This window comes from Janibacter melonis, from assembly GCF_020567375.1.
Lineage (GTDB): Bacteria > Actinomycetota > Actinomycetes > Actinomycetales > Dermatophilaceae > Marihabitans > Marihabitans melonis.
The window spans coordinates 1,117,989-1,216,088 of sequence record NZ_JAJBZM010000002.1; the positions used below are offsets into that span (position 1 = coordinate 1,117,989).

Annotated in this window: 91 protein-coding genes and 2 riboswitches; of the genes, 35 read left to right on the forward strand and 56 right to left on the reverse strand. The window is 73.2% G+C overall.

Annotated features, from left to right (window positions below; translation table 11 throughout):
- The coding region (locus LIV55_RS11575; protein ID WP_229300289.1) for an MFS transporter at positions 1-1,353 on the reverse strand (1,353 nt) is incomplete at its 3' end.
- A 94-nt stretch (positions 1,354-1,447) separates the two neighbouring features.
- On the reverse strand, positions 1,448-2,953 hold the full coding sequence (locus LIV55_RS11580; protein WP_229300290.1) for a S28 family serine protease: 1,506 nt from the start codon (positions 2,951-2,953) through the stop codon (positions 1,448-1,450).
- Between the two features lie 120 nt (positions 2,954-3,073).
- Between LIV55_RS11580 and LIV55_RS11585 the strand changes: the two genes are divergently transcribed.
- Both LIV55_RS11585 and LIV55_RS11590 read left to right on the forward strand, forming a co-directional pair.
- Complete coding sequence (locus LIV55_RS11585; protein ID WP_229300291.1) at positions 3,074-3,760, forward strand: LppX_LprAFG lipoprotein; 687 nt, start codon at positions 3,074-3,076, stop codon at positions 3,758-3,760.
- Positions 3,757-5,451 (forward strand): MFS transporter, encoded by a 1,695-nt coding sequence (locus LIV55_RS11590; RefSeq protein ID WP_229300292.1) that lies wholly within the window; start codon positions 3,757-3,759, stop codon positions 5,449-5,451. The genes LIV55_RS11585 and LIV55_RS11590 overlap by 4 nt, the downstream gene beginning before the upstream one ends.
- Here the strand turns inward: LIV55_RS11590 and LIV55_RS11595 are convergent.
- Positions 5,429-6,322, reverse strand: coding sequence for an alpha/beta fold hydrolase (locus tag LIV55_RS11595; RefSeq protein ID WP_229300293.1), 894 nt, complete (start codon positions 6,320-6,322; stop codon positions 5,429-5,431). The genes LIV55_RS11590 and LIV55_RS11595 overlap by 23 nt on opposite strands.
- Positions 6,323-6,327: 5 nt before the next feature.
- Entirely contained in the window at positions 6,328-7,119 is a 792-nt protein-coding gene (locus LIV55_RS11600; protein WP_229300294.1) for an exodeoxyribonuclease III, read from the reverse strand.
- A 267-nt stretch (positions 7,120-7,386) separates the two neighbouring features.
- On the opposite strand from LIV55_RS11600, the gene LIV55_RS11605 reads away from it, so the two are divergent.
- The 8 genes from LIV55_RS11605 (at position 7,387) to LIV55_RS11640 (ending at position 14,603) form a co-directional block, all read left to right on the forward strand.
- The gene (locus tag LIV55_RS11605) at positions 7,387-8,139 is read left to right on the forward strand and encodes a dienelactone hydrolase family protein (protein ID WP_191680800.1); all 753 of its coding nucleotides are present in this window, start codon (positions 7,387-7,389) and stop codon (positions 8,137-8,139) included.
- Positions 8,136-8,903 carry an SDR family NAD(P)-dependent oxidoreductase gene (locus LIV55_RS11610; RefSeq protein ID WP_229300295.1) on the forward strand — a complete coding sequence of 256 codons (768 nt, stop codon included), beginning with the start codon at positions 8,136-8,138 and terminating at the stop codon, positions 8,901-8,903. The genes LIV55_RS11605 and LIV55_RS11610 overlap by 4 nt, the downstream gene beginning before the upstream one ends.
- A gap of 178 nt (positions 8,904-9,081) precedes the next feature.
- Positions 9,082-9,639 carry an orotate phosphoribosyltransferase gene (gene pyrE / locus LIV55_RS11615; RefSeq protein ID WP_229300296.1) on the forward strand — a complete coding sequence of 186 codons (558 nt, stop codon included), beginning with the start codon at positions 9,082-9,084 and terminating at the stop codon, positions 9,637-9,639.
- A gap of 150 nt (positions 9,640-9,789) precedes the next feature.
- Entirely contained in the window at positions 9,790-10,842 is a 1,053-nt protein-coding gene (locus LIV55_RS11620; protein WP_229300297.1) for an ABC transporter substrate-binding protein, read from the forward strand.
- On the forward strand, positions 10,839-11,831 hold the full coding sequence (locus tag LIV55_RS11625) for a FecCD family ABC transporter permease (protein WP_229300298.1): 993 nt from the start codon (positions 10,839-10,841) through the stop codon (positions 11,829-11,831). The genes LIV55_RS11620 and LIV55_RS11625 overlap by 4 nt, the downstream gene beginning before the upstream one ends.
- On the forward strand, positions 11,828-12,868 hold the full coding sequence (locus tag LIV55_RS11630) for a FecCD family ABC transporter permease (RefSeq protein WP_229300299.1): 1,041 nt from the start codon (positions 11,828-11,830) through the stop codon (positions 12,866-12,868). Before LIV55_RS11625 ends, LIV55_RS11630 begins: the two co-directional genes overlap by 4 nt.
- Positions 12,865-13,728, forward strand: coding sequence for an ABC transporter ATP-binding protein (locus tag LIV55_RS11635; RefSeq protein ID WP_068271951.1), 864 nt, complete (start codon positions 12,865-12,867; stop codon positions 13,726-13,728). Before LIV55_RS11630 ends, LIV55_RS11635 begins: the two co-directional genes overlap by 4 nt.
- On the forward strand, positions 13,725-14,603 hold the full coding sequence (locus tag LIV55_RS11640) for a siderophore-interacting protein (protein ID WP_229300300.1): 879 nt from the start codon (positions 13,725-13,727) through the stop codon (positions 14,601-14,603). The genes LIV55_RS11635 and LIV55_RS11640 overlap by 4 nt, the downstream gene beginning before the upstream one ends.
- A 117-nt stretch (positions 14,604-14,720) precedes the next feature.
- On the opposite strand, the gene ribH is transcribed toward LIV55_RS11640, so the two are convergent.
- The 4 genes from ribH to ribD are packed head-to-tail and all read right to left on the reverse strand — an operon-like array spanning position 14,721 to position 18,137.
- Entirely contained in the window at positions 14,721-15,188 is a 468-nt protein-coding gene (ribH, locus tag LIV55_RS11645; protein ID WP_229300301.1) for a 6,7-dimethyl-8-ribityllumazine synthase, read from the reverse strand.
- Entirely contained in the window at positions 15,185-16,456 is a 1,272-nt protein-coding gene (gene ribB, locus LIV55_RS11650) for a 3,4-dihydroxy-2-butanone-4-phosphate synthase (protein ID WP_229300302.1), read from the reverse strand. The genes ribH and ribB overlap by 4 nt, the downstream gene beginning before the upstream one ends.
- The gene (locus LIV55_RS11655) at positions 16,453-17,082 is read right to left on the reverse strand and encodes a riboflavin synthase (RefSeq protein WP_229300303.1); all 630 of its coding nucleotides are present in this window, start codon (positions 17,080-17,082) and stop codon (positions 16,453-16,455) included. The genes ribB and LIV55_RS11655 overlap by 4 nt, the downstream gene beginning before the upstream one ends.
- Complete coding sequence (gene ribD / locus LIV55_RS11660; protein WP_229300304.1) at positions 17,082-18,137, reverse strand: bifunctional diaminohydroxyphosphoribosylaminopyrimidine deaminase/5-amino-6-(5-phosphoribosylamino)uracil reductase RibD; 1,056 nt, start codon at positions 18,135-18,137, stop codon at positions 17,082-17,084. The genes LIV55_RS11655 and ribD overlap by 1 nt, the downstream gene beginning before the upstream one ends.
- An 87-nt stretch (positions 18,138-18,224) precedes the next feature.
- Positions 18,225-18,355: riboswitch (FMN riboswitch) on the reverse strand.
- Positions 18,356-18,445: 90 nt separating this feature from the next.
- Here ribD and LIV55_RS11665 point away from each other — a divergent pair.
- Both LIV55_RS11665 and LIV55_RS17230 read left to right on the forward strand, forming a co-directional pair.
- Entirely contained in the window at positions 18,446-19,243 is a 798-nt protein-coding gene (locus LIV55_RS11665) for an HAD family hydrolase (protein ID WP_229300305.1), read from the forward strand.
- Entirely contained in the window at positions 19,240-20,106 is an 867-nt protein-coding gene (locus tag LIV55_RS17230) for a DUF1206 domain-containing protein (protein WP_229300306.1), read from the forward strand. Before LIV55_RS11665 ends, LIV55_RS17230 begins: the two co-directional genes overlap by 4 nt.
- On the opposite strand, the gene LIV55_RS11675 is transcribed toward LIV55_RS17230, so the two are convergent.
- On the reverse strand, positions 20,088-20,816 hold the full coding sequence (locus LIV55_RS11675) for a phosphatase PAP2 family protein (RefSeq protein WP_229300307.1): 729 nt from the start codon (positions 20,814-20,816) through the stop codon (positions 20,088-20,090). The two genes, LIV55_RS17230 and LIV55_RS11675, sit on opposite strands and share 19 nt — an antisense overlap.
- Positions 20,817-20,846: 30 nt before the next feature.
- Between LIV55_RS11675 and LIV55_RS11680 the strand changes: the two genes are divergently transcribed.
- Together LIV55_RS11680 and LIV55_RS11685 are read left to right on the forward strand one after the other, a co-directional pair.
- A complete protein-coding gene (locus LIV55_RS11680; RefSeq protein ID WP_191563515.1) occupies positions 20,847-21,647 on the forward strand; it encodes an RNA methyltransferase in 801 nt (266 codons plus the stop codon).
- A 70-nt stretch (positions 21,648-21,717) separates the two neighbouring features.
- Complete coding sequence (locus LIV55_RS11685; RefSeq protein WP_068271975.1) at positions 21,718-22,353, forward strand: VOC family protein; 636 nt, start codon at positions 21,718-21,720, stop codon at positions 22,351-22,353.
- A gap of 96 nt (positions 22,354-22,449) precedes the next feature.
- On the opposite strand, the gene LIV55_RS11690 is transcribed toward LIV55_RS11685, so the two are convergent.
- The 4 genes from LIV55_RS11690 to ilvA all read right to left on the reverse strand — a co-directional run bounded on the left by LIV55_RS11690 (position 22,450) and on the right by ilvA (position 26,537).
- Positions 22,450-24,666, reverse strand: a complete 2,217-nt coding sequence (locus tag LIV55_RS11690) for a heavy metal translocating P-type ATPase (protein WP_229300308.1) — start codon at positions 24,664-24,666, stop codon at positions 22,450-22,452.
- Complete coding sequence (locus LIV55_RS11695; RefSeq protein ID WP_201465057.1) at positions 24,663-24,884, reverse strand: heavy-metal-associated domain-containing protein; 222 nt, start codon at positions 24,882-24,884, stop codon at positions 24,663-24,665. Before LIV55_RS11695 ends, LIV55_RS11690 begins: the two co-directional genes overlap by 4 nt.
- Positions 24,885-24,928: 44 nt before the next feature.
- Positions 24,929-25,210, reverse strand: coding sequence for a metal-sensitive transcriptional regulator (locus tag LIV55_RS11700; RefSeq protein ID WP_068271984.1), 282 nt, complete (start codon positions 25,208-25,210; stop codon positions 24,929-24,931).
- A 64-nt stretch (positions 25,211-25,274) separates the two neighbouring features.
- Entirely contained in the window at positions 25,275-26,537 is a 1,263-nt protein-coding gene (gene ilvA / locus LIV55_RS11705) for a threonine ammonia-lyase IlvA (protein WP_229300309.1), read from the reverse strand.
- A 57-nt stretch (positions 26,538-26,594) separates the two neighbouring features.
- Positions 26,595-26,772, forward strand: a riboswitch (cobalamin riboswitch).
- Between the two features lie 43 nt (positions 26,773-26,815).
- Here ilvA and LIV55_RS11710 point away from each other — a divergent pair.
- Genes LIV55_RS11710 through LIV55_RS11720 form a run of 3 tightly spaced genes read left to right on the forward strand, consistent with a single transcriptional unit; the run spans position 26,816 to position 29,732 of the window.
- The gene (locus LIV55_RS11710; protein WP_229300310.1) at positions 26,816-27,874 is read left to right on the forward strand and encodes a FecCD family ABC transporter permease; all 1,059 of its coding nucleotides are present in this window, start codon (positions 26,816-26,818) and stop codon (positions 27,872-27,874) included.
- The gene (locus tag LIV55_RS11715) at positions 27,871-28,674 is read left to right on the forward strand and encodes an ABC transporter ATP-binding protein (RefSeq protein ID WP_229300311.1); all 804 of its coding nucleotides are present in this window, start codon (positions 27,871-27,873) and stop codon (positions 28,672-28,674) included. Before LIV55_RS11710 ends, LIV55_RS11715 begins: the two co-directional genes overlap by 4 nt.
- Positions 28,671-29,732, forward strand: coding sequence for an ABC transporter substrate-binding protein (locus tag LIV55_RS11720; protein ID WP_229300312.1), 1,062 nt, complete (start codon positions 28,671-28,673; stop codon positions 29,730-29,732). Before LIV55_RS11715 ends, LIV55_RS11720 begins: the two co-directional genes overlap by 4 nt.
- Positions 29,733-29,792: 60 nt before the next feature.
- Here the strand turns inward: LIV55_RS11720 and LIV55_RS11725 are convergent, their stop codons facing one another.
- The 13 genes from LIV55_RS11725 to LIV55_RS17235 form a co-directional block, all read right to left on the reverse strand.
- Positions 29,793-30,170 (reverse strand): DUF779 domain-containing protein, encoded by a 378-nt coding sequence (locus tag LIV55_RS11725; RefSeq protein WP_201465065.1) that lies wholly within the window; start codon positions 30,168-30,170, stop codon positions 29,793-29,795.
- Between the two features lie 3 nt (positions 30,171-30,173).
- The gene (gene adh, locus LIV55_RS11730) at positions 30,174-31,697 is read right to left on the reverse strand and encodes an aldehyde dehydrogenase (RefSeq protein ID WP_123092448.1); all 1,524 of its coding nucleotides are present in this window, start codon (positions 31,695-31,697) and stop codon (positions 30,174-30,176) included.
- A gap of 277 nt (positions 31,698-31,974) precedes the next feature.
- Positions 31,975-32,994 carry an alcohol dehydrogenase AdhP gene (gene adhP, locus LIV55_RS11735; protein ID WP_191563521.1) on the reverse strand — a complete coding sequence of 340 codons (1,020 nt, stop codon included), beginning with the start codon at positions 32,992-32,994 and terminating at the stop codon, positions 31,975-31,977.
- A 256-nt stretch (positions 32,995-33,250) separates the two neighbouring features.
- A complete protein-coding gene (locus tag LIV55_RS11740) occupies positions 33,251-34,066 on the reverse strand; it encodes a hypothetical protein (RefSeq protein WP_191563522.1) in 816 nt (271 codons plus the stop codon).
- A complete protein-coding gene (gene pgm / locus LIV55_RS11745) occupies positions 34,063-35,712 on the reverse strand; it encodes a phosphoglucomutase (alpha-D-glucose-1,6-bisphosphate-dependent) (RefSeq protein ID WP_229300313.1) in 1,650 nt (549 codons plus the stop codon). The genes LIV55_RS11740 and pgm overlap by 4 nt, the downstream gene beginning before the upstream one ends.
- A gap of 211 nt (positions 35,713-35,923) precedes the next feature.
- Entirely contained in the window at positions 35,924-37,414 is a 1,491-nt protein-coding gene (locus tag LIV55_RS11750) for an MDR family MFS transporter (protein WP_229300314.1), read from the reverse strand.
- 134 nt (positions 37,415-37,548) lie between these two features.
- Positions 37,549-38,037, reverse strand: a complete 489-nt coding sequence (locus LIV55_RS11755) for a MarR family winged helix-turn-helix transcriptional regulator (RefSeq protein ID WP_372456517.1) — start codon at positions 38,035-38,037, stop codon at positions 37,549-37,551.
- Positions 38,038-38,125: 88 nt separating this feature from the next.
- Positions 38,126-39,382: a sigma-54-dependent transcriptional regulator family protein gene (locus tag LIV55_RS11760; protein ID WP_229300315.1), complete on the reverse strand. Its 1,257-nt coding sequence runs from the start codon at positions 39,380-39,382 to the stop codon at positions 38,126-38,128.
- A 69-nt stretch (positions 39,383-39,451) separates the two neighbouring features.
- Positions 39,452-40,327, reverse strand: a complete 876-nt coding sequence (locus LIV55_RS11765) for a 5-oxoprolinase subunit C family protein (RefSeq protein ID WP_229300316.1) — start codon at positions 40,325-40,327, stop codon at positions 39,452-39,454.
- Positions 40,324-40,935: a 5-oxoprolinase subunit PxpB gene (gene pxpB, locus LIV55_RS11770; RefSeq protein ID WP_229300317.1), complete on the reverse strand. Its 612-nt coding sequence runs from the start codon at positions 40,933-40,935 to the stop codon at positions 40,324-40,326. The genes LIV55_RS11765 and pxpB overlap by 4 nt, the downstream gene beginning before the upstream one ends.
- A gap of 4 nt (positions 40,936-40,939) precedes the next feature.
- A complete protein-coding gene (locus LIV55_RS11775; RefSeq protein WP_229300318.1) occupies positions 40,940-41,728 on the reverse strand; it encodes a LamB/YcsF family protein in 789 nt (262 codons plus the stop codon).
- A complete protein-coding gene (locus LIV55_RS11780) occupies positions 41,725-42,132 on the reverse strand; it encodes an MmcQ/YjbR family DNA-binding protein (protein ID WP_068272013.1) in 408 nt (135 codons plus the stop codon). The genes LIV55_RS11775 and LIV55_RS11780 overlap by 4 nt, the downstream gene beginning before the upstream one ends.
- 32 nt (positions 42,133-42,164) lie before the next feature.
- Positions 42,165-44,375, reverse strand: coding sequence for a DUF5005 domain-containing protein (locus tag LIV55_RS17235; protein WP_229300319.1), 2,211 nt, complete (start codon positions 44,373-44,375; stop codon positions 42,165-42,167).
- 125 nt (positions 44,376-44,500) lie between these two features.
- On the opposite strand from LIV55_RS17235, the gene LIV55_RS11790 reads away from it, so the two are divergent.
- Positions 44,501-45,316 carry a transglutaminase-like domain-containing protein gene (locus LIV55_RS11790; protein ID WP_425551763.1) on the forward strand — a complete coding sequence of 272 codons (816 nt, stop codon included), beginning with the start codon at positions 44,501-44,503 and terminating at the stop codon, positions 45,314-45,316.
- Between the two features lie 32 nt (positions 45,317-45,348).
- On the opposite strand, the gene LIV55_RS11795 is transcribed toward LIV55_RS11790, so the two are convergent.
- Positions 45,349-45,888 (reverse strand): DUF429 domain-containing protein, encoded by a 540-nt coding sequence (locus LIV55_RS11795; protein ID WP_229300321.1) that lies wholly within the window; start codon positions 45,886-45,888, stop codon positions 45,349-45,351.
- Here LIV55_RS11795 and LIV55_RS11800 point away from each other — a divergent pair.
- Positions 45,791-46,270: a hypothetical protein gene (locus LIV55_RS11800; protein WP_229300381.1), complete on the forward strand. Its 480-nt coding sequence runs from the start codon at positions 45,791-45,793 to the stop codon at positions 46,268-46,270. The two genes, LIV55_RS11795 and LIV55_RS11800, sit on opposite strands and share 98 nt — an antisense overlap.
- Here the strand turns inward: LIV55_RS11800 and purB are convergent.
- From purB to LIV55_RS11890, 18 genes are all read right to left on the reverse strand, one after another.
- A complete protein-coding gene (purB, locus tag LIV55_RS11805; RefSeq protein WP_123092438.1) occupies positions 46,228-47,637 on the reverse strand; it encodes an adenylosuccinate lyase in 1,410 nt (469 codons plus the stop codon). The two genes, LIV55_RS11800 and purB, sit on opposite strands and share 43 nt — an antisense overlap.
- Positions 47,638-47,685: 48 nt before the next feature.
- A complete protein-coding gene (locus tag LIV55_RS11810) occupies positions 47,686-48,192 on the reverse strand; it encodes a low molecular weight protein-tyrosine-phosphatase (protein ID WP_229300322.1) in 507 nt (168 codons plus the stop codon).
- Positions 48,189-49,226, reverse strand: coding sequence for a 2-dehydropantoate 2-reductase (locus LIV55_RS11815; protein ID WP_229300323.1), 1,038 nt, complete (start codon positions 49,224-49,226; stop codon positions 48,189-48,191). Before LIV55_RS11815 ends, LIV55_RS11810 begins: the two co-directional genes overlap by 4 nt.
- 93 nt (positions 49,227-49,319) lie before the next feature.
- On the reverse strand, positions 49,320-50,921 hold the full coding sequence (locus tag LIV55_RS11820) for an alkaline phosphatase D family protein (RefSeq protein WP_229300324.1): 1,602 nt from the start codon (positions 50,919-50,921) through the stop codon (positions 49,320-49,322).
- Between the two features lie 90 nt (positions 50,922-51,011).
- The gene (gene bsaP, locus LIV55_RS11825) at positions 51,012-51,281 is read right to left on the reverse strand and encodes a biotin synthase auxiliary protein BsaP (protein WP_123092435.1); all 270 of its coding nucleotides are present in this window, start codon (positions 51,279-51,281) and stop codon (positions 51,012-51,014) included.
- A 102-nt stretch (positions 51,282-51,383) separates the two neighbouring features.
- The gene (locus tag LIV55_RS11830) at positions 51,384-52,100 is read right to left on the reverse strand and encodes an AIM24 family protein (RefSeq protein WP_123092434.1); all 717 of its coding nucleotides are present in this window, start codon (positions 52,098-52,100) and stop codon (positions 51,384-51,386) included.
- A gap of 139 nt (positions 52,101-52,239) precedes the next feature.
- On the reverse strand, positions 52,240-54,591 hold the full coding sequence (locus LIV55_RS11835; RefSeq protein WP_123092433.1) for an MMPL family transporter: 2,352 nt from the start codon (positions 54,589-54,591) through the stop codon (positions 52,240-52,242).
- A 79-nt stretch (positions 54,592-54,670) separates the two neighbouring features.
- The gene (locus LIV55_RS11840) at positions 54,671-55,216 is read right to left on the reverse strand and encodes a TetR/AcrR family transcriptional regulator (RefSeq protein WP_163562465.1); all 546 of its coding nucleotides are present in this window, start codon (positions 55,214-55,216) and stop codon (positions 54,671-54,673) included.
- 344 nt (positions 55,217-55,560) lie between these two features.
- The gene (locus tag LIV55_RS11845; protein ID WP_229300325.1) at positions 55,561-56,409 is read right to left on the reverse strand and encodes a M56 family metallopeptidase; all 849 of its coding nucleotides are present in this window, start codon (positions 56,407-56,409) and stop codon (positions 55,561-55,563) included.
- Positions 56,406-56,816, reverse strand: a complete 411-nt coding sequence (locus LIV55_RS11850) for a BlaI/MecI/CopY family transcriptional regulator (protein ID WP_068272040.1) — start codon at positions 56,814-56,816, stop codon at positions 56,406-56,408. Before LIV55_RS11850 ends, LIV55_RS11845 begins: the two co-directional genes overlap by 4 nt.
- The gene (gene cydC / locus LIV55_RS11855) at positions 56,809-58,503 is read right to left on the reverse strand and encodes a thiol reductant ABC exporter subunit CydC (protein ID WP_229300326.1); all 1,695 of its coding nucleotides are present in this window, start codon (positions 58,501-58,503) and stop codon (positions 56,809-56,811) included. The genes LIV55_RS11850 and cydC overlap by 8 nt, the downstream gene beginning before the upstream one ends.
- Complete coding sequence (gene cydD / locus LIV55_RS11860) at positions 58,500-60,158, reverse strand: thiol reductant ABC exporter subunit CydD (RefSeq protein WP_229300327.1); 1,659 nt, start codon at positions 60,156-60,158, stop codon at positions 58,500-58,502. The genes cydC and cydD overlap by 4 nt, the downstream gene beginning before the upstream one ends.
- A gap of 7 nt (positions 60,159-60,165) precedes the next feature.
- Positions 60,166-61,230 carry a cytochrome d ubiquinol oxidase subunit II gene (gene cydB / locus LIV55_RS11865; protein WP_229300328.1) on the reverse strand — a complete coding sequence of 355 codons (1,065 nt, stop codon included), beginning with the start codon at positions 61,228-61,230 and terminating at the stop codon, positions 60,166-60,168.
- A 21-nt stretch (positions 61,231-61,251) separates the two neighbouring features.
- A complete protein-coding gene (locus LIV55_RS11870) occupies positions 61,252-62,718 on the reverse strand; it encodes a cytochrome ubiquinol oxidase subunit I (protein WP_229300329.1) in 1,467 nt (488 codons plus the stop codon).
- Between the two features lie 278 nt (positions 62,719-62,996).
- Positions 62,997-64,277, reverse strand: a complete 1,281-nt coding sequence (locus LIV55_RS11875; protein ID WP_229300330.1) for an MFS transporter — start codon at positions 64,275-64,277, stop codon at positions 62,997-62,999.
- A 245-nt stretch (positions 64,278-64,522) separates the two neighbouring features.
- Entirely contained in the window at positions 64,523-65,347 is an 825-nt protein-coding gene (locus tag LIV55_RS11880) for an amino acid ABC transporter ATP-binding protein (protein ID WP_308012911.1), read from the reverse strand.
- Positions 65,347-66,357: an amino acid ABC transporter permease gene (locus LIV55_RS11885; protein ID WP_229300331.1), complete on the reverse strand. Its 1,011-nt coding sequence runs from the start codon at positions 66,355-66,357 to the stop codon at positions 65,347-65,349. Before LIV55_RS11885 ends, LIV55_RS11880 begins: the two co-directional genes overlap by 1 nt.
- The gene (locus tag LIV55_RS11890; protein WP_068272057.1) at positions 66,357-67,262 is read right to left on the reverse strand and encodes an ABC transporter substrate-binding protein; all 906 of its coding nucleotides are present in this window, start codon (positions 67,260-67,262) and stop codon (positions 66,357-66,359) included. Before LIV55_RS11890 ends, LIV55_RS11885 begins: the two co-directional genes overlap by 1 nt.
- Positions 67,263-67,485: 223 nt before the next feature.
- Here LIV55_RS11890 and LIV55_RS11895 point away from each other — a divergent pair, with 223 nt between their 5' ends.
- The 6 genes from LIV55_RS11895 to LIV55_RS11920 all read left to right on the forward strand — a co-directional run bounded on the left by LIV55_RS11895 (position 67,486) and on the right by LIV55_RS11920 (position 73,530).
- A complete protein-coding gene (locus LIV55_RS11895) occupies positions 67,486-67,878 on the forward strand; it encodes a phage holin family protein (RefSeq protein WP_068272060.1) in 393 nt (130 codons plus the stop codon).
- A complete protein-coding gene (gene hisC / locus LIV55_RS11900; protein ID WP_229300332.1) occupies positions 67,878-68,954 on the forward strand; it encodes a histidinol-phosphate transaminase in 1,077 nt (358 codons plus the stop codon). Before LIV55_RS11895 ends, hisC begins: the two co-directional genes overlap by 1 nt.
- 164 nt (positions 68,955-69,118) lie before the next feature.
- Complete coding sequence (locus tag LIV55_RS11905; protein WP_224767056.1) at positions 69,119-70,357, forward strand: thiamine pyrophosphate-dependent dehydrogenase E1 component subunit alpha; 1,239 nt, start codon at positions 69,119-69,121, stop codon at positions 70,355-70,357.
- The gene (locus LIV55_RS11910) at positions 70,357-71,346 is read left to right on the forward strand and encodes an alpha-ketoacid dehydrogenase subunit beta (RefSeq protein ID WP_123092421.1); all 990 of its coding nucleotides are present in this window, start codon (positions 70,357-70,359) and stop codon (positions 71,344-71,346) included. Before LIV55_RS11905 ends, LIV55_RS11910 begins: the two co-directional genes overlap by 1 nt.
- A 1-nt stretch (position 71,347) precedes the next feature.
- Positions 71,348-72,745 carry a dihydrolipoamide acetyltransferase family protein gene (locus tag LIV55_RS11915; protein ID WP_229300333.1) on the forward strand — a complete coding sequence of 466 codons (1,398 nt, stop codon included), beginning with the start codon at positions 71,348-71,350 and terminating at the stop codon, positions 72,743-72,745.
- A 116-nt stretch (positions 72,746-72,861) separates the two neighbouring features.
- Positions 72,862-73,530 carry a GOLPH3/VPS74 family protein gene (locus tag LIV55_RS11920; protein WP_229300334.1) on the forward strand — a complete coding sequence of 223 codons (669 nt, stop codon included), beginning with the start codon at positions 72,862-72,864 and terminating at the stop codon, positions 73,528-73,530.
- A 78-nt stretch (positions 73,531-73,608) separates the two neighbouring features.
- Here the strand turns inward: LIV55_RS11920 and LIV55_RS11925 are convergent, their stop codons facing one another.
- From LIV55_RS11925 to LIV55_RS16965, 3 genes are all read right to left on the reverse strand, one after another.
- On the reverse strand, positions 73,609-75,297 hold the full coding sequence (locus LIV55_RS11925) for an alpha/beta hydrolase (RefSeq protein WP_229300335.1): 1,689 nt from the start codon (positions 75,295-75,297) through the stop codon (positions 73,609-73,611).
- A 128-nt stretch (positions 75,298-75,425) separates the two neighbouring features.
- Entirely contained in the window at positions 75,426-76,334 is a 909-nt protein-coding gene (locus LIV55_RS11930; RefSeq protein ID WP_229300336.1) for a serine hydrolase, read from the reverse strand.
- Positions 76,331-77,149 carry a LysR family transcriptional regulator gene (locus tag LIV55_RS16965; RefSeq protein WP_267492816.1) on the reverse strand — a complete coding sequence of 273 codons (819 nt, stop codon included), beginning with the start codon at positions 77,147-77,149 and terminating at the stop codon, positions 76,331-76,333. The genes LIV55_RS11930 and LIV55_RS16965 overlap by 4 nt, the downstream gene beginning before the upstream one ends.
- A gap of 95 nt (positions 77,150-77,244) precedes the next feature.
- On the opposite strand from LIV55_RS16965, the gene LIV55_RS11940 reads away from it, so the two are divergent.
- Together LIV55_RS11940 and LIV55_RS11945 are read left to right on the forward strand one after the other, a co-directional pair.
- A complete protein-coding gene (locus LIV55_RS11940; RefSeq protein WP_229300337.1) occupies positions 77,245-79,206 on the forward strand; it encodes a penicillin-binding transpeptidase domain-containing protein in 1,962 nt (653 codons plus the stop codon).
- Positions 79,203-79,940: a hypothetical protein gene (locus LIV55_RS11945; RefSeq protein ID WP_229300338.1), complete on the forward strand. Its 738-nt coding sequence runs from the start codon at positions 79,203-79,205 to the stop codon at positions 79,938-79,940. The genes LIV55_RS11940 and LIV55_RS11945 overlap by 4 nt, the downstream gene beginning before the upstream one ends.
- A gap of 29 nt (positions 79,941-79,969) precedes the next feature.
- On the opposite strand, the gene LIV55_RS11950 is transcribed toward LIV55_RS11945, so the two are convergent.
- A complete protein-coding gene (locus LIV55_RS11950) occupies positions 79,970-81,964 on the reverse strand; it encodes an FG-GAP-like repeat-containing protein (RefSeq protein ID WP_229300339.1) in 1,995 nt (664 codons plus the stop codon).
- Positions 81,965-82,065: 101 nt separating this feature from the next.
- Here LIV55_RS11950 and LIV55_RS11955 point away from each other — a divergent pair, with 101 nt between their 5' ends.
- The gene (locus LIV55_RS11955) at positions 82,066-84,096 is read left to right on the forward strand and encodes a bifunctional copper resistance protein CopD/cytochrome c oxidase assembly protein (RefSeq protein WP_229300340.1); all 2,031 of its coding nucleotides are present in this window, start codon (positions 82,066-82,068) and stop codon (positions 84,094-84,096) included.
- Between the two features lie 7 nt (positions 84,097-84,103).
- On the opposite strand, the gene LIV55_RS11960 is transcribed toward LIV55_RS11955, so the two are convergent.
- The gene (locus tag LIV55_RS11960; protein WP_229300341.1) at positions 84,104-84,835 is read right to left on the reverse strand and encodes a hypothetical protein; all 732 of its coding nucleotides are present in this window, start codon (positions 84,833-84,835) and stop codon (positions 84,104-84,106) included.
- A gap of 135 nt (positions 84,836-84,970) precedes the next feature.
- On the opposite strand from LIV55_RS11960, the gene LIV55_RS11965 reads away from it, so the two are divergent.
- Positions 84,971-85,192, forward strand: a complete 222-nt coding sequence (locus tag LIV55_RS11965; RefSeq protein WP_123092410.1) for a hypothetical protein — start codon at positions 84,971-84,973, stop codon at positions 85,190-85,192.
- A gap of 105 nt (positions 85,193-85,297) precedes the next feature.
- Positions 85,298-85,558 (forward strand): DUF6458 family protein, encoded by a 261-nt coding sequence (locus LIV55_RS11970; RefSeq protein WP_123092409.1) that lies wholly within the window; start codon positions 85,298-85,300, stop codon positions 85,556-85,558.
- 186 nt (positions 85,559-85,744) lie between these two features.
- Here LIV55_RS11970 and LIV55_RS11975 read toward each other — a convergent pair whose 3' ends face one another.
- Positions 85,745-87,094: a 6-phospho-beta-glucosidase gene (locus tag LIV55_RS11975; protein WP_229300342.1), complete on the reverse strand. Its 1,350-nt coding sequence runs from the start codon at positions 87,092-87,094 to the stop codon at positions 85,745-85,747.
- A 103-nt stretch (positions 87,095-87,197) separates the two neighbouring features.
- Here LIV55_RS11975 and LIV55_RS11980 point away from each other — a divergent pair, with 103 nt between their 5' ends.
- The 4 genes from LIV55_RS11980 to LIV55_RS11995 all read left to right on the forward strand — a co-directional run bounded on the left by LIV55_RS11980 (position 87,198) and on the right by LIV55_RS11995 (position 91,427).
- A complete protein-coding gene (locus LIV55_RS11980) occupies positions 87,198-88,301 on the forward strand; it encodes a carbohydrate kinase family protein (RefSeq protein ID WP_123092407.1) in 1,104 nt (367 codons plus the stop codon).
- Positions 88,302-88,367: 66 nt separating this feature from the next.
- Positions 88,368-89,726 (forward strand): extracellular solute-binding protein, encoded by a 1,359-nt coding sequence (locus LIV55_RS11985; protein WP_229300343.1) that lies wholly within the window; start codon positions 88,368-88,370, stop codon positions 89,724-89,726.
- Between the two features lie 7 nt (positions 89,727-89,733).
- Positions 89,734-90,627, forward strand: a complete 894-nt coding sequence (locus LIV55_RS11990; RefSeq protein ID WP_229300344.1) for a carbohydrate ABC transporter permease — start codon at positions 89,734-89,736, stop codon at positions 90,625-90,627.
- On the forward strand, positions 90,624-91,427 hold the full coding sequence (locus LIV55_RS11995) for a carbohydrate ABC transporter permease (RefSeq protein WP_123092404.1): 804 nt from the start codon (positions 90,624-90,626) through the stop codon (positions 91,425-91,427). Before LIV55_RS11990 ends, LIV55_RS11995 begins: the two co-directional genes overlap by 4 nt.
- A gap of 48 nt (positions 91,428-91,475) precedes the next feature.
- Here LIV55_RS11995 and LIV55_RS12000 read toward each other — a convergent pair whose 3' ends face one another.
- The 5 genes from LIV55_RS12000 to LIV55_RS12020 form a co-directional block, all read right to left on the reverse strand.
- Positions 91,476-91,988: a hypothetical protein gene (locus LIV55_RS12000; RefSeq protein ID WP_229300345.1), complete on the reverse strand. Its 513-nt coding sequence runs from the start codon at positions 91,986-91,988 to the stop codon at positions 91,476-91,478.
- Positions 91,989-92,040: 52 nt separating this feature from the next.
- A complete protein-coding gene (locus LIV55_RS12005; protein WP_229300346.1) occupies positions 92,041-93,495 on the reverse strand; it encodes a hypothetical protein in 1,455 nt (484 codons plus the stop codon).
- A gap of 80 nt (positions 93,496-93,575) precedes the next feature.
- On the reverse strand, positions 93,576-94,220 hold the full coding sequence (locus LIV55_RS12010; protein WP_229300347.1) for a hypothetical protein: 645 nt from the start codon (positions 94,218-94,220) through the stop codon (positions 93,576-93,578).
- Between the two features lie 314 nt (positions 94,221-94,534).
- On the reverse strand, positions 94,535-95,176 hold the full coding sequence (locus tag LIV55_RS12015) for a hypothetical protein (RefSeq protein WP_229300348.1): 642 nt from the start codon (positions 95,174-95,176) through the stop codon (positions 94,535-94,537).
- A gap of 107 nt (positions 95,177-95,283) precedes the next feature.
- Entirely contained in the window at positions 95,284-95,706 is a 423-nt protein-coding gene (locus LIV55_RS12020) for a MarR family winged helix-turn-helix transcriptional regulator (RefSeq protein WP_229300349.1), read from the reverse strand.
- A gap of 71 nt (positions 95,707-95,777) precedes the next feature.
- Here LIV55_RS12020 and LIV55_RS12025 point away from each other — a divergent pair, with 71 nt between their 5' ends.
- Positions 95,778-97,598 carry an ABC transporter ATP-binding protein gene (locus LIV55_RS12025; protein ID WP_229300350.1) on the forward strand — a complete coding sequence of 607 codons (1,821 nt, stop codon included), beginning with the start codon at positions 95,778-95,780 and terminating at the stop codon, positions 97,596-97,598.
- Positions 97,599-98,100 lie beyond the last annotated feature (502 nt).

A 98,100-nucleotide genomic window follows, 5' to 3' on the forward strand; every position in this document is an offset into this window, starting at 1 on the left:
CGGGGGGGGGGGGGGGGGGGGGGCCCCGCGGGGGGGGGGGGGGGGGGGGCCGGGGGGGGGGGGGGGGGGGGCGGCCCCCCTCGACTGCGTCCGGGGCCGCTCGAGGCGCCACCAGAGCAGGACGGGCACGAGGCACACGGCGAGCAGGCCGGCGCCGAGACCGAGGGCGGGATAGCTCGTCGTCGCGACGACCACCCCGGACATGACACCGGCCGATGCGCCGGACAGGGCGACGAGGACGTCGAGGTTGCCCTGCACGCGCGAGCGCTGCGACGGTGTCGTCGAGTCGACGACGAGGGCGGTGCCCGAGACGAGGCCGAGGTTCCACCCGAGGCCGAGCAGGACGAGCGCGAGGACGAGGACGGGGAGCGAGTCGGCCGGTGCGACGGCCGCGGTCACCCCGGCGCCGAGGAGGACCACCGCCGCGCCGGCCGCGACGGGCACCCGGCCGAGCCGGTCGACGAGCATCCCGGTGACGGGAGAGGGCAGGTACATCGCGGCGATGTGCAGCCCGATGACGAGACCGACCGCGGAGAGGTCGTGGTGGTGCGCGCGCATGTGGACCGGGGTCATCGTCATGACGGCGACCATCGCCAGCTGCGTGAGCACCATGATCGCCCCGCCGACGACGGCGCCGCGGCCGACCGGTGCGGTGGCGCCGCCGCCGGCATCGGCGGTCGTCGCGGCGGTAGCCGCACGGCTCTCGAGCTGCCGGGCGAGGAGCAGGGGGTCCGGGCGCAGCAGGACGAGCACGGCGACCCCGGCGGCGACGTAGGCGACGCACGCGAGGAGGAAGGGGCCCGCGAGCGCCGGCAGCCCGAGGCCCTCGGCGAGGTCGCCGAGCGGGGAGACGAGGTTGGGCCCGGCCACCGCGCCGAGCGTCGTCGAGACGAGGGCGACGCTGATGGCCTTGCCCCGCTCGTGCGGCCGGGCGAGGTCGGTGCCGGCGTACCGGGCCTGGAGGTTGGTCGCCGTGCCCGCCCCGTAGACGAAGAGGGCCACGAGGAGCAGCGGCACGGCGTCGAGCGCCGCGGCGACGACGACCCCGGCGGCGCCCACGCCACCGGCGACGAAGCCCGCCCCGAGACCCACCCGGCGCCCGCGACGCTGGCTCACCCGGCCGACGAGGTAGGCGGTGAGAGCCGAGCCGAGGGTGAAGAGCGCGGTCGGCAGCCCGGCGAGACCGGCGCTGCCGAGCATCTGCTCGGCGAGCAGCGCGCCGACGGTCACGCCCGCGGCGAGCCCGGCCCCGCCGAGCACCTGGGCGAGGACGACGACGCGCAGGACCCGTCGCTGGACGGCGACGGGGTCGTGCTCGAGGACGGGTGCGCGTGGGGGCTCAGGAGGGGTCATGTCGGGGCCATCATGCCCGCGCTCACGGGTCGAGGTGATCCACGCCGGCGCGGCCGGAGCGGATCACCTCGATCCGGTGACCGGACCAGGTGGCTCAGCGCTGCAGCAGCGGCGCGATGCCGTGGCCGCGGGCCTTCTGCGGGCGGTCGAGGACGCGGTTGAAGTCAGGGGCACCGGTCTTCTTCACGTGCTGGACGGCCGGGTCGCTCGGCGAGAGGCCGGCCCACTGCAGGACGAGCTGGGTGGCGTGCTCGCGCTCGGCCGGGCGCAGGCCGGCGATGTTCGAGCCGTGGTTGCCGCCGGGGGCGTCGTAGCGGTAGCACGCGCGCTTCCACCCCTGCGGGCCGCAGGTGAAGGGCTCGGCGCTCCACGGGTCGTTCTCGCCGTAGACGTAGAGCATCTGCGAGGAGTCCTTGCGGACCCAGCGGTCGACGTCGGGCATGGCGGCCCGGTCGAAGGTCGCCGCCTCGACGGTGTCGGGGGTGAAGGTCGACGCGGTGTTCGCGCCCGGGTACCTCAGGAGGTCCTTCAGCCGGTCCTCGTACGGCTCGGGGCTGCCGAGCTGGTAGTCGGCCTGGAAGTAGTACGGCGTGTACGTCGCGACGAGCTCGTCGGCATAGCCGTACAGCGGGGAGACCCCGTCGAACCAGTCCCAGATCTCGTCGTCGCTCGCCGTCGCCGCGTCGGGGATGTCGGCGCAGTCGCTCTCCTTCGAGTACTGCCAGAAGGCGTAGTACGCGTCGATGACCGAGGACTCGAAGGCCTTCTCGCGGTTGCCCACGACGTCGTCGTAGGTGTAGCCCGATGCCGCGTCCACGGTGTCGAGCCGGGCGAGGTAGGTCTCCCGGTCGCGCAGGACCCGGCGCTGGACGGCGGTGAGCGCGTCGCGGCAGTCGGCGTCACCGACCCGGGCGAGGAAGGCGTTGTACGTGTCCTGGTGGTCGCGCACGTCGTTCGGCGCGACGTAGGGGATGGTGCCCGAGACGTCTCCCGGGTAGAAGCGGCGGTGGTAGGTCGCCGTCATGCCCCCCTTCGAGCCGCCCGTCGTCAGCCAGCGCTGCGCGTAGAGCGGCTTGAAGGCCTCGATGACCCGGTGCTGATCGGCGGCGGCCTGCCGGATCGTCAGCAGCCGCATCCACTCGGCCGGTGTGTCGGCGCCGGCCGGGCGGGAGGGCTCGAAGAAGCGGTACTCCATGGAGATCTGGTTGCCGTCGACGATGCGGGTCGGCTCGGAGCGCGAGGCGGAAGACCCGACGTTGTACCCGGAGGTGTACATGACCATCGGGCGGGACACGTCCTTGTGCAGCAGGGTGAGGCGCTGCGAGAAGGTGCCCTGCGACGGGTCGTCGTGGTCGACGGGCTGGGTGAAGGTGAAGCGGAAGAAGCGGTAGCCGGCCGGGGCGCTCGCCTCGACCACCGAGCGGACCCCGGGGATCGCCGTCAGCCGGTCCTTGATGTCGCCCTGGGCCGCGGGAGCGGCCGCGGCGACGGGGGTGGCGGCGGGCACAGCGGTGGCGGTGACGCCGACGGCGGCGGGTGCGACGGTCGCGGCGGCCAGGGTGAGGGCCAGGGCGGCGCGTCGGGCGGTGGTGATCGCCATGAGCACGGGACTCCTTCGTCCGGTCGGTGGCGTCGGTGCCACCAGGTCGTGCTCGCGACCCTAGGTCGCTCGCGCGCGGCTCGCCACGGGAGCGGCGGCGCGACGGATACCGTGACGCCCATGCGCCGACGCCCGCTGATCGCCCTGCTCCCGCTGGCCCTGCTCCTGCCCGCGTGCTCGGGCGGCGAGGAGGCCGCGGCACCCGCGGATGCGATGCGCACGGCGCAGGAGCGCTTCGAGCAGGCCGGGGGAGTGCACATCGAGCTGAGCAGCTCCGGCCTGCCGCAGGGCCAGGACGGCGTCTCGAAGGCGAGCGGCGACGGCTCGGTCGACGCGAGGACCCCGGCCTTCTCCGGCGAGGTCACCGGGGTCATCGACGGCACCGCCGCGTCCGTCGAGATCATCGCCGTCGGGGCCAAGACGTGGATGTCCTTCTTCTCCTCCGACTTCAACCCCGTCGACATGAGCGACCTCGGCGCGCCCAACCCGGCGGAGTTCTTCCGCACCGGCTCCGGGGTCGGCCAGGTCGTCGCCGAGAGCACCGGCGTCACCGCCGGCGAGCGCACCAGGGACGGCGACGTCGTCCTCCAGTCCTACACCGGCAGCGTGCCCGCGAAGCCCGTCCAGGACCTCTTCCTCCTCGGCGAGGACGCCGACACCTTCGAGGTGACGTACGGCGTCGAGCCGGGGTCGGGCGAGCTGCGCACCGCCGAGATCACCGGCGAGTTCTACACGGGCGAGACCACGACGTACACCGTCGGCCTCAGCGAGTACGGCAAGGACGTCACCGTCGAGCCGCCCGCGTGAGCGTCACCGTCGTGGGGCAGACCACCCGGCCCCGGGCGCTCCTCGCGCTCGCGTGCGCCGGCGTCGCCCTCGCGGCAGCCGACACCTACGTCGTCGTCCTCGCCCTCACCGACATGATGGCCGGGGTCGGTCTCACGCTCGACAGCCTGCAGCGGGCGACGCCGATCATCTCCGGCTTCCTCCTCGGCTACATCGCGGTGCTGCCGCTCATCGGCCGCCTCGCCGACCTCGTGCCCCGCGGCCGGGTCCTCCTCGCCTGCCTCGTCCTCTTCGTCCTCGGCTCCGGGGTCACCGCCCTCGCCGTCGACCTCGACGTCCTCGTCGCCGGGCGGGTCGTCCAGGGGATCGGTGGCGGCGGGCTCGTCCCGGCGACCCTCGCGATCGTCGCCGACCTGTGGCCCGTGGGCCGCCGCGGCGTGCCGCTCGGCATGGTGGGCGCGGTCCAGGAGCTCGGGAGCGTCCTCGGACCCGTCCTCGGCGCCGCGGTGCTCGCGGTCGCCGACTGGCGGGCGATCTTCTGGCTCAACGTCGTCCTCGCCCTCGTCCTCGCCGTCGCCCTGCGGGTCGTCGACCGTGAGGGGGCGAAGGGGGACCCGCCCACCCGCCCGGCCCGCCTGGGCCTCGCGCTCGGCGCGGTCGCGGTCGCCCTGCTGTGGCTGGCGCTCGCCGCGCCCCGACGGCTCGTCACCGACGTGACGCTCGGGCTCCCCTTCGTCCCCCTCGGGGATGCGGACCACCGCCTGGTCACGCCGGTGGGGGTGCTCGCGCTGGCACTCGGCGCGATCGCGCTCGCGGTCGCCCTGCGGCGGTGGTGGCCGACCCTGCGCGAGGGCGACCTCGTCGGGGCGCTGCTGCTCGGCACCGCCCTGGGCTGCGTCGTGCTCACCTTCGCCGCCGCCGACCCGGAGCGCGAGGTCGTCGGGCCGCTCGGCTACGCGCTGCTCCCGGTCGCGCTCGTCGCGGCAGGTCTCTTCGCGTGGCGCCAGCGCACCGCCCCGTCGCCGCTCGTGCCCCGCGGCACCCTCGGCGGACGGACCGGGTGGGCGCTCCTCGTCTCGGTGCTCGTCGGCGTCGCGCTCGTCTCCGTCGTCGTCGACGTGCCGCTGCTCGCGCGGCTGACGACCGACGGCGGCCAGACCCATGCGGCGATGGTGCTGCTGCGCTTCCTCGTCGCGGTGCCCGTCGGTGCGCTCGTCGGGGGCTGGCTGCTGCGCCACCTCGGGGCCGGTCTCGTCACGGGCACGGGCCTGGCGCTCATGGCCGCGGGGCTCGGGGCGATGTCGACGTGGGGGACCGGCTCGCTCGACGCGGTCGTCAGCTCGACCGCCGTCCTCGTCATGGCGGGCCTCGGCGCCGGGCTGGCCCTCGCACCGGTCAACGACGCCGCCCTCGCCGACGCGCCGTCGTACGCCCACGGCACCGCGAGCTCGCTCGTCGTCGTCGCCCGGATGATCGGGATGGTCGTCGGGCTGGCCCTGCTGACGGGGGTCGGGCTGCACCGCTACTACGAGGCGGTCGCGGCGCTCAGCCCGGCCGACCGGACCTCCGCCGACGCGCTCGTCGGTGCGGCGATGGTGCAGGTCGAGACGGTCTTCGCCGGGGCCGCGCTGGCCGCGGGCCTGGGGGCCGTCGTCGCGGTGCTCACGCTGGGGCGCTCGCCCGAGCGGGTCAGGGCGTCGGCGAGCTCCTGAGCGGCCGCCCGAGGAGCAGGTCCTCGAGGTGCTCGACCACCCGGTCGGTGGCCTCGTAGGCGAGCATGTGCCCCGCGCGCGGCACGACGTCGAGCGCCGCCCCGGGGATGCGCTCGTGGTACATCCGGCTCCACCGCGCGGGGGTGAGCCGGTCGCGCTCACCCGCGAGGACGACGGTGGGGATGCCGGCGAAGACGCCTAGGGAGCCGATCTCGTCGTGGCCCTGCAGCGCGGAGAAGTACCGACCCGTCGCCCGCGCGCTCGTCGCCCGGCCCATGCTCACGACATGGGCGAGGTCGCGGGGGTCGGGCTCGTCCGCGCCGAAGGTGGCCCGGCGCACCATGTCGCGGGACATCGGCAGGGAGGGGACCTCCGAGGGCAGGACGGACTGCAGACCCATGACCACCCCTTCGCCCCGGATCGGGCGGCGCAGGGAGGCCAGCTCGGGGGTCGTCGCCATGAGCAGGACCCCGCGGGCGCGCTCGTGCAGCTCGTCGGGGTGCGCCCCGGCGTACGCCATGACCGTCATGCCGCCCATCGAGTGGCCCCCGAGGACGAGGGGTCCGTCGGGGACCACCTCGGCGAGGACCGCGCGCAGGGTCTCGCCGAGGTCGCGCACGGTGGCCCGACGCCCGCGCCCGAGCGTCGACAGCCCGTGGCCCGGCTGGTCGTAGGTGACGACGCGCACCGCGTGGCGCTGCTGCAGGGCGGAGACGACGCGCGCCCAGCTCGACTGGTCGAGCGTCCACCCGTGGGCGAGGACGAGCGTCGGCAGGTCGCCGTCGCCGGTCGTGCGGTGGTCGAGGACGTGCACCCGGGCGCCGTCCGGGCTGACGACCTCGCGGGTGACGACCTCGGAGGTGCCCGTCATCTCGGTCAGTCCTTCAGCTCGACGACGACGGGGGCGTGGTCGCTCGCGCCCTTGCCCTTGCGCTCCTCGCGGTCGATGGCCGCGCCGAGGACGCGGTCGGCGAGGGCGGGGGTGCCGAGGACGAAGTCGATGCGCATGCCGCGCTTCTTCGGGAAGGCGAGCTGCTGGTAGTCCCAGTAGGTGAAGGTGCCGGGGCCCGGTGCGTGCGGGCGCACGACGTCGACGAGGCCGTCGTCGAGGAAGGCCTGGAAGGCGGCCCGCTCGCGCGGGGAGACGTGGGTGCTGCCCTCGAAGGCCGCCATGTCCCACACGTCCTCGTCGAAGGGGGCGATGTTGAAGTCGCCGCCGAGCGCGAGCGGCAGGTCGGGCTCGGCCGCCCGCCAGGCCGCGGTCTGGGCGCGCAGGGTCTCGAGCCACTGCAGCTTGTACTCGAGGTGCGGGTCGTCGAGGGTGCGCCCGTTGGGCACGTAGAGGCTCCACGCGCGCACGCCGCCGCACGTCGCGCCGATGGCGCGGGCCTCGGGGGCCGCGGGGTCGCCCCAGCCGGGGACGTCGGGGAAGCCGACCGAGACGTCGTCGAGCCCGACACGCGAGGCGATCGCGACGCCGTTCCACTGGTTGAGCCCGTGGTGCGCGACCTCGTAGCCCAGCTCCTCGAAGCGGGCGAAGGGGAACTGCTCGTCCTTGGCCTTGGTCTCCTGCATGAGCAGGACGTCGGTCTCGGAGCGGCCGAGCCAGTCGACCACCCGGTCGACACGAGAGCGGATGGAGTTGACGTTCCAGGTCGCGATGCGCACGGCCGCCACCCTACGCAGCCCTCCCGACAAGGCCCCGCCCCGTCGAGGGTCGAGGGCGAAGGGGGAGCCGCAGTGCTGGTCGAGGTGCGACGAAGGGGCCGGTTGCTGGTCGAGGTGCGACGAAGGAGCCTCGAGACCACCGCTCTCGCTCCAGTGGTCTCGAGGCTCGGGCGCTGCGCGCCCTTCGCACCTCGACCATCGAGGGCTCGACCGGCCACGACCCCTCGAGCGAAGACAGGGGCCGCCGCAGGCCGTAGCGTCGCTGCCATGCGACCCCTCATCGAGATCCCCGCCGCCGACGGCACCGCGGAGGCCGTCGTCGCCCGCCCGGACGCCGACGGCAGCTACCCGGGTGTCCTGCTGTGCATGGACGCCATCGGCCTGCGCCAGCAGATCGAGACCATGGCCGACCGCATCGCCTCCTGGGGCTACGTCGTCCTCGCGCCGAACACCTTCTACCGCTCCGGCACCGCCGCGCAGACGACGCCGACCGCCGACCTGCGCGACCCGGCCGAGCGCAAGGCCTACGGCCCGATCTCCATGGGCTACCTCGCCGAGCTGACGACCGAGCGCATCGAGGCCGACCTGCCCCACTACCTCGCCGCGCTGCGCGCCCTGCCCGGCGTCGCCGACGGCCCGGTCGGCGTCACCGGCTACTGCATGGGCGCCCGCCTGGCGACCATCGCCGCCGGCATCGACCAGGGCGTCGCGGCCGCGGCCGGCTTCCACGGGGCCCGCGTCGCCGTCGACGCGCCCGACAGCCCCCACCTGCGCCTGTCCGGTGCACGCGCCGACTTCGTCTACGGCCACGCCGACAACGACGGCGCCAACCCGCCCGAGGACGTGGCCCGTCTCGACGACGCGCTCGCCGAGCACGGCCTGTCCGCCCGCACCGCGGTCTACCCCGACGCCCCGCACGGCTTCACGATGGCCGACACGAGCAGCTACCAGGAGGCCGGCGCCGAGCGTCACTTCGACGAGCTGCGCGAGCTCTTCGCACGCACCCTCGGCGGCCGATGAGCACCGCTCTCGTCACCGGTGCGACCGCCGGCATCGGGCGCGAGTTCTGCGAGCAGCTCGCGGCGAAGGGCGAGGACCTCGTCCTCGTCGCCCGCGACGCGGCCCGCCTCGAGCGGGTCGCCGACGAGCTGCGCGAGCGCCACGGCGTCGCCGTCGAGGTCCTCGTCGCGGACCTGTCCGACCGCGCCCAGCTGCAGCGGGTCGCCGACCGGCTGGGCGAGGCGGACCGGCCGGTCGACGTCCTCGTCAACAACGCGGGCTACGGGCTGGCCACCCCCTTCGCCCAGTCCGATATCGCCGACGAGGAGCGTCTCCTCGACGTCCTCGTCCGCGCGGTCCTCGTCCTCTCGCACTCCGCCGCGCGGACGATGGCCACCCGCGGGCACGGGCGGATCATCAACGTCTCGTCGGTCGCCGGCTACCTCGCCGGCGGGCCGTACTCCGCGGCCAAGGCGTACGTCACGACCCTCACCGAGTCCCTCTCGGGGCAGCTGCGCGGGAGCGGTGTCACGGCCACCGCGGTGTGCCCGGGCTACGTCGTCACCGAGTTCCACGAGCGGGCCGGCATCGACCACGGCGCGCGGTCCGGGCCGTTGTGGCTGGACGCCGCCGACCTCGTGCGCGAGGCGCTCGCCGACGCCGAGCGCGGCCGCGCCGTGAGCGTCCCGAGCGTGCAGTACAAGGCGATCGCCACCGCGCTGCGCCACCTGCCGCGCGGCGTCGTGCGTCGCGCGACGACCCGCAGCCCGCGCGGCGGTCGCTGACGAAGGGGGACTCATCCCCCTTCGCCACCCCTCCTACAAAACCCTGCTGGCTGGGTCTTGACGAGCCACGACCTCTTCGAGAGGGTCCTGGCTCGTCGAAAGGCTGCTGGCAGGGTCTTGTAGGGGGCGCAGCGGACGGGACGACCCGGCCGGGCGGGCATTCGTAGACTCGACGACCATGACCGACATCGCTGCCGACCGCGCCCGCCTGCTCGAGATCGTCCGCGAGAAGGCGATCGTCCACGGACGGGTCACCCTCTCCTCGGGCAAGGAGGCCGAGTACTACGTCGACCTGCGGCGGATCACCCTCGACGGCGAGGCCAGCCCGCTCGTCGGCCGGGTCATGCGTGACCTCGTCGCCGACCTCGACGTCGTCGCCGTCGGCGGCCTGACCCTCGGCGCCGACCCCGTCGCGACCTCGATGCTCCACGCCGCCTCCGCGGCGGGGGAGCGGCTCGACGCCTTCGTCGTGCGCAAGCAAGGCAAGGCGCACGGTCTCCAGCAGCGCATCGAGGGTCCCTCGGTCGCCGGTCGGCGCGTCCTCGTCGTCGAGGACACGACGACGACGGGCGGCTCGCCCCTCGACGCCGTCGCCGCGGTGCGCGAGGCCGGCGGCGAGGTCGTCGCCGTCGCGACGATCGCCGACCGCGACACCGGGGCGGGGGCGCGCATCGAGGACGAGGCGGGCGTGCCCTACCGCTTCGTCTACTCGCTGGCTGACCTCGGTCTGGCCTGAGGGCGGGGCGCGGCGGGGACCAGCACGGTCCCGCTCCGCGGAACATCGGCGGACGAGACTTGCCTCGAGGGGTTAGGTCCTCCTAAGTTAGGCCTGCCTCACTGAGGCAGCGCTGACCTCGGCGCCCCGTCGTTCGTGAAGGAACCTCGCATGACCCGCCTCTCCCGCCGATCCTTCGTCGGTGCCGTCGCCCTCGCCCCCGTCGTCGCCCTCGGCGCCTGCTCGACCGGTCCGAGCGAGGACACCGCCGCTGCTGGCTCCGGCGCGAGCACCTCGGCCGCGGCCGACGCCTTCCCCGTGACCATCGAGCACGCCCTCGGCGAGACGACGATCGAGAAGGCCCCGACGAAGATCGCGACCGTCGGCTGGTCGGACCAGGACGTCGTCGCCTCCTTCGGCGTCGTGCCCGTCGGCGCGCCGGCCATCACCTGGGGCGGCAACAAGGACAAGTCGACCGACTGGTTCGACGCCGCCGTCGACGAGATCGACCCCGACGCCGAGATCGTGCGCTACGACGACGCCGACGGCGTCCCCGTCGACGAGATCGCCAAGCTCGCGCCCGACCTCGTCCTCGGCGTCAACTCCGGGATGTCGCAGGACGAGTACGACAAGCTGACGAAGATCGCCCCGACCGTCGCCTACCCGGGCGCCCCCTGGGGCACCTCGTGGGAGGACTCGGTCGAGCTCGTCGGCAAGGCCCTCGGCCAGGAGGACAAGGCCAAGGAGATCACCGACGACCTCAACGCCGACATCGACGAGGCCGTCGCGAAGTACCCCGAGATCAAGGGCAAGTCCGCCGCCTGGATCTGGTTCACCCCGACCGACCTGTCGACGATCGGCGTCTACGCCAGCACCGACCTGCGCCCGCAGATGCTCGAGCGCTTCGGCATGACCGAGCCCGACTTCGTGGCGAAGGGGAGCAAGGACGGCGCCTTCAGCTTCGAGCTGTCCTCGGAGCGCTCGACCGACGTCGACGCCGATCTCGTCGTCTTCTACGTCGAGGAGGACGGTCAGGTCGAGAAGCTCAAGAAGGACCCGCTGCTCGGCAAGATCCCGGCCCTCAAGGACGACCACTACGTCGGCTCCGCCGACAACGCCACGGCGCTGTCGATGTCCTCGCCGACCCCGCTGTCGCTGCCGGTCGCGCTCGAGGACTTCCTGCCCAAGCTCGCGTCCGCGGCCGAGGGCAAGCCCGCGTCGTGACCTCGTCGGCGAAGACGACCGTCGTCGCGGCGAGCGGCCTCGTGCTGCTCGCCGCGACGGCGGCGCTCTCGCTGCTCGTCGGCTCCCAGGGGATCTCCCCGGCCGCCGTGCTCGGCGCCCTGCGCGGCGCCGGTGACGACCTCGCGAGCGGCATCGTCGCCGCCCGGGTCGACCGCACGCTCGTCGCCGTCGTCGTCGGGGCGTGCATCGCCCTGGCCGGCGTCGTCCTGCAGGGCCTGACCCGCAACCCCATCGCCGAGCCCGGCATCCTCGGGCTCAACTCCGGCGCCGCCCTGCTCGTCGTCATCGGCATCCGGCTGGGCCTGCTGAGCGACGTCGTCGACTACCTGTGGACCGCGCTCGTCGGCGTCGTCATCACCGGTCTCGTCGTGCACCTCATCACCCTCAGCGTGCCGGTGCAGCGTCAGCCGATGACGACCGCGCTCGCCGGCGCCGCGATCCTCGCGGCGACCTCGAGCATCATGGTCGGGCTGCTCGTCAGCGACGACGGGGCGCTCGACGTCTTCCGCTACTGGCAGGTGGGCTCGGTCGCCGGCAAGGACGCCTCGATCATCGTGCAGGTTCTGCCCTTCCTCCTCGTCGGCCTCGTGCTGACGCTCGCCTCGGGCCGCACGCTCAACACCATGGCCCTCGGCGACGACGTCGCCCGGGCGCTCGGCCAGCGGGTGCTCCTCGCCCGCGGCTCCGCGCTGCTCGGTGCGCTGCTGCTCACCGCCACCGCGTGCGCGCTCGCCGGCCCCATCGCCTTCGTCGGGCTCGCCGTGCCGCACGTCGTGCGCCTGCTCGGCGGCTCGGACAACCGCCGGGTGCTCCTCGGCTCCCTCCTGCTCGGCCCGAGCCTGCTCCTGCTCGCCGACAGCCTCGGCCGGGTCGTCAGCCCGCCCTCGGAGGTCCAGGTCGGCGTGATGACCGCGGTCATCGGCGCGCCGGCGCTCATCATCGTCGCCCGCCGGGCGGTGCGCGGATGAGCGCCACCCTCGCCCCGGCCGAGCAGGTCCGTCAGGTCCGTCGATCGCGAGCGCGGCGCGCGCTGCGTCGCACCCTCGTGCTCCTCGTGCTCGTCGTCGCCGCCTTCGTCGTGCGCGTCACCCTCGGCGACTACACGGTGACGATCCCCGACACGCTGCGCATCATCGGCGGCGAGAGCATCCCCGGCGCGTCCTTCATCGTCATGGAGTCGAAGCTGCCGCGCGCGGTCCTCGCCCTCCTCGCCGGCGGCGCCCTCGCCGTCGCGGGTGCGCTCATGCAGGACCTCGTGCGCAACCCCCTCGCGAGCCCCGACATCCTCGGCGTGAGCGGCGGTGCGTCGACCGGCGCGCTCTTCGCGCTCGTCGTCCTCGGCTGGCAGGGCGGGGCGGTCAGCGCTGCAGGCTTCGCCGGGGCGGTCGTCGTCACCGCCCTCCTCCTCGTCCTCGGGCGGGGGGCGAAGGGGGGAGAGCAGGCGGTCATCGTCGTCGGCGTCGGCTGCGCCGCCCTCCTCGTCGCTCTCACCCACTGGGTGCTGCTCAAGGCCGACATCTACCGCCTCACCGAGGCGATGTCGTGGCTGTCCGGCTCTGTCGCCCAGGGCACGTGGACCGACATCGGGCGTCTCGCCGCCGTCGTCGCGGTGCTGCTGCCCACCGTCCTGGTGCTCCACCGCGAGCTGCGCGTCGTCATGCTCGGCGACGACCTCGCCGCCGGGCTCGGCGTGCCGGTGGCCCGCCGCCGCGCCCTGGCCCTGCTGTGCATCGTGCTGCTCGTCGCGACGACGTGCGCGATCTGCGGGCCGATCGCCTTCGTCGCCCTGCTCGCCGGGCCGATCGGGCGGCGGCTGCACGGCGGCCGCACCCGGCTCGTCGACATCGCCCTCGTCGGCGCGCTCATGACGATCGTCGCCGACTACGTCGCCGCGTACCTCGTGCCCGGCGGCGCGAACCTGCCCGTGGGTGTCGTCACCGGTCTGGCCGGTGCGCCCTTCCTCCTGTGGCTCATCGCCACCCGATCCCGAGTGGAGCTGAGATGACGGTGACCGCTGCGCGACCGATCACGACCGAGCAGGCGGCCCCGACCGCCTCTCGTCTGCGTGCCGAAGGGGTGAGCCTGGGCTACCGCGACCGCACCGTGGTGCAGGGCCTCGACCTGTCGGTGCCCGACGGCCGGGTGAGCGCCATCGTCGGCCCCAACGGCTGCGGCAAGTCGACCCTGCTGCGCGGACTCGTGCGTCTGCTCGCCCCGAGCGCGGGCCAGGTCGTGCTCGACGGCGAGGACATCTCCTCGATCCCGACGAAGGAGGTGGCGCGCCGCATCGGGCTGCTGCCGCAGGCGCCGCTGGCCCCGGAGGGCCTGAGCGTCGCCGAGCTCGTCGCCCACGGCCGGCACCCCCACCACTCGCTGCTGCGCCGCCCCGGCCCGCAGGACGACGCGATCGTCGCCGAGGCCCTCGAGCTCACCGACACCCTCTCGCTCGCCGACCGTGCGGTCGACGAGCTGAGCGGCGGCCAGCGCCAGCGCGTGTGGATCGCGCTCGCGCTCGCGCAGCAGCCGGGCATCCTCCTGCTCGACGAGCCGACGTCCTTCCTCGACATCGCCCACCAGGTCGAGGTGCTCGAGCTCGTGCGCCGGCTCAACGCCGAGCGCGGCACGACGTGCGTCATGGTCCTGCACGACCTCGCGATGGCCGCCCGCTACGCCGACCACGTCGTCGCCATGCGTGACGGCGAGGTCGTGGCGCAGGGCTCGCCGGTCGAGGTCGTCACCGAAGAGCTCGTCTCGAGCGTCTTCGACATCCGCTGCCGCATCCTCACCGACCCCGACACGGGGACCCCCGTCGTGCTCCCGCGCGGCATGCCGACCCCGACCGCGAAGGACCAGGAGATCTCATGACCGCGATCGTCACCAAGGCCGGCGCGAAGGTCCGTGACGCCCTGCTCGAGGGCGCCTCGAAGGCCTACGGCTCGGCGATGGCCCCCACCCGTGACCGCGACGGCCACGAGCAGCTCGAGATGACGGTGAGCCGGGTCGTCGACCTCAGCGCGTCGGTGCGGCGCCTGACCTTCACCTCCGAGGACCTGCGCCACTTCGAGCGGGTGGGTGCCGACGAGTACTTCGGGCTGCTCATGCCGCGCCGGGGCGTCCCGCTCGTCATGCCCGACCCGGAGCGCCGCGACTGCCGGGCCGCCGTCGCCGACATCGACGAGGACGTCCGCCCCGACCTGCGCTGGTACACGATCCGCGCCCACCGCCCCGAGCTCGGCGAGATCGACGTCGACGTCGTGACGCACGGCGACTCGGGCCCCGGGTCCTCATGGGTGCGTCGGGCGACCGTCGGCGACCCGGCCGGTCTGCGCTCGGGCGGTGCCCTCTACCGCGGTGACGACGTCGCCGGGCCCCAGCTGCTCGTCGCCGACGAGACGGCGATACCGGCCCTGCTCGCCATCCTCGACGACCGAGCCGCGCGAGGTCTTGTCGGCGAGCTGCGCATCCACGTCGAGGTGCCCGACGCCGAGACGGCGACCGCGATGGGCGTCCCCGCGGGGGTCCACGTGCACCCGCGCGGCGAGGCGGCCCCCGGCACCGTCGTCCTCGAGGCGATCCGCGGCGAGCACGCCCGCGACACCCTCGACCTCGACTACGCCTGGCTGTGCGGCGAGTCCGGTCTCGTCACCTGCCTGCGTCGCCACCTCGTCAAGGAGCTCGGCGCCGAGCGCCGCCGCGTCCTCTTCAGCGGCTACTGGAAGCTCGGGGCCGCCCGCCCCTGACCCGGGCTCGTCCCCCTTCGTGCCACCTCTACCGCGAGCTACGGCGCAGTAGTGGTCGTGATCGCGACCAGTACTGCGCCGTAGCCGGAGGGGTAGCGGGGTGGGGGCGAAGGGGGGTCAGCGCGCGGCGAGCGTGACGGCCGTCGCGAGCGCGGCGGTCACCGCCTCGTAGCCCTTGTCCTCGCTCGACCCCGGCAGGCCCGCGCGGTCGAGCGCCTGCTCGTCGGTGTCGCACGTGAGCACGCCGAAGCCGACGGGCACGCCGGTGCGCACGCTCACCTCGGTGAGCCCGACGGTCGCGGCCTGGCACACGTACTCGAAGTGGGGCGTGCCACCGCGCACGACGACCCCGAGCGCCACGAGCGCGTCGTGGTCCTGCGCCAGCCGCGCCGCGGCGACCGGCAGCTCGAAGGTCCCCGGCACCCGGACGACCTCGATCTCGGGCAGGCCGCAGTCGGCGGCACCGCGACGGGCCCCGTCGATCAGCCCGTCCATGACCTCCTCGTGCCAGCTCGCGGCGACGACGACGGCACGCAGGCCGCTCGCGTCGCAGGTGGTGCTGCTCGGTGCTCCGTGGCCGCTCATGCGGGCCTCCTGCTCGTCGTCGTGGGGGTGCTCGGTGCGGTGGGGGTGGTGGGGTCGGCCGACGCAGCCGCGACGGGCGCCGCGCCCGTGGGCGGCGCGGTGTGCCCGAGCCGGTCCCGCTTCGTCGCGAGGTACCCGGCGTTCTCCGGCCCCTCGCCGACGTGGATCGGCACGCGCCGCACGGCGATCTCGCCGCGCTCCAGCGCCTCGACCTTCGCCGGGTTGTTCGTCATGAGCTCGACGTCGGTGAGCCCGAGGTCGTGGAGCACGGCGACGGCGGCGCCGTACTCACGCGCGTCGACGGGCAGCCCGAGCGCGATCTGCGCCTCGACGGTGTCGGCCCCGGCGTCCTGCTCGGCGTAGGCGCGCAGCTTGTCGAGCAGGCCGACGCCCCGGCCCTCGTGCCCGCGCAGGTAGACGACGGCACCGCCGTGCTCGGCGACCTCGGCGAGCGCGGCGTCGAGCTGGGGCCCGCAGTCGCAGCGCCGCGAGCCGAAGGCGTCGCCGGTGAGGCACTCGGAGTGCACCCGGACCCGCGACCCGCCCGGCCGCGTGAGCGCGACGTGCTCGGCGCCGGTGACGAGGTCGCGGTAGCCGTGGGCGACGAGCCGGCCGTGCCGGGTGGGCAGGGTCGTCGTCGTCACCCGCTCGACCCGGTCGTGCAGGCGCCGCCACGCGACGAGGTCGGCGATGGTGACGACCGGCAGGTCGTGCTCCGCCCCGAGCGCGAGCACGTCAGGGGTGCGCAGCATCGTGCCGTCGTCGGCCGTGAGCTCGCCGATGGCGCCGACCGGCTCGAGACCGGCGAGCCGGCACAGGTCGACCGTCGCCTCGGTGTGGCCCCGGCGCACGAGGACGCCTCCGTCACGGGCGCGAAGGGGGACGACGTGCCCCGGGCGCACGAGGTCGCCGGGGGTGGCCGTGGGGTCGGCGAGCACGTGGAGGGTGCGGGTGCGGTCGGCGGCGCTGATGCCGGTCGTCACCTGCGCCGCCGCGTCGACGGTGATCGTGTACGCGGTGCGCAGCGAGTCCTCGTTGCGCGTCACCATGAGCGGCAGCTCGAGCCGGTCGGCGCGCTCCTCGGTCATCGGCGCGCAGATGTAGCCCGACGTGTACCGGATCGTCCACGCGAGCCACTCGGCGGTGGCCGTCTGCGCGGCGAGGACGACGTCGCCCTCGTCCTCGCGGTCGGCGTCGTCGAGCACGAGCACCGGGCGCCCGGCGCGCAGGGCCTCGAGGGCGTCGGGGATCGTCGCGAAGTCGCTCATGACGCGGCCTGACGGTCGCCGAGCAGCCCGGCCACGTACTTCGCGAGCACGTCGGTCTCGAGGTTGACCCGGTCGCCGACGGCCCGGCGGCCGAGCGTCGTCTCGGCGAGCGTCGTCGGGATGAGCGAGACCTCGAAGCCGGCGTCGGTCAGCCCGCTCACGGTGAGCGAGGTGCCGTCGACGGCGACCGAGCCCTTGCGCACGAGGTGGGGGCGCAACTCCTCGGGCACGCTCACCTCGAGCACCTCCCAGCGCTCGTGCACGGTGCGCGCGACGACCTCGCCGACGCCGTCGACGTGGCCCTGGACGACGTGCCCGTCGAGCCGGCCGTCGGCGCGCAGCGCGCGCTCGAGGTTGACCGGGTCGCCCGGGGCGAGCCCGCCGAGGGTGGTCCAGCGCAGGGTCTCGCCCATGACGTCGGCGGTGAAGCGCTCGCCGTCGTGCTCGACGACGGTGAGGCACACCCCGCCGACGGCGATGGAGCAGCCGGGGCGGGCGTCGACGAGCACGCCCGGGCCCTCGATCGTCATCCGGGCGCTGCCGACGACGGCCTCGCCCTCGTCGCCGGGCTGCTCGTGCTCGACGGCGAGCACGGTGCCGACCTCCTCGATGATGCCGGTGAACATCAGTCCTCCTCGTGGTGCTGGTCCGGGTCGGCGGTGCCGACGCTCAGGTCGATGCGCACGTCGTCGCCGACGAGGCGCACGGCCTCGGTGCGCAGACGACGCGCCTGGGTGATGGTCGTGACGCCGAGGTCGCCGAGCGCGGACGGGCCGGCGCCCAGCAGGGCGGGGGCGAGGTAGGCGATGACGTCGTCGACGCAGCCCGCGCGCCAGAAGGCCGCGGCGACGGTCGGCCCGCCCTCGAGCCACACCGAGCGCACGCCCCGGGCGTGCAGCTCGGCCAGGGCCGCCCGCACGTCATGGGTCGGCAGGTGCAGGGTCGGGGCGTCGCCGTCGAGCACCCGCGCGCCGCGGGGGACGAGACGGTGCCCGAGCACGACCCGCAGCGGCTGCCGGGGGAGGAGCTCGCCGTCGGCGTCGCGCGCGGTGAGCTGGGGGTCGTCGGCGAGCACGGTGCCGACGCCGACGAGGACGGCGCCGTGCTGCGCCCGGGCCCGGCCCACGTCGATCCGGGCCTCCCGCCCGGTGATCCACCGGCTCGTGCCGTCGGCGGCGGCCACACGACCGTCGAGGGTCGACGCGTACTTCCACGTGACGCGAGGGCGGCCGTGCACGGTCGCGAAGCGCCAGTCGCGCACGAGCGCGTCGGCCTCGTCGGCGAGCACGCCGCCGCGGACCTCGACCCCGGCGTCGCGCAGCACCCGCGCCCCGCCGCCGGACCCGGCACCCGGGTCGCTGCTCGCGTGGACGACCCGCGCGACCCCGGCCGCCAGCAGTGCCTCGGTGCACGGTCCGGTCCGGCCGGTGTGCGCGCACGGCTCGAGGCTCACGTAGGCGGTCGCGCCCCGTGCCCGCTCGCCAGCGGCGTCGAGCGCGACGACCTCGGCGTGCGCGGTGCCCGCGCCGTGGTGCCAGCCCTCGCCGACCACCTGCGGGCCGTCGGGCCCGTCGGCCACGAGGACCGCGCCGACCCGGGGGTTGGGGTCGACGGCGGGGCCACGCTGCGCCAGCTCGAGGGCGCGCCGCACCCACCGCTCGTCATCATCAGGCCCGGTCACCCTGGGTCCTCCTGCCGTCGCCGTCTCCAGGCTCCGGGGGGTCGCGCGAGGGTGCGCAGGCCACGGGTGCGCACAGCGCACCCGCCACCACGTGCTGCCTCCCATCCGGACTTTCACCGTCGGTCGAGGAATCTCACCTCGTCAACCGCTCGCTGGCTGCGAGCGGGTCGCGGACTGTCACCGCCGGCTCGGAATTGCACCGACCCCGGAGCACGTACGCCTCCACGGTAGCCCGCGCCGGGCGGCTCGGTCGAGACGTGTCCACGCCCGAGGGCGGTGAGCGGCCTCGCGGCGGATAGGTTGCGGGCGTGGACGCGCACATGATCTGCCTCGACCTCGACGGCACGACGATCACGCACGAGGGGGTCCTGCGCCCCGCCGTCCGCGAGGCGGTGCAGGCGGTCCTCGACGCCGGTCACCACGTCGTCGTCGCCACCGGTCGCGGCATCGTCGCGACGACCCCGATCCTCGACGCGCTGGGCCTGACGAAGGGGTGGACGGTCTGCTCCAACGGCGCGGTGACGGTCCGTCTGGACCCCCGCGCCCCGCAGGGCTGGACGCTCGACGAGGACGACGTCGTCACCTTCGACCCCGCCCCGGTCCTCACCCGCCTGCGTCCCGTGCTGCCCGACGCGCTCGTCGCGGTCGAGGACCTCGGCGTCGGCTTCCGGCTCAGCGCGCCCTACCCGCCCGACGAGCTCGTCGGCGAGCAGACGGTCGTGCCGTGGGAAGAGCTCATCGCGCACCCGACGACCCGTGTCACCCTGCGGATGCCGGAGGCGACGAGCGAGGAGTTCGCCGAGGCCGTCGACCGCGCCGGCCTGCACGGCGTCGCCTACTCGGTCGGCTTCTCCGCCTGGCTCGACATCAACCCCGAGGGAGTCTCGAAGGGGTCGGCGCTGGAGATCGTGCGCCGTCGCCTCCACGTCGAGCCCGGGCTGACGGTCGCCGTCGGCGACCAGCGCAACGACATCGAGATGCTGCGCTGGGCCGCGCGGGGCGTCGCGATGGGCAACGCACCGACCGAGGTGCAGGACGTGGCCGACGAGGTCACCTCCACCGTCGACGACGACGGGCTCGTCCCCGTCCTGAGGAGCCTGCTGTGAGCACGTCCGAGCACCGCCCCCGCCGGACCTCGAGCCGAGCGGCCGACGCCGCCGACGAGGCCGTCGACGACGCGGTCGACGCCGTCGACGACGCGAGCTCGCACCCTGTCGTCATCGCCCTCGCCCGGGTCGGTCACGCGGTCAACGGCGTGCTCCACCTCGTCATCGCCGGCATCGCGCTCCAGCTCGCCTGGGGCGCGGCCGGCGACGAGCAGGCCGACCAGTCCGGTGCGCTCGCGGCGCTCGCCGGCCAGCCCCTCGGCGCCCTGCTCCTGTGGGTCTTCGTCGTCGGCGGCACGGCGCTCGGCCTGTGGTACCTCGCCGAGGTCGTCGCGCCCTCGCCGGGCGACGGCGGCGCCTCGGAGCGGGCCAAGTCCGGCGCGAAGGGGGTTGTCTACCTCGCCATCGCGTGGTCGGCTTTCCGCTTCGCCACCGGGTCGGGCGAGTCCGGCTCGAGCGAGGACCAGACGCAGACCCTCACCCAGACGCTCATGCGCCAGCCCGCCGGTCAGTGGCTCGTCGCGGCCGTCGGCCTCGTCGTCGTCGCGGTCGGTGCGTACTACGTGCAGAAGGGCGTGCGCCAGCGCTTCATGAAGGACCTCACCCGTCACCCGGGGGTCTGGGCGGTGACCGCCGGGACCATCGGATATCCGGCGAAGGGGGCCGTCCTCGCCCTCGTCGGCATCTTCTTCGTCGTCGCCGCGTGGCAGCACGACCCCGACGAGGCGCAGGGCCTCGACGGGGCGCTCAAGGCGGTCAAGGGCGCCGAGTACGGCCCCTACCTGCTCACCGCGATGGCGCTGGGCATCATCGCCTTCGGCATCTACTGCATCGCCCGCGCGCGCTACGCCCGGTTGGACTGAGGCGGGGCGGTCGGCCCCGGACGGGGCCGCAGACCGATCGTCAGCGCGGCGGCGGTCGTCGCGCTCCCGACGAGCACCCCGGCGACGACGTCGGTCGGGTAGTGGACCCCGAGGTAGACGCGGTCGAGGCACGTGAGCACGACGAGGGTCGCCGCGGCCACGACGAGCACCGTGCGCGTCCACGTGCGGCGCGCGAGGGGCCACAGCAGGACGACGAGCAGGATCATCGCGATCGTGCTGCCCGTCGCGTGGCCGGAGGGATAGCTGTAGCCGTCGGCGACGGTGATCGCCTCCGGCGGCACCGGGCGCGGGCGCCCGACGATGTACTTGCACGTGATCGACAGCCCCCAGCCGACGAGCCCCACGGGCACGACCCACAGGGCGCGACGCCGGACGAGACCGCGCCAGTGCAGCACCCCCGCGAGCAGCGCGAGGACGAGGAAGAGCACCCACGGCTCGGTGAGATGGGCCCACAGCAGCAGGGCGTCGACGAGCCCGGGCCGCTCCAGCGCGTACCCGGTCGTCGCGTCGATGACCGAGGCGTCGCTGCGGCGGACCGAGCTCGACGCGAGGACGACCTGACGTCCGACGAAGGCGGTGACGAGCATCGCCGCCGCCATGACGAGCAGCGCGAGGAGCAGCCGCCCGGGCTCGGGCCTCCTGGGCTCGAGGTGCTGCGACGTCGACGTGTCCTCCAGCTGGCCGGGCATCGGCCCAGTGTGCGGCATCCTGGGTGGGCCATGGCTGATCTGCACATCACCTCCCCGTCCAACCCGCGCCTCAAGGAGCTCGTCGCGCTGCGCCGTCGGCGGGCTCGCGACGAGAGCGGCACGACCCTGCTCGAGGGCACCGAGGAGCTCCTCCTCGCGCTCGAGGCGGGGGTGACCCCCTTCGCCGTCTACCACTGCCCCGAGCTCATGCACGAGGCCGGACCGGGTGCCGTCGAGGCGGCCCGTGCCGCCGGCGCGGAGGTCGTCGAGCTCTCGCGGACCGCCTTCGACAAGGTCTCCTACCGCGAGGGGCCGGACGGCGTCCTCGCGAAGGTGCCCGCCCCCGGGCTGTCCTGGGACGACGTCGAGCTGGGGGAGTCCCCCTTCGTCCTGCTCGTCGAAGGGGTGGAGAAGCCGGGCAACCTCGGCGCGATGCTGCGCACGGCCGACGCCGCGGGTGTCGACCTCGTCGTCGCCGCCGACTGCGTCACCGACTGGGGCAACCCCAACGTCATCCGCGGGAGCAAGGGCACGGTCTTCTCGGTGCCGGTCGTCTCGACGACCCGCGCGCAGGCCTGGGCCCGTCTGACCGGGCACGGCGTGGCCGTCGTCGCGACGACGCCGGACACCGACGTCGTGCACACCGACGTCGACTACACCGGGGGCGTCGCGGTCGCCGTCGGCTCGGAGAAGTACGGGCTCACCGACGAGGCGCTGGCCGCCTCGACCCATCGCGTGCGCATCCCCATGGTCGGCCGGGCGAACTCGCTCAACGTCTCGACCTCCGCCGCGGTCGTCCTCTACGAGGCGGTGCGGCAGCGTACGCGGTGACCGGTCGGTACGCGACCGCTCGTCGGGGGTCGATTACGTCGTGAGACGCACCCCGTGCCACGATGCCCCTATGCGCGTCGACCACGTCTCTTTCGCCGCAGAGCCTGCAGGGCTGCAGGCCACCGCCAAGCGCCTCGCGGAGGCCATCGGGGTGGAACCGCTCGACGGCGGCATCCATCCTCGCTTCGGCACGCGCAACATGATCCTGCCGCTGGCTCACGAGCGCTACATCGAGGTCGTCGAGGTCCTCGACCACCCGAGCGCCGACAAGGCCCCCTTCGGCCAGGCCGTGCGCGCCCGCTCCGAGCAGGGCGGCGGCTGGATGGGCTGGGTCGTCGCGGTCGACGACCTCGGCGTCGTCGAGCAGCGCCTCGAGCGCGAGTCGGTCCCCGGGTCGCGCCGCATGCCCGACGGGCGCGAGTTCAGCTGGCGCCAGATCGGCGTCAAGGGCCTGATGTCGGACCCGCAGCTGCCCTTCTTCATCAAGTGGGACGAGGGCTCGGACCACCCGAGCGCCGACAACCACAGCGACGTCGTCATCGAGTCGCTCATGGTCGCGGGCGACCCCGAGCGGGTCCACGACTGGCTGGGCCTGCCCGCCACCGAGACCTCGTCGGTCATCACCTTCGAGTTCGTCGCCCCCCACGGCCAGCCGGGTCTGCTCTCGGTCACCCTGAGCACCCCCAAGGGCACCGTCACCATCTGAGGCATCACCCGCGACGACCTGCTGCCAGGTCGCACGACGAAGGGGGAGGGACCGGGTCACCCGGTCCCTCCCCCTTCGTCATGCCCGGGGCGAGCCCTACGCCCGGCGCAGCCGCAGGCTGCTGAGGACGACGCACACCGAGCTGAAGGCCATCGCCGCACCCGCGATCATCGGGTTGAGCAGGCCCGCCATGGCGAGCGGGATCGCGAGCGTGTTGTAGCCGAAGGCCCACACGAGGTTCTGCTTGATGACCTGCAGCGTGCGTGCCGACAGCGCCATCGCCTCGGGCACGGAGGCGAGGTCGTCACGCACGAGGACGATATCGGCGGACTCCATGGCGACGTCCGTGCCCGCGCCCATCGCCATGCCGAGGTCGGCCTGCACGAGGGCGGCGGCGTCGTTGACGCCGTCGCCGACCATCGCGACGACCCGGCCGGACTCCTGCAGCTCCGCGATGCGGGCGTGCTTCTCGTGCGGCTTGACGCCGGCGACGACGTGCTCGGGCTCGATGCCGACCTTCGCCGCGACCGCTCGCGCGTTGATCTCGGTGTCGCCGCTGAGCAGCCAGGCCTCGAGCCCGGCGGCCCGCAGGTCGCGCACCGCCTGGGCGGAGGTCTCGCGCACGTCGTCGGCGACGGTGAGCGCGCCGCGGGCGCGGCCGTCCCACCCGACGAAGACGGTGGTCCCCGGCCGGTCGAGGGTCGCGAGCTCGGCGGGCACCTCGTCGAAGAGCTCGGGCAGGCCGACGGTCACCTCGGTGCCCCCGACGACGGCGCGGGCACCGGAGCCGGGCAGCGCGACGAAGTCGCGGGCGTCGGGGATCTTCAGCCCCTTCTCCTCGGCGCGCGCGACGACCGCCCTGGCGACCGGGTGCTCGCTGCCGCGCTCGACGGCGGCCGCGGCGACGAGAGCGGCGAAGGGGTGCAGCCCGGGCTCGGCGGCCAGACCGGTGAGCCGGGTCCGGCCGGTCGTGATCGTGCCCGTCTTGTCCATGACGACCGTGTCGATGCTGCGGGTGTCCTCGAGGACCTGCGGGCCCTTGATGAGGATGCCCTTCTGCGCGCCGCGCGAGGTGCCGACGAGCAGGGCGGTCGGCGTGGCGAGGCCGAGCGCGCAGGGGCAGGCGATGATGAGCACGGTGATGGCGACGCCGATCGCCGTCGTCGCGCTGCCGGACCCGATCCACCAGCCGACGAAGGTGAGCGCCGCGAGAGCGAGCACGACGGGCACGAAGACCGCGGAGACGCGGTCGGCGAGACGCTGGACGTCGGCCTTGCCGGTCTGGGCCTGCTCGACGAGCCGGGTGATCGCGGCGAGCGTCGTGTGCGCGCCGACCGCCGTCGCCTCGACGACGAGCCGGCCCGAGGTGTTGATCGTCCCCGCGTCGACCGTGCTGCCCGCCTCGACGTCGACGGGCACGGACTCGCCGGTGACGACGGAGGTGTCGATGGCCGAGACGCCGTCGACGACGACGCCGTCGGTCGCGACCTTCTCGCCGGGTCGCACGACGAAGTGGTCGCCGACGCGCAGGTCGTCGACAGGGATGACGACCTCGGTCGTCGCGCGGGTGGTCGCCGAGATGCGCTGGACGGCGACCTCCTTGGCCCCGAGGTCCATGAGAGCGGTGAGCGCGGAGCGGCCCTGCGCCTTGGCCCGCGACTCGAGCCACCGGCCGAGGAGGAGGAAGGCGGTGACCACCGCTGCCGTCTCGAAGTAGTAGTGCCCCTCCTCGCGGGGGTGGTGGCCGGGGCCGACGACGAGCGCGACGGTGGACCACACGAAGGCGGCGGTGACGCCGAGGCTGACGAGCGTGTCCATCGTCGAGGTGCGGTGCCGGGCGGCCGCGACCGCCGCACGGTGGAAGGGCCAGGCGCACCACACGACGACGGGGGCGGTGAGGACGAGCTGCAGCCACGGGTTGGCGGCGAAGGTCCACGGGCCCATGGCGAGCAGCACGACGACGAGCGCGAGCGGCCCGGCGACGAGCAGGCGTCGGCGCAGGTCGTCCTCGCGCACGTGGGTGTGCTCCGGCGGCGCGAGCCGGGTGCCGGGGTCGAGGACGGTCGCGCCGTAGCCGCTCGCCTCGACGGCCCCGACGATCTCGTCGTGGGTGACGTGCCCCGGGTAGGTGACGTGCGCGCGCTCGGTCGCGAGGTTGACGCTCGCGCTCACGCCGTCGAGACGGCCCAGGCGCTTCTCGACGCGGGCGACGCACGACGCGCACGTCATGCCGGTGATGGCCAGGTCGACCTCGTGGACGTCTGCTGCGTCCGCCGTCGAGGGGTCGGCGTCGGTGGGGTGGGTGGTGCTCATCGCGGGGCGACCGTGTACCCGGCCTCGTCGACCGCGGCGGCGATGTCCTGCGGGCTCACGGGCCCCTCGCTCGTGAGGGTGACCGGCGAGCTGCCGCCGGCGACGAGCTCGACGGCCACGGCCGAGACCCCGGAGATCTCGCCGAGCTCCTCGGACACGTGCCGGACGCAGTTCTCACAGGTCATGCCGTCGACGTAGATGGTGGTCTGCTCGCTCATGGTGGTGCTCCTTCGTCGATGGTGGGTGGTCTGGGGGAGGGGCGTCAGGAGCGCACGAGGCGCGCGATCGCCGCGCTGGCCTCGCGCACCTTCTCCTGGGCGGCCTCGTCGCTCTCGCGGGCGGCGTCGACGACGCAGTGCCCGACGTGGTCCTCGAGCAGGCCGAGGCTCACGGCCTGCAGCGCCTTCGTCGCGGCGCTCACCTGGGTGAGGATGTCGATGCAGTACTCGTCGTCGTCGACCATGCGGGCGATGCCGCGCACCTGCCCCTCGATCCGCTTGAGACGCTTGAGGTAGGCGTCCTTGTCGGCGGCGTATCCGGCCACGGCGGTCTCCCTTCGTCCCCTCGAAGATACCCCCAAGGGGTATGAAGGGACAAGCCCCAGGCGGTTACTGGATGAAGCGGAAGAGCGGGCTCGAGGGGCGGATGCGCTCGATGCGCACCGGCGAGGCCTCCATCCGGCGCAGGAGGGGGTCGAGGTCCTCCGGGGCACCGAGCTCGACGCCGACGAGGGCCGGCCCGGTCTCGCGGTTGCTGCGCTTGACGTACTCGAAGAGCGCGATGTCGTCGTCCGGCCCGAGGACCTCGTCGAGGAAGCGGCGCAGCGCCCCGGGCTCCTGCGGGAAGTCGACGAGGAAGTAGTGCTTGCGCCCCTGGTGCACGAGGGCCTTCTCGACGACCTCGGCGTAGCGGGAGACGTCGTTGTTGCCCCCGGAGACGACGGCGACGACCGTGCTGCCCGGCGTGACCCCGAGCTCGTCGAGGTCGATCGCGGCGAGGGCGGCGGTCGCCAGCGACCCCGCGGGCTCGGTGACGATGCCCTCGGTCTGGTAGAGCGCGAGCATCTCGACGGCGACCGCGCCCTCGGCGATGGAGTGCACCGGCGCATCCGTGGCCGAGACGGCTGCGTAGGTGAGCGCGCCGACCTCGCGCACCGCGGCGCCGTCGACGAAGGGGTCGACGTCACCGATCGCGACCGGGCGGCCCGCCTCGAGGGCGGCCGACATCGACGCCGCCCCGGAGGGCTCGATGCCGACGACCCTCGTCGCGGGGTGGTGCGCGGCGAACCACGTCGCCATCCCGCCGAGCAGCCCGCCCCCGCCGACGGGGACGAGGACGACGTCGGGGGCCCTGCCGAGCTGCTCGACGACCTCGAGGGCGACCGTGCCCTGACCGGCCATCGTGTCGACGTGGTCGAAGGCGGGCACGACCGTCGCCCCGCTCTCGCGGGCATGACGAAGGGCGGAGGCCGCCGCGTCGTCGTAGACGTCGCCGCCGACGACGACCTCGACGTGCTCGCCACCGAGGGCGGCGACGCGGTCGCGCTTCTGGCGGGGGGTGGTGCGGGGCAGGTAGATCCGGGCCTGCACCCCGAGGCGCGCGCAGGCGTACGCGACGCCCTGGGCGTGGTTGCCGGCGGAGGCCGCGACGACCCCCTTCGCCCGTTGCTCGGGGGAGAGGCGCGCGATGAGGGTGTAGGCCCCGCGGAGCTTGTAGCTGCGCACCGGCTGGAGGTCCTCGCGCTTGAGGAGCACGTGCGCACCGGTGGCGGTGCTGTGCCGGGCGGAGGGCTGGAGCGGGGTGGGGTCGAGGAGGTCGTGCAGCAGGCCCGCGGCCGCCTCGACGTCCTCCGCGCGGATCGGAGAGCTCACGCTCGCAGGCTAGACCTCGTCGCCGACGCCGTGCTGCGAGGTCCGCGCTGCGTCGCGTAGTGTCGGCAGCGAGTCAGACGCACACCAGTGCAGAGGGAATCCGGTGAGAGTCCGGAGCTGTCGCGCAGCGGTATGGGTGACTGACGGGGTGAGATCCACTGGGCCGGAAGGCCTGGGAAGGGACCCCGTCGGGACGACCCCGAGTCCGAAGACCTGCTGACTCGCTGGACCCCGACAGGGCCTCGCGATCCGGGCCCCCGACGCACCTGGAGACCCCCGTGTCCCACGACCGCCCCGGCGGCCGGCGGCTGCCCGTCGTGCCGCTGCTGCTCGTCCTGCTCGTCCTCACCGTCGTCAGCGGCGTCGTCTCGCTCGGTCTGGGCTCCGAGCCGCTGCCGCTGCGCGGGGTCGTCGACGTCCTGCGCGCCCGGGTCGTCGGCGCGGCGGGCCCGGACCCCGCCCTCGACACCATCGTGTGGGAGCTGCGCGCACCGCGTGCCGTCATGGCGATGGTCGTCGGCGCCGGCCTGGCCGTCGCCGGCGCGTGCATGCAGACCCTCGTGCGCAACCCGCTCGCCGACCCCTACCTCCTCGGGGTCTCGGCCGGGGCCGGTGTCGGTGCCACCCTCGTCATCCTCCTCGGTGCGCTCGCCGGGCTCGGGGTGTGGGCGCTCTCGCTCGGCGCGCTCGGCGGGGCTCTCGTCGCGACCGCCCTCGTCCTCGGCATCTCCCTGGCCCAGGGCGGGATCACCCCCCTTCGCCTCGTGCTCACCGGTGTCGTCATGTCGGCGGCCTTCTCCTCCGTCTCGAGCCTGCTCGTCTTCCTCAGCGCCGACCCGCGGGCGACGCAGTCGGTGCTCTTCTGGCTGCTCGGCAGCCTCTCCGGGTCGGTGTGGCAGCAGGTGCTCCCGCCCGTGCTCGTCGTCGTCGTGTCCGGCGTCGTCCTCCTCGCGCTGCACCGCTGGCTCGACGCGCTGGCTGCCGGACCCGACGTCGCGGGCGGTCTGGGCGTCCCGGTCCGAGAGCTGCGGCTCGCGCTCTTCGTCCTCGTCTCGGTCCTCGTAGGGGTGCTCGTCGCGGTCTCCGGCGGCATCGGCTTCGTCGGGCTCGTCGTCCCGCACATCGCCCGCATCCTCGTCGGCGCGCGGCACCGCTACGTGCTGCCGGTCGCGGCCGCCGGGGGCGCGCTCTTCCTGCTCTGGGTCGACGTCGCTGCCCGGACCGTCGTGCGACCGCAGGAGATCCCGCTGAGCGTCGTCACCGGGCTCGTCGGGGCGCCGATCTTCCTCGTCCTGCTCGGCAGACGGCACTACTCGTACTCGGGAGGCGCCGGATGACCCACCTGTCCACGACCGGGCTCGCCGTCGAGATCGGCGGGCGCACGATCGTCTCCGGTGTCGACCTCGACGTCCCACCCGGGTCGATGCTCGCCCTCGTCGGCCGCAACGGCAGCGGCAAGTCCACCCTCATCAGGTCGCTCGTCGGCCTGCGACCCCCGGCCGCCGGCACGGTGCACGTCGACGGGGTCGACCTCGCACGCCTGTCGTCGCGGCGGCGGGCCACCCGGGTGGCCTACGTCGCGCAGGAGGACGGTCCTCCCGAGGACCTCCTCGTCGGCGAGATGGTCGCGATGGGGCGCACCCCGCACCGACCGCCGTGGGCCGTCGACGAGCGCTCCGAGCGCGAGCTCGTGCTCGAGGCGCTGCGTCATGTCGGCATGGTGGCGAAGGTCGACCGCCCCTGCCAGCACCTCTCCGGGGGCGAGCGCCGCCGGGTGATGCTCGCCCGTGGCATCGCCCAGGGGTGCGACCTGCTCGTCCTCGACGAGCCGACGAACCACCTCGACGTGCACCACCAGGACCAGCTGCTCCAGACGGTGCGTCGCCTCGGGTGCACGGTCGTCGCCGCGGTCCACGACCTCTCGCTCGCGGCCGCCCACTTCGACGCCGTCGCCGTGCTCCACGACGGCGCCGTCCACGCCCTCGGGCGTCCCCGCGACGTCCTCACCCCCGAGCTCGTGCGCGACGTCTTCGACGTCGGCGCCCGTCATCTCACCGACCCGGTCACCGGCCGGGTCCACCTCGTCCTCGGTGCCGGCGCCCCGCCGGTGCCCGCTCCTCGAGAGGCAGTCCTGTGACCCCCCTTCGCCCCGCCCGAGCCGCCCAGGCCCTGTCCGCCGCCGTCCTGCTCGGCTCTCTCCTCGTCGGGTGCGGATCCGCGACGTCGACGGCCCGCAGCAGCGCGGACGACGCCGGCGAGGTGACGGTGTCGACGTGCGGTGAGGACGTGCGCTTCCCCTCGCCCGCGCAGCGGATGTACGTCGCCGGCGACGGCAACCTGCTCGCGATGGTGCTCGCCGTCGGGGCGCAGGACCAGGTCGCCGGGGCGAGCGGCACGACGGACACGGCGGAGGCCCTCTCGCGGGTCTACGGGTCCGACGTCGTCGACGGCATCCCCGTCGCCACCCGCGACCAGCCGACGATGGAGAACGTCCTCGCCCAGCGGCCCGACGTCATGCTCGCCGGGTGGAGCTACGGCTACACCGAGGAGCGCCGGCTCACGCCCGAGCTGCTGAGCGGCCGGGGGATCGCGCCGTACGTGCTGTCGGAGAGCTGCCGGCAGGAGGACGGCGCGCGCGGCACGATGCCGCCGTGGGAGGCCCTGTCGGCCGACATCGAGGCGGTCGGGGCGATCACCGGGCACGTCGACGAGGCGGCCGAGGTCGACGCCGACATCACGCGCCGCCGGGAGGCGCTGGAGGCGGCGCCCCAGGCGGCCGAGCGCCCCACGGTCTTCCTCTTCGACTCGGGCACGAAGGAGATCTTCACCTCAGGAGCCTTCGGCGGGCCGCAGGCGATCATCGAGGCAGCGGGGGCGAAGAACGCCACGGCCGACGTCGACGACACGTGGACGACGGTGTCGTGGGAGCGGCTCGTGCGCTCGTCGCCGGACTTCATCGCCTTCGTCGACTACGACGGGCAGACCTTCGAGCAGAAGGTCGAGGTGCTGCGGACCAACCCGGCGACGAAAGACCTCCCCGCGGTGCGCGAGGAGCGCTTCCTCAACCTGCCGATCCCGGCGTGGACGAGCAGCCCGCTCAACATCGACGCGGCGGAGGCGCTGCGCGCCGAGCTCGAGGAGCACGACCTCGTGCCGGCGAGCGGGATCACCCCCGAGCACGACCTCGAGCCGTGACGCGACCGACGCCCCGTGACCACGTGGTCCACGGGGCGTCGGCCGCCTGGGGGGAGGTTCTTACAGCAGGCCGTGCTCGACGAGCTCGTCCTGCGACATCAGCCGGGAGCGGATGAGGAAGCGCACCCCCTCGGGGGCCTCGACGGAGAAGCCGGACCCCCGTCCCGGCACGACGTCGACGGTGAGATGGGTGTGCTTCCAGTACTCGTACTGGCTCACGCTCATCCAGAACTCGACCGGTGTCGCCGACCCCACCTCGAGCGTGCCGAGGAGGATGTCGGCCTCGCTGGTGATGAAGTCACCCGCGGGGTAGCACATCGGCGATGACCCGTCGCAGCAGCCGCCGGACTGGTGGAACATCAGCGGCCCGTGGGTGCGCTCGAGGCGCTCGATGAGCTCGACCGCGGCGGGCGTGATGTCGACCTTGTCCGAGGGCATGGCTTAGAAGAAGCCGAGCTTGTCGGGGCTGTAGCTGACGAGGAGGTTCTTCGTCTGCTGGTAGTGGTCGAGCATCATCTTGTGGTTCTCGCGCCCGATGCCGGACTGCTTGTAGCCACCGAAGGCGGCGTGCGCCGGGTACTGGTGGTAGCAGTTCGTCCACACGCGGCCGGCCTTGATCGCCCGGCCCATCTCGAAGGTCGTGTGCGCGCTACGCGACCACACCCCGGCGCCGAGGCCGTAGAGGGTGTCGTTGGCGATCTGCAGCGCCTCGGCCTGGTCGGCGAAGGAGGTGAGCGAGACGACGGGGCCGAAGATCTCTTCCTGGAAGACGCGCATCGAGTTCTTGCCCTCGAAGACGGTCGGCTGGATGTAGTAGCCGCCCGCGAGATCGCCCTCGAGCTCGAGCTTGTCGCCACCGGTGAGGACCTTCGCGCCCTCCTGCTTGCCGATGTCGAGATAGCTCATGATCTTCTCGAACTGGTCGTTGCTCGCCTGGGCGCCCATCATCGTGTCGGTGTCGAGCGGGTTGCCCTGCTTGACCGCCTTGACCCGCTCGAGGGCGTCGCCGACGAACTGGTCGTAGATCGAGCCCTGGACGAGCGCGCGCGACGGGCAGGTGCAGACCTCGCCCTGGTTGAGGGCGAACATCGCGAAGCCCTCGAGCGCCTTGTCGTAGAAGGCGTCCTTGCTGCTCGCGACGTCCTCGAAGAAGACGTTGGGGCTCTTGCCGCCGAGCTCGAGGGTCACCGGGATGATGTTCTGGCTCGCGTACTGCATGATCAGGCGGCCGGTCGTCGTCTCGCCGGTGAAGGCGATCTTGGCGATGCGGGGGCTGGAGGCCAGCGGCTTGCCGGCCTCGACGCCGAAGCCGTTGACGATGTTGAGCACGCCCTCGGGCAGCAGGTCGCCGATGAGCTCGGCGAGCTTGAGGATCGACCAGGGGGTCTGCTCGGCCGGCTTGAGGACGACGCAGTTGCCCGCGGCGAGGGCCGGGGCGAGCTTCCACACCGCCATGAGGATGGGGAAGTTCCACGGGATGATCTGCCCGACGACGCCGAGCGGCTCGTGGAAGTGGTAGGCCATAGTCGTCTCGTCGATCTCCGAGATGCCGCCCTCCTGGGCGCGGATCGCGCCGGCGAAGTAGCGGAAGTGGTCGACGGCGAGCGGGAGGTCGGCGGCGAGGGTCTCGCGGACCGCCTTGCCGTTGTCCCACGTCTCGATGACCGCGAGGTCCTCGAGGTTGTCCTCCATGCGCTGGGCGATCTTCAGCAGGATGTTCGAGCGCTCGGTGGTGCTCGTGCGGCCCCACGCGCCGGCGGCGGAGTGCGCGGCGTCGAGGGCGGCGTCGATGTCCTCCGCGGTGCCGCGGGCGATGGACGTGAAGACCTGGCCGGTGACCGGCGTCGGGTTCTCGAAGTACTGACCACCCTTGGGTGCGACCCACGTGCCGCAGATGTAGTGGTCGTACTTCTCCTTGACCTCGATCGCGCTGTCGGCGCTCCCGGGCTGTGCGTAGACGGTCATGCGTGCCTCCGGCAACTCGTCGGCAGTGCCTCGTCGCGCTGCCGTTGCCCGGACCGTAGGTCGCCCCGGGTTGGTCGAAGGTTGGTCGGCCCGGTCCCCCTTCGCCCGGCGATGACCGGTAAACCCGACGCTGACCGGGCAGCTCGCTGCTGACGCAGACATAACCCGGTCCGTCCTGGGTCTCTCGGTCGGCCCGAGGCATCTCGGCCACCCCCCGTAGACGCGCGGACGCCCCCTTCGCCAGGTGACGAAGGGGGCGTCGGGCGAGCTGCGCAGGTCAGTACCGGATGACCACGCGCCCGTCGATCGCGCCGTCGCGCATCTCCTCGAAGACCGTGTTGATCTCGTCGAGCTCGCGGGCCTGCCACGTGGGCTTGACCAGGCCCCGCGCGTAGAAGTCGATCGCCTCGACCATGTCCTGGCGTGTGCCGACGATGGAGCCACGCACGGTGAGCGCCTTGAGGACGATGTCGAAGATCGGGGCGGGGAAGTCGCCCGGCGGCAGGCCGTTGAAGACGATGGTGCCGCCGCGGCGCGTCATGCCGATGGCCTGCCCGAAGGCGGAGGGGTGCACGGCGGTGACGAGCACGCCGTGAGCGCCACCGGTGGCCTCCTGGATCGCCTCGACGGGGTCGGTGGTGCTGGCGTCGACGACGACCTCGGCGCCCAGGCGGGTGGCGAGGTCGAGCTTCGCCTGGGAGACGTCGACGGCGGCGACGCGCAGGCCCATCGCCACGGCGTACTGCACGGCGACGTGACCGAGCCCGCCGATGCCGGAGATGACGACCCACTGGCCGGGACGGGTGTCGGTGACCTTGAGGCCCTTGTAGACGGTGACGCCGGCGCACAGGATCGGCGCGACCTCGAGCGGGTCGACACCGGCGGGGATCCGCGCCGCGAAGCGCTCGTCGACGAGCATGTACTGGCCGAAGCTGCCGTCGACGGAGTAGCCGCCGTTGGTCTGCTCCTCGCACAGCGTCTCCCAGCCGGTGCGGCAGTGCTCGCACGTGCCGCAGGCCGACCACAGCCAGGCGTTGCCGACCATGTCGCCGACGGCGAGGGTGCTCACCCCGTCGCCGAGCTCGACGACCTCGCCCACACCCTCGTGGCCCGGGACGAAGGGGGGCTGCGGCTTGACCGGCCAGTCGCCCTCGGCCGCATGGAGGTCGGTGTGGCACACCCCGCTCGCGACGAGCCGGACGAGCGCCTGGCCCGGCCCGGGCCGGGGGATGTCGATCTGCGACACGTCGAGCTTCTCGCCGAACTCACGGACCACTGCTGCCTGCATCGTGCTCATGCTGCGTCTCCTCATCTGGGTGAGGGGACCTGACGGCTGCGGCCGGTGGCCGGACGCACCGTCGCGCCCCTGTCGTGGCGCAGACGTTAGGGAGCAGCGGGTAGGTCAGTGGTTGGGCGGTGTGCCGACGGTCGAGGTGGTCTCGGGGCTTCGCTGGTCGAGGTGGTCTCGAGGCTCCTGCGTCGCACCTCGACCATCCACATTCGCTGGTCGAGGTGCGAGCGCCCGCCAGGGCGCGAGCCTCGAGACCACGGCGTCAGGAGCGGACAGGTCGCCCCCGACGACGCCCCACCGCCAGCGAGACCACCTCGAACCTCGTGCTCACGTCAGGAGCGATCGCGCCCTGCCGCGTCGTGGCCTCCAGGCGCGCCCGGTCGCGCGACGCGTGAGCAGCCATGCCGTGCACCTCGCCGGCCGAGACCTGCAGCACGAGGTGCACCCGGCCGTCGTCGGTGGTGTCGTCCGAGGACGCGGGCCGGAGCGGGTGGTGCTCGACCCGCGCCGTGGCGACGCCGGCTGTCGCGTCCTCGGCCTCCCGGTCGGACCCGACGACGGCGACGACATGTCCTGCCGCGTGCCCGCCCCCGGCTCCGTCCAGCACGAGACGCACGACACCGTCGGGGAGGTCCCGATCAGGTCTGCCCGGCCAGGGCGCGAAGGGCCACCCGGCGCGGCGGTAGCCGATCTGCAGCGAGACGACGCTGAGGTCGCCCGAGGACGTGCCCCGGTCGCGCACGACGCGCTCGGCCGCCCCGCGGGTCGATCGCACGGTGATCCCGATCGGGCCCGCCAGCTCGTCCGGTGCGTCGGGCATCCCCAGCTCTGGAGCACCCAGGAGCACGACGTGCACGACGCCCTCGGTGGGCACGGGACCGTCGGTGTCGTGCGTCTCCCACGACACCGAGGACGCGGGGTGCCGGGCGACGACGGAGCGCTCGAGGCCTGCTGCCTCGCTCTCGTCGGTGACGACAGCGACGAGAGGCTCGACGACGTCCTCGCCGTCGCCGGGCCCGGACCGGGCGAAGACGAGGTAGACCGTCGTGACCGGCGGTGCCTGGGAGGGCCGCCTCACCCGCCGAGCACGTCGTCCACGAGCGCCTTCGCGTCCGCCTGCACCTGCGCGAGGTGCTCGGGCCCGCGGAAGCTCTCGGCGTAGATCTTGTAGACGTCCTCGGTGCCGCTCGGGCGGGCGGCGAACCACGCCGACTCCGTCGTCACCTTGAGCCCGCCGACGGCGGCGCCGTTGCCGGGCGCCTCGGTGAGCTTGGAGATGATCGGCTCGCCGGCGACGGAGTCAGCGGTCACGGCGTCCGGGCTGAGCGAGGACAGGCGCGCCTTCTGCTCGCGGTCGGCGGGGGCGTCGATGCGCGCGTACGCCGGGTCGCCGTGCGCCGCGACGAGATCGGCGTAGTGCTCCGACGGCGAGCGCCCCGTCTTCGCCTGGATCTCCGAGGCGAGCAGGGCGAGGATGATGCCGTCCTTGTCGGTCGTCCACACCGTGCCGTCGGTGCGCAGGAAGGACGCCCCGGCCGACTCCTCGCCGCCGAAGCCGACCGACCCGTCGAGCAGCCCGGGGACGAACCACTTGAAGCCGACGGGCACCTCCCACAGCTCCTTGCCGAGGTCGGCGGCGACGCGGTCGATCATCGAGCTCGACACGAGCGTCTTGCCGATCCGCTCGCTGCGCCAGCCCGGCCGCGCCCCGCCGTAGAGGTACTGGATCGCGACGGCGAGGTAGTGGTTGGGGTTCATCAGCCCGCCGTCGGGCGTGACGATGCCGTGCCGATCGGAGTCGGCGTCGTTGCCCGTCGCGATGTCGTACTCGTCCTTGCGCGCGACGAGCGAGGCCATCGCCGACGGCGAGGAGCAGTCCATCCGGATCTTGCCGTCCCAGTCGAGCGTCATGAAGCGCCACGTCGGGTCGACGACCGGGTTGACGACGGTGAGGTCGAGGCGGTGCCGCTCGGCGATGGCCTCCCAGTAGTGCACAGCAGCGCCACCGAGCGGGTCGGCGCCGATGCGCACCCCCGCGTCACGGATCGCGTCGATGTCGAGCACCGACGGCAGGTCGTCGACGTACGTGCCGAGGAAGTCGTAACGACCCACCTGCGTGATCGCCCGGGCGAAGGGGGTGCGCCCCACCCCGTCGAGACCCCGCCGGAGGTAGTCGTTGGCCGCGGCCGCGATGACCTTCGTCGCGTCCGAGTCGGCCGGCCCGCCGTGCGGAGGGTTGTACTTGAAGCCTCCGTCTCCCGGCGGGTTGTGCGAAGGGGTGACGACGATCCCGTCGGCAAGGCCCGCCCCCTTCGCGCCGAGGTCCTTGCCACGGTTCGCCCGCAGGATCGCGTGCGAGACAGCGGGGGTCGGGACGACGCCGTCCTGGCTGTCGACGAGCACGGTGACCCCGGCGGCGACGAGGACCTCGATCGCCGTCGTCCAGGCCGGCCCGGAGAGGGCGTGCGTGTCGGCGCCGAGGAAGAGCGGTCCGTCGACCCCCTGCTCGCGGCGGTAGTCGACGATCGCCTGCGTCGTCGCGAGGATGTGCTGCTCGTTGAAGGAGGTCTTCAGCGAGCTGCCGCGGTGCCCGGAGGTGCCGAAGGCGACCTGCTGGTCGACGTCCTCGGGGTCAGGGGTGAGGACGTAGTACGACGACACCAGCTGCGGCACGTCGACGAGGTCGGAGAGCTGCGCCGGCTGACCGGCCCGATCGGAGGTCATGGCCCGACGCTACCGAAGCTCGCCCCGCCGCGGGCCCGCCCCGGGGGGGGGGGGGGCCCCCCCCCCCCGCGGGCCCCCCCCCCCCCCCCCCCCCCCCCCCCCCCCCCCCCCCCCCCCCCCCCCCCCCCCCCCCCCGGCGGGGGCCCCCCCCCCCCCCGGGGGGGGGGCCACCCCCCTCGACCCGAGCCCAGGCGACCGGGGCCGACGCCGCTCAGTGCGCCATCGGCAGGGGCGCACTCTCGTCTGTCTCGGGCCGGCGCACGAGCAGGCTCGCCGCGACCCCGACGAGGCTGATGCTCGCGCCGACGAGGAAGGCGAGGTGCACGCCCGCGGCCGTCGTGGCCCGCTCGTCGGCACCGCCCGCCGCAGCGGTGTGCTCCGCCGCCGCCATGACGGTGATGAAGAGCGCCGTGCCCACCGCACCCATGACCTGCTGCACCGTGTTGAGCACCGCGCTGCCGTGCGAGTACAGCGCCGGCTCGAGCGAGCCGAGGCTCGCGCTGAAGAGCGGGGTGAAGGTGAAGGACAGCCCGATGTTGAGCAGCACGTGCACGACGACGATCATCGCGATGCTCGTGTCCTCGTGCAGCAGCAGCGACATCAGCCAGAGGGCCACGCTGATGAGCGTCGCGCCGACGGGCAGCAGAGGTCGCGGGCCGAGGGCGTCGTACAGGCGCCCGACGACGGGGGAGAGCAGACCCATCGCGAGACCGCCCGGCAGGAGCAGCAGCCCGGTCTCCAGGGTGCCGAGACCGAGGACGTTCTGCGTGTAGATGGGCAGCAGGACGAGGCTGCCGAAGAGGACGAGGCTGGCCAGCGCGATGAGCACGATCGAGAAGGTGAAGTTCTTCGTCGCGAAGGTGCGCAGGTCGAGCAGGGGGCTGCCCGTGCGCGCCAGGCGCACCTGGCGCAGGACGAAGAGGACGAGCGCGACGACGCCGACGCCGGCCGGGAGCGCGGGGTCGACGGCCTGACCCTCCGACGCGCCCTCGCCGAGGGCCGACAGCCCGTAGACGAGCCCGCCGAAGCCGAGCGCGGACAGGACCACGGACGGGACGTCGAGGTCGACCTCGCGCGGGGTGGTGACGTCGACCATCTTCTTCGCCCCGACGACCAGCGCCACCACCGCGACGGGCAGGACGACGACGAACATGAAGCGCCAGCTGAGCACGCTGAGCACGAGCCCGGAGATCGTCGGGCCGATGGCGGGCGCGACGGCGATGACGACGGAGATCGTGCCCATCGTGCGGCCGCGGGAGTGCGCCGGCACGAGGCTCATCGCGGTCGTCATGAGCAGCGGGATCATGATCGCGGTCCCGCTGGCCTGCACCACACGGGCGAGCAGCAGCACCCCGAAGCCCGGGGCGAGGGCAGCGAGCAGCGTGCCGGCGGTGAAGAGCAACATCGCGAGCAGGTAGATCGGCCGGGTGTGGAAGCGCTGCATGAGGTAGCCGGTCACCGGGATGACGACCGCCATCGTCAGCAGGAAGCCCGTGGTGAGCCACTGGGCCGTGGCCGCGGTGATGCCGAGGTCGACCATGAGGGTCGGCAGGGCGACGCTCATGACCGTCTCGTTGAGCACGACGACGAAGGTCGACACCACGAGGATGCCGATGACGAGGCGGTTGCGTGCGGTGTCGTCGGCGTCGAGCCGAGGGGGCGCCGCGGGGTCGTGCGGCGAGATCGCCACGGAGTCGGTCACTGGTGCTCCTCGTGAGGTCTGGCGGGGCCAGGGGTGGGGGCCGGGCGGGCTCGGCTCTGAGCGCCGCGGCGGTGTGCGCGCCGGTCGGGGGCGATCGGCGAAGGGGTGTCGTGCGGGGGTGGTGCGGGGCCGGCCTAGCGCCGGCTGATCGCCGCGGCCGCCGAGGAGACCGCGGCCACCGTGGCCGGGTCCTCCAGGCACGTGCGCAGCGCTGCGTCGTGCACCGGGCGGGCGGCGGCGAGCAGGTCCCGCCCGTCGTCGGTGAGCTCGGTGTAGATGCCCCGGCGGTCGGACGCGCAGATGACCCGTCGCAGCAGACCGCGCGACTCGAGCCGCCCGACGAGACGCGTCGTCGCCCCGGTGGTGAGCGCGGCGACGCAGGCGACGTCCTGCATCCGCAGGTGGGCGTCGACCTGCTCCTCGAGGATGTCGAGGACGGTGAACTCGACGAGCGAGAGCCCGACCTGCGCGACTGCCGTCGACAGCGCGTGGTCGACATGGCAGTGCGCCGACCTCATCGCGCGCCAGTCGGCGACGAGGTCACGGCGCGGGTCGGCCCCGGCGGACCAGCGCAGGGCCGCCGCGGCGTCGTCCACGGGGCGCTGGGTGATCTCGGTCGTCACCGGGCGAGCATACATCTGCAGGCGTCGATAGCCGTCGCGTGCAGATATCCGCTCGTGCAGAGACCCCGGGAGGCGGGCAGGACTGCATTCACTCGCCGCGTGCGGCGCGCAGCGCGAGCAGCTCGGCGCGAAGGGGGTGCCCCCCGGGCGTCGCGTCGACCCGGTCGAGGGCGAGGTCGACGACCTCGGTGTCGTAGGGCGCGGCCTCGGCGTAGCGCACGACGGCGGCCGGGTCGGGGTCGGCGATGAGGCTCTCGCGCACCGCGACCGCGAGGTACTCGGCCGTCTCGGTGAGGCCGGGGGAGTCGGTGCCCGGCACGAGGTCCCCGCCATACGCCTCGACGGCCGCGCGCACGTCACCCCGGCGCACGGCCTCGCGCACCGTCGCGACGTCGGAGGTGACGGGCAGGTCGAGACGGTAGGGCCGCGAGGCGAGGCGACCGCCCAGCGCCGACCGCAGGTGCGAGACCTCCGCCTTGAGGGTGCCGAGCGAGACGGCCCGGTCGCCGTAGAGCTGGGCGTGCAGCTGCTCGAGCGAGAGGCCGTCGGGGTGCAGGACGAGCAGCGCGAGGATCTCGCCCTGCCGCCGGGTGAGGAGCAGGCGGCTGCCGTCGAGCCAGCCCTCGACCCGGCCGAGCAGACGCAGGTGCAGGCCGTCGAGCGGCGTCTCCTGCCGGTAGGCACCCGGCTCGGCGCCGAGCCGCAGCCGGCTCTCGACGAGCCGGGCGAGGGCCTGCGCCGTCGTGCCGCCGAGCGGGTGCGCGCGGTCCCACGTCGTCGACAGGTCGAGCACGCCGAGCTGCGCGCCGGTCACCGGGTCGTGGACCGGGGCGGCCCAGCACACCCACGAGTGGACGATCGGGGCGTAGTGCTCGGCGGAGAAGACCGTCGTCGTGCGGTCGGTGCGCAGCGCGAGGTTGAGCGCGTTGGTGCCGATGCTCTCCTCGTCCCACCGGCCGCCGGCGACGAAGTTCACCGACTCGGCCCGGCGCCGCATGACCCGCCCGCCGTAGGTCCACAGGATGCGGGTCTGCGGGTCTGTCACCGCGACGACGAGGTCGCCGTCGTCGGCGACCGACCGCAGCTCCGCCTCGAGGTCGGACACGGCTCGTCCGAGCGTCGACTGGGTGAGGTAGGCCGAGGTCTCCGCCTCGTCGGACATCGGCGCGCTGCTCGGCGCGCTGCTCAAGGTGGCCTCGCTGCGACGCCACGAGTCGAGGATCTCCGGGCGCACCGGGGCCGGCTCGTCGGGGCGGTCGTCGTCCGTGCGCTCGACCCAGCCCTCCCACGCGCGCTCGACCGCGCGGCGCTGCCCGTGCAGGCCCTCGCCGGTGGATCGGGTCATGGCTCCCCCTTCGCGTCGTCGCGGGGCACCCAACCTATCGCCAACTCCGAGCTGGCGGGAGGGCTTCGCTCAGCGGCGGGCGGGCCGCAGACGCACGCCCTGGCCGGGCACGAGCTGCGCGAGCAACGGCAACGAGGCCGGCACGACCACGGCGCACACCGGGTAGCCGCCGGTCGTGGGGTGGTCGGCGAGGAAGACGACCGGCTCGCCGGACGGGGGGACCTGAACGGCGCCGGGGACGACCCCTTCGCTCGGCAGCTCCGCGTGCACCGCCCGCTCGACGGCCGGCCCGCTGAGGCGCACCCCGACCCGGTCGCTGCGGCTGCTCACCACGTAGACGGCGCTCGTCAGGGTGCGCCACGCCTCGTCGCTCACCCAGTCGCGCCGCGGCCCGGGGTCGACCTCGAGCACCGGGTCGCCCGACCACGTGCGCACGGGTGCGACGTCGACCGGCACGACGGGCACCTCGTCCACCCTCCCGAGCGGCACCCTCGTGCCCTCGCCGAGCGGCAGCGGGGCGATGCCCGAGAGCACGTCCTGGCTGGCCGAGCCGAGCACCGGCGCGACCGCCAGCCCGCCCCGGACGGCGAGGTAGGAGCGCAGGCCGTGCGCCGGGGACCCCACGCGCAGCCGCGCGCCCGCCCGCAGGACGAAGGGGGAGCCCACCCCGACCGGGGCGCCGTCGACCTCGACGGGGGCGTCGGCGCCCGTGACGACGCACCACCGCGTCGCCGTGAGCCCCACCTCGAGCCCGCCGAGGGTCGCCTCGACGACCGGGGCCCCCTCGGGGTTGCCGAGCAGGCGGTTGGCCAGGCGCAGCGAGGCCCGGTCGGCGCCACCGGACCGGGGCACGCCGAGACCGGCCAGACCCGGCCGGCCGAGGTCCTGCACCGTGCTCAGCAGGCCGGTGGTGTGCACGACGAGCTCGGCGGGGCGCTCGCTCACGAGACCTCCACGAAGCGCACCCGGTCGCCGGCCCGCAGCAGCGCGGGCTCCTCCCGGTCGAGGTCCCACAGGACGAGGTCGGTGGAGCCGATGAGCTGCCAGCCGCCGGGCGAGGACCGCGGGTAGACCGCGGTGAGCCCTCCGGCCAGCGCCACCGCGCCCGGCGGCACGGCCGTGCGGGCCTCGTCCCGGCGGGGCACGTGGAGGCGCTCGTCGACGCCGCGCAGGTAGGCGAAGCCGGGCGCGAAGCCGACGAAGCCGACCGTGCACTCGACGCCGGTGTGGGCCTCGACGACCTCTTCGCGGCTCAGCCCGGTGAGCCGCGCGACGTCGTCGAGGTCGGGGCCGTCGTAGCGGGTCGGCACCTCGACGAGCCGACCGGCGACCTCGTCCCCGTCGACGGGGACGAGCGTGCGCAGCCGCTCCTGGGCGGCCGCCCGGCTCGCCTCGTCGACGAAGGTCACGAGCACCGTCCGGGCTGCAGGGACGGCCTCGAGGACTCCCGGCAGCGCGGCGGCGACCACGGCGCGGTGCAGCGCGAGGGTCTGCGCGTCGTCGGGCGCCTCGAGCAGGGTCGCGCGGCGGCCGTAGGGCAGGAGGGTCGTCATCGGCTCAGGCGAAGGGGGCGACGCGCACCCCGGCGTCGACGAGGGCGTCGCGGACCCGGCGCGCGATGTCGACGGCGCCGGGGGTGTCGCCGTGCACGCACACCGAGGCGGCGTCGACGGCGACGCTCGAGCCGTCGACCGCGACGACGCTGCCCTCGAGCACCATCTGCAGCGCCCGCCGGACGACCTCGCCGGTGTCGTGGACGACGGCGCCGGGCTCGTCGCGGGGCACGAGGGTGCCCTTGGCCGTGTACGCGCGGTCGGCGAAGACCTCGTGCACCGGGCGCAGCCCGGCCGCCTCGGCCTGCTCCAACCAGACCGCCCCGGGCAGCCCGAGGACGGCGGTGCCGGGGGCGCCCGCGGCGACAGCGGCGACGACGGCGGCCGCCTGCGCCTCGTGGGTGACGACGGCGTTGTAGAGCGCCCCGTGCGGCTTGACGTAGCGCACCTGCGTCCCCTCCGCCCGGGCGACGCCCTGCAGCGCGGACAGCTGGTAGAGGACGCTGTCCTCGAGCTCGGTGGGGTCGATGTCGACGAAACGACGCCCGAAGCCCAGCAGGTCCGGGTAGGAGACCTGGGCGCCGACCGCGACCCCGCGCTCCGCGGCGCGGCGGCACACCCGCCGCATGTGCGTGGGGTCGCCGGCGTGGGCCCCGCACGCGACGTTGGCGCTGCTCACGACCTCGAGCAGGCCGTCGTCGTCGGTGAGCCGCCAGACGCCGAGCCCCTCGCCGAGGTCGGCGTTGAGGTCGACGGTTCGGCCTGCGGGCTGCGCCGCGGTCGGGGTGCTCATCGCCCGAGGTGCTCTCGCACGAGCCGGGCCGGTGCCCGGCTGGCCCAGGCGTCGATGAGCACCTCCTCGAGCTCGGCGCGGGTCAGCCGGGGCAGGTCGCGCTCGCGGAGCAGGACGGTGCGCGGGCTGCGGTCGAAGTGGGGCGTGGTGAAGAAGGGGGAGTCGTCGGCGACGAGCGCCTCCTTGTCCTGCTGCCCGGGCACCGAGATGGCCATGACGTCCTCCATGAGCGCGCCGGTCTCGGGGTCGACGGCATCGCGCTGCTCACCACGCCAGATGACGAAGCCCTTGTCGCGCACCTTGTACGTCGGCTTGTCGCCCCACGACGTGCCGAGGGTGACCTCGGGCAGCGCGCTCGCGATGTCGTGCACGTCCTGCACGCCGGCCGGCTCGTCCCCGCTCATGCGCTCGACGCTACCGCTGCGGACCGACGCCCTCACCGCGGCAGACGGACCCGCACGAAGTGCGGGCGGTAGCGCAGGGGGTCGGCGAGCACGCGCTCGCTGTCGGTGTCGTTCGTGCTGTACGACGCGACGACGCTGCCCGTCGCGGGGAAGAGCGTCGGGTGGGCCAGCGGCATGTAGCGCACCTGACCGGTCTCGCCCTGCGCGACCGGGGCGACCGCGGTGCCCGACGACCACGGGCCCGTGGGCGCGTCGGCGGTCCACACGGTGATGTCGCTGCCGAGCAGGTCGTTGCGCTTGCTCAGCGCGTACCAGCGCTCCCCCTGGGTGAAGACGCTCAGCGTCTGCGAGACGCCGTCGCGCGCCGGGATCATCTCGCGGGCGTCGTCCTCGCGTGCCGACCACCCCGAGCCGTCCCAGTAGCGCCAGCGGGACTGGTGCAGCAGGTCGTCGGGCCGGACCCGGGCGACGCGGAGGGAGTACCCCCAGGCCTGCTCTGCGCCCGGGCTCGCCGTGCCGAAGACGTAGAGCCACCGGTCGTCACCGCTGCCCACGAGCGTCGTGGCGGCGCCCCACGTCGGGTGCTGGCGACCGGCGCGGTCCGGCCCGATGTCGCGCTGCTCGAGCAGCTGCGGGGTCCCGCCGAGCGGCACGACGAAGACGGCCACCGACAGGCCGAGGTTCTCGAAGTCGAAGGCGTCCGACCCGGTCGTGCGCACCCGCTGGGTCGTCACGTAGAGCAGGTCGTACCCGGTGCGGTGGTCCACGACCGTCGACATCGGCCAGTAGCCGACCGGGCTCTCGCCGGGTCGGGCCCGATCGGGGACGAGCGCTCCGCCGGCCTCGGGCACGACCGCCCGGATGCAGCGCTCGTCGGTGACGAGCATCGAGTTGCGCACGTACCTCGGCCCCGCCGGACCCTCGCGCAGCGTGTCGCCGAAGAGCCACGCCCGCCGGCCGTCCTGGAGCAGCGCGTCGGCCCCGACGTCCCCACCGCGGAAGTCGTCGGTGCCGCGCAGCCCGGCGATCCGGTTGAGGTCGGCCACCGACGTCACCGGTCCCGAGCGCACGCAGTCCGCGCTCGCGGCGAGCGAGGCGAGGCGGGGTGCGGCGGCGACCTCGGAGCGCGGCACGACGACGGCGAGCGCGAGCATCGCGGCGGTGAGCGGCACGACGACGCCGAGGACGCGCACCCGCCACCCTCGGACCCCGCCGACCTGGCGCAGCCCCTCACCGCCGACCGGCGCCGGCACGTCATGACGTCGCCGGACCGCCCGGGCGAGGGTGATGACGAGCAGCGACGCGACGAGCCAGACGAGCACGACCGTCACGGGGACGACCGCGAGCTCGCGGTGCAGGCTCACCGCGGTCGCCGCCTCGACCCCGGCCCCGGGCACGCCGAGGGCGGCGAGGTCCGACCAGGGCGGGCTGACGAGCGCCGGGTCGACGCGGGCGAGCACCGGGGCGCCGGTGGCGAAGAAGGCGACGACGGCCAGCCCGAGCCCCGCCCACCCGAAGAGCGCCTCGAGCGCGAAGGTGAAGGCCGCACCCGTCCCGGCCACCGTGGCCGGCACGAGGACCTCCGCCCACGTCCCTCCGCGCAGCGCGAGCAGGCCGATGACCGCGCCGCCGACGACGGAGAGCGCCCCGACGACGAGCGTGCGCCGCAGCCCGTGCCGCAGGTCGCGGGCGACGGGCCCGTCACGCAGGCTCGTGCCGACGGCGAGGACGAAGCCGAGGAGCAGGGCGAGCGCCACGGCGAGGCGCGCGGCCCCCTGCCGTTCGTCGGCGTCGGCCGGTCCGACGACCTCGACGGCGACGAGCCGGTCGATGCGTCGCTCGACCTCCTCGACCCGGTCGAGGACCGCCGCGTCGAGGAGGTCGTCGTTGCTCGACGCGAGCAGCAGCCGGTCGGTCGAGCCTTCGAGGTCGACGACGAGGGCCGCGCGAGCGGACCCGTCGGCCAGGGCCGCACGGGCGCTCTCCTCGTCGGCGACGGCGCGCAGGTCGAAGGGGTCGCCCGGCAGGTCGTCGTACTGGCGGGCGACGCTCTCGGCGACGACCGGGTCGCCGACGACGACGGCGGGCACGGCGTGGGGGACGAGGTCGTCGGACCCGGCGAGGACGAGCGCGGCCCAGGCCACCTCGGCGACGACGACGAGCGCGAGGAGCGCGGAGACGACGGGCGGCGAGATCTGCCGCCAGCGCGGGCGGTCAGGTGCCGTGCTCGCGATCGTCGTCACCCCCTTCGCCCTCGTCCGGTCCCGTGAAGCCTAGGCGGGACACGGCTTTGACCAGGCCCCCGCTGCTGGGGGAGGCTCGCGCCATGACGCAGACCCCCCTGGCAGCATCGAGCGACCCCACCCCGATGATCGCCAGGGTCGGTGCGAAGTTCGCCTACGCGACGACGTCCGTCGACGCCGCGCTCATGTCCTTCGCCGTCTCCGACGCCCACGTCGTGCTCGACGAGACGATCCTCGTCCACGCGGCCGGCGAGCAGGTCGAGCCGGTCGAGCTGCGCGGTGACCACGGCACGCGCCTGCACCTCGTCGAGGGCGTGGGCACCGGCTGGCTCGAGGTCACCTACGAGGCGACCGTCGACATCACCCGGCCGACCGACGCGCCCACGGGCCTCGGTGTCGAGCAGGACCGCTGGCTGTACACGCGGCCGAGCCGGTACGCCGAGTCCGACCGTCTCGGGGCGGTCGCCGCCCGCAGCTTCACCGGTGCGCGGGGTCGTGACCTCGTCGACGCCGTCGCGGCGTACGTCTACGACAACTTCGCCTACGTCTCCGGCAGCTCCCGGGGCACCGACGGCGCGGTCGACACCCTCCTCGCCGGCCGCGGCGTGTGCCGCGACTTCGCCCACGTCGTCGTTGCCCTGCTGCGAGCCCGCGGCGTGCCCGCCCGCCTCGTCTCGGTCTATGCACCGGGACTGGAGCCGATGGACTTCCACGCGGTGGCCGAGGCCTGGGTCGAGGGTGCGTGGCACGTCGTCGACGCGACCCGCCTCGCCCCCCGTCAGTCGCTCGTGCGCATCGCGACCGGTCGCGACGCCGCGGACACGGCCTTCCTCACGACGAGCAACGGCACGATGCGCTTCAACCGCCAGGAGGTCACCGCCGCGCTCGTCGAGGGTGAGCTGCCCACGGACGACCACACCAAGGGCGTGCGCCTGGCCTGAGCCGCGCCCGCCGGGAGCGCCCGGTGGCTCGGTCAGACCCAGATCGCCGCGGCGATCCCGTCGCTCGCCGTCTCCGGCGGCTCCGGCAGGCTGTGCGCCGCGCCGGTCGCGTACCGGTGCGCGGTCCAGGCGACGGCGACGGCGTCCAGGACGTCGTCGGTGCCGTACCCGCTGCCCGAGAGCACGCTCGGGGGGAGCAGACCGACCTGGCGGAGCACGTCGAGCCGGGCGGCGACGCCCTCCTCGGTGCGCTTGCCCGGCAGCACGGGTGCGCCCGCCATCGCCGCGAAGCTCACCTCGGGGTGCACCTCGAGCACGCGCACGGTGGGGCGCGAGCGCACGTAGCGGTCGGCCTCGAGCACCTTCGGCGCGAGGGCGAAGGACTGGGCCGAGACGCCCTGACCGGTGAGCGGGCGGTTGATCGCGTCGGCGGTGGCCCGGTCCGGCGCCGACCAGGCAGGCCGGGTCATCGTCGTGAAGACGCTCGACGCCTTGCCCGGGAGCGCCTGGCGCGCGAGGCGGTCGGCGGCGCGCAAGCCCGGAGTCCGGCAGCCCGATGGGGATGTCGACACCGACGACGGCGAGCTCGGGGTGCTGCTCGCGGACGGTCTCGACGAGCGCCTCGAGCGAGCCGGCGACGACGACGGAGGGTCGGGGGCGGCCCGGTGCCAGGACGGCGCCGACCCACCCGGAGCGGCAGCCGTCGACGCCGAGGACGGCGGTCGTCACCTCGAGCGGGGCGAAGGGGGACTCGACGTCGGCGTCCTCGAGGACCGCGACGGCCCCGTCCTCGCCCCCGTCGTCCGGTGCGTCCGCGAAGACCGGGCGCAGGTCGACGCCGAGGGCGTCGGCGAGCCGGCGCAGGGCGCGGGCGGCCTCGAGGACCTCGGCCGCCGGGTCGCCCGTCGCCATCAGCGCAGGTGGTCGACGAGCTCGGGGGCGAGGCCGACGTAGGTCGCCGGGGTCATCGCCGCGATCCGCTCCTCGACCTCGGGCGGCAGGCCGAGCCCGCGCACGAAGGTCACGAGGTCCTCCTGGCCGATCCGACGGCCGCGGGTGAGCTCCTTGAGACGCTCGTAGGGCTCGTCCATGCCGGGCACGCCCTGGGCGCCGAGGGCCCGCATCGCGGACTGGACCGGCTCGCCGAGGACCTCCCAGTTCGCGTCGAGGTCGGCAGCCATCGCCTCGGGCACGGCGTCGAGACCGGCGAGCCCGCGGGCGACGTTGTCGAGCGCGAGGATCGAGTGGCCGAGCGCGGTGCCGATGTTGCGCTGCATCGAGGAGTCGGTGAGGTCACGCTGGAGGCGGCTCTGCACGAGCGTCGTCGCGAGGACGTCGAGCAGGGCGTTGCTCACCTCGAGGTTGGCCTCGGCGTTCTCGAAGCGGATGGGGTTGACCTTGTGCGGCATCGTCGAGGAGCCGACCGTGCCCTGGCCGCGCACCTGGGCGAAGTAGCCCATGGAGATGTAGGTCCAGACGTCGGTGCACAGGTTGTGCAGGATGCGGTTGAAGCGGGCGATGTCGGCGTAGAGCTCGGCCTGCCAGTCGTGGCTCTCGATCTGCGTCGTCAGCGGGTTCCACGTCAGGCCCAGGCCCTCGACGAAGGTCCGGCTGATGTCCTGCCAGTCGGCCTCGGGCACGGCCGCGAGGTGGGCGCCGTAGGTGCCCGTCGCGCCGTTGATCTTGCCGAGGTGCTCGGCGCCGGCGACCCGGGTGACCTGACGGCGCAGGCGGTGGGCGAGGACGGCGAGCTCCTTGCCCATCGTCGTCGGGGTCGCGGGCTGGCCGTGGGTGTGCGCTAGCAGCGGCACGTCGCGCAGGTCCTGGGCCATCGTCGTCAGCGCGGCGAGGAGCGACTCGGCGCGGGGGAGCCAGACCTGCTCGACGGCGCCCTTGACCATGAGGGCGTAGGAGAGGTTGTTGACGTCCTCGCTCGTGCAGCAGAAGTGGATGAGCTCGGCGAGGCCGCGGTCGGCCTCGGCGGGCGTGATCTGGCGCAGCCGCGCCTTGAGGAAGTACTCGACGGCCTTGACGTCGTGCTGCGTGACCTTCTCGGTCGCAGCCATCTCGTCGATCTCGTCGGGCCCGAAGGTCTGCACGACCTCGCGCAGCGCCGTGACCTCGTCGTCGGTCAGGCGGCGCACGCCGGGCACGACCTGGCGCTCGGTGAGATGGATGAGCCACTCGACCTCGACGTGCGTGCGCATCCGGTTCAGCGCGGGCTCCGAGAGGTGGTCGACAAGGGGGGCGACGACGGGGCGGTAGCGCCCGTCGAGGGCTCCGAGGGCGATCGGCGGGGTCGCTGCGGCGAGGCTCTGCATGGGGTCATCCTCCCAGGACGTCGCGGTGCGGGCGACGCGGTGTCCGCGCTAGCGGTCGAGCTCGCGGCGCACGTGCTCGACGACGCCGCGCGCGGCTGGGACGACCTCGGCGTACGTCCGCTCGAAGTCGGCGTCGTCGCCGTACCAGGGGTCGGCCATCTCCTGCTCGGCCTCGGCGAGCCCGGCGGCGTCGAAGGAGCGCAGCATCCGCACCTTCGCCTTGTCCTGGGGCGTCGGCGCGAGGCGGCGCAGCGTCGAGTAGTGGCCGTGGTCGGCGGCGAGGACGAGGTCGAGCTCGGCGAACCACCGCCGCTCGAAGGCCCGGGCGCGGTGCAGCGCGTGGCTCGGGTGGTCGTGGCCGTTGCGGCGCAGCACCTCCAGGGTGCGCGGGTCGGCGGGGTTGCCGACCTCCCAGGCGGTCGTGCCGGCGGAGTCGACGACGACGTCGTCGCCCAGGCCCTCGGCGTCGAAGAGCTCGCGCAGCACGAGCTCGGCCATCGGCGAGCGGCAGATGTTGCCGGTGCACACGACGCAGATGCGGTAGGGCCGGCTCACAGCCCGACCGCCGCGCGCAGCTCGCCACCGGTGTACGTGCGGTGCTCGCCGTCGGAGATCGACTGGCCCTCGGCGGCGACGACGAGCTCGACGAGCCGCTCGCTCACGGGGGTGGCGATCCCGTAGCGCTCGCCGAGCGCGACGACCATGCCCTGCAGCTCGTCGATCTCCGTGCGCCGGTGGCGGCCGAGGTCGTCGGCCATCGAGCTGCGCGCCTGCGGCGTCACCGCGAGCGAGGTGCGGGCCAGCCCGGCGAAGACGGGGGTCGGGCTGCGCAGCACCGCGGGCATGAGGGCGGCGGGCAGGGGGCCCATCCGCGCGGGGGTCACCCCGGCGGCCTTGCTCACGGCGAGCGCCTCGGCCTGGCAGGCGGCGAGCACGCGGCGGTAGTCGGGGTCGCGCAGCTCGTCGCGCAGGGGCCGCCCGGACAGGGCGTTGACCGCGTTGTTGAGGTTGAGCAGCAGCTTGTTCATGAGCACCGGGCGCATGTCCGGCTCGACGGCGACGGAGAGCCCGCCGCGTCGCGCGGTCCGCACGAAGGGGTCGACCCTCGGGTGGTCCTTGACGGTGATGCCGCCGCTCGTCGTCGCGAGGTAGACCGCGTCGTCCGTCGCGACGACGTTGTGGTGCACGACCGCCGAGAGCACGAGCGGACGGCTGGCCCGCGAGGGGAAGGCGCGCTGCAGGCCCTCGTCGAGGACCTGGGCGTTGCGCACGCCGTTCTGCAGCGAGATGACGACCGTGTCGGTCGTGAGGTACGGCCCGATCTGGGCCGCGATGTCGTGGTTGGTCACCGTCTTCGTCGTCACGAGGACGACCTCGGCGCCGGAGACGGCGCTCACCTCGGTGTCGAGGTGCAGCCGGTCGGCGGGCACGTGCCAGGCGGTGCCGCGCATCGTCGTCGCCGTGAGCCCCTGCTCGCAGATCGCGTCGACGACCCGGGCCCGGCCGACGAGGGTGACGTCGGCGACCGAGGCGAGGTGGGCCCCGATGTAGCAGCCGATGCTGCCGGCGCCGACGACCGCGATGCGCACCCGCGCTCACCCCCTGCCGTCGGCGTCATGACGCCGTGCGGCGCCGCGGCCGATCCTAGCCGCGGCGCCGCACCGCACCGGTGAGGCGGGGACTCAGCGTGTGCGCTCCAGCCCGCGCTGCCCGTCGTGCAGCTCGAAGGACGCCTGCGTGTACGCGGCGGCGTCCGTCGTCGTCACGCTCGGCAGCGAGCGGTAGTCGACGCTCATCTTCTCCTTGGTGATGGCGGTGCGCACGTACCCGCGCTGGTCGGCGGAGAAGCGCAGGTGCGGGTTGAGCGCCATGTTGGGGCTCTGCCACGTCGGGCTGCCGTTACCGGTCGAGGTGATCGAGCTGCACACGAGCTCGGAGCCGACGACCGGCGAGTCGGTGTCCTGGTAGTCCAGGCGCAGGTCGTTGGCCCAGTGCTTGTGCACGTCGCCGGTGAGCACGACGGGGTTGCGCACCCCGGCGTCGACCCAGCCCTGGGTGATCCGCCGGCGCGAGGGCACGTAGCCGTCCCACCCGTCCATCGAGGTGCGGTACGACGGGCCGGCGAGCGCGTCCTGCTCGGCGAAGAAGACCTGCTGGCCGAGCACGTCCCAGCGGGCCCGCGAGCGCTCGAAGCCGTCGAGCAGCCAGCGCTCCTGCGCCATGCCGGGCAGCGACCGGGTCTCGTCGAGGCGCTCGTCGCAGTCGATCGTCCAGCCGTCGCCGCAGGCCTGGTCGTCGCGGTACTGGCGCGTGTCCATCATGTGGAAGGTCGCCAGACGGCCCCAGTGCAGCCGGCGGTAGATCTTCATGTCCGCGCCGCGCGGCACGGAGGCCCGGCGCAGCGGCATGTTCTCGTAGTACGCCTGGAAGGCCTGGGCGCGGCGCCGCACGAAGCGGGCGGTCGTGTCGTTCCACTGCGCGGCGTCGGAGTTCTCCGGCACGTCGTCGGCCCAGTTGTTGTCGACCTCGTGGTCGTCCCACACGACGAGCCACGGCGCGGTGGCGTGGGCGAGCTGCAGGTCGGGGTCGGACTTGTACTGGGCGTGGCGCTGGCGGTAGCTCGCGAGGTCGACTGTCTCGGGGCCGTCGTGGTCACGGACGTTGCCCGTGGGGGAGAGGTAGGACTGCTTCGTGTACTCGTACTGGTAGTCGCCGAGGTGGAGCACGAGGTCGGGCTGGTCCTGCGCCAGACGGCGGTACGCGGTGAAGTACCCGTGCTCGTACTGGCTGCAGCTGGCGAAGGACATCGCGAGCACGGCCGGCATCTCGTGCCGGGCGGGCGCGGTCATGGTGCGCCCGACGGGGCTGAGGTGGCCGCCGACCCGGAAGCGGTACCAGTACTCGCGACCGGCCTGCAGCCCCCGCGGCTCGACGTGCACCGCGTAGCCGCTCTCGGCGCGCGCCTCGACGACGCCGCGCTCGACGACGCGGCGCATCTGCGGGTCGCGGGCGATCTCCCACCGCACCGCGTACGGGCGGCGGGCCATCCCGCCCAGCCCGTCCTCGGCGGTGGGGTCGACGGCGAGCCGGGTCCACAGGACGACGCTGTCGGGGAGGGGGTCGCCGGAGGCGACGCCGAGCTCGAAGGGGGACACCCGCGGGCTCGCCGAGCGGGCGAGGGGGCGGGTGCCGGGGGCGCCGGTGGCGCTGCCGGGGGCGGCGAGGACGGTGAGGGCTCCGGCGGCGGCGCCACCGGACAGGACGGTGCGGCGGGTGATCTCCATGACCGCGATGCTCGTGCGCCGGGGTGCACCCCCGGCGCCCTGCTGATGACCACCGCGTGAGCGGCTGGTCAGGGTTTCGTCAACCGCGGCTCAGGCCGCGACGCTCCCGCTGCTCTCTCCGTGCTTCTTGCACGTGGCGGTCCACTGCTGCCCCTCGCTGGTCACCGTGAGCTCGCGGCGGCAGGTCGTGCAGTACGTGGGCGGGGTGGTGGCCAGGGCCTGGGTGCAGGCGGCGTGGCCGGACTTGTTCGCGCTGCGGCCGCAGTGGGCGCAGTACGTGGCGGCGACGACCGGGGGGATGGCCCCGAGGGTGTCGGGGTCGGAGTAACCGGAGTCGGCCGCGTACGGGATGTCAGACATCTCGTCCTCTCGTGTGTCGGTAGGGCCCGGCCAGCGTACGTCCCCCTCGGGCGACGCCTACCCGCGTGCTGCGGGGGCGCCGCCCGGGGCGGGCCGACCGGGTCAGCCGCCGAGGATGTCCCCGAGCGAGCTGCTGCTGCTCTTGTGCCCGCCGTCGACGACGGACTCGGCCGGCTGCACGAGGACGTAGCCCTGGCCGCCGAAGGCCATCTGGAAGGTCTCCCCGGTGCCGCCGCGCACCATCGACTTGAAGCCGCCGGTGTCGACGCGGATGTCCATCGACACCCCGGCCGTCCACAGCACGACCGCCTGGGCATCGCCGAAGGTCGGCGCCGTCGCGACGTCGAGGGCGACGGGCTCCCCCTTCGTCGTGATCGCGACGTACCCGGTGCCGCGCAGGGTGACGTTGTACAGACCGCCCGTCATCGCCGCGCCGCGGGCCTGGATGCGGTGGATGTCCCACTGGATCGAGTCGGAGAAGGCGAGGATGTTCGAGCCGTTGACGGAGATCATGTCGTTCTCGAGGTACATGACCTGGACCTCGGAGGCGGTGTCGGCGACGAAGAGCTCGCCGGCGCCGGTGGCCCGCATCATCTTCACGCCCTCGCCGGTGGCGGCGGCCTTGAACATCTTGCCCAGCCCGCCGGAACCGGTGTTCTCGAAGCGGATGTCGCCCTGGTAGGCGACCATCGAGCCGGTCTTGGCCCAGACCGGCCCGTAGCCCATCTGGATCTTCAGCAGCTTCTTGTTCTGCAGCGAGAACTGGTCCTGCGTCTTCTGCTCTTCGAAGTCCGTGAAGAGCGAGCCGTGGATGGGCATGAGGGCGACCCCTTGTGTGCGTGCGAGAGGCGGCCCCTGCGGCCGCCGGAGGTCAGCCTAGGACCCCCTTCGGTCCCCCGGTAGGGGGAGCGCTGCCCGGTCGAAGGGGTGGCTGCCCCCACCCCTTCGACCGGTCGGCTCAGTCGCCGTGGCGGGGGGTGTAGCCCGCGCCCGCGGTCTCCAGCTCGCTCTCGTCCTCGTCGGCCACCGGGCCGGCGTGCCGACCGCCCTCACGGGCGAGTGACTCGCCCTCGACGTCGACGTTCGGCAGGACCTTGTCGAGCCAGCGCGGCAGCCACCACGCCTTGTCGCCGAGGATGAACATCGTCGCGGGGATGAGGACCTGGCGCACGAGGAAGGCGTCGAGCAGGACCGCGACTGCGAGCGCGAAGCCGATGGACTTCACGAGGGTGTCGTCCTGCAGGACGAAGGCCGCGAAGACCGAGATCATGATCGCCGCCGCGGCGGTGACCACCCGGGCGCCGAAGCGGAAGCCCTCGACGACCGCGGCCGGGGCCGTCTCGCCGTGCACATAGGCCTCGCGCATCCGGGTGACGAGGAAGACCTGGTAGTCCATCGCCAGCCCGAAGACGATGCCGACGACGAGCATCGGCAAGAAGCTCATGAGCGGCGCCGGGTCGACCAGCCCGAAGAGACCCTCCTGGAAGACGAGGACGGTCGCGCCGAGGGTGCCGAGCACCGAGAGCAGGAAGCCCAGCGTCGCGGTGAGCGGCACGAGGACGGAGCGGAAGACCATCATGAGCAGGACGAAGGCGAGGCCGACGACGACCGCGAGGTAGGGCACGAGCGCGTCGAGCAGGCGCTCGGAGACGTCGACCTGGATCGCGGTGAGGCCGGTGACGCCGACGGTCGCGCCGGTCTGGTCCTCGATGCCGCCCTGGCCGTCGCGCAGCGAGTGCAGCAGGTCCTCGGTGGCGACGTCGTCGCCGCTCGTCGTCGGGGTGACGAGCACCATCGCGCCGGTGCCGTCCTCGTTGACCTGGGCGACCTGGGCGTTCTCGACGCCCTCCTGCCCGGCGGCCCACTGGGTGACGGCGCCGAAGGAATCCTGCGCCGCCTTCGGGTCGGCGACGTCACGGGCGTCGACGACGACGAGCAGCGGCGACTGGCGGCCGGCGCCGAAGCCCTCTGTGACGAGGTCGGCGGCCTTGCGCTGGGTCGTGTCCGTCGGGGCGGTCGAGTCGGTCGGCAGACCGAGGTGGATGTCCTTCATCGGCACCGCGAGGGCGACGAGGAGGGCGACGACGGCCAGCGCCATGACGACTGGCTTGCGCTGGACGACGTGCGCCCAGCGGGTGCCGTTGTTGATGATCTCGCCCTCGGTGACCATGTGGTCCTGGCGGACGCGGCCGGCGAAGGCCTTGCCCTTGAGGGCGCCCATGAGGGCGGGGATGAAGGTCAGCGAGACGAGCACGGCGACGAGCACGGTCCCGGCCGCGGCCAGACCCATCGAGGTGAGGAAGGGGATGCCGACGACGGAGAAGGCGGCCAGCGCGATGATCACCGTGAGACCGGCGAAGACGACGGCGGAGCCGGCGCGGCCGACGGCCAGGCCGATGGCCTCCTCGCGGTCGGCGTGCCGCAGCTCGGCGCGGTAGCGCGAGAGGATGAAGAGCGAGTAGTCGATGCCGACGGCCAGGCCGAGCATCGTGGCCAGGATCGGGGTCGTCGTGCCGATCTCGGTGAAGACCGTGGCGATCGAGACGCCGAGGACGCCGATGCCGACGCCGACGAGGGCCGAGAGGATCGGCATGCCCGCGGCGACGATCGAGCCGAAGGTCAGCACGAGGACGACGAGCGCGAAGGCGATGCCGATGAGCTCGCTCGTGCCGCCGGTCTCGGGGATGCCCTGCATCGCCGAGCCGTTGACCTCGGCCTGCAGGCCCGCGTCGCGGGCGGTCTGCAGGTCGGCCTCGATGGCGTCGCGGGTGGACTGCTCGACGTCACCGACGGAGTCGACGTCGAGGTCCCACGACAGGGTGCCGATCCGGCCGTCCTCGCTGAGCGGCGAGACCGCCCTGAGGTTGGCGTCGGTGACGGCCTGCGGGGTGCGGTTCTGCTTGCCCGCGTCGGTGAGCTGCTTCTCGACGCCCGCGGCGGCGTCGACGGGGGAGACGATCGCCTCCTTCGCGGTCTGCGCGTCGGTCTGCGGGGTCTCGCGCAGGTCGGCGAGGAGGGCGTCGAGCGCCTTCGCGTTCGCCGGGTCGGTGAGCTTCTCGCCCTCCGGGGCCGCGACGACGACGGTGACCGTGGCCTCGTCGAGGGCGTCGCCGGAGCCGGGGAAGAGCTCGTTCTGCAGGTCCATGGCCTGCTCGGAGGGGATGCCGGGGATCGAGAAGGTGTCGACCATCGGCTTGCTCTGGGTCGCGGCGACGGCGCCGAGGGCGACGACGAGCGCGATCCAGATCGCGAAGACGGCGGGCCAGCGGCGATAGGCCGCCTTGCCGAGCCGGTAGAGGGCGTGGGCCATGGGTGGGTCTCCTGATGTCGGGCGGTGGACTGCGGTCCGTGGCGGCGACGTCGGCGCTACGGCGGGGGACGAAGGGGGGTTACGAGCCCGCGGTCTGCGGGTGCGGGGCGACGATCTCGTCGACGAGGGGGAGCAGCTCGCGCAGGCGGGTGTTGAGCGTCGTCGTCGAGCTCTCGCCCGTCGTCTCCTCGCCGGCGTGCCGGACGAGGCCGAGGGTGAGGTCGAAGGCGAGGCGGGCGGTCTCGGGGGTGATCCCCGGACGGTCGGCGCTGCGCAGGACGAGGTCTTCGAGGACCTCGACGAGGCCGCGCATGGCGGCCTCGGCGAGAGCCGGGTCCGAGAGCAGGACGCGCTGGAAGCGACGCAGGTCTGCCGGGCCGGGCTCGTTGGCGGAGATGAGCGACATGGCGAGGTGCACCGCGTCGTGGAGGAGGCGGCCGGTGGGACCGCCCTGGCGGAAGAGGACGAGCGCGTCCTCGTCGACGACCGGGCGCGGGCCGAGGACGGCCTGCTCCTTGGACTCGACGTGGTTGAAGAGGGTGCGTCGCGAGACGCCGACCCGCTCGGCGAGATCGGCGAGCGTCCACCCGTGGTACCCGTGCTCGAGGGTCAGCTCTTGAGCCACGTCGTGGATCTGACGGGCCCGGGCCGACCGCCGACTGCTTGCACTCTCACTCACAAGGTGCAATTTTGCACCCTCGCCCCCGAAGTGCAAAATCCTGTCCACCCTCCTCTTGCTGGTCGAGGTGCGAAGGGCGCCCCGCGCCCGAGCCTCGAGACCACCCCCTGTCGCTGGTCGAGGTGCGAAGGGCGCCCCGCGCCCGAGCCCACCACCCCGAGACGTTGGCAGCAGCCCTGGTTGCAACCCACGCGCCCGTCAAGATCTCGGGCGAAGGGGGAAGCCTCCTGTTGCTGGTCGAGGCGCGACGGGCGCCCCGCGCCCGAGCCTCGAGACCACCACCCCGACGCTCAGAGCGTCGTGGCGAGCACCACCAGCGGCAGCAGGTACACGAGCGTGACCAGCGCGTAGACCCCGGCGGCGTGCCACTGCGGGGCCGGGTCGTCAGCGAGCAGCTCCATCCGGGCCTGCACGAGCCCGTGCTCGGCGACCCCGAGCATCGCCTCGGGGGTGCGCGACCCGGCGAGGCGCACGAGCGCCCGGGCGAGCGGCAGGTCGCCGACGTGCTGCCGGGCGGCGCGGTCGGCGAGCACCTCGACGAGGAGCCGCACCTCGGTGAGCGCGCGGCTCGAGCGCAGCCACCGAGGGGCCGTGCTGTGGGTGACGGTGAAGTACTCCAGCAGCAGGTCGTGCCGCTCGGCGAGGTGCGCCCGCTCGTGCGCGAGCACCGCCTCGAGCTCGTCCTGCGGCAGCTCGCGCAGGGTCGCGCTCGACAGCACGACGCGGCGGTGCCGGCCGGGCACGCAGTAGGCCGTCGGCGTGTGGTGCTCGACGACCGTCACCCTGCGGTCGAGCTCGTCGCCGACGAGGTCGAGCAGGTCCTCGTGCCGGCGGCGCGCGGCCCGCAGCGTGGTCCCGACGACATGCCCGTTGACGAGCAGCATGCTCAGGGTCAGCGCGCTCGCGACGAGCGCCAGCAGGGCGGCCGCCGTGTCGAGCCCGTGCCGGGTGAGCGGCCAGAGCGTGACCGCCGCGATCGGTCCCGCGGCGACGACGCAGATGATGCCGGCGAGCGCGGTGGCCTGCCACAGCATGAGGGCCGGCCGGGGCGAGCGGCGCAGCCCGGGGTGGGCGCTGAGCACCCGGGGGGCGGCGGTGACGAGCAGCACCCCCAGCGCGACGAGCAGGATCGCGGTCATCGCCCTCGTCGAGGCCCCTTCGTCGCTCGCTCCTCGACGGCGTCGAGCGCGGCCCGCAGGCTCGCGAGCTCACCCGGCGAGGCCTCCTCGATGAAGTGCAGGATCGCGGTCGTCCGCTCCTCGTGGGGCAACCCGTCGAGAGGTCCGCGCATCGCGTCGGCGGTCATCTGCTCACGGCTCGAGGCCGCGCGGTAGCGCCAGGCGCGACCGTCCTGCTCGCGCTCGAGCGCCCCCTTCTCGGTGAGCCGGGTGAGCACCGTCATCACGGTCGTGTACGCGAGGGTCTTGCCGGTCTCGACCCGGTCGAGGACCTCGCGCACGGTGAGCCCGTGCTCCCCGTCGTGCGCCCAGAGGACATCCATGACCGATCGCTCCAGCGATCCCAACGAGCTGCGCGAGCTAGGCATGTGCAGCCACCTTCTCTCTCGTCGTGGGGCGGTCGAGCTCGACCACCCAGCCGGCGAGGTCGACGCCGGTCCCGTGGTGCGAGACGAGCACCACGGTACGTCCTGCGGCTGCGCTCATGAGATCGGCCAGGACCGCCCGGGCCGTGGGGTGGTCGAGGTGCGCGCCGGGCTCGTCGAGGAGCAGCACGGGCCGCTCGGAGAGCAGGGCCCGCGCGATCGCCAGGCGGGTGCGCTCGCCGCCGGAGATCCCGTGCCCGGAGGTGCCGAGTCGGGTGTCGAGCCCGTCGGTCAGGCCGGCGACCCAGTCGCCGAGACCGGCGGAGCGAAGGGCGAGGAGCAGCTGCTCGTCCTCGGGAGCGGGCTCGTCGGGGCGGCGGGCCAGCCGCAGGTTCTCGCGCAGCGTCGTCGCGAAGACGTGGGGCTCGTCGTCGACGACCGCGACGAGCGAGCGCACGGCGGCCGCCGGCAGCTCGGCGACGTCGCGGCCGTCGACGAGGTAGCGCCCTCGCACCGGGTCGAGGTGCCGGGCGAGGACGGCGAGGAGCGTGGACTTGCCGCTGCCGTTGGCGCCGACGAGGGCGACGTGCTCGCCGGGCTCGATGACGAGGTCGACCGGTCCGAGGTGGGTCTGACCCGCTGTCCACGACGCGGTGACGCCGCGCAGCTCGAGACGGGGTGCACGTCGTGCGCCGGCGAGGACGTCGCCCGCGGCGGCATAGGCGGCATCGGCGTCGCGCACGGCGGGGGCCTGGTCGAGCACCGCGTCGAGCCGGCGCTCGGCGGCGCGCGAGCGGGCCAGTGCGCGGACGGCGTCCGCGAGCACGCCGAGCGCCTCGCCCGTCGCGACGGGGGTGAGCACGAGCAGCGCCTGCACGGGCGGGGGGACGTCGCTCGCCGCGGCGACGAGCGCGCAGCCCACGGTCCCCGCGGCCGTGACGAGCAGGACGGCTCCCGTGACGAGACCGCGCCCTCGCGCCTGGCGCACGACGACCCGTCGCAGGGTGCCGTGCGCGTCGCGCAGCCAGTGCGCGGCGGTCCGCTCCCCACCGACGGCGCGCAGCTCGTCCGCGTGCCGGGTCGCGAGGTGCGCGACCCGAGCCACCTCGGCGCGGGCCTGCAGCACCTCGTCCTGCGAGGCGGCCTCGAGGCGGTGCCCGAGGGGCACGAGGGCGGCGCACGCGAGCAGCATGGCGACGAGGACGAGCCCTGCGGCCGGCTCCAGCGCGGCAGTGAGCACGCTCGCGAGCATGCCCGCGGCCAATGCCCCGAGCAGCGGCACGGTGACCCGGACCGGGGCTTCCGTGACGTCGGTGAGGTCGTCGACGACCCCGGTGAGCAGGTCGGCCCGCCCTCGGCGACCGAGCCGGGCGGGGGTGAGCGGCACGAGCCGCGCGTACGTCTCGGCGCGTCGGCGGGCGAGGTCCGCGAGGGCGGCGTCGTGGCTGCGCAGCCGCTCGAGGTAGCGGAAGACCGGCCGCCCCAGCCCGAAGGTGCGCACTGCGACCACAGCGGTGAGCAGGAGCATGATCTGCGGCCGCTCGTCCGCCCGGACGACGAGCCAGCCCGACGTCGCGGTGAGGGCTACCCCGCAGGCGGAGGCCGCGCCGCCGAGCAGGCCCGCGACGACGAGTCGCCGGTCGACACGGACGATGTGGTTGATGCGGTTGGTGCGGATGATGCCGCTCACGCGAGCGCACCCCCCTTCGCCGAGGTATGGGCATCTGTCTCCCGGGGCCCCTCCTGGAGCTCCGATTGCCATACCTCGGCGGGAGGGCGAAGGGGGGAGAGCTCGACGTGGTGGTCGGCGAGGGCCAGCAGCTCGGGTCGGTGGGTCACGGCGACGACGGTGCGCTCCTGCGCGAGGACGGTGATCGCGGCGTGCACCGCGGCGGTCGCCTCGTCGTCGAGGTGGGCGGTCGGCTCGTCGAGCAGGACGACGCCGGCGGGGGAGAGCATCGCCCGGGCGAGGACGAGCCGGGCCCGCTGGCCCGCCGACAGCCCGAAGCCGTCGTCGCCCACGGGGGTGTCGAGCCCGTCGGGCAGCGCGGCCACGACACCCTCCATCCCGACGGCCCGCAGCGCCGCCCATGCCTCGGCGTCGCTCGCGTCGCTGCCGAGCACGAGGTTGCCGCGCACCGTCGGGGCCGCGAAGAACGGCCGCTGGGTGACGAGGTGGGCCGAGGGCGCGTCCACGGAGCCCGATGTCGGGGTGCGCAGCCCGGCGAGCAGCTCGAGCAGGGTCGTCTTGCCCGTGCCCGACGGGCCGGTGACGACCGTGAGGCCGCGGCGCGCGTCGAGATCCAGGCCCCGCAGCACGTCGCGCTCGCTGCCGGGGTAGCGGTAGCCGAGCCCACGGGCCCGTATGTCGCCCCCGGTCGTGAGCGCCGGCGTGGCGGTGGTGGCCGACCCGCCCTCGAGCTGGTCGACGACGTCGCGCAGCGCCTCGGCCCCGTCGGCCGCGCTGTGGTACTCCGTGCCGACGCGGCGCACCGGCCAGTACGCCTCGGGCGCGAGGAGGATCGCGAGCAGGCCGGCGGACAGCTCGATGCTGCCGTGCGTGAGCCTCAGCCCGACGAGGACGGCGACGATCGCCACGGAGATCGTCGCGAGGAGCTCGAGCGCGGCGGAGGAGAGGAAGGCGAGCCGCAGGGTCTGCATCGTCGCCAGGCGGTGGCGCCGGCTCACCTGCTCGATGCTCGCGACCTGGCGCTCGCCGCGTCCGTACCCCACGAGGGTCGGCAGGCCCGACATGACGTCGAGGAAGTGGCCCGACAGGTCGCTCAGGGCCCGCCACCGGCGCTGCGTGTCCTCGGCGGTCGTCATCCCGATGAGGGCGGCGAAGAGAGGGAGCAGCAGGAGCGTGAGCACGACGACGAGGGCGCTCGGCCAGTCGGTGAGGACGAGCGCGACGAGCGCCATCGGCGGCACGACCGCGGCGCTCACGAGCGTCGGCAGGTACCTCGCGACGTACGGCTCGACGCTCGCCGCCCCCTGCGCGGCGAGCGTGAGCGCGGTGCCCGAGGCCGGGCGCTGCTCGGCCGGGCGGGTCAGCCAGACCCCGACGAGCTGCTCGCGCAGCGCGGTGCTCACCGTGGCCCCGGCCCGGGCGGCGACCTGCTCGCCGACGGCGGCCAGCCCCGCGCGTGCCGCCAGGGTCATCCCCACGGCGAGGGCCGGCGCGCCGAGCGGCTGATCGCGCACGACGGCGACGACGAGCGCGGTGACCGCCCAGGCCGTCCCGATCGTCGCGAGCCCGGTGAGCACGCCGATGCCCGCGAGCAGGGCGACCGGGCCGCGTGCCCGGGGCACGAGACGCAGGAGACGGGGGTCGAAGGGGGCCATCGTCGCCTCAGTGCACCGACGCCGCGGCGGCCGGGATGTGGTGGGTGCTGATCCGCTTGCGGAAGACCCAGTACGTCCATGCCGTGTACGCGAGGACGACGGGGGTGAAGATCAGTGCCGCCCACGTCATGATCTGCAGCGTCAGCGGCGAGCTGGCGGCTGCGTCGAGCGTCAGGGCCGGGTCGTCGCCGCGGCCGTTGATGGCGTTGGGGAAGAGCATGAGGAAGTACGTCGCGACCGTGAGCACGATCGTCGTGGTGGTCCCGACGAAGGCCCAGCCCTCCCGGCCGCGGGCGTTGGCGGCCAGGGCCGCGAGCAGCGCGACCGCGGCGACCACGGTCGTCACCCATGAGACGGTCGAGCCGCGCTCGGCGCCGAGCCAGCCGAGCAGCACGACCGCGAGCACCGCGGCGAGGACCCCGGCGCGAGCGGCGACGGCGCGGGCGCCCTCGCGCACCTCTCCCTGCGTCTTCAGCGCGAGGAAGTGCGCGCCGTGGGTGAGGCAGAGGACGGTGATGGTGATGCCGCCGAGGAGGCTGACGGGGTTGAGCAGGCTGAGGAGGGTGCCCGAGAACTCGGTGTAGGTCGTCGAGCCGGCCAGGTGGGCGGTCATCGGCAGGCCGTGGACGAGGTTCGTCAGGCCGGTGCCCAGGAGCAGCGGCGCGGCCACCGAGCCGCCGACGATGCAGGCGTCCCACCCCCTTCGCCAGGCCTCCGAGTCCCGCTTGTGCCGGTACTCGAAGCCCATGTTGCGCACGATGAGGCCGACGAGGACGAGGAGGAGGGCGAGGTACATGCCCGAGAACATCGTCGCGTACCAGTGGGGGAAGGCTGCGAAGGTGGCGCCGCCGGCGGTGAGCAGCCACACCTCGTTGCCGTCCCAGAAGGGGCCGATCGAGGTGAGCAGGACGCGGCGGCGCTTCTCCTGCTCGGGGGCGCCCGGCGCGTCGCCGCGCGCGGTCCCGCCGAGGACGGGCACGAGCATGCCGACGCCGAAGTCGAAGCCCTCGAGGACGAAGTAGCCCGTCCACAGGACGCCGAGGAGGATGAACCAGAAGGTCGTGAGTTCCATGGTGAGAGTCCCTGGGTGCGATCAGTAGGCGAAGGCGAGCTCGTCGTCGTCCGCGAGCTGTCGTGGCTCCTCGAAGGGCTCGGCGCCCTTCGCGATGTAGGCGAGGAGGAGCTTGACCTCGATGACGGCGAGGGCGCCGTAGAGGAGGGTGAAGACGGTCATCGAGATCCACACGTCCGCGGTCCCGACGGAGGGCGAGACGCCCTGGGCGGTCGTCATCTCGCCGTGGACGACCCACGGCTGCCGGCCGACCTCGGTGAAGATCCAGCCGAAGCTGTGCCCGACGACGGTGGCGACCGGGGCGAGCACGAGGAGCGGCTTCCACCAGCGCTGCATCGGCACGCCGGCCGCCCGCCGACGGGTCGCGACGAGGACGAGCGCGGCGACCCCGGCGGCGAAGAGCCCGGCGCCGATCATGAGCCGGAAGTTCCAGTAGGACATGGCGATCGGCGGGATGTAGGTGTCGGCCTGGGTGAGCTCGCCGTCGTCGAAACGGGCCCGGTACTCCTGCTCGAGCTCGGTCATGCCCTGCACCTGGCCGTCCCAGCTGCCCGTGCCGAGGTAGGACAGCAGGCAGGGGATCTCGATGACGTGCTTCGGGTTCTCACCGCCGAGCCCGGCGATCGTCAGCACCGAGAAGGGGGCGCACTGACCGTCCGGCGGGGTCTCGTAGAGCGCCTCCGCGGCGGCCATCTTCATCGGCTGCACCTCGGTCATCACCTTGCCCTGGAGGTCGCCGGACACGGCGACGCCGAGACCGGCGACGAGGGTGACGACCGCGCCCAGACGGGTGGCGCGGCGCCACATCGGGATCTCGCCCGGCCCGCCGACGCCGGGCAGGGTCGAGGCCTCGCCGCGGTGCGCCTGGCGCATCTTGTGCAGCGCGACGGCCATGACGACGGCGCCGCCGACCATGTAGCTGGCCGCGATGACGTGGGGGAAGGTGACGAGCTGCACCTCGTTGGTGAGCACCGCGACGAAGTCGGCCATCTCGGCCCGCCCGGTCTCGGGGTTGTAGCGGTAGCCCACGGGGTTCTGCATGAAGGAGTTCGCCGCGAGGATGAAGTACGCGGAGAGCAGCGTGCCGATGTGCACGAGCCAGATGCACGCGACGTGGAGGCGCTCGGGGATCTTGCCCCAGCCGAAGATCCACAGCCCGAGGAAGGTCGACTCGAGGAAGAAGGCGAGCAGCGCCTCGAGCGCGAGCGGGGCGCCGAAGATGTCACCGACGAAGCGGCTGTAGCTGCTCCAGTTCATCCCGAACTGGAACTCCTGGACGATGCCGGTGACGAGACCGAGCGCGAAGTTGATGGTGAAGAGCTTGCCGAAGAACTTCGCCAGCCTCATGTCGTCCTCATCGTGCCTGCGCAGCCATCGGCTGTGGAACCACGCGACGAGCGCGGAGAGACCGATGGTGATCGGCACGAAGAAGAAGTGGTAGACGGTCGTGATGGCGAACTGCCACCGCGCGAGGTCCACGGTGTCCACGGGCTCCCCTTGTCCTACGATGGAGTAGTACTACATGTCGTCGTACACACTACGACATCGCGTAGTAGTTGCCCAATCGACCCGCCTACCACGCCGTACGTGGGGTGATCACGACCCTTACGGCGTGGTAACCCGCGGCGAAGGGGGAGGGGCAGCCGGGTCGGCCTGGTTGAGGTGCGAAGGGGGGCTGTGGTGGTCGAGGTGCGAAGCGGGCTGCGATGGTCGAGGTGCGACGCGCCCTCAGGGCGCGAGCCTCGAGACCACCACTCCCAACGCCCCTACGCCCGAGGCGCGACGTACCGCACGAAGGGCGAGCCCGGCCGCGCCAGCACCAGCGTGAGCACGACGACGAGCCCACCGCCGAGCGCGGTCGTCGCACCCGCCCCCAGCGCCGGCGACACCGCCCCGTGCAGCACGTCGGCGACCCGCGGCCCGCCCGCGACGACGACGAGGAAGACCCCTTGGATCCGGCCGCGCATCGCGTCCGTCGCCGCGCTCTGCATCATCGCGGTCCGGAAGGCCGCCGAGACGACATCGGCAGCACCGCCGAGCGCGAAGAACCCCGCGGCGACCCACAGCATCGGCCCCAGGCTCCCGCCGGCGGCCATGACCGCCACCCCCATCCCGACCATCGCGCCGCCCCACACGACGACCGCGCCCGCGACCGCCACGCCGTGCCGCTCAACCCGGGAGACCCACCCGGAGAAGACCCCGCCGAGGAAGGCCCCGACGGGCATCGCGGCGAAGAGGACGGCGAAGGCGAGCCCCCCTTCGCTCGGTCCGCCGAAGTCGAGGTGCGCCATCTCGGGCACGAGCGCGCGGGGCATCCCGAAGACCATCGCGACGAGGTCGAGGACGAAGGACATGAGCAGCACCGGGTGCCCGCGCAGGTAGAGCAGGCCGTCCCACACCGAGCGCAGCCCCGGGCTGGACGGCAGCGCGTCGGCCTCGTGCTCGACCGGCAGCGGCGGCAGCCCGACGACCGCCCACAGCGTCGCGAAGAGGGTGAGCGTGTCGAGCAGGTAGAGCCACGCGTAGCCGATGAGGGGGATGAGCGCGCCGCCCATGAGCGGCCCGGCGATGGCCCCGGCCATGAAGACCGTCATCGACAGCGAGCTGGCGGCCGGGCGAAGGGGGGCCGGCACGAGCCGCGCGATCGCGGCCCCGCGGGTCGGCTGGTTGACGGCGAAGAAGGACTGCTGGAGCGCGTAGATGGTGAGGAGCAGCCAGACGTCAGTGCTCCCCGCGAGCGCCTGGAGCCACAGGGCGGCGGAGGTGAGGATGAGCCCCCACGTCGTGATCGTCAGCAGCAGCCGGCGGTCCATGTGGTCGGCGAGCGAGCCGCCCCACAGCCCGAAGACGAGCAGCGGGACGAGCCCGAAGAGGCCGGTGAGCCCGACGTAGGCCGAGCTGCCGGTCATCCCGTAGATCTGCGCCGGCACCGCGACGACGGTCAGCTGGGCCCCCACGACGGTGACCGCCTGCCCGACGAAGAGCCGCCGGTACTCCGGGATCTGCAACGGCCGCGTGTCCGCCAGCAGCCCCCGCACCCGTCGCACCGCAGCACCCTACGTGTCACCTCGAGGCCCCCGGCCCTTCGAGGCTCGCTGGCGCTCGCACCTCAGGGACCGAGCCCGTTTGGTGGTCGAGGTGCGACGCGCCCTCCGGGCGCGAGCCTCGAGACCACCGGCGCGAAGGGGGGCTCGCCCTTCGTCGCGCCCCGGGACCGAGACGCCGGCCCGGCAGACGCGAGTCGCCGCCACCCACGGCGGGGTGACGGCGACTCAGGTCGGTCGGTGACCGGTCAGACGACGAGGTCGCGGGCGGCGGCGGCCACCTGCTCGTGCTCGCTGCGCAGCCGGGACAAGAAGGCCTTGGTCCGGTTGTGCTGGGGGTTGTTGATGACCGTCTTGGGGTCGCCCTGCTCGACGACGACACCGCCGTCCATGAAGACGACGCGGTCGGCGACGTCGCGCGCGAAGGCCATCTCGTGGGTGACGACGATCATCGTCATGCCCTGGGCGGCGAGGTCGCGCATGACCTGCAGCACCTCGCCGACGAGCTCGGGGTCGAGCGCCGAGGTCGGCTCGTCGAAGAGCATGAGCTTGGGCTTCATCGCGAGCGCCCGGGCGATGGCGACACGCTGCTGCTGGCCGCCGGAGAGCTGGGCGGGGTAGGCCGACTCCTTGTCGGAGAGGCCGACCGTGTCGAGCAGGGCGAGGGCCTCGGCCCGCACCTCGGTCTTCTTGCGGCCCTGCACCTTGATCGGCGCCTCCATGACGTTCTCGAGAGCCGTCATGTGCGGGAAGAGGTTGAAGCGCTGGAAGACCATGCCGATCTCGCGGCGCTGCGCCGCCACCTGCTTGTCCTTGAGCCGGTGGAGCTTGCCGTTCTTCTCCGTGTACCCCGCGAGGTCGCCGTCGACCCAGATGCGACCGGCCTGGATGTCCTCGAGCTGGTTGATGCACCGCAGGAAGGTCGTCTTGCCCGAGCCGGACGGCCCGAGCAGGCAGACGACCTCGCCCTCGTCGACGTCGATGTCGATGCCCTTGAGCACCTCGTTACGTCCGAAGGCCTTGTGCACGTTGACCGCGTGGACGAGAGGCATGGTGCGTGCGCTGCTGGTCATCAGGCGCCCTTCCCGAGGATCCGGTTCTTCTTCGTGTGGGCCGTGGACTGCTCGCGCGTCGCGCCGTAACCCCGCCCGAAGTGCCGCTCGAGGTAGTACTGCCCGATCATGAGCACCGTGGTGATCACGAGGTACCACATCGTCGCTGCCACGAGCGAGGGCATGACCTTGAGGGTCCGGCTGCTCACGGCCTGGGCCTGGAAGAACAGCTCGGTGCCGAGCGGCAGGTAGGCGAGCAGCGAGGTGTCCTTGACCATGGCGATGGTCTCGTTGCCGGTCGGGGGGATGATGACGCGCATCGCCTGGGGGAGCACGACGCGGCGCATCGACAGGCTCGGGCTCATGCCGAGCGCTGCGGCGGCCTCACGCTGGCCGTCGTCGACCGAGAGGATGCCGGCACGGGCGATCTCGGCCATGTAGGCGGCCTCGGACAGACCCATCGCGATGATGCCCCAGATGAGGGTCGAGGAGATGTCGTTGACGTTGAGGGTGGCGATGGTGAGGTCGCTCGACAGCCCGAGGAAGCCGGCGAGCTGCTGGCTGAAGGGGAAGGGCCCGATGTCGAAGCGCGGGTAGAGGTAGCCGATGCCCGAGCCGAAGAGGAAGACGAGCACGAGGCGCGGGATGCCGCGGAAGAACCACGTGTACGCCAGGCCGACGACGCGCAGCACCGGGTTGCTCGACAGCCGCATGATGCCGACGACGACGCCGAGCGAGATGCCGATGATCATCGAGCCGATGGTCGCGAGGATCGTGCCCTTGACGAGGCCCTCGAGGACAGGGCTGAAGTTCATCACCCGGAAGGCGAAGGGCCAGTCCCAGCGGGCATTGGTGACGAAGCTCGAGACGATCATCGCCGCGACGAGAGCGAGGACGACGATCGCCACCCAGCGGCCGGGGTGCCGCACGGGCACCGCCTCGATGGGACCCGGGCGGTCGCCGCCGGTCGCGGCGACGCCGCCCCCCTCGGGCGAAGGGGGCGGCGTGCTGCTCGTGGAGGCCGAGGTCATCAGGGGTTGACGGCGAAGTCGTCGATGGCGCCGGACTCGTTGCCCCAGTTCTTGAGGATCGTCTCGTAGGTGCCGTCCTCCTGGATGGACTTCAGCGCCTCGGCGATGGCGTCGGCGAGCTCGGTCTGGTCCTTCGGCACGACGATGCCGTAGGGGGCCGAGTCGTAGATGTCGCCGAGCGCCTCGAGGGTGTCACCCTGCTGCTTGACGGCGTAGAGCGCGATGGGGGAGTCGGCGAGCATCGCGTCGACCTTGCCCGAGGCCAGGCTCGTCGTGACCTTGCTCTGCTCCTGCTCGACGACCGACTTGATCGGCTCCTCGCCGGCCTCCTCGCACTTCTTGCTGCGCGCCTCGAGGTCGTCGACCTGCACGGTGCCCTTCTGGACGCCGATGTTCATGCCGCACGCGTTGTCGGGGTCGACCTTGTTCGGGTTGCCCTTCGTCGTGACCCACTGGGTGCCGGCGTCGAAGTAGCTGATCATGTTGACCTGCTTCTTGCGCTCGTCGTTGATCGTGAAGGAGCTCACCGAGACGTCGTACTTGCCCGAGCTGATGCCGGCGATGAGGGTGTCGAAACCGCCGTTGCTCCACTTCGTCTCCAGGCCGAGCTTGGTGGCGACCGCGTCGAAGAGGTCGACGTCCATGCCCTCGACGGTCTTGCCGTCGTCGGCGAGGAACTCGTTGGGCGCGTAGGACGCGTCGGAGCCGACGGAGATCGTGCCCTTCTCCTTGATCTCGGCGGGCACCATGGCGGCGAGCTCGTCGTCGGTCTTGACGTCGACGGACTCGGTGGCCGAGCTCGACGAGCCGCTGGCGCCCGGGTCCTCGAGGGAGTCCGACCCGCACGCGGCGAGCGAGGTGGTCAGGGCGAAGCAGGCCGCCAGGGCGAGGGGGGCACGACGCATGAGGGTTCCTCCGTGTATCCGAGGGCGCGGGTGGCGCCCGGTGGGGTCATGGTGCCACCAGCGGGCACGGGGGGTCAGGCATGCTCCCGCGGTCGAGACCCATCCGCAACCTGTGGCGCGCTGCCCGTGAGGACCGCCGCCGACGCACGTGCTCGCACGGCGTCGGCGTGTCGACGACCTACGACAGGGTGATCCCCCCTTCGCTCACTGCCACACTGACCCCATGGCCAACTTCCTCATCAAGGTCGTCGTCAACGGCATCGCGCTGTGGGTCGCGGCGTTCCTCGTCGACGGCATCACGCTCGGCGAGGACGGCTCGACCTTCGCCTCGAAGTTCACGACGGTCCTGCTCGTCGCCCTCCTCTTCGGCGTGATCAACGCCGTCGTCAAGCCGATCGCGAAGGTCCTGTCCTTCCCGGCGATCGTCCTCACGCTCGGGCTCTTCACCTTCGTCGTCAACGCCTTCATGCTGCAGATCACCGAGTGGATCAGCGAGCCGCTCGGGCTGTCCTTCGCCATCCGCGACTTCTGGTGGGACGCCGTGCTCGGGGCGGTCATCATCACCGTCGTCTCGATGGTGCTCGGCTGGGTCCTGCCCGACGGGGACGACGACTGATGACCGACACCCCGGTGCGCCTGCGCGGCGCGCTCGACGCCGTGCCCGCCTACGTCGCCGGCAAGCCCCCGGTGGCCCGCGAGGGCCTCACCGTCTACAAGGTCTCCTCGAACGAGAACCCCTATCCGCCGCTGCCGTCGGTCCTCGACGTCGTGCGCGACGCCGCCGCGACGATGAACCGCTACCCGGACATGGGTGTCAGCGCGCTCACCGACGCCCTTGCCGCCCACCTCGACGTGCCCCGCGAGCGCATCGCGACCGGCACCGGGTCGGTCGGCGTGCTCGGCCAGATCATGCAGGCGACGTGCGACGCCGGCGACGAGGTCGTCTACGCGTGGCGCTCCTTCGAGGCCTACCCGATCGTCGTCGCGCTCTCCGGCGCCACCTCGGTGCAGGTGCCGCTCACCGCCGAGCACCGCCACGACCTCCCGGCGATGCTCGCCGCGATCACCGAGCGCACCAAGGTCGTCATGGTGTGCACGCCCAACAACCCGACCGGCCCGAGCGTCGGGCACGACGAGCTCGTCGGCTTCGTCGACGCCGTGCCCACCGACGTCCTCGTCGTCGTCGACGAGGCCTACCTGGAGTTCGTGCAGGACGACGACCCTGTGCGGGCGCTGGAGATCCTGCGCGACCGGCCGAACGTCGTCGTGCTGCGCACCTTCTCCAAGGCGTACGGCCTCGCCGGGCTGCGGGTCGGTTACGCCGTCGCCCACGAGCCGGTCGCCGAGGCGCTGCGCAAGACCGCGACCCCCTTCGGCGTCAACACCCTCGCCCAGGTCGCCGCCGTCGCCTCCCTCCAGGCCGCCGACGAGCTCGAGGTGCGCGTCAAGGAGCTCGTCGCCGAGCGCTCGCGCGTCGTCGCCGGTCTCGCCGAGGCCGGCTGGGACGTGCCGCAGAGCGGGGCGAACTTCGTGTGGTTCCCGGTCGGGGAGCGCACGCCCGAGCTCGTCGCGGCGTGCGCCGAGGCCGGGCTGTCCGTGCGGCCCTACGGCACCGACGGCGTGCGGGTGACGATCGGCGAGACCGAGGCCAACGACCGTCTGCTGCAGGTGGCCCGGGACTTCCGGGCCTGACCCGCACGGCGCCGTTGGGCCCCCTGCCGGGGAGGCGCTAGCGTGTGGCCCGCACCTACGTGCGCCACCGCTCACCCCGCGGTGGCCACGCCCGTCGCGCGCCATGGCGGCGCGTCAGCAGCCCCGGTGGGTCACCCCCAGCGCCAGGGCCGAAGGAGTAGCAGATGAGCGACAACGACGTCGTGCCGGAGCGCAGCGCCGGCGCCGACATGGCCGGGGCCTTCGAGCCCTCGCCGGAGCACGGGCCGACCCCGCCGTCGATGATCACCGGGCACTTCTCGGACGACAACCCCGAGATGGTCCAGTTCGTCGACGCGAACGGCACCCGGCTGGGCATCACCCCCGCCAACGAGCCGTACGCCTCGATCGTCGAGGAGATGACGAGCGAGGACGCGCGGATGATCTACCGCGACCTCGTCCTCGTGCGCCGCATCGACGCCGAGGGCCACGCGCTCCAGCGTCAGGGCGAGCTCGGGCTGTGGCCCTCGCTCCTCGGCCAGGAGGCCGCGCAGGTCGGCGCCGGGCGCGCGCTGCGCGACCAGGACTACGCCTTCCCCGGCTACCGCGAGCACGGCGTCGCCTGGTGCCGCGGGGTCCCGCCGGAGAACCTCCTCGGCATGTTCCGCGGGGTCAACAACGGCGGCTGGGACTCCAACGCCAACAACTTCCACCTCTACACGATCGTCATCGGCAACCAGATGCTCCACGCGGCGGGCTACGCCATGGGCGTCAAGGCCGACGGCGCGGTCGGCACCGGTGACCCGGAGCGCGACACCGCGGTCATGGCCTTCACCGGCGACGGCGGCACCGCCCAGGGCGACTACAACGAGGCGCTCGTCTTCGCCTCGGTGACCTCCGCCCCCCTCGTGTTCTTCATCCAGAACAACCAGTGGGCGATCTCGGAGCCGAACGACAAGCAGTTCACCATCCCGCCCTACCAGCGCTCGCGCGGCTTCGGCATCCCCGGTGTGCTCGTCGACGGCAACGACCCGCTCGCGACGTACGCCGTGTGCCGCAAGGCGCTCGACGACGCCCGCTCGGGCCAGGGCCCGACGCTCATCGAGGCCTACACCTACCGGATGGGCGCGCACACGACGTCGGACGACCCGACGAAGTACCGCAGCTCGGCCGAGGTCGAGATCTGGCGCGACAAGGACCCGATCAAGCGCATGCGCGGCTTCATGGAGGAGCACGGGCACGGCGACGACGAGTTCTTCGCGGCCGTCGACGCGGAGGCCGACGAGGTCGCCGCCCGCATCCGCCACGCCTGCCAGACGATGCCCGACCCGGAGCTGCCCACGATGTTCGACGACATCTACGTCGACGACCACCCGGTCGTCGCCGCCGAGAAGGCGGAGTTCGTCGCCTACCACGAGTCCTTCGTCGGGGAGGGTGGTCACTGATGGCCGGCACCAAGCTCACCCTCGCGAAGGGGCTCAACGCGGGCCTGCGCAAGGCGATGGAGGACGACCCGAAGGTCGTCCTCATGGGAGAGGACGTCGGCAAGCTCGGCGGCGTCTTCCGCATCACCGAGGGCCTGCAGAAGGACTTCGGCGAGGACCGGGTCATCGACACCCCGCTCGCCGAGTCCGGCATCGTCGGCTCCGCGATCGGCCTGGCCCTGCGCGGCTACCGCCCGGTCGTCGAGATCCAGTTCGACGGCTTCGTCTACCCGGCCTTCGACCAGATCGTCAGCCAGGTCGCGAAGATGCACGCCCGCTCCCTGGGCCACCTGCGCCTGCCGATGGTCATCCGCATCCCCTGCGGCGGCGGCATCGGCGCGGTCGAGCACCACAGCGAGTCCAACGAGGCCTACTTCGCGCACACCGCCGGTCTGCGGGTCGTCACCTGCTCCGACGCCGCCGACGGCTACTGGATGATGCAGCAGGCCATCGCCAGCGACGACCCGGTGATCTTCTTCGAGCCCAAGCGGCGCTACCACGAGCGCGGCACCGTCGAGATCGACGAGGCCGCCGGTCCCGTCCTCGGCCTGCACGACGCCCGCGTCCTGCGCGAGGGCACCGACGCGACGCTGCTCTGCTACGGCCCGATGGTCAAGGTCTGCCTGGCCGCGGCCGAGGCCGCCGAGCAGGAGGGGCGCAGCCTCGAGGTGCTCGACCTGCGCAGCCTCAGCCCGCTGGACCTGCCGCGCATCCTCGAGTCGGTGCGCAAGACCGGCCGGGCCGTCGTCGTCCACGAGGCGTCGACCTTCCTCGGGCTCGGCGCGGAGATCGCCGCGCTCGTGCAGCAGGAGGCCTTCTACCACCTCGAGGCGCCCGTCCTGCGGGTCGGCGGGTACAACATCCCCTACCCGCCGAGCCGCTTCGAGGAGCACTTCCTGCCCGACCTCGACCGGGTCCTCGACGCCGTCGACCGATCGCTGGGGTACTGACATGGCGCTGCAGAAGTTCAACCTCCCCGACCCCGGCGAGGGCCTCACCGAGGCCGACCTCGTCACCTGGCGGGTCGCCGTCGGCGACGAGGTCAAGGTCAACGACATGGTCGTCGAGGTCGAGACCGCGAAGTCGCTCGTCGAGCTGCCCATCCCCTTCGCCGGCCGCGTCGTCGAGCTGCTCGCCGCCGAGGGCGACACCGTCGACGTCGGCGCGCCGATCATCGTCGTCGACACCGGCGGCGAGGCGGCCCCCGCCGCCGCGCCGTCGGCCGGCTCCGCCGCCGCGGAGGAGCCGGACGAGGCCAGCGGGCCCAACCTCGTCGGCTACGGCGCGAAGGCGGGGTCAACCCGTCGGCGTGCCCGTCGCGGCGAGCCCGCCCAGGCCTCGCTGCCCACCGAGCAGCCGGTCGCCTACTCGCCGGCCCCGCCGCCGGAGGCGCTGCCCGAGCCCGCCCCGGCCCCGGCCGCCCCGGTCACCGGTGAGCGCGCCCGCGCGCTCGCCAAGCCGCCGGTGCGCAAGATGGCCAAGGACCTCGGCGTCGACCTCGCGTCCGTGACCCCGAGCGGTCCTGGGGGCGTCGTCACCCGTGAGGACGTCCAGGCCGCGGCCTCGGGTGCCTCCACCTCGGCCTCCTCGGGTGGTCTCGAGGGTCGTCCCGCGCAGCTCGACCAGCAGGCCGGCCCCGCGGAGCGTCGTGTCCCCATCAAGGGCGTGCGCAAGGTGACCGCCCAGGCGATGGTCGACTCGGCCTTCACCGCGCCGCACGTCACCGAGTTCGTGACGATCGACGTCACGGCGACGATGGACCTCGTCGACCGGCTCAAGAAAGACCGGGCCTTCCGCGACGTCAAGGTCACCCCGCTGCTCGTCGTCGCCAAGGCGCTGTGCCTGGCGATCCGGCGCAACCCCGACGTCAACGCCAGCTGGGACGAGGCCGCGCAGGAGATCGTGTACCGGCGCGACGTCAACCTCGGCATCGCCGCGGCGACCCCCCGCGGGCTCGTCGTGCCGAACATCAAGGGCGCGGACTCGATGCCGATGCGCGAGCTCGCCGACGCGATGGCCCAGCTCGTCGCGACGGCGCGCGAGGGCCGCACCCAGCCGGCGGACTTCGCCGGCGGCACGGTGACGATCACCAACGTCGGCGTCTTCGGCGTCGACACCGGCACCCCGATCCTCAACCCCGGCGAGGCGGCGATCCTCGCCTTCGGCGCGGTGCGTCGGATGCCGTGGGTCGTCGAGCGCGACGGCGTCGAGAGCATCGAGCCGCGCTGGGTCACCCAGCTCGCGCTCTCCTTCGACCACCGCATGGTCGACGGCGAGCTCGGCAGCAAGGTCCTCGCCGACGTCGCCGCCCTCCTGCACGACCCCGGCCAGGCCCTCGTCTGGGCCTAGGTCACCGACGCGAAGGGGGAGCCCGCGGGCTCCCCCTTCGCTCGTCCTCACGGCGGAGAGCGGGTCATCCGGCAGTGGGAGGTGCGCCGCCCCGTCCCCTCGCTAGCGTCGAGGTCATGAGGACGACAGACGAGCTCTTCTTGCTGCTCACCACCGACGACGGCCGTCTCGAGGGCATGTCCCAGCGCGGCTTCGGCCTCACCGCCTCCCTCCTCGCCGATCTCGTCGAGGCGGGACGGCTCCACCTCAGCGACGACCGCGACCCGAAGGCCCACCTCGTCGACTCCGCCCCGACGGGCGACCCGGTCCTCGACCACGGGGTCCTGCGGCTCGTCCAGAAGCGGCCCGGAACCCGGCTGTCCAGCCTCGTCGCCGACCGCAAGCTCAACCCCGAGCCCCTCGTCGTCGTCCGCCTGCAGGGAGCGGGCGTCGTCGGCCACGAGCCGAAGCGGATGCTCGGCCTCGTCCCCGACCGCTACCCGACCCTCGACCCCGGTCCCGAGGCGCACGTGCGCAGCCGGCTGGCTGCCGTGCTCACCGGCGCGCAGGCGCCCTCGCGTGGTGACGCGACGATCCTCTCCGTGCTCCAGGGCCTCGGGGTCGCCCACCGCGTGCTCAAGGCCGAGGCGGCCGGGCGCAGCTCGCGCGAGCTGAAGAAGCGCGTCGAGGAGGTCGTGGCGAGCACCCCGGCCGGCGACGCCGTCGGCCGGGCCGTGAGCGCGCTCAACACCGCGATGATCACCGCGGTCGTCATCCCCGTCGTCGTCGCCGGCGGGTCGAGCTGACCTCGACGGCACGACGAAGGGGGAGGGGCCGGCGAGCCGGCCCTCCCCCTTCGCGGTGGTGGTGCTGTGCGTCTGCGATCAGAAGCCGCGGGCCCCGTCGAGCAGCTCGCGCAGCTCGCGGTTCTTGATCCCGACGGACTTCTCGGTCGGCTGACCGCTCTTGCGGGCGGCCGCGGTGACGCTCGGCTCGGGAGCCGGGACGGGCGCGCACTTGACGTCGGACAGCACGCCCGAGCGACGCGTCGGCAGCGTGCCCGACTTCAGGTACGCGGCGATCTTGTCGTCGGTGCAGGCGACACCGGACAGCGAGCCCGAGTGGGTGCTGCCGCCGACGCCCTCGATGAGGACCGACTTCGGGAAGCGACGACGGACCTCGATGGCGCCGGAGAAGGGCGTCGCCGCGTCGTTGGTCTCGCCGATGAGGAGCATCGCCGGGGCCTTGCTGCCGTTGATGTACGGGTCCTGCTGGGACTGCGCCGGCCACCAGTGGCACGGGGCGTTGAACCACGTGTTGCCCCACGTCTCGAAGGGCGCGGACTTGTTGAGCTGCCACGCGTCCTCACGCCACGTCGACCACTTCGCGGGCCAGATGGCGTCGGTGCACTGCACCGCCGCGTAGACGGCGTAGCCGTTGTCGGCGCCCGGACCGGTCGGGTTGCCCTCGACGTAGGTCTGCTCGGCGGGGGAGAAGTTGCCCTCCTGCGCCGCGGCGAAGACCTGGGCGAGGTAGTCCCAGTCGTAGACGTAGTAGCCCGCGGAGAGGAAGACGTCGGTGAACTCCGACGGCCCGAGCTTGCCCTGCGGGTTGTAGTACAGCTTCGAGCGCAGCTTGTACCACTTCGCGCGGACGTCCTGGCCGTCCGCGCCGAGGCCGTACGAGGCGTCGTTGTCGGCCACCCAGTTGAAGAACTGGCGCATCGACTTCTCGAAGGCGATGTTCTGGTCGAGGTTGGCCTTGTACCAGACACGACGCGGGTCGACGACGCCGTCGAGGACGAAGCGACGGACCTGGTTCGGGTACTTGCTGGCGTACATCTGGCCGAGGTAGGTGCCGTAGGAGAAGCCGTAGAGGTTGATCTGGTACCGGCCGAGGGCCCGGCGCAGCGACTCCATGTCAGCCACGGTCGCCGACGTGCGCATGTGCTTGAGGATCGACCCGTTCTTCGCGCACTTGTTGGCGTAGTCCTTCGAGCGGTTGATCCACTGCGTGTAGATCGTGCTCTTGAAGGGCGTGTAGTACGGGCGCGGGGCGGCCGTGACGTTGCCGTCGCAGGTGAGGGCGGGCTGGGAGCTGCCGACCCCGCGGGGGTCGAAGCCGATCCAGTCGTACCCGGCACCGGCGCCGTCGGGGACGAACTCGCCAAGGACGGCGAGGCCGAGACCGGAGCCACCGGGGCCACCGGGGTTGACGAGCATGGCCCCCTGGTAGCGCACGGACGGGTCGGCCTTGACCCGCGAGACCGCGAGCTTGATCTTCGTCCCGGTGGGGCGGGTGTAGTCCATGGGGACGGTGAGCATGCCGCACTGAGCACCGGCACCCTGGAGGCGCTCGCTCTCGCACGAGCCCCAGCGGATCGGCGGCGGGGTGTAGCGGTGGACCTGCGTGGCGGTTGCGTCCGGCACGACCGGCGCGGTGGCGACGGACGGTGCGGCGACGGTCGACGGCGCTGCCGCGACCTCAGGCGTGGCGTTCGCCGCACCCGTGGCGTACGACCCGAGTCCGGCGGCCAGGGCCACCGTCGTCAGTGCCGTGAGAGTTCTCCTCATGCGAAATGTCCTCCCTCGGGGATGCGCCCCGGACGAGGCGCAGGAGACACCTTCCTCCTCCGGGGCGGATTGCGCACCCCCTTGGGGTGACCAGTTCGCGGCGATCTGGCGAAGGGGGTGTCCCCAGGTCAGGCCCCCAGCTCGGCGCCGGAGGGGGCCGGTCGGCGCAGGGGGTGCACGGCGGTGCGTGCGATGACGCCGATCGCGGTGTCGACCCGCGGCTGGTGGGACTCCGGTCGCAGCGACCGGGTGAGCACGCCGACGGCGACGGGCACCTCGCCCGGGATCTCCACGACGGCGATCTCGTGACGCAGCCGGCCGAGAGTGCCGGTCTTGCCCGCGACGACGACGTCGTCGTGCGGGAAGCCCGAGGCCACCCGGTGACGCCACACCTGCCGGCGCATCGCCTCGCGGACCGGCAGCGCCGACTCCTCGCGCCACAGGTGGGCGAGCATCGTCGTGAGGTCGCGTGCCGTCGAGCTGCTCGTGAGGGCGGGGTCGTACTCGCTCGTCGTCCGGTCCGCGGCCGGGTCGGCGAGCAGGGCGAGGGCCTGGCCGAGGTCGCGGCCTCCGGTCTCGGCGACGACCGCCCGCATGGCGTCGGCGGTCCCGCGTCGCGCGTCGGTGGAGCGGCACCCGGCCCCCACGAGCCAGGTCTGGACCGCGTCGGCACCGACGAGCGACAGGACGGCCGCGGCGCAGGCGTTGTCCGACGCCGCCAGGGAGAGGCGGACGCAGTCGCGCTGCGTGAGCACGACGCGGTCCTGCAGCGCGCTGACCCCCGTCGGGCCGGCGGTGCGGTCCGAGGGGTCGAGGACGACCTCCGCGAGGGGGTCGAGCTCTCCCGCGGTGACGAGCGCCGCCCACGTCCCGGCGACCGCCACCTTGTACAGCGAGGCCATCGGCACGGCGACGTCGGCCCCGACGGCGATCTCGTCCTCGACGTCGTCGACCCGACGGGCATGGACGTGCGCGGTGATGCCGGCGTCCTCGGCCGTCCGCTCGACGGCCCGGGCGGCCTGGGTGAGACGAGTCATCGCAGGGCCTCGTGCAGGGCCGAGACGACCGCTGCGTGGTCGAGGTCGGGCCGCTGCTCGGAGATCACCGGCACCGCGGCGCGGTACCTCAGCGGCACCAGGTCTGCGCCCCCCTCCTGCACGTCCCCCTCCTGCGTCGGGAGCGCCGGCCGCAGCCCGCAGGCCAGGCCGGCCTCGACCCGGACGGACCGTTCCTGCGCGGAGGCGATCTCGTGCACCGGAGCCAGGCGACCGAGCCTGAGCAGTGCGTCGACGACCTGGTCGTGGGCTGCCGGGTGGTGGCTGCGTGGCGGGAGCACGAGCGGCAGGTCGTCATGGTCGGGGACGACGGCGGCCGAGACCGTGATGACGTCACCGGTGAGCAGGCCGTCGAGGGCCACCGGGTGCCTCACGAGGACGACGTCGAGGTCACCGTCGCGCAGCCGTCCGACGAGCTCGGTGCTGCCGGCGAGCACGGGCTCGACGTCGATGCCGGTACCGACGAGGTGCGCGAGGACCGGCCCGGCGAGGGTGTCGAGGTCGGCGGCGAGCCCGAGGCGGACGCAGCGCCGCTCGGACCACCGGCGGGAGCTCTCGACGAGGGCGTCGGCGTCGGCGAGCAGCTGGCGGGCCGCGGGGAGCAGGGCGGACCCGGGAGCGGTGAGCGCGACCCGACGGGCATCTCGGTCGAAGAGCCGCTGGCCGAGGTGGCGCTCGAGGCGCTGGACCCCCTGCGAGAGCGGGGGCTGGGCCATCGACAGGCTGGCGGCCGCACGACCGAAGTGGCGGTGCTCCGCGACGGCGACGAAGAGCCGGAGGTGGCGCACGAGGTCCATGAGGGCACCGTAGCCCCCGCCCGATATCTGTCCGATATCGAATGCCGCCTTCCATAGTCTTTGACTCTCGACCGCCGTCAGGTGACGGTGGACCCATGCGCAGGGGCGAGGACGAGACGACGACCGGTCGCACCGGTCACGGGCGGCACCGACGGGGCACGGCGGTGGCCGTCGTGCTGGCTCTGGTCCTCGCCGCCGGGACGGGCTGGTGGTGGCAGGACAGGCGCCGCAGCGCAGCAGCCGTCGGCGCGGCCCAGGAGCACGCCGAGCAGGTCGCGCAGGACCTCGCCACCGGGCGACCCCCGTCGCTCGACGGCGCACCGTCCGAGGACGAGATGGGCGAGGTGCTCGAGGGGATGGGCGAGATCGCCCACACCGTGACCGCGGGCGAGGTCAGCCTCGACGACGACGTCCGACGAGGCACCGTCACCTTCGAGCACACGTGGCGCATCCACGAGGACAAGCAGCCCTGGACCTACGAGACGACTCTGGCCGTGCGGCGGGACGGCGAGCGCTGGTCGGGCACCTGGGAGCCGGGTCTCCTCGCGCCGGACCTCGAGGCGGGAGAGGGGTTGCAGGCGCGCCGGCTGAGCGCCGAGCGGGGCGAGGTCCTCGGCGACGGCGGGCGGGCCCTGGTCACCGACCGTGCGGTCGTGCGCGTGGGCGTCGACCGCTCGCAGACGTCGTCCCTCGGCCAGGCGCGGCGCAGCGCACGCGAGGTCGCCGAGCTCGTCGACGTCGAGGTCGGACCCTTCGTCGACGCCGTCGAGGCCGCCGGACCGCAGGCCTTCGTCGAGGCGATCGTCCTGCGCGCCCAGGCTCCCGAGCTCGACGAGGTCTCGCGCGGCATCGCCGAGATCCCGGGCGCGCGGGGCGTCGAGGACACGATGCCGCTCGCGCCGACGAGCACCTTCGCCCGTGCGGTGCTCGGCAGCGTCGGTCCGGCGACGGCGGAGCAGGTGGAGGGGTCGAAGGGGGCGATCCGCGCCGGTGACGTCGTCGGCACGAGCGGGCTGCAGCTCGCCCAGGACGACCGCCTGCGCGGGACGGCCGGCTACGTCGTCGAGGCGGTCGACCTCGAGGGGTCGGCGGAGCCGCGCGAGCTGCGCTCGGTGCCGGCCGTCGACGGCCGGTCCGTGCGCACGACGCTGAGCCAGACCCATCAGGAGCAGGCCGAGGCGGTGCTCGAGGACATCGGGCCGCCGAGCGCGGTCGTCGCGATCCGTCCGTCGGACGGCCATGTCCTTGCCGCGGCGAGCGGGCCGGGCAGCGAGGGGACCTCGACGGCGACCCTCGGCCAGTACGCGCCCGGCTCGACCTTCAAGACCGTCACCGCGCTCGCGCTCCTGCGCAGCGGGATCACCCCGCAGACCCGCGTGCCCTGCACGACGACCACGACGGTCGAGGGGCGCTCCTTCACCAACTACGACGACTACCCGAGCAGCGCGACCGGAGACGTCCCCTTCGCCACCGCCTTCGCCAGCTCGTGCAACACCGCGCTCATCTCGCAGCGCGACCGTCTCGGCGACGGAGCGCTCGACGAGGCCGCCGAGGCGCTGGGTCTCACCCTCGACCCCTCCCTCGGCGTGCCGGCAGAGCTCGGTGACGTGCCCGACCCGAAGGCCGACGTCGACCTGGCCGCCGCGACCATCGGGCAGGGCACGGTCCTGTCGACCCCCATGGGCATGGCGACCGTCGCCGCCAGCGTGGCGAAGGGGGCAGCGGTCTCGCCGGTCCTCGTGCTCGACGGCGGGTCGCGCCGGCCCGCGAGTCCCGCACGACCGCTCACGGCGGCCGAGAGCGAGCAGCTGAGGAGCCTCATGCGTGGTGTGGTCACCGACGGGTCGGCGCGCTTCCTCGCCGACGTGCCGGGCGGGCCCGTGGGTGCGAAGACCGGCACGGCCGAGTACGGCACCGACGAGCCCCCGCGCACCCACGCGTGGATGATCGGCACCCAGGGCGACCTCGCGGTCGCGGTCTTCGTCGCGGACGGTCCCGGTGGCGCGTCGACCGCCGGCCCGGTCCTCGAGGACTACCTGCGCCGCCTCCAGCGGTGAGCCGACGGCGCAGCGGTCTCCTCGCGCTGGCCGCCCCGGTGCTCGGCGTCGCGCTCGTCGCCGGGTGCTCGTCCAGGCAGGCCGAGGCAGACGCGCGGGCCGAAGAGGGCGTGGCCCAGGTCGTCGCGCTGCTCGAGAGGGTGCCGAGGCAGCAGTGGGCGCGCCCGTCGGCAGCGGTCCGCGAGCAGCTCGCCGCGAACGCCGTCTCCTACCGGGTGCTGGAGCTGGAGGCCGACGGGACGGTCGACCTCGCCGTGTGGCGCGTCGACACCGGGGCAGACCCCTTCACGGACGACACCGTGCGCACGGGGGTGGCCTGCGCGCAGGTCGAGCCGGACGGCGTCTCGCGCGCCACCGCCTGCCCGCCGCGCCTGGCGCCCGAGGCGCCGGCGACCTCCGTCGACTGGTCCGACGCCTCGGCCGCCCACGACGCAGCGCTCGTCGACATCTCCGGTGCGCTGGACCGCACCCAGGAGGAGGTCCGGCGGGGGCGGGTCGTGGACCGGCGTCAGGCGGAGGCAGAGCTCACGCGCAGAGGTCTCGTCGTGCGGGTCCTGCCGAGCGACGACCCGACGACCCTGCGCGCGACGGTGCAGCGCACCGCGCGCTCCGAGCGGATGGGCGACACGAGCCGCTCGGTCTCGGCGACGTCCTGCACGACCGTCACCGTGTCCGTCGACCCGGCGGCGCCGTACTACAGCAGCGTCGACGGGCGGGCGTGCTCGCCCCGCTGAGGGGCACGCCCGTCCGCCGAGCCGTCGCGTCAGAAGAGGTGGACCATCCCGTAGCCGCTCGGGCCGAGGCGGACGGGCCCGGAGGTGTCGCCGTCGGAGGTGCCCCACCACGCGTGCAGCTCGCGACCCTCGAGACCGATGACGTCGGCCTGCCCGGTGGACGAGCCGTTGACGTCGCCCGGTGACGCGACGACCGAGTAGCGCTCCCAGCCCAGCGAGGTCCCCGAGAGCTGGCTCCACGTCGAGCCGGTCGAGCGCCACGCGCGCATCCGACCGCCGGTGGCGACCCCACGGATGTCGCCGCGTCCGTCGCCGTCGAGATCGGTCGTCGCGAGGATCGTCGGGTACCAGACGAAGGGCTTGCCCATCGTGCGGACCGTCGTGAGCCGACCGGAGTCGCTGATCGAGTGCAGGGTCGCACCGCCCCCGACGCTGCGCGTCACGACGTCGAGCGTGCCGTTGCCGTCGACGTCGGTGCCGCTCGCGATGCTCGTGTACGAGCCCCAGGACGTCGCGATCGTGCGGGGCGAGGCGTACCCGGTGCTGCCCGAGCTCATCCACAGCTGGAGGCGGCCGTCGCCGCGGCGCACGAGCAGGTCGGCGCGCTTGTCGCGGTTGAGGTCACCCGCGCTGCCGTACCAGGTGGCGTCCTTCGGCCCGGTCTTGAGCCGGACCTTGTCGGCGAAGGAGCCCCGCCCGTCGCCCCGGTAGAGGTACATCGTGCCGCTGGCGCTCGTACCGACGAGATCGGCCCGTCCGTCGCCGTCGACGTCGCCGAAGGTCCCGCGGGCCGGGGGGGTCGGCGGCGGGGTCGAGGGGACGAGCCGGTCCTTGTACTTGTGGATGATCCGCGACACCCCCTCGATCGTCGTGATCTGGGTGCCGAAGGCTCCCGGGTCGTCGTGCGTGAGCACGCCGATCGTGTAGTCCTGCCCGCTCGTGCTGTAGCCGATGCTGTTGACGTGCCAGCCGTCGGTGCGCGGGAGCCAGCCGTTCTTCAGCGCGACCGTCCCGGCGGGCGCGCCTGCGGTGACGCCCCAGTCCTGGTCGGAGGAGATGCTGCGCATCTGGGTCAGCCCGTAGTCGCGGTTGGTCTGCGACAGCACACCCGTCGCCCGGGCGAAGTGCTCCATGAGCCGGGCCTGGTCCTGCGGCACGGTCGAGGTCAGGCCCCACCGGCCGCCCGAGTCGGCGTAGGTCGCCGTCATCCCGAGCCGGGCCGAGGCGCGGTCGAGGGCGGCGCGGCCGCCGATGCTGTTGAAGAGATCCGTCGTCGCGCCGTTGTCGCTGTAGCGGATCATCGGGACGATCTTGCTCTTCTCCCAGTCGGTGAGGCCCCGCCCGGCGTCCTGCGCGCGCATCATCACCGCTGCCATGATCTCGGTCTTGACGATGCTCGCCGTGACGTTGCGGGCGTTCGTCTTCGTGTACGTGTAGACGCGCGACGTGCCGGGGATGCGCACGGCGACGCCGACCGCGCCCGGACGTCCCGCGAGGTAGGTGCGCAGCGTGTACTCGAAGGGGAAGTCGCCCGCCGCGGCCGTCGTCGTCTCGCCCGAGGCCTCGGCGCGGCGCGCCGCCGCCGTGTTCACCGAGTCCGCGTCGACGGTCACGGTGAAGGTCAGCCGGCCGGTCACGGAGGAGGAGGTCGCCCCCTTCGCCGCCTGGGTGGAGGGCAGGACCTGGCGAAGGGAGCCCGCACTCACCGTCGAGCGGGCGGTGCAGGTGACCCCGTCGCCTGTCGGGTCGACCGTCACGGCGCGTCCCGACGCGTCGGTGCCGGTGAAGCCGGGTCGGCCGACGACGGTCAGCGGCCCCGAGGCGATCGCCGCGGTACCGCCGGAGGCGAGATCACCGGTCACGGTGACCGTGTCCTCGCCGACGCCGTCGCAGACGACCTGCAGGTCGACGGGGCCGGAGTCGGCGGCGCTGGCCGGTCCGGTGGTGCTCAGGGCGGTGGCGGCGACGGCCGCCCCCGCCACGGTCAGGCCGGCGCGGGACCGCCAGGTGCTTCGGACGGACATGGCGGTTCTCCCTGCGCTCGCGACGTGGTCGGGCCCATCCTGGCACCGTCGTCGATCCCCGTCTCGGCGACTGCCCAGCCGCGCTCATTACAGTTGAGCCCATGTCCACCGCCCCGGGTCGCTCCCTCGCCCGGACGACGCTGACCCTCGGTCCCGCCCTCGTCCTCGCGCTCGCCGTCGTCGTGACGACCGTCATCGGCGTCCTCGTCGGCCGCGCCGCCGTGCCCTACGCCGCCGGTGACCCCGGGGCACTCGTGCGCTGGGGGCTGCCGGTCCTGCAGGGCGTGCACGACCTCGCGGCCGCCGTCACCGTCGGCTTCCTGCTCCTCGGGGCCTTCGTGCTGCCCGAGACGACGCGCACCCGGCGCCGGTGGACCGCCGGCCGGGTCGCCGCGACCTCCGGCACGCTGTGGCTCGTCAGCCTCCTGCTGCTCATCGTCCTCACCTTCGCCGACCTCGCCGGGGTGCCGGTGGGCCAGCCCGGCTTCGCCACCCAGCTCGCGGCTGTCCTGTGGGACCTGCCCACGCTGCGGATGAACCTCATCAGCGCCGTCGTCGTGCTCGTCGTCGTCATGGCGTGCGCCGGGTCGGAGAGCAAGGCGGTCCTCGGGTGGGGCTGGGCCGGGTCGCTGCTCGCCCTGCTGCCGCTCGCGCTCACCGGCCACTCCTCGGCGGCGCTCGACCACATGAGCGGGGTCAACGCCCTGGCGATCCACCTCGTCTCGGCCACTGTGTGGGTCGGCGGGCTCGTCGCCCTCGCCTGCTTCCAGCGCGGGCTCGGCGCCCACCTCGGGCCGACGATCCGGCGCTACTCCGTCGTCGCCGGGTGGGGCTTCGCGGGGGTCATGGCCTCCGGTCTGCTCCTCGCGTGGACCAACATCGGGGCGCTGGAGAACCTCCTCAGCCGCTACGGCGCGCTCCTCGGGGTCAAGCTCGCGCTCGGCGTCGTCCTCGGCGGGTTCGGCTGGTGGCACCGCCAGCGCTTCGTCCAGCAGCTCGACGAGGGCGGCACCCCGTCCTTCGTGCGCTTCGTGCTCGCCGAGCTCGTCGTCATGGGCTCCGCCTTCGGCATCGGCGCGGCGATCAGCCGCACCCCGTCGCCGACCAACGTCATCGTCACCCCGCCCGACACCGTCGTCTACGCGCTGTCGGGCTACCCCGACCCCGGGGCGCCGACGTCGTCGAGCTGGTTCACCGCGTGGCAGACCGAGTGGCTGTGGCTAACCGTCGCGCTCGTCGCCTGCGTCGTCTACGTGCGGTGGGTGCTGCGGCTGCGCCGCCGCGGCGACAGCTGGTCGTTGCTGCGCACGGTCTCGTGGGTCCTCGGCTGGGCGGTCTTCGTCTACGCGACGAGCGGGGCGCCCGGCGTCTACGGGCGCGTCTCCTTCAGCTGGCACATGATCGAGCACATGACGGTGGCGATGGTCGTGCCGCTGCTCCTCGTGCCCGCCGCCCCGATCACCCTCGCCCTGCGGGCCCTGCCCGCCCGGCGGGACCGCACGCTCGGCCCGCGCGAGCTCGTCCTCGCGTCCGTGCACGCGCCCTACCTGCGTGTCGTCGCCAACCCCGCGGTCGCCGCCGCGATCTTCTTCTTCAGCCTGGCGATCTTCTACTACAGCCCGCTCTTCGGGCTGTCGATGAGCACTCACACCGGGCACGTGCTGATGATGGTGCACTTCCTGCTCAGCGGGTACCTCTTCGTCTGGGTCCTCATCGGCGTCGACCCGGGCCCGACGCGCTGGTCGCCCCTCGCGCTGCTCGTCATCCTCTTCACGACGATCAGCTTCCACGCGTTCTTCGGCGTCATCCTCACCCAGAGCACGACGCTGCTCGCGCCGGACTTCTTCGGGGTGCTCGACCTGCCGTGGGTGCCCGACCCGGTCGCCGACCAGCGCACCGGCGGCGAGATCGCGTGGGGCGTCGGCGAGGCCCCGACCCTCGTCCTCGCCGTGGCGGTCGCCGTGCAGTGGATGCGCTCGGACGAGAGGGAGTCCCGTCGTCGCGACCGCTCGGCGGAGCGCGACGGCGACCGCGAGCTCGAGGCCTACAACGCCCACCTCGCCTCGCTCGGGCAGGGCGGCGCCGCGTCGGGCACGGACCGCGAGCAGGTCCGCTCGACGACGGAGCGCTAGGCGCCGATCAGGTGCAGCTGCTCCAGCTCGCGAGCGTGCTCTTGGGCGCCCACGTGCTGTTGCCCTTGTAGATCGCGCGGTAGCGGTAGCACTGCTTCGGCGAGACCGAGGTCTTCCACGTGTAGTACCCGTGGCGGTTGGTCTTCGCGGTGCCGGCGGGGGAGAAGGAGTTCGAGTAGGCCTTCGCCGACTCGATGGTGATGTTGGCCCCCCACAGCGGGCGGGTCGTGCTGCTCCACAGCTTCGTCGCGCGTCCGTTGACCCGGGCCCCGGTGCCGTCGGCCTTGAGCGTCGCGCTGACCCGGACCTTCGTGCCGGCCTTCGCGGTCTGGCCGACCCAGTTGCTCTGGTCGGGGTAGTACCAGGAGTTGCCGGCGTACACGGCCCGGTAGGTCCGCGAGCGGTCGGCGGTGCGCACGAGGCGGAAGCTGCCCGACGAGCCGGTCTCGACGGTGGCGAGTCGGGTCCACGTCGTGGTGCCGGCCGGCTTGGACTCTAGCCGGATGACGCGGTTGGGCAGCGCGCGGTAGGTGTCGCGGTCGTACGCCTCTCCGCTCAGCTCGATCTGCTCGCCGGTGCCGGACCACAGGGGTTCGGCCCGCAGGATGACCTCGGAGTACTTCTTCGCGGCGGCGGGCGCGCTCGGCCCGCCGGGTGCGGCGCTCGCGGGGGCGGCGAGCGGCAGGGCGAGGGCCGAGGTGACGAGGGCGGTCAGGGGGAGTGCGGCGGTGCGTCGCATGATCGCGTCCATCTGCTCAAGGGGGTGTGACGGGTGGGTCCAGTGTGACGTAGACCGATCGGCGCCTCAACGTCCGCCGCGGTGCGTCGGCGCGTCGGTAGAGTCGTCGGCGGGACCTGAGCCGAAGGGGGAGCCATGCTCCAGGAGTCGTTGAGCACCACCGAGCTCGTCGTGTGGGGGCTCGTCATCCTCGCCCTCGCCGTGGTCATCCTCGTCGCCTTCGTCCTCGTCGAGCGCCCGCCCCGTCGGGGCCAGGTGCGGGTGCACCGCCGTCCCGAGGGCGACGTCCGCGACCCCCGTGGGCGCTGGGACCGGGCCGAGCGCGTCGACCGCGAGCGCGACCGCACACGGCGCTGACCAGCCATGACGAAGGGGTACCCCGTAGCCCCCGCTGGACCTCGTGCAGCCCTACTGTCTGACTCCGAGACGCGGACCCTGCCGCGTCAGCACAGGAGGTACGCCATGTACATCGGACTCGGCATCGCGCTGCTCGTCATCGGGGCGATCCTCTCCTTCGCCATCGGTCCGGACGCCATCGAGGGAGTCAACCTCGAGATGATCGGCTACATCTTCATGGCCGGTGGCGTCCTCGCCATCCTGCTCAGCCTCGTCCTGGGTCGTCCCCGCGGCCCGCGGGGCTACACCTCGCGTCGCGTGAGCCACACCGACCCGCGTACCGGCGAGGCCTACGACGAGGTCCAGGTGGACCCCGACCGCCGCTGAGCGACGGGACGGCGAAGGGGGCGTGGCCGGGCACCGGCTACGCCCCCTTCGTCATGCCCGGGCTGGGGTGGGCTGGGCTGGGCTGGGCTGACAAAACCCTGCCAGCAGGGTCTTGACGAGCCAGGACCCTCTCGAGACCCGGCTGGCTCGTCAAAGGGCAGCCAGCAGGGTTTTGTCGGCGATGGGTCAGGGGGTGCCGAGCAGGGCGCCGATCTGCGGGCTGCGGCGGCGGAAGCCGTCGAGCATCTCGCGGGCGGTCGTGACCGACGGCACGAGGGGGTGCAGGGCGAGCGCCTCGAGGGCGAGGGCGGGGGAGCGCTCGAGCGAGGCCCGGATCGTCAGCTGCTCGACCTCCTTGACCTGGGCCATGAGCCCGAGGCGGTGGCCGGTCGGTGCGGTGACGCGAAGGGGGTGCGGCCCGTCCGCGTCGACACGGCAGGGGATCTCGACGACCGCGCCAAGGGGCAGGCCGGGCACGGTGCCGTCGTTGCGCACCCCGAGGATGAGGTCGGCGGCCTCACCGCGGCTGATCGCCGCCATGATCGCCAGGGCCACCCCTTCGTACCCGCCGCCCTCGATGTCGGCGGCGTCGCGGGCCTCGTCCTCCTCGCGGGCCTCGCGCATGTACGTCGCGTCGCGCTCCTCGCGCACCCGCCGCCAGGTCGCGAGCGCGTCGTCGGGCCGCGCCGCGAGCTCGGCGTAGAAGGCGTCCTGCTGCTGCAGGAGGAACTCGCCGCGCGTCTGCTCGGCCTCGAGGATCGAGGCGACCGCGTCCCGGGTGAAGTAGTAGTAGTAGAGGTACTCGTTGGGGATCGTGCCGAGCGCGCCGAGCCACTCCGGCCCGAAGAGCCGGCCCTCCTCGATGGTCGCGAGACGCTGCGGGTCGGCGACGAGGTCGGGCAGCAGGTCGGTGCCGCCGGTGCGCAGGCCCTGCAGCCAGCCGAGGTGGTTGAGCCCGACGTAGTCGACGTCGAGCGCCGTCGTCGTCGGGTCGACGCCGCACGCGCGGGCGGCGCGACGGGCGAGGGCGATGGGCGAGTCGCAGATGCCGACGACCCGGTCGCCGAGCACCGCCGACATCGCCTCGGTGACGATGCCCGCGGGGTTGGTGAAGTTGATCGTCCACGCATCGGGCGCGAGCTCGCGGATGCGCTCGGCGATGTGCACGGCGACCGGGACGGTGCGCAGCGCGTAGGCGAGACCGCCCGGTCCGGTCGTCTCCTGGCCGAGCACCCCGCACGACAGCGGCACCCGCTCGTCGACGGTGCGCCCCTGCGTGCCCCCGACCCGGATCGCGGAGAAGACGAAGTCGGCGCCCGCGATCGCCTCGTCGAGGTCGGTGCTCGCCCGCACGCGCGGCGGGTCGTCGTGGTCGGCGCCCATCTGCTGCAGCACGCGCTCGATGCTCGCCAGCCGGGTCGCGTCGGTGTCGTGGAGGACGACCTCGCGCACCCGGTCGGGGTGGTCGTCGGTGAGGAGCGCCCCGTAGACGAGAGGGACGCGGAAGCCACCACCCCCGAGGATCGTCAGCTGCATGCCTGGCACCTTCCTCGCACGGACGTCACGACGAGCAGGCTAGTCGCGCCCCCTCGCGCGTCGGGCGGGGCCCGGCCCGGGGGCGCCGGTGCACAATGCACGGGTGACCGCACCTCCCTTCGACCCGCTCTCGCACCTGCGCGAGTCCGCCGACACCCCGGCGGTCGAGCCCGAGGCCGACGTCCTGCTCTACGGGACCGTCTTCCTCGACCTCGTCCTCACCGGCATCGACGGGGGCGTGACGCCGGGCACCGAGGTGTGGGCGTCGGGGATGGGCTCCTCTCCCGGCGGCATCGCCAACCTCGCCGTCGCGACGTCACGGCTCGGCCTGCGCACGACGCTGGCCGCGGCCTTCGGCGACGACGCGTACGGCGACTTCTGCTGGCGCACCCTCGAGGAGCAGGAGGGCGTGGCCCTCACCCGCTCGCGCCGCTACCCCGACTGGCACACCCCGGTGACCGTCTCGCTCGCCGTCGACGGCGACCGCTCGATGATCAGCCACGGCCACCCGAGCCCGGAGCCCGCGAGCGCGCTCATCGGCGACCCGCCACGCACCCGGATCGCGCTGCTCGACCTGCACGCCGACGACCTCACCTGGACGACGAAGGCCCGTCAGCAGGGGGCGCTCCTCTTCGCCGACGCCGGGTGGGACGCGACGGGGGAGTGGTCGACCGAGCTGCTCGACCGGCTCGACGGCATCCACGCCTTCACCCCCAACGCCGTCGAGGCGATGGCGTACACGCGCTCGCGGACCCCGCACGAGGCGATGTACGCGCTCGCCGACCGCGTGCCGCTCGTCGTCGTCACGAACGGCGCCGAGGGTGCGCTGGCCATCGACTCCTCGACGGGCGAGGAGGAGCACGTCCCGGCGCTGCACGTCGAGGCCGTCGACGCGACCGGCGCGGGCGACGTCTTCCACGCCGCGATCGCTCTCGGCACCCTCGCCGGCTGGCCGCTGCGCGACCGGCTCGCCTTCGCCACGCTGTGCTCCGGGCTGGCCGTCCAGCACGTCGGCGGCTCGCTCGCCGCTCCCGGCTGGGGCGACATCGTGGACTGGTGGCGCCGGGTGAAGGCTGACCCCTCCGGCACCGCGCGGTGCGCCTCGGTGCGCCGTCGCTTCGCCTTCCTCGACGAGATCGTCCCCGACGTCCCGCAGCACGCCGTGCGTCGGGCGCAGGCAACGATCGCGCGACAGTCCGATGTCTGAGGCACGCCGCCGGCCCGCACGAGGCAGGCTCCAGCACAGCAGCACCGCACATATCGAGGAGACACCATGACCCGCAGGTACACCACGGTCGCCGTCCTGGTCGGCGCCAGCCTGACCGCCGTCGCGTGCGCCCCTGGCGGCGGCCCCGGCGGCGAGGAGTCGGCGACGAGCAAGGCCGCCTCGGAGGTCGAGACCGACCCCGCCGCGATGGGCGACATCACCCTCACCGTCTGGGACCAGGAGGTCCGCGGCGGTCAGGACAAGCAGATGAAGGCGCTCAACGCCGCCTTCGAGAAGAAGTACCCGAACATCACCATCAAGCGGGTCTCGCGCTCCTTCGACGACCTGACGAAGACGCTGCGCCTGGCCCTCACCGGTGACGACGCCCCCGACGTCGTCCAGGCCAACAACACGCGCTCGCAGATGGGCCAGTTCGTCAAGGCCAAGCAGATCATCAACCTCGACCCCTACGCCGAGGCGTACGGCTGGCGCGACCGCTACCCGGAGTCGGTGCAGTCCGTCGTCTCCTACTCCCCGGACGCGAAGACCTTCGGCGAGGGCAGCATCTTCGGCCTGCCGCAGGTCGGCGAGGTCGTCGGCATCTTCTACGACAAGAAGATGATGGAGGACCTCGGCATCGAGCAGCCGAAGACCTGGGCGCAGTTCGAGGAGGCGCTCGCGACGGCCAAGGAGGCCGGCGAGACCCCGCTCGTGCTCGGCAACATCGAGAAGTGGCCGGCGGTGCACGTCTTCGGCGCGCTCCAGGGTCGCTACACCGACGCCGAGACCATCCGCACGCTCGGCTACGGCCGGCCCGGCGCGAGCTGGACCGACGAGGGCAACGAGCAGACCGGCGCCACGCTCGTCGACTGGGTCGACAAGGGCTACTTCAACGAGGGCTTCAACGGCGAGGGCTACGACGCCGCCTGGCAGTCCTTCAGCAAGGGCGACGGCCTCTTCCTCATCGCCGGCTCCTGGCTGCAGTCCGATCTCTACGCCGCGATGAAGGACGACGTCGGCTTCATGCTCCCGCCGGTGGAGAAGGAGGGCGACACCCCCGTGACGACCGGTGGCTCCGGGCTCCCCTTCGCCGTCACCTCGAAGGCCGAGAACCCCGACGCCGCTGCCGCGTACATCGACTTCATCACCAACGACGACGCGATGGACGTCCTCGCCGAGAACGGCAACATGCCGGTCGTCGGGACCGCCGAGCGCACGGCGGCCGACCCCCTCGGCGACGAGATCTTCGCCGCCTTCGGCGAGGTCAGCGAGAAGGACGGGCTCACCCCCTACCTCGACTGGGCCACCCCGACGATGGGCGACACCATGGGCGCCGGGCTGCAGGACATGCTCGCCGGCAAGAAGGACCCCAAGGCCGCGATGGAGACCATCGAGGCCGACTACGCCGAGTTCACCAAGGAGTAGGCAGCAGGTGGCGGCGCAGAAGGTACGGCAGCACGGCCCTCCCGGTGAGCCCCGGCGGGTGGCCTGGCTGTACCTCCTGCCCGCCCTGCTCGTCTACGGGGCCTTCGCCCTCTACCCGCTGCTGCGGGCCGGCTGGATCTCGCTCTACGACTGGGACGGGCTGTCCGTCGGGTCGTGGGCGGGTCTGTCGAACTACACCGACGTCCTCACCGACGAGCGGCTGCGCGCGGCCCTGCTGCACGCGCTCGTGCTCATGGTCTTCTACGCCGTGCTGCCGCTGCTCATCGGCCTCGTGCTCGCGGGCATCATGCACCGCTCGCGGGTGCGGGGGCTGGGCTTCTTCCGCACCGTGGTCTTCCTGCCGCAGGTCGTCGCGATGGTCGTCATCGCGGTCGCCTGGCGCCGGGTCTACGCCTCCGAGGGCTCGCTGAACTCGGTGCTCTCGGCGATCGGCCTGGACTCGCTGACCCGCGGGTGGCTCGGCGACTACACCTTCGCCCTGCCCTCGGTCGGCGTCATCGGCACGTGGTTCGAGACCGGGCTGGTCACCGTGCTCCTCCTCGCCGGGCTGAGCCAGGTGCCCAAGGACCTCTACGAGGCCGCGCGTCTCGACGGCGCCGGCCCGATCCGCGAGTTCCTGGCCGTCTCGCTGCCCTCGATCCGCGGTGAGATCGCCGTCGCCCTCACGCTCACCGTCATCGCGTCGCTGAAGACCTTCGACCTCATCTTCATGACGACGAAGGGGGGACCGGGCCACTCGACGACGGTGCCGAGCTACGAGGTCTACCGGCAGGGCTTCGAGCAGGGGGCGGTCGGGCTCGCGAGCGCGGTCGGCGTCGTGCTCACCCTCATCATCTTCGCCATCAGCTTCGTCATCACCCGGCTCGGTGACCGCGCATGAGGGTGCGGGCCCGCGAGACCGTCGGCAGCTACGTCGTCCTCGTCGTCTTCGCGCTCTTCGCGATCGCGCCGCTCGCCGGGATTGTCGGGGCGGCGCTGCAGACCGACTCCGGGGCGCCGGGTGGTCTGGCCAACTTCGCAGAGGCGTGGCGGGTGGGGCGCTTCGGCACCTACCTGCGCAACTCGGTCCTTGTCTCGGTCTTCGTCGTCTCCGTGAGCACGGTCCTGTCGATCCTCGCCGGGTACGCGCTGGGGACGATGCGCTTCCGCGGCTCGACGGTGATCTTCTACGTCATGCTCGTCGGCATCATGATGCCGGCGGAGGCGATCGTCGTGCCGCTCTTCTACGACCTGCGCACGATCGGTCTCACCGACACCTTCTGGGCGGTGACCCTGCCCCAGGTCGCGCAGTCGGTGGCCTTCGGCACCTTCTGGATGCGCTCGTTCTTCCGCTCCACCAACCGCTCGCTCATCGAGGCGGCCCGCCTCGACGGGGCGGGGCACATGCGCATCCTGTGGCAGGTGCTCGTGCCGCTCGCCCGTCCGGCGATCATCACCCTCGTCGTGCTCACCTTCATGTGGACGTGGAACGAGTTCCTCATCCCGCTCGTCATGGCCCCGACGAACGAGGCGATCCGAACCGCACCGCTGGGCCTGGGCTTCTTCTCCGGGCAGTACACGCAGGGCTTCGCGCTGCTCGCGGCGGGCGCGACGATCATCGCCGTGCCGGTGGTCGTCGTGTACCTCTTCCTGCAGCGGCACTTCATCGCCGGGATGCTCGAGGGCGCGGTCAAGGACTGAGGGGTCGAGGACGCAGCGGTCAGTGACGCAGCGGGGTTTCCTCTTCGCTCAGTCCTGAGGCCGCAGCGCCCGGTGCACGGCCTCGACGCGGAGCAGCTCGATGCGCTCCTCCTGGTCGAGCGCGCGCTCGAGCAGCGTCGTGACGTGACGCTGGTCGAGGCGGGGGTCGGAGAGCTCCTGCAGCGTGCGGAAGCCGAGGATGCGGGCGTTCGTCGCGGCCTTCATCGCCTCGAGCTCGATGACGTCGGTGAGCGGCGAGCGCCTGAGCAGGGTGCCGGCGGGGTGGAGCCGGCCGAGCTGCTGGCCGATGCGGGTGATCGTCTCCTGCACCTGCGGCTGGGTGACGCCGACACTCCCCGCGATGTCGAGCAGGCCGCGGCGGTCGGCGGCGACGTCGTCGGCGAGGCGGACGACCTCGTCTCGGGCGAAGGCGGGGATGCTGCCGGCGACGCGGCGGAAGAGGTCGACACCGCCGGCCGACGCGGCGAGGTGCCGCCGCAGGTAGACCTTCAGCAGCTCGTCGGGGTCGGGACGGGCCTCGGACGTGTCGTCGGTGCTCATCGCCCCACTCTGCCGGGCGCACCTGCGCCCGTCACCACCCCCGAGGGTGCGCTCAGCCGGTGGCGTCGTCCCCGACGAGGATCGGACGGGCGATCTGCGGGTCGGCGAGGAGGTCGCCCATCGTGCGCGCCGGGCCGGACTCGACGGCTGCGTCGAGCCGGTCGGGGTCGACGAGGTGGGCCCGCACGAGCTGGTCGTCGAAGAGCTGGACCATCGTCCCGACGGGCAGCGCGAGGTAGGGCGCGAGCCACCGGGCGTAGGAGTGCACCTCTCCGGCGTCGACGTTGAGCACCGCTCGCTGGTCCTCGGTGAGCCCCGTGCTGGCGTTGGCCCACACGAACCACCCCGAGCGCCGGGTGCCGTCGTCGAGCCGGTCGGCGTCGCCGAGGGCCATGCGGTCGAGGACGACCCCGATGCGCTGCCCGTCGGCGAGGGCGTCGACGACCGCACGCTGGATGCCGATGGTGTCGTCGACGTGGGTGGGCTCTGCCTCGACACCCGCCCGGCCGACGAGGGTCTGCTGCTGCACATGGGCGAAGACGGCCTCGGTGAGGTCGACGGTGGTGCCGGAGCGGTAGGCCAGCGGGTGCGAGAAGTCCGGCGACGTCACGTCGAGCACGTCCGGCTCGGCCTGCTCGAGCCGGTAGGTGACGTAGTCGGTCTGCAGGGCGGCGCCGGGCACGAGGCGCTCGCGGCCGCCCGCGGCCGCGGTCCTCAGCAGGGTGCGGGCGACCTCGACGAGAGCGGGGGCGATGGTGGCCCGCACCGTGAGCCCGTCGACGTGCTCCTCGACGGTCACCCGCTCGCCGGCGGCGAAGGGGGTGCCCCCCGTCGTCGTGCGACGCGGGGCCTCTCCGGTGGTGACGTCGAGGACCCGGGTGGTCGTGAGGCGGGCCGTGGTGCCGACGGGCAGGGGGAGGAGGGCGACGACCGTGGGCGCTCCGCGGACGAGGAGCCCGGCGAGGACGTCGCTCTCGCGCCGGCCGATGAGACCGGCCTTGGCGACGGTGCTCAGGTGCCAGCCCGAGCTGCTCTCGGACGTCGGAGCGTGGCGGGTGAGGACGAGCTCGTCGTCGCCGCCGGACTCGACGACCTTGAGCGCGGCACGGGTGCACATGACACCGGAGGAGAGGTCGACGACGTCGCCGTCGACGTCGAGCTGGCGCAAGACGTCGTCGTGCATGGCCTCGACCCACAGCGCGGTTGTGAGGTCGTCGGTCGTGTCCTCGGTGAGGTCGGGGTCGGGGCTGAGGTAGCTCGGGGCCTGGATCGTCATGCGGCCGGGGGAGGACTGCCGCAGCTGCCACATGCTGAAGCCCACCATCGTGCGCAGGCCGTCGTGGTGCTGGCCGTCCTCGTGGTAGCGCATGAAGCGCTCGACGACCGGGGCTGCGTACGACGCGACGCTCGGCGCGCAGCAGAGGTCAAGGGCGAAGCCCCCCAGGTCGACCGGTGCCTGCAGGACGGGAGCGTCGACGGGGTGGGGCGGCAGCTCGAGCGCAGTCATGCGGCGACGCTAGTGACGGGTCCGACACCGGCGACACCCACGGATTCCGTGGAATCGACCGGTGCCGAAGGGGGATCCGCTCACCCCGCCGGGTCGGCCTGCAGCCTGTTCTTCGCCTCGACGACCTCGTAGGTCGCGGCCGGCTCGTCCTGGAGGTCGGCGACGGCCTCGATGTCCTGCCAGGCACCGCCGTCGACCCGGTAGCTGCCGGTGAGCCGGGCGTCGACCCTCACGTCGACCGACCCGGTGTCGCGGTAGGCGTGGGTGATGTCGCCGTCGGGGTAGCCACCCCCGGTCGACGTCGTCCACCCGCTCGACGCGCCGTCGCCGTAGCTGAAGCGGTAGTCGCGAGCCGCGACCGTGAACTCGACGCTCCACGACAGGAGCTGGACCTTCGCGCTCGTCTCGCCGGGGGAGAGGCAGGCGCCATCGGGCCAGCCGGCCTCGTAGTAGGTGGCGAGGTTGACCACCGTCTTGCCCCCGACGGGCTGCATGCTCGGGCTGGGCTTGCAGAAGGGGAGCTCGCGGAAGGCCTGCTGGATCTGCCCGAAGGTGGGCACGGGTGGAGCCGCGACGACGGCTGGGCCGGGCTGGCCCGGAGTCGCGCCGCAGTCGTACCCCTCGAGCTGACCGCCCGGCTGCCGGATGATCGCGACCGGTCCATCGCTGTCCGGCGAGGTCGCGGCGCACGTCCCCGCCGCGGCCTGGCACTGCAGCTCGGCCATCCGCCCCGCGCACGACTCGCTGACGAGCTGGGAGCCGTCGTCACCGGCCCGCGGACCACGCCCGACCGCATTGCTAGACGGTGCTTGCGTGCTCCCGCTGTTTGCCTTCTGTGATGCGTTCTGAGCCGATTGCGGGGCGCCTGGGGCTTCCCCACCGCATTGACCTGAACTACCCGCGGCGCCCAGCCCAGCATCGCCGACCGTGCCCTCCACCCGCGGCGGGGGACAGGTCCTCGACGCGTCCGCATCGGCGGTCGCGTTAGAGCCAAGCAACATGATCAGCGTTGTGAGGCACGCTGCGATAAGCCGTCGCATCATGCCTCACCATCCCTAAATGCGAGCGTGAACTCCGATGCCGCCCAGCGGTCTCCGGCCCGTTCCAACCGCATCGCGAACGCCGCCTTCTCAGCTCGAACTGTCGCCTCCTTCTGTCCGGCATCGTTGAGCAGGCTGTGCCTGGGAACGGCGAAGTCGACCTGGAAGGTTGGCTGACTCCCCCACTTGAGGACTTTCACCCTGGTGATCTGCTGGTACGGATTGATCGATGGGTGCTGCACGCCCTTGCGGCCGTCAGCGAGGGCGGCCATGTCCTCGCACTTCACACATCCGGTCGTCGACTGCTCTCGGATGAGATCACCGTCCATGAGGTGCTGGGCCGCGCCGGTCACCTGGGTGTACCACTTGGCGAACTCCTGTGCTCCCTGGCGGGTATTCGCCCTGGCCGCCTCAGGTGGCGACGTCCACCGGGCAGCGTCGTCGGTCGAGCTGCTGGGCGTGGCTTCTCCCGAGCTGGTCGTCGACCCGCCGCTGCTCGAAGTAGTCGACGGGTTCGAGGACGAGCCGCTCGTCGGGGTGGCGATGCTCGCCGACGTCGTCTCGGGGTCCTCTCCGCCCCCGGTGCAGCCGGCGAGCGTGACGGCCCCCACCGCCAGCAGTCCCAGGGTGCGTGTACCCATGCGTCCGAGCCCCTCCCTCGCGGCGACCGACCCGCCCGGACGCCTCATCGCTGCCGTCCAAGTTAGCGAAGCAGCGGCCCGGCGCCACCGGACGATCCACAGGCGGCTCAGCCGACGAGGTCGCGCAGGATCCGCTCGAGGTGAGCGCGGTCCCCCTTCGACAGGCCGGCGAAGATCTCCCGGCTGGCCGCCCGCCTCACCTGCTCCACCTCGGTGGCCATGGTCCGACCCGCGGCGGTGACGTCGATGACGGTGGCGCGGCGGTCCGCAGGGTCGGGGGAGCGCTCGACCCAGCCGGACTCCGTGAGGTGGTCGACGACGTCGGTCACCGTGCGCGGCGCGACGTGCAGGGCCTCGGCGAGCTGACCGAGCCGCATGGGGCCGTCCCGCTCGACGACCCGCAGCGCCCGTGCGTGGTGAGGCGTGATGCCCAGCGGGGTGAGCGCATGAGCCGTGCCCCTGCGCAGCCGCCGGGTGACGGCGAGCATGAGCTCGCCGAGCCCGTCCGCCGCGGGGGGTGTCGTCGCCATGTGGGAATGCTACCGACACCCCTGTGGTTACCTCATACTGAGTCAACCTCAGCAATAGAAGGAGGGCGCCCATGACAGACGCACCCACCCCCCACGTCGGCGGCCGCGGCCCCGGCGGTCCGCGCCGCATCTCGAAGGAGGATCGCGCTCAGCTCGAGGCGCGCCCCGTCCCCTTCGCCCGGGTCGCCGCGCTCTTCGGCCCCCACCGACGCACGCTCGGCGTCGTCGTCGCGATCATCGTCGCGACCTCCGTCGTCTCCATGGCCTCGCCCTTCCTCGTGCGCGAGGTCGTCGACGTCGCCATCCCGCAGCAGGACGTCTCGCTCCTGCTCTGGGTCGTCGGCGGCATGGTCGCCGTCGCCGTCGTCACCTCTCCGCTCGGTGTCGTCCAGACATGGATGTCGGCCCAGGTGGGCCAACGCGTCATGCACGGGCTGCGCACCCAGCTCTTCAGCCACCTCCAGCGTCAGTCGCTCGGCTTCTTCACGCGCTCTCGGGCCGGCGAGGTCCAGTCGCGCCTCATCAACGACGTCGGGGGCATGCAGGGCGTCGTCACGACGACGGCCACCTCGATCGCCAGCAATCTCACGACCGCCGTGGCGACCGCGGTGGCGATGGTCGCCCTGTCGTGGCGGCTCTCCCTCATCTCGCTCGTCGTCGTCCCACCGGCCATCTGGCTCACGCGCAAGGTCGCGCTGCTGCGCCGCGAGATCACGGCCCGCCAGCAGTCAGCGCTGGCGGACCTGCACGTGCGGATCGAGGAAGGGCTGTCGATCAGCGGCATCCGTCTCGCGAAGACGATGGGGACGACCCGTCGCGACTCGCAGCGCTTCGCCCAGGTGAGCCACGACCTCATCGACCTCGAGCTGCGCAGCCAGCTCGCCGGACGCTGGCGGATGGCGACGATGCAGGTCGTCTTCGCCGCGGTGCCGGCCGCCATCTACCTCGCCGCCGGCCTCCCGGCCACCTCCGGGGGGATGACGATCGGCACCCTTATCGCCTTCACCACGCTTCAGGCCGGGATCTTCCGTCCGCTCATGGGTCTGCTCAACGTGGGCGCCCAGTGGGTCAGCTCGATGGCGCTCTTCAGCCGGGTCTTCGAGTACCTCGACCTCGAGCCGGAGATCACGGCACCGGAGCACCCGGTCCGCCTCGACCTCGAGTCGGTCCGTGGTGAGGTCCGGCTCGAAGGGGTGAGCTTCCGCTACACGGGGGCGGAGAGGGACGCGCTGCACGAGGTGTCTCTCGACGTGCCGGCCGGCACCTCGCTCGCCCTCGTCGGGCACACCGGGTCGGGCAAGTCCACGCTCGCCGCGCTCGTCTCGCGTCTGTACGACCCCACGCAGGGGCGGGTGACCGTCGACGGGGTGGACATCAGGGACCTCGACCCCGAGGACCTCGCTTCGGTGGTCGGGGTCGTCAGCCAGGAGACCTACCTCGTCCACGCGTCGATCCGCGAGAACCTCCTGCTCGCCCGACCCGACGCCGACGAGGCCAGGCTGTGGCAGTCGCTCGCTGCGGCCCAGGTGGCCGACCTCGTCGCGAGCCTCCCCGACGGGCTGGACACCGTGGTGGGCTCACGGGGCTACCGCTTCTCCGGGGGAGAGCAGCAGCGGATCGCCATCGCACGCACTCTCCTGCGTGACCCGAGGGTCCTCGTGCTCGACGAGGCGACCAGTGCGCTCGACAACGAGACCGAGCGCGAGCTGCAGGCGGCGATCGAGACCCTGGCCAAGGGGCGCACGACGATCACCATCGCCCACAGGCTCTCGACGGTCGAAGGAGCCGACCAGATCGTCGTTCTCGACGGCGGGGTGGTGGCCGAGCAGGGGACGCACGACGAGCTCCTCCAGCGGGCCGGCGCCTACGCAGGACTGGCGCTCGCGGCCTGACCTGGCGGGGCCGAAGGGGGCGGGCGGCCCTGCGCTGCAGCCGAGTTGGAGGTTGCCCAGATCGGGTGCTACCTTTGCGGAGCACACCGCAGAGATCCAAGCGCGATGCAGTTCGGCCGCTCCAAGAGCGGATCACGGATTTGTCGCCCAAGCTGAGATGCGGTAGGCTGGAGAAGTTGCCCCGGAGCTTCGCACGAGAGTGCAGAGTGATGGTGCGCGTCCGAACCTTGAGAACTCAACAGCGTGTCAAAAATCGATGCCAATACCTCGTCTTCTGAGGTGCGGCGCATCCTCCTTCTGGTGGGTGTGTGGTGCTGATGAAACGATATTTTAATCCTTTGGTTGACAATGATCATCTAGTATTTTTGCTAGTTGTTCTTGCTCAGCTGGGATGACAACCCTTTGTGGGTATCAGTATTTCACCGCGGTCCTTTTGGGGTTGTGGTGGGAGTTGAACATCAACGGAGAGTTTGATCCTGGCTCAGGACGAACGCTGGCGGCG

Bases quoted from the DNA above. Each gene is read 5' to 3' on its own strand.
- LIV55_RS11695 (WP_201465057.1), bottom strand. From the start codon at position 24,884: ATGAGCGAGCAGACCACCATCTACGTCGACGGCATGACCTGTGAGAAC.
- LIV55_RS11635 (WP_068271951.1), top strand. From the start codon at position 12,865: ATGACGGTGACCGCTGCGCGACCGATCACGACCGAGCAGGCGGCCCCG.
- LIV55_RS11820 (WP_229300324.1), bottom strand. From the start codon at position 50,921: ATGGAGATCACCCGCCGCACCGTCCTGTCCGGTGGCGCCGCCGCCGGA.
- LIV55_RS11580 (WP_229300290.1), bottom strand. From the start codon at position 2,953: ATGGCGATCACCACCGCCCGACGCGCCGCCCTGGCCCTCACCCTGGCC.
- LIV55_RS11610 (WP_229300295.1), top strand. From the start codon at position 8,136: ATGAGCACCGCTCTCGTCACCGGTGCGACCGCCGGCATCGGGCGCGAG.
- LIV55_RS12005 (WP_229300346.1), bottom strand. From the start codon at position 93,495: ATGACTGCGCTCGAGCTGCCGCCCCACCCCGTCGACGCTCCCGTCCTG.
- LIV55_RS11760 (WP_229300315.1), bottom strand. From the start codon at position 39,382: ATGACCCGATCCACCGGCGAGGGCCTGCACGGGCAGCGCCGCGCGGTC.
- ribH (WP_229300301.1), bottom strand. From the start codon at position 15,188: ATGAGCGGCCACGGAGCACCGAGCAGCACCACCTGCGACGCGAGCGGC.
- LIV55_RS11775 (WP_229300318.1), bottom strand. From the start codon at position 41,728: ATGAGCACCCCGACCGCGGCGCAGCCCGCAGGCCGAACCGTCGACCTC.
- LIV55_RS11680 (WP_191563515.1), top strand. From the start codon at position 20,847: ATGGCTGATCTGCACATCACCTCCCCGTCCAACCCGCGCCTCAAGGAG.
- LIV55_RS11880 (WP_308012911.1), bottom strand. From the start codon at position 65,347: ATGACCAGCAGCGCACGCACCATGCCTCTCGTCCACGCGGTCAACGTG.
- LIV55_RS11595 (WP_229300293.1), bottom strand. From the start codon at position 6,322: ATGACGGGCACCTCCGAGGTCGTCACCCGCGAGGTCGTCAGCCCGGAC.
- LIV55_RS11725 (WP_201465065.1), bottom strand. From the start codon at position 30,170: ATGCCCTCGGACAAGGTCGACATCACGCCCGCCGCGGTCGAGCTCATC.
- LIV55_RS11690 (WP_229300308.1), bottom strand. From the start codon at position 24,666: ATGAGCACCACCCACCCCACCGACGCCGACCCCTCGACGGCGGACGCA.
- adhP (WP_191563521.1), bottom strand. From the start codon at position 32,994: ATGAGCACGATGCAGGCAGCAGTGGTCCGTGAGTTCGGCGAGAAGCTC.
- LIV55_RS11715 (WP_229300311.1), top strand. From the start codon at position 27,871: ATGACCCACCTGTCCACGACCGGGCTCGCCGTCGAGATCGGCGGGCGC.
- LIV55_RS11930 (WP_229300336.1), bottom strand. From the start codon at position 76,334: ATGACTCGTCTCACCCAGGCCGCCCGGGCCGTCGAGCGGACGGCCGAG.
- LIV55_RS11905 (WP_224767056.1), top strand. From the start codon at position 69,119: ATGAGCGACAACGACGTCGTGCCGGAGCGCAGCGCCGGCGCCGACATG.
- LIV55_RS11845 (WP_229300325.1), bottom strand. From the start codon at position 56,409: ATGACCGCGATCCTGCTCGTCGCGCTGGGGGTGCTGCTCGTCACCGCC.
- LIV55_RS11995 (WP_123092404.1), top strand. From the start codon at position 90,624: ATGAGGGTGCGGGCCCGCGAGACCGTCGGCAGCTACGTCGTCCTCGTC.
- LIV55_RS11955 (WP_229300340.1), top strand. From the start codon at position 82,066: ATGTCCACCGCCCCGGGTCGCTCCCTCGCCCGGACGACGCTGACCCTC.
- LIV55_RS11910 (WP_123092421.1), top strand. From the start codon at position 70,357: ATGGCCGGCACCAAGCTCACCCTCGCGAAGGGGCTCAACGCGGGCCTG.
- bsaP (WP_123092435.1), bottom strand. From the start codon at position 51,281: ATGTCTGACATCCCGTACGCGGCCGACTCCGGTTACTCCGACCCCGAC.
- LIV55_RS12000 (WP_229300345.1), bottom strand. From the start codon at position 91,988: ATGAGCACCGACGACACGTCCGAGGCCCGTCCCGACCCCGACGAGCTG.
- LIV55_RS11965 (WP_123092410.1), top strand. From the start codon at position 84,971: ATGCTCCAGGAGTCGTTGAGCACCACCGAGCTCGTCGTGTGGGGGCTC.
- LIV55_RS11895 (WP_068272060.1), top strand. From the start codon at position 67,486: ATGGCCAACTTCCTCATCAAGGTCGTCGTCAACGGCATCGCGCTGTGG.
- LIV55_RS11620 (WP_229300297.1), top strand. From the start codon at position 9,790: ATGACCCGCCTCTCCCGCCGATCCTTCGTCGGTGCCGTCGCCCTCGCC.
- LIV55_RS11630 (WP_229300299.1), top strand. From the start codon at position 11,828: ATGAGCGCCACCCTCGCCCCGGCCGAGCAGGTCCGTCAGGTCCGTCGA.
- adh (WP_123092448.1), bottom strand. From the start codon at position 31,697: ATGACCGTCTACGCACAGCCCGGGAGCGCCGACAGCGCGATCGAGGTC.
- LIV55_RS11835 (WP_123092433.1), bottom strand. From the start codon at position 54,591: ATGGCCCACGCCCTCTACCGGCTCGGCAAGGCGGCCTATCGCCGCTGG.
- pyrE (WP_229300296.1), top strand. From the start codon at position 9,082: ATGACCGACATCGCTGCCGACCGCGCCCGCCTGCTCGAGATCGTCCGC.
- LIV55_RS11975 (WP_229300342.1), bottom strand. From the start codon at position 87,094: ATGCAGCTGACGATCCTCGGGGGTGGTGGCTTCCGCGTCCCTCTCGTC.
- LIV55_RS11830 (WP_123092434.1), bottom strand. From the start codon at position 52,100: ATGCCCATCCACGGCTCGCTCTTCACGGACTTCGAAGAGCAGAAGACG.
- LIV55_RS11675 (WP_229300307.1), bottom strand. From the start codon at position 20,816: ATGCCCGGCCAGCTGGAGGACACGTCGACGTCGCAGCACCTCGAGCCC.
- LIV55_RS12025 (WP_229300350.1), top strand. From the start codon at position 95,778: ATGACAGACGCACCCACCCCCCACGTCGGCGGCCGCGGCCCCGGCGGT.
- purB (WP_123092438.1), bottom strand. From the start codon at position 47,637: ATGCAGAGCCTCGCCGCAGCGACCCCGCCGATCGCCCTCGGAGCCCTC.
- LIV55_RS11790 (WP_425551763.1), top strand. From the start codon at position 44,501: ATGATCGCCAGGGTCGGTGCGAAGTTCGCCTACGCGACGACGTCCGTC.
- LIV55_RS11920 (WP_229300334.1), top strand. From the start codon at position 72,862: ATGAGGACGACAGACGAGCTCTTCTTGCTGCTCACCACCGACGACGGC.
- LIV55_RS11885 (WP_229300331.1), bottom strand. From the start codon at position 66,357: ATGACCTCGGCCTCCACGAGCAGCACGCCGCCCCCTTCGCCCGAGGGG.
- LIV55_RS12020 (WP_229300349.1), bottom strand. From the start codon at position 95,706: ATGGCGACGACACCCCCCGCGGCGGACGGGCTCGGCGAGCTCATGCTC.
- LIV55_RS11915 (WP_229300333.1), top strand. From the start codon at position 71,348: ATGGCGCTGCAGAAGTTCAACCTCCCCGACCCCGGCGAGGGCCTCACC.
- LIV55_RS11655 (WP_229300303.1), bottom strand. From the start codon at position 17,082: ATGTTCACCGGCATCATCGAGGAGGTCGGCACCGTGCTCGCCGTCGAG.
- LIV55_RS12010 (WP_229300347.1), bottom strand. From the start codon at position 94,220: ATGGCCGAGCTGCAGTGCCAGGCCGCGGCGGGGACGTGCGCCGCGACC.
- LIV55_RS11640 (WP_229300300.1), top strand. From the start codon at position 13,725: ATGACCGCGATCGTCACCAAGGCCGGCGCGAAGGTCCGTGACGCCCTG.
- LIV55_RS11685 (WP_068271975.1), top strand. From the start codon at position 21,718: ATGCGCGTCGACCACGTCTCTTTCGCCGCAGAGCCTGCAGGGCTGCAG.
- LIV55_RS11850 (WP_068272040.1), bottom strand. From the start codon at position 56,816: ATGCCTAGCTCGCGCAGCTCGTTGGGATCGCTGGAGCGATCGGTCATG.
- cydD (WP_229300327.1), bottom strand. From the start codon at position 60,158: ATGGCCCCCTTCGACCCCCGTCTCCTGCGTCTCGTGCCCCGGGCACGC.
- cydB (WP_229300328.1), bottom strand. From the start codon at position 61,230: ATGGAACTCACGACCTTCTGGTTCATCCTCCTCGGCGTCCTGTGGACG.
- LIV55_RS16965 (WP_267492816.1), bottom strand. From the start codon at position 77,149: ATGGACCTCGTGCGCCACCTCCGGCTCTTCGTCGCCGTCGCGGAGCAC.
- LIV55_RS11970 (WP_123092409.1), top strand. From the start codon at position 85,298: ATGTACATCGGACTCGGCATCGCGCTGCTCGTCATCGGGGCGATCCTC.
- LIV55_RS11925 (WP_229300335.1), bottom strand. From the start codon at position 75,297: ATGAGGAGAACTCTCACGGCACTGACGACGGTGGCCCTGGCCGCCGGA.
- LIV55_RS11960 (WP_229300341.1), bottom strand. From the start codon at position 84,835: ATGCGACGCACCGCCGCACTCCCCCTGACCGCCCTCGTCACCTCGGCC.
- LIV55_RS11585 (WP_229300291.1), top strand. From the start codon at position 3,074: ATGCGCCGACGCCCGCTGATCGCCCTGCTCCCGCTGGCCCTGCTCCTG.
- hisC (WP_229300332.1), top strand. From the start codon at position 67,878: ATGACCGACACCCCGGTGCGCCTGCGCGGCGCGCTCGACGCCGTGCCC.
- LIV55_RS11985 (WP_229300343.1), top strand. From the start codon at position 88,368: ATGACCCGCAGGTACACCACGGTCGCCGTCCTGGTCGGCGCCAGCCTG.
- LIV55_RS12015 (WP_229300348.1), bottom strand. From the start codon at position 95,176: ATGGGTACACGCACCCTGGGACTGCTGGCGGTGGGGGCCGTCACGCTC.
- ribB (WP_229300302.1), bottom strand. From the start codon at position 16,456: ATGAGCGACTTCGCGACGATCCCCGACGCCCTCGAGGCCCTGCGCGCC.
- LIV55_RS11605 (WP_191680800.1), top strand. From the start codon at position 7,387: ATGCGACCCCTCATCGAGATCCCCGCCGCCGACGGCACCGCGGAGGCC.
- LIV55_RS11890 (WP_068272057.1), bottom strand. From the start codon at position 67,262: ATGCGTCGTGCCCCCCTCGCCCTGGCGGCCTGCTTCGCCCTGACCACC.
- LIV55_RS11950 (WP_229300339.1), bottom strand. From the start codon at position 81,964: ATGTCCGTCCGAAGCACCTGGCGGTCCCGCGCCGGCCTGACCGTGGCG.
- LIV55_RS11780 (WP_068272013.1), bottom strand. From the start codon at position 42,132: ATGAGCGGGGACGAGCCGGCCGGCGTGCAGGACGTGCACGACATCGCG.
- pxpB (WP_229300317.1), bottom strand. From the start codon at position 40,935: ATGACGACCCTCCTGCCCTACGGCCGCCGCGCGACCCTGCTCGAGGCG.
- pgm (WP_229300313.1), bottom strand. From the start codon at position 35,712: ATGACCTCCGATCGGGCCGGTCAGCCGGCGCAGCTCTCCGACCTCGTC.
- LIV55_RS11940 (WP_229300337.1), top strand. From the start codon at position 77,245: ATGCGCAGGGGCGAGGACGAGACGACGACCGGTCGCACCGGTCACGGG.